The organism is Streptomyces africanus (assembly GCF_030816955.1).
GTDB lineage: Bacteria > Actinomycetota > Actinomycetes > Streptomycetales > Streptomycetaceae > Streptomyces > Streptomyces africanus.
The window spans coordinates 5,789,661-5,902,544 of the sequence record NZ_JAUSYP010000001.1 but is presented as its reverse complement, the minus strand read 5'-3'; the positions used below and the strand labels follow the sequence as shown (position 1 = coordinate 5,902,544).

At 71.0% G+C, this 112,884-nt stretch carries 103 protein-coding genes, 2 tRNA genes, 4 pseudogenes and 1 riboswitch (2 of these 110 running past the window's edge); of the genes and pseudogenes, 40 read left to right on the top strand and 69 right to left on the bottom strand.

The window, feature by feature from the left end; genetic code table 11:
• Positions 1–542, bottom strand: the 5' end (the start) of a protein-coding gene (locus QF034_RS27550; protein WP_086563686.1) for an NAD(P)-dependent malic enzyme. The gene continues 691 nt to the left of window position 1, outside the view; 542 of the gene's 1,233 nt are visible here — the first part of the coding sequence; it begins with the start codon at positions 540–542; the stop codon falls past the left edge of the window.
• A gap of 679 nt (positions 543–1,221) precedes the next feature.
• Between QF034_RS27550 and QF034_RS27545 the strand changes: the two genes are divergently transcribed.
• Genes QF034_RS27545 through QF034_RS27535 form a run of 3 tightly spaced genes read left to right on the top strand, consistent with a single transcriptional unit; the run spans position 1,222 to position 3,909 of the window.
• Entirely contained in the window at positions 1,222–2,172 is a 951-nt protein-coding gene (locus tag QF034_RS27545; protein ID WP_307177452.1) for an ABC transporter substrate-binding protein, read from the top strand.
• 31 nt (positions 2,173–2,203) lie between these two features.
• Positions 2,204–3,151, top strand: coding sequence for an amino acid ABC transporter permease (locus QF034_RS27540; RefSeq protein WP_307177451.1), 948 nt, complete (start codon positions 2,204–2,206; stop codon positions 3,149–3,151).
• Complete coding sequence (locus QF034_RS27535) at positions 3,148–3,909, top strand: amino acid ABC transporter ATP-binding protein (protein WP_307177449.1); 762 nt, start codon at positions 3,148–3,150, stop codon at positions 3,907–3,909. Before QF034_RS27540 ends, QF034_RS27535 begins: the two co-directional genes overlap by 4 nt.
• Before the next feature lie 61 nt (positions 3,910–3,970).
• On the opposite strand, the pseudogene QF034_RS27530 reads toward QF034_RS27535, so the two are convergent.
• Positions 3,971–4,381: pseudogene (locus tag QF034_RS27530) on the bottom strand (class I SAM-dependent methyltransferase); the annotation flags it as partial.
• A gap of 110 nt (positions 4,382–4,491) precedes the next feature.
• On the opposite strand from QF034_RS27530, the gene QF034_RS27525 reads away from it, so the two are divergent.
• On the top strand, positions 4,492–5,151 hold the full coding sequence (locus tag QF034_RS27525) for a CGNR zinc finger domain-containing protein (protein WP_244204456.1): 660 nt from the start codon (positions 4,492–4,494) through the stop codon (positions 5,149–5,151).
• Between the two features lie 65 nt (positions 5,152–5,216).
• Here QF034_RS27525 and sodX read toward each other — a convergent pair.
• Positions 5,217–5,390 (bottom strand): annotated as a pseudogene (gene sodX / locus QF034_RS27520) (nickel-type superoxide dismutase maturation protease); the annotation flags it as partial.
• Between the two features lie 222 nt (positions 5,391–5,612).
• Between sodX and sodN the strand changes: the two are divergent.
• Complete coding sequence (gene sodN, locus QF034_RS27515) at positions 5,613–6,008, top strand: superoxide dismutase, Ni (protein WP_010040396.1); 396 nt, start codon at positions 5,613–5,615, stop codon at positions 6,006–6,008.
• Between the two features lie 86 nt (positions 6,009–6,094).
• Here sodN and QF034_RS27510 read toward each other — a convergent pair whose 3' ends face one another.
• A complete protein-coding gene (locus tag QF034_RS27510; RefSeq protein WP_307177448.1) occupies positions 6,095–6,328 on the bottom strand; it encodes a hypothetical protein in 234 nt (77 codons plus the stop codon).
• Positions 6,329–6,344: 16 nt separating this feature from the next.
• Positions 6,345–7,499 (bottom strand): inorganic phosphate transporter, encoded by a 1,155-nt coding sequence (locus tag QF034_RS27505; protein ID WP_307177447.1) that lies wholly within the window; start codon positions 7,497–7,499, stop codon positions 6,345–6,347.
• A 105-nt stretch (positions 7,500–7,604) separates the two neighbouring features.
• Between QF034_RS27505 and QF034_RS27500 the strand changes: the two genes are divergently transcribed.
• Entirely contained in the window at positions 7,605–8,339 is a 735-nt protein-coding gene (locus tag QF034_RS27500; protein ID WP_307177446.1) for a VOC family protein, read from the top strand.
• On the opposite strand, the gene QF034_RS27495 is transcribed toward QF034_RS27500, so the two are convergent.
• The 5 genes from QF034_RS27495 to QF034_RS27475 form a co-directional block, all read right to left on the bottom strand.
• Positions 8,336–8,569 carry a hypothetical protein gene (locus QF034_RS27495; RefSeq protein WP_307177444.1) on the bottom strand — a complete coding sequence of 78 codons (234 nt, stop codon included), beginning with the start codon at positions 8,567–8,569 and terminating at the stop codon, positions 8,336–8,338. The genes QF034_RS27500 and QF034_RS27495 overlap by 4 nt on opposite strands.
• A gap of 9 nt (positions 8,570–8,578) precedes the next feature.
• A complete protein-coding gene (locus QF034_RS27490) occupies positions 8,579–9,799 on the bottom strand; it encodes an RNA polymerase sigma factor (RefSeq protein ID WP_307177443.1) in 1,221 nt (406 codons plus the stop codon).
• Between the two features lie 28 nt (positions 9,800–9,827).
• Positions 9,828–10,241, bottom strand: a complete 414-nt coding sequence (locus QF034_RS27485) for a YciI family protein (protein ID WP_307177442.1) — start codon at positions 10,239–10,241, stop codon at positions 9,828–9,830.
• A gap of 83 nt (positions 10,242–10,324) precedes the next feature.
• Positions 10,325–10,600, bottom strand: coding sequence for a hypothetical protein (locus tag QF034_RS27480; RefSeq protein WP_307177441.1), 276 nt, complete (start codon positions 10,598–10,600; stop codon positions 10,325–10,327).
• A 26-nt stretch (positions 10,601–10,626) separates the two neighbouring features.
• Positions 10,627–11,211 carry a dihydrofolate reductase family protein gene (locus QF034_RS27475; protein WP_307177440.1) on the bottom strand — a complete coding sequence of 195 codons (585 nt, stop codon included), beginning with the start codon at positions 11,209–11,211 and terminating at the stop codon, positions 10,627–10,629.
• 112 nt (positions 11,212–11,323) lie between these two features.
• On the opposite strand from QF034_RS27475, the gene QF034_RS27470 reads away from it, so the two are divergent.
• The gene (locus QF034_RS27470; protein ID WP_307179987.1) at positions 11,324–11,914 is read left to right on the top strand and encodes a TetR/AcrR family transcriptional regulator; all 591 of its coding nucleotides are present in this window, start codon (positions 11,324–11,326) and stop codon (positions 11,912–11,914) included.
• A gap of 149 nt (positions 11,915–12,063) precedes the next feature.
• On the opposite strand, the gene QF034_RS27465 is transcribed toward QF034_RS27470, so the two are convergent.
• The 3 genes from QF034_RS27465 to QF034_RS27455 all read right to left on the bottom strand — a co-directional run bounded on the left by QF034_RS27465 (position 12,064) and on the right by QF034_RS27455 (position 15,728).
• Positions 12,064–12,681, bottom strand: a complete 618-nt coding sequence (locus tag QF034_RS27465; RefSeq protein ID WP_307177439.1) for a GNAT family N-acetyltransferase — start codon at positions 12,679–12,681, stop codon at positions 12,064–12,066.
• Between the two features lie 359 nt (positions 12,682–13,040).
• A complete protein-coding gene (locus QF034_RS27460) occupies positions 13,041–14,210 on the bottom strand; it encodes a family 2 encapsulin nanocompartment cargo protein polyprenyl transferase (RefSeq protein WP_370880857.1) in 1,170 nt (389 codons plus the stop codon).
• A gap of 111 nt (positions 14,211–14,321) precedes the next feature.
• Positions 14,322–15,728 (bottom strand): family 2B encapsulin nanocompartment shell protein, encoded by a 1,407-nt coding sequence (locus QF034_RS27455; RefSeq protein WP_307177438.1) that lies wholly within the window; start codon positions 15,726–15,728, stop codon positions 14,322–14,324.
• A 292-nt stretch (positions 15,729–16,020) separates the two neighbouring features.
• On the opposite strand from QF034_RS27455, the gene QF034_RS27450 reads away from it, so the two are divergent.
• Together QF034_RS27450 and QF034_RS27445 are read left to right on the top strand one after the other, a co-directional pair.
• Positions 16,021–16,485 carry a DUF6010 family protein gene (locus QF034_RS27450; RefSeq protein WP_307177437.1) on the top strand — a complete coding sequence of 155 codons (465 nt, stop codon included), beginning with the start codon at positions 16,021–16,023 and terminating at the stop codon, positions 16,483–16,485.
• Between the two features lie 10 nt (positions 16,486–16,495).
• Complete coding sequence (locus QF034_RS27445; RefSeq protein WP_307177436.1) at positions 16,496–17,404, top strand: 1-aminocyclopropane-1-carboxylate deaminase/D-cysteine desulfhydrase; 909 nt, start codon at positions 16,496–16,498, stop codon at positions 17,402–17,404.
• Positions 17,405–17,420: 16 nt separating this feature from the next.
• Here QF034_RS27445 and QF034_RS27440 read toward each other — a convergent pair whose 3' ends face one another.
• Positions 17,421–19,019 carry a Na+/H+ antiporter gene (locus tag QF034_RS27440; RefSeq protein WP_307177435.1) on the bottom strand — a complete coding sequence of 533 codons (1,599 nt, stop codon included), beginning with the start codon at positions 19,017–19,019 and terminating at the stop codon, positions 17,421–17,423.
• 62 nt (positions 19,020–19,081) lie between these two features.
• Here QF034_RS27440 and QF034_RS27435 point away from each other — a divergent pair, with 62 nt between their 5' ends.
• The 3 genes from QF034_RS27435 (at position 19,082) to QF034_RS27425 (ending at position 21,197) form a co-directional block, all read left to right on the top strand.
• Positions 19,082–19,342, top strand: a complete 261-nt coding sequence (locus tag QF034_RS27435; protein ID WP_020274258.1) for a UBP-type zinc finger domain-containing protein — start codon at positions 19,082–19,084, stop codon at positions 19,340–19,342.
• 260 nt (positions 19,343–19,602) lie between these two features.
• Entirely contained in the window at positions 19,603–20,016 is a 414-nt protein-coding gene (locus QF034_RS27430; protein ID WP_003992877.1) for an ATP-binding protein, read from the top strand.
• A gap of 17 nt (positions 20,017–20,033) precedes the next feature.
• Positions 20,034–21,197, top strand: coding sequence for an RNA polymerase sigma factor SigF (locus tag QF034_RS27425; protein ID WP_307179985.1), 1,164 nt, complete (start codon positions 20,034–20,036; stop codon positions 21,195–21,197).
• Between the two features lie 3 nt (positions 21,198–21,200).
• On the opposite strand, the gene QF034_RS27420 is transcribed toward QF034_RS27425, so the two are convergent.
• Positions 21,201–21,650: a hypothetical protein gene (locus tag QF034_RS27420; RefSeq protein WP_307177434.1), complete on the bottom strand. Its 450-nt coding sequence runs from the start codon at positions 21,648–21,650 to the stop codon at positions 21,201–21,203.
• 116 nt (positions 21,651–21,766) lie between these two features.
• Between QF034_RS27420 and QF034_RS27415 the strand changes: the two genes are divergently transcribed.
• Both QF034_RS27415 and QF034_RS27410 read left to right on the top strand, forming a co-directional pair.
• The gene (locus QF034_RS27415) at positions 21,767–22,735 is read left to right on the top strand and encodes a diacylglycerol/lipid kinase family protein (protein WP_307177433.1); all 969 of its coding nucleotides are present in this window, start codon (positions 21,767–21,769) and stop codon (positions 22,733–22,735) included.
• A 322-nt stretch (positions 22,736–23,057) separates the two neighbouring features.
• Entirely contained in the window at positions 23,058–23,315 is a 258-nt protein-coding gene (locus QF034_RS27410; protein ID WP_003992873.1) for a WhiB family transcriptional regulator, read from the top strand.
• A gap of 205 nt (positions 23,316–23,520) precedes the next feature.
• Here QF034_RS27410 and QF034_RS27405 read toward each other — a convergent pair whose 3' ends face one another.
• Positions 23,521–24,987, bottom strand: coding sequence for a sensor histidine kinase (locus QF034_RS27405; RefSeq protein ID WP_307179984.1), 1,467 nt, complete (start codon positions 24,985–24,987; stop codon positions 23,521–23,523).
• Positions 24,988–25,371: 384 nt separating this feature from the next.
• Positions 25,372–26,064 (bottom strand): TetR/AcrR family transcriptional regulator, encoded by a 693-nt coding sequence (locus tag QF034_RS27400; protein ID WP_307177432.1) that lies wholly within the window; start codon positions 26,062–26,064, stop codon positions 25,372–25,374.
• A gap of 97 nt (positions 26,065–26,161) precedes the next feature.
• Here QF034_RS27400 and QF034_RS27395 point away from each other — a divergent pair, with 97 nt between their 5' ends.
• A complete protein-coding gene (locus QF034_RS27395; RefSeq protein WP_307177431.1) occupies positions 26,162–26,914 on the top strand; it encodes an SDR family oxidoreductase in 753 nt (250 codons plus the stop codon).
• A gap of 20 nt (positions 26,915–26,934) precedes the next feature.
• On the opposite strand, the gene QF034_RS27390 is transcribed toward QF034_RS27395, so the two are convergent.
• A complete protein-coding gene (locus QF034_RS27390) occupies positions 26,935–28,008 on the bottom strand; it encodes an SIS domain-containing protein (RefSeq protein WP_307177430.1) in 1,074 nt (357 codons plus the stop codon).
• Positions 28,009–28,257: 249 nt separating this feature from the next.
• On the opposite strand from QF034_RS27390, the gene nagB reads away from it, so the two are divergent.
• Positions 28,258–29,043, top strand: a complete 786-nt coding sequence (nagB, locus tag QF034_RS27385) for a glucosamine-6-phosphate deaminase (protein ID WP_307177429.1) — start codon at positions 28,258–28,260, stop codon at positions 29,041–29,043.
• Positions 29,044–29,052: 9 nt separating this feature from the next.
• On the opposite strand, the gene QF034_RS27380 is transcribed toward nagB, so the two are convergent.
• From QF034_RS27380 to QF034_RS27355, 6 genes are all read right to left on the bottom strand, one after another.
• Positions 29,053–29,577, bottom strand: coding sequence for a hypothetical protein (locus QF034_RS27380; protein WP_307177427.1), 525 nt, complete (start codon positions 29,575–29,577; stop codon positions 29,053–29,055).
• Positions 29,574–29,822: a helix-turn-helix transcriptional regulator gene (locus tag QF034_RS27375; protein WP_306963747.1), complete on the bottom strand. Its 249-nt coding sequence runs from the start codon at positions 29,820–29,822 to the stop codon at positions 29,574–29,576. Before QF034_RS27375 ends, QF034_RS27380 begins: the two co-directional genes overlap by 4 nt.
• Before the next feature lie 62 nt (positions 29,823–29,884).
• Positions 29,885–31,438: a glycoside hydrolase family 3 protein gene (locus QF034_RS27370; RefSeq protein ID WP_307177426.1), complete on the bottom strand. Its 1,554-nt coding sequence runs from the start codon at positions 31,436–31,438 to the stop codon at positions 29,885–29,887.
• A gap of 9 nt (positions 31,439–31,447) precedes the next feature.
• Positions 31,448–32,287 carry a carbohydrate ABC transporter permease gene (locus QF034_RS27365; protein WP_307177425.1) on the bottom strand — a complete coding sequence of 280 codons (840 nt, stop codon included), beginning with the start codon at positions 32,285–32,287 and terminating at the stop codon, positions 31,448–31,450.
• Entirely contained in the window at positions 32,284–33,270 is a 987-nt protein-coding gene (locus QF034_RS27360; RefSeq protein WP_307177424.1) for a carbohydrate ABC transporter permease, read from the bottom strand. The genes QF034_RS27365 and QF034_RS27360 overlap by 4 nt, the downstream gene beginning before the upstream one ends.
• A 71-nt stretch (positions 33,271–33,341) precedes the next feature.
• A complete protein-coding gene (locus QF034_RS27355; RefSeq protein ID WP_307177423.1) occupies positions 33,342–34,625 on the bottom strand; it encodes an extracellular solute-binding protein in 1,284 nt (427 codons plus the stop codon).
• Positions 34,626–34,936: 311 nt separating this feature from the next.
• On the opposite strand from QF034_RS27355, the gene QF034_RS27350 reads away from it, so the two are divergent.
• From QF034_RS27350 to QF034_RS27320, 7 genes are all read left to right on the top strand, one after another.
• Positions 34,937–35,701: a GntR family transcriptional regulator gene (locus QF034_RS27350; RefSeq protein WP_086563481.1), complete on the top strand. Its 765-nt coding sequence runs from the start codon at positions 34,937–34,939 to the stop codon at positions 35,699–35,701.
• A gap of 144 nt (positions 35,702–35,845) precedes the next feature.
• On the top strand, positions 35,846–36,112 hold the full coding sequence (locus QF034_RS27345; RefSeq protein WP_307177421.1) for a DUF3311 domain-containing protein: 267 nt from the start codon (positions 35,846–35,848) through the stop codon (positions 36,110–36,112).
• Positions 36,109–37,737: a monocarboxylate uptake permease MctP gene (gene mctP, locus QF034_RS27340; RefSeq protein ID WP_086563484.1), complete on the top strand. Its 1,629-nt coding sequence runs from the start codon at positions 36,109–36,111 to the stop codon at positions 37,735–37,737. The genes QF034_RS27345 and mctP overlap by 4 nt, the downstream gene beginning before the upstream one ends.
• Positions 37,738–37,809: 72 nt before the next feature.
• On the top strand, positions 37,810–38,316 hold the full coding sequence (locus QF034_RS27335) for a GNAT family N-acetyltransferase (protein WP_307177420.1): 507 nt from the start codon (positions 37,810–37,812) through the stop codon (positions 38,314–38,316).
• Between the two features lie 52 nt (positions 38,317–38,368).
• Positions 38,369–38,493, top strand: a riboswitch (cobalamin riboswitch).
• Positions 38,494–38,617: 124 nt separating this feature from the next.
• Positions 38,618–40,975, top strand: a complete 2,358-nt coding sequence (locus tag QF034_RS27330) for a ribonucleoside-diphosphate reductase subunit alpha (protein WP_307177419.1) — start codon at positions 38,618–38,620, stop codon at positions 40,973–40,975.
• A 56-nt stretch (positions 40,976–41,031) separates the two neighbouring features.
• Positions 41,032–42,036, top strand: a complete 1,005-nt coding sequence (locus tag QF034_RS27325) for a ribonucleotide-diphosphate reductase subunit beta (protein WP_307177418.1) — start codon at positions 41,032–41,034, stop codon at positions 42,034–42,036.
• Positions 42,037–42,284: 248 nt separating this feature from the next.
• Positions 42,285–43,247, top strand: a complete 963-nt coding sequence (locus QF034_RS27320; protein ID WP_307177417.1) for a GlxA family transcriptional regulator — start codon at positions 42,285–42,287, stop codon at positions 43,245–43,247.
• A 13-nt stretch (positions 43,248–43,260) separates the two neighbouring features.
• On the opposite strand, the gene QF034_RS27315 is transcribed toward QF034_RS27320, so the two are convergent.
• The 10 genes from QF034_RS27315 to QF034_RS27270 form a co-directional block, all read right to left on the bottom strand.
• Positions 43,261–44,631, bottom strand: coding sequence for a bifunctional albaflavenone monooxygenase/terpene synthase (locus QF034_RS27315; RefSeq protein ID WP_307177416.1), 1,371 nt, complete (start codon positions 44,629–44,631; stop codon positions 43,261–43,263).
• Complete coding sequence (cyc1, locus tag QF034_RS27310; RefSeq protein WP_307177415.1) at positions 44,628–45,713, bottom strand: epi-isozizaene synthase; 1,086 nt, start codon at positions 45,711–45,713, stop codon at positions 44,628–44,630. Before cyc1 ends, QF034_RS27315 begins: the two co-directional genes overlap by 4 nt.
• Positions 45,714–46,008: 295 nt before the next feature.
• Entirely contained in the window at positions 46,009–46,659 is a 651-nt protein-coding gene (def, locus tag QF034_RS27305; protein WP_307177414.1) for a peptide deformylase, read from the bottom strand.
• Positions 46,660–46,728: 69 nt separating this feature from the next.
• A complete protein-coding gene (locus tag QF034_RS27300) occupies positions 46,729–47,709 on the bottom strand; it encodes a tetratricopeptide repeat protein (protein WP_307179983.1) in 981 nt (326 codons plus the stop codon).
• 117 nt (positions 47,710–47,826) lie between these two features.
• Complete coding sequence (locus tag QF034_RS27295) at positions 47,827–49,074, bottom strand: HD-GYP domain-containing protein (RefSeq protein WP_307177413.1); 1,248 nt, start codon at positions 49,072–49,074, stop codon at positions 47,827–47,829.
• Positions 49,071–50,402 carry an HD-GYP domain-containing protein gene (locus QF034_RS27290; RefSeq protein WP_307177412.1) on the bottom strand — a complete coding sequence of 444 codons (1,332 nt, stop codon included), beginning with the start codon at positions 50,400–50,402 and terminating at the stop codon, positions 49,071–49,073. The genes QF034_RS27295 and QF034_RS27290 overlap by 4 nt, the downstream gene beginning before the upstream one ends.
• A gap of 152 nt (positions 50,403–50,554) precedes the next feature.
• Positions 50,555–50,866 (bottom strand): mycothiol system anti-sigma-R factor, encoded by a 312-nt coding sequence (gene rsrA, locus QF034_RS27285; protein ID WP_033314427.1) that lies wholly within the window; start codon positions 50,864–50,866, stop codon positions 50,555–50,557.
• A complete protein-coding gene (gene sigR / locus QF034_RS27280) occupies positions 50,863–51,549 on the bottom strand; it encodes an RNA polymerase sigma factor SigR (protein ID WP_086846661.1) in 687 nt (228 codons plus the stop codon). The genes rsrA and sigR overlap by 4 nt, the downstream gene beginning before the upstream one ends.
• A gap of 256 nt (positions 51,550–51,805) precedes the next feature.
• The gene (locus QF034_RS27275; protein WP_370880966.1) at positions 51,806–52,462 is read right to left on the bottom strand and encodes an alpha/beta hydrolase family protein; all 657 of its coding nucleotides are present in this window, start codon (positions 52,460–52,462) and stop codon (positions 51,806–51,808) included.
• Between the two features lie 10 nt (positions 52,463–52,472).
• A complete protein-coding gene (locus QF034_RS27270) occupies positions 52,473–53,288 on the bottom strand; it encodes an SOS response-associated peptidase (RefSeq protein ID WP_307177410.1) in 816 nt (271 codons plus the stop codon).
• A 50-nt stretch (positions 53,289–53,338) separates the two neighbouring features.
• Between QF034_RS27270 and QF034_RS27265 the strand changes: the two genes are divergently transcribed.
• The 4 genes from QF034_RS27265 to QF034_RS27250 all read left to right on the top strand — a co-directional run bounded on the left by QF034_RS27265 (position 53,339) and on the right by QF034_RS27250 (position 57,015).
• Positions 53,339–54,061: a M50 family metallopeptidase gene (locus QF034_RS27265; protein WP_307177409.1), complete on the top strand. Its 723-nt coding sequence runs from the start codon at positions 53,339–53,341 to the stop codon at positions 54,059–54,061.
• A 110-nt stretch (positions 54,062–54,171) separates the two neighbouring features.
• Positions 54,172–55,512, top strand: coding sequence for a 3-phosphoshikimate 1-carboxyvinyltransferase (gene aroA, locus QF034_RS27260; protein ID WP_307177408.1), 1,341 nt, complete (start codon positions 54,172–54,174; stop codon positions 55,510–55,512).
• A gap of 17 nt (positions 55,513–55,529) precedes the next feature.
• On the top strand, positions 55,530–56,540 hold the full coding sequence (gene rsgA, locus QF034_RS27255; RefSeq protein WP_307177407.1) for a ribosome small subunit-dependent GTPase A: 1,011 nt from the start codon (positions 55,530–55,532) through the stop codon (positions 56,538–56,540).
• A gap of 151 nt (positions 56,541–56,691) precedes the next feature.
• Positions 56,692–57,015, top strand: coding sequence for a DMT family transporter (locus tag QF034_RS27250; RefSeq protein ID WP_010047612.1), 324 nt, complete (start codon positions 56,692–56,694; stop codon positions 57,013–57,015).
• A gap of 7 nt (positions 57,016–57,022) precedes the next feature.
• Here QF034_RS27250 and QF034_RS27245 read toward each other — a convergent pair whose 3' ends face one another.
• On the bottom strand, positions 57,023–57,631 hold the full coding sequence (locus QF034_RS27245) for a TetR/AcrR family transcriptional regulator (RefSeq protein ID WP_307177406.1): 609 nt from the start codon (positions 57,629–57,631) through the stop codon (positions 57,023–57,025).
• A 671-nt stretch (positions 57,632–58,302) separates the two neighbouring features.
• On the opposite strand from QF034_RS27245, the gene hisN reads away from it, so the two are divergent.
• The 4 genes and pseudogenes from hisN to QF034_RS27225 all read left to right on the top strand — a co-directional run.
• Positions 58,303–59,103, top strand: a complete 801-nt coding sequence (gene hisN, locus QF034_RS27240; protein WP_086565609.1) for a histidinol-phosphatase — start codon at positions 58,303–58,305, stop codon at positions 59,101–59,103.
• A gap of 145 nt (positions 59,104–59,248) precedes the next feature.
• Entirely contained in the window at positions 59,249–59,641 is a 393-nt protein-coding gene (locus QF034_RS27235; RefSeq protein ID WP_306963819.1) for a CBS domain-containing protein, read from the top strand.
• Between the two features lie 146 nt (positions 59,642–59,787).
• On the top strand, positions 59,788–60,204 hold the full coding sequence (locus QF034_RS27230) for a Fur family transcriptional regulator (protein WP_307177405.1): 417 nt from the start codon (positions 59,788–59,790) through the stop codon (positions 60,202–60,204).
• A 26-nt stretch (positions 60,205–60,230) separates the two neighbouring features.
• Positions 60,231–60,729, top strand: a pseudogene (locus QF034_RS27225) (substrate-binding domain-containing protein); the annotation flags it as partial.
• A 48-nt stretch (positions 60,730–60,777) separates the two neighbouring features.
• On the opposite strand, the gene QF034_RS27220 reads toward QF034_RS27225, so the two are convergent.
• From QF034_RS27220 to QF034_RS27205, 4 genes are all read right to left on the bottom strand, one after another.
• A tRNA-Met gene (locus QF034_RS27220) sits at positions 60,778–60,851 on the bottom strand.
• Between the two features lie 208 nt (positions 60,852–61,059).
• A complete protein-coding gene (locus tag QF034_RS27215) occupies positions 61,060–62,883 on the bottom strand; it encodes a tetratricopeptide repeat protein (RefSeq protein ID WP_307177404.1) in 1,824 nt (607 codons plus the stop codon).
• A gap of 234 nt (positions 62,884–63,117) precedes the next feature.
• Positions 63,118–63,191 (bottom strand) — tRNA-Met (locus QF034_RS27210).
• Positions 63,192–63,247: 56 nt separating this feature from the next.
• Complete coding sequence (locus tag QF034_RS27205) at positions 63,248–66,208, bottom strand: UPF0182 family membrane protein (RefSeq protein WP_307179982.1); 2,961 nt, start codon at positions 66,206–66,208, stop codon at positions 63,248–63,250.
• Positions 66,209–66,371: 163 nt separating this feature from the next.
• On the opposite strand from QF034_RS27205, the gene QF034_RS27200 reads away from it, so the two are divergent.
• Positions 66,372–66,914 (top strand): PPA1309 family protein, encoded by a 543-nt coding sequence (locus QF034_RS27200; protein ID WP_307177403.1) that lies wholly within the window; start codon positions 66,372–66,374, stop codon positions 66,912–66,914.
• A gap of 42 nt (positions 66,915–66,956) precedes the next feature.
• Here QF034_RS27200 and QF034_RS27195 read toward each other — a convergent pair whose 3' ends face one another.
• From QF034_RS27195 to QF034_RS27180, 4 genes are all read right to left on the bottom strand, one after another.
• Positions 66,957–68,048 carry a YlbL family protein gene (locus QF034_RS27195; protein WP_307177402.1) on the bottom strand — a complete coding sequence of 364 codons (1,092 nt, stop codon included), beginning with the start codon at positions 68,046–68,048 and terminating at the stop codon, positions 66,957–66,959.
• Between the two features lie 69 nt (positions 68,049–68,117).
• Positions 68,118–68,315, bottom strand: coding sequence for a hypothetical protein (locus QF034_RS27190; protein WP_307179981.1), 198 nt, complete (start codon positions 68,313–68,315; stop codon positions 68,118–68,120).
• 115 nt (positions 68,316–68,430) lie between these two features.
• A complete protein-coding gene (locus QF034_RS27185; RefSeq protein ID WP_307177401.1) occupies positions 68,431–68,892 on the bottom strand; it encodes a molybdenum cofactor biosynthesis protein MoaE in 462 nt (153 codons plus the stop codon).
• Positions 68,893–69,046: 154 nt separating this feature from the next.
• Positions 69,047–70,168, bottom strand: a complete 1,122-nt coding sequence (locus QF034_RS27180; protein ID WP_307177400.1) for an SDR family oxidoreductase — start codon at positions 70,166–70,168, stop codon at positions 69,047–69,049.
• A 192-nt stretch (positions 70,169–70,360) separates the two neighbouring features.
• On the opposite strand from QF034_RS27180, the gene QF034_RS27175 reads away from it, so the two are divergent.
• The gene (locus QF034_RS27175) at positions 70,361–71,824 is read left to right on the top strand and encodes a zinc-dependent metalloprotease (RefSeq protein ID WP_307177399.1); all 1,464 of its coding nucleotides are present in this window, start codon (positions 70,361–70,363) and stop codon (positions 71,822–71,824) included.
• On the top strand, positions 71,821–72,348 hold the full coding sequence (locus QF034_RS27170; RefSeq protein WP_307177398.1) for an NUDIX hydrolase: 528 nt from the start codon (positions 71,821–71,823) through the stop codon (positions 72,346–72,348). Before QF034_RS27175 ends, QF034_RS27170 begins: the two co-directional genes overlap by 4 nt.
• A 63-nt stretch (positions 72,349–72,411) precedes the next feature.
• On the opposite strand, the gene QF034_RS27165 is transcribed toward QF034_RS27170, so the two are convergent.
• The 4 genes from QF034_RS27165 to QF034_RS27150 all read right to left on the bottom strand — a co-directional run bounded on the left by QF034_RS27165 (position 72,412) and on the right by QF034_RS27150 (position 76,461).
• Complete coding sequence (locus tag QF034_RS27165; RefSeq protein ID WP_306963840.1) at positions 72,412–73,167, bottom strand: AIM24 family protein; 756 nt, start codon at positions 73,165–73,167, stop codon at positions 72,412–72,414.
• Between the two features lie 16 nt (positions 73,168–73,183).
• Complete coding sequence (locus tag QF034_RS27160) at positions 73,184–73,864, bottom strand: AIM24 family protein (RefSeq protein ID WP_086564579.1); 681 nt, start codon at positions 73,862–73,864, stop codon at positions 73,184–73,186.
• Between the two features lie 11 nt (positions 73,865–73,875).
• Positions 73,876–75,612, bottom strand: a complete 1,737-nt coding sequence (locus QF034_RS27155; RefSeq protein ID WP_307177397.1) for a TerD family protein — start codon at positions 75,610–75,612, stop codon at positions 73,876–73,878.
• 240 nt (positions 75,613–75,852) lie between these two features.
• Positions 75,853–76,461: a M48 metallopeptidase family protein gene (locus QF034_RS27150; RefSeq protein ID WP_307177396.1), complete on the bottom strand. Its 609-nt coding sequence runs from the start codon at positions 76,459–76,461 to the stop codon at positions 75,853–75,855.
• Between the two features lie 253 nt (positions 76,462–76,714).
• Here QF034_RS27150 and QF034_RS27145 point away from each other — a divergent pair, with 253 nt between their 5' ends.
• Both QF034_RS27145 and QF034_RS27140 read left to right on the top strand, forming a co-directional pair.
• The gene (locus QF034_RS27145; protein ID WP_307177395.1) at positions 76,715–77,929 is read left to right on the top strand and encodes a TOMM precursor leader peptide-binding protein; all 1,215 of its coding nucleotides are present in this window, start codon (positions 76,715–76,717) and stop codon (positions 77,927–77,929) included.
• Positions 77,922–79,292, top strand: a complete 1,371-nt coding sequence (locus tag QF034_RS27140) for an ABC1 kinase family protein (RefSeq protein WP_307177394.1) — start codon at positions 77,922–77,924, stop codon at positions 79,290–79,292. Before QF034_RS27145 ends, QF034_RS27140 begins: the two co-directional genes overlap by 8 nt.
• 37 nt (positions 79,293–79,329) lie before the next feature.
• Here the strand turns inward: QF034_RS27140 and QF034_RS27135 are convergent, their stop codons facing one another.
• From QF034_RS27135 to QF034_RS27115, 5 genes are all read right to left on the bottom strand, one after another.
• Complete coding sequence (locus tag QF034_RS27135) at positions 79,330–79,548, bottom strand: hypothetical protein (RefSeq protein WP_307177393.1); 219 nt, start codon at positions 79,546–79,548, stop codon at positions 79,330–79,332.
• A gap of 138 nt (positions 79,549–79,686) precedes the next feature.
• On the bottom strand, positions 79,687–80,010 hold the full coding sequence (locus QF034_RS27130; protein ID WP_307177392.1) for a putative WhiB-interacting protein: 324 nt from the start codon (positions 80,008–80,010) through the stop codon (positions 79,687–79,689).
• Positions 80,007–80,375, bottom strand: a complete 369-nt coding sequence (locus QF034_RS27125) for a WhiB family transcriptional regulator (protein ID WP_010047663.1) — start codon at positions 80,373–80,375, stop codon at positions 80,007–80,009. The genes QF034_RS27130 and QF034_RS27125 overlap by 4 nt, the downstream gene beginning before the upstream one ends.
• Positions 80,376–80,549: 174 nt before the next feature.
• The gene (locus tag QF034_RS27120) at positions 80,550–80,876 is read right to left on the bottom strand and encodes a hypothetical protein (protein ID WP_307177391.1); all 327 of its coding nucleotides are present in this window, start codon (positions 80,874–80,876) and stop codon (positions 80,550–80,552) included.
• Between the two features lie 164 nt (positions 80,877–81,040).
• Positions 81,041–83,236 (bottom strand): ATP-dependent DNA helicase UvrD2, encoded by a 2,196-nt coding sequence (locus tag QF034_RS27115; RefSeq protein WP_370880856.1) that lies wholly within the window; start codon positions 83,234–83,236, stop codon positions 81,041–81,043.
• A gap of 185 nt (positions 83,237–83,421) precedes the next feature.
• On the opposite strand from QF034_RS27115, the gene QF034_RS27110 reads away from it, so the two are divergent.
• Positions 83,422–83,664 (top strand): mycoredoxin, encoded by a 243-nt coding sequence (locus QF034_RS27110; RefSeq protein WP_004983675.1) that lies wholly within the window; start codon positions 83,422–83,424, stop codon positions 83,662–83,664.
• Between the two features lie 41 nt (positions 83,665–83,705).
• On the opposite strand, the gene QF034_RS27105 is transcribed toward QF034_RS27110, so the two are convergent.
• From QF034_RS27105 to QF034_RS27080, 6 genes are all read right to left on the bottom strand, one after another.
• Positions 83,706–83,858, bottom strand: coding sequence for a hypothetical protein (locus QF034_RS27105; protein WP_307177389.1), 153 nt, complete (start codon positions 83,856–83,858; stop codon positions 83,706–83,708).
• 154 nt (positions 83,859–84,012) lie between these two features.
• Complete coding sequence (gene nudC, locus QF034_RS27100; RefSeq protein WP_307177388.1) at positions 84,013–84,957, bottom strand: NAD(+) diphosphatase; 945 nt, start codon at positions 84,955–84,957, stop codon at positions 84,013–84,015.
• 155 nt (positions 84,958–85,112) lie between these two features.
• The gene (locus QF034_RS27095; protein WP_307177387.1) at positions 85,113–86,516 is read right to left on the bottom strand and encodes a dipeptidase; all 1,404 of its coding nucleotides are present in this window, start codon (positions 86,514–86,516) and stop codon (positions 85,113–85,115) included.
• A 10-nt stretch (positions 86,517–86,526) separates the two neighbouring features.
• A complete protein-coding gene (locus tag QF034_RS27090; protein ID WP_307177386.1) occupies positions 86,527–90,045 on the bottom strand; it encodes a UvrD-helicase domain-containing protein in 3,519 nt (1,172 codons plus the stop codon).
• Positions 90,046–90,136: 91 nt separating this feature from the next.
• Positions 90,137–93,523: an ATP-dependent helicase gene (locus tag QF034_RS27085; protein ID WP_307177385.1), complete on the bottom strand. Its 3,387-nt coding sequence runs from the start codon at positions 93,521–93,523 to the stop codon at positions 90,137–90,139.
• A gap of 283 nt (positions 93,524–93,806) precedes the next feature.
• Complete coding sequence (locus QF034_RS27080) at positions 93,807–94,229, bottom strand: MGMT family protein (protein WP_307177384.1); 423 nt, start codon at positions 94,227–94,229, stop codon at positions 93,807–93,809.
• Positions 94,230–94,415: 186 nt separating this feature from the next.
• On the opposite strand from QF034_RS27080, the gene QF034_RS27075 reads away from it, so the two are divergent.
• From QF034_RS27075 to QF034_RS27065, 3 genes are all read left to right on the top strand, one after another.
• On the top strand, positions 94,416–97,211 hold the full coding sequence (locus tag QF034_RS27075; RefSeq protein ID WP_307177383.1) for a lysylphosphatidylglycerol synthase domain-containing protein: 2,796 nt from the start codon (positions 94,416–94,418) through the stop codon (positions 97,209–97,211).
• 107 nt (positions 97,212–97,318) lie between these two features.
• Complete coding sequence (locus QF034_RS27070) at positions 97,319–98,866, top strand: alpha/beta hydrolase (RefSeq protein ID WP_307177382.1); 1,548 nt, start codon at positions 97,319–97,321, stop codon at positions 98,864–98,866.
• Between the two features lie 136 nt (positions 98,867–99,002).
• On the top strand, positions 99,003–100,472 hold the full coding sequence (locus QF034_RS27065) for an alpha/beta hydrolase (RefSeq protein WP_307177381.1): 1,470 nt from the start codon (positions 99,003–99,005) through the stop codon (positions 100,470–100,472).
• Between the two features lie 92 nt (positions 100,473–100,564).
• On the opposite strand, the gene moeZ is transcribed toward QF034_RS27065, so the two are convergent.
• The 11 genes and pseudogenes from moeZ to QF034_RS27015 form a co-directional block, all read right to left on the bottom strand.
• Complete coding sequence (gene moeZ, locus QF034_RS27060) at positions 100,565–101,743, bottom strand: adenylyltransferase/sulfurtransferase MoeZ (RefSeq protein WP_020269791.1); 1,179 nt, start codon at positions 101,741–101,743, stop codon at positions 100,565–100,567.
• 63 nt (positions 101,744–101,806) lie between these two features.
• Positions 101,807–102,565 carry a spherulation-specific family 4 protein gene (locus QF034_RS27055; protein WP_307177380.1) on the bottom strand — a complete coding sequence of 253 codons (759 nt, stop codon included), beginning with the start codon at positions 102,563–102,565 and terminating at the stop codon, positions 101,807–101,809.
• Positions 102,553–103,512 carry an NAD-dependent epimerase/dehydratase family protein gene (locus QF034_RS27050; protein WP_307177379.1) on the bottom strand — a complete coding sequence of 320 codons (960 nt, stop codon included), beginning with the start codon at positions 103,510–103,512 and terminating at the stop codon, positions 102,553–102,555. Before QF034_RS27050 ends, QF034_RS27055 begins: the two co-directional genes overlap by 13 nt.
• 130 nt (positions 103,513–103,642) lie before the next feature.
• On the bottom strand, positions 103,643–104,884 hold the full coding sequence (locus QF034_RS27045; RefSeq protein WP_307177378.1) for a hypothetical protein: 1,242 nt from the start codon (positions 104,882–104,884) through the stop codon (positions 103,643–103,645).
• Positions 104,881–106,641: a DUF3492 domain-containing protein gene (locus QF034_RS27040; protein WP_307177377.1), complete on the bottom strand. Its 1,761-nt coding sequence runs from the start codon at positions 106,639–106,641 to the stop codon at positions 104,881–104,883. Before QF034_RS27040 ends, QF034_RS27045 begins: the two co-directional genes overlap by 4 nt.
• Before the next feature lie 189 nt (positions 106,642–106,830).
• Positions 106,831–108,438 carry a dipeptide ABC transporter ATP-binding protein gene (locus QF034_RS27035; RefSeq protein ID WP_307177376.1) on the bottom strand — a complete coding sequence of 536 codons (1,608 nt, stop codon included), beginning with the start codon at positions 108,436–108,438 and terminating at the stop codon, positions 106,831–106,833.
• The gene (locus QF034_RS27030) at positions 108,435–109,433 is read right to left on the bottom strand and encodes an ABC transporter permease (RefSeq protein WP_307177375.1); all 999 of its coding nucleotides are present in this window, start codon (positions 109,431–109,433) and stop codon (positions 108,435–108,437) included. The genes QF034_RS27035 and QF034_RS27030 overlap by 4 nt, the downstream gene beginning before the upstream one ends.
• Positions 109,430–110,440, bottom strand: coding sequence for an ABC transporter permease (locus QF034_RS27025; RefSeq protein WP_307177374.1), 1,011 nt, complete (start codon positions 110,438–110,440; stop codon positions 109,430–109,432). Before QF034_RS27025 ends, QF034_RS27030 begins: the two co-directional genes overlap by 4 nt.
• A 4-nt stretch (positions 110,441–110,444) precedes the next feature.
• Positions 110,445–112,164, bottom strand: a pseudogene (locus tag QF034_RS27020) (ABC transporter substrate-binding protein).
• 179 nt (positions 112,165–112,343) lie between these two features.
• Complete coding sequence (locus QF034_RS41575; protein ID WP_370880854.1) at positions 112,344–112,436, bottom strand: Ms4533A family Cys-rich leader peptide; 93 nt, start codon at positions 112,434–112,436, stop codon at positions 112,344–112,346.
• Positions 112,437–112,504: 68 nt separating this feature from the next.
• A protein-coding gene (locus tag QF034_RS27015; RefSeq protein WP_307177373.1) for a DUF3152 domain-containing protein crosses the window boundary here: on the bottom strand, positions 112,505–112,884 show its end. It continues 1,261 nt past the right edge of the window; only the last 380 of its 1,641 coding nucleotides appear in the window; its start codon lies off the right edge, out of view — the gene reads right to left on this strand; the stop codon is at positions 112,505–112,507.

The following is a 112,884-nucleotide window of genomic DNA, read 5'->3' as shown; positions in this document are numbered from 1 at the left end:
TCGTGGAAGACGGGAATGTCCAGCGCGTCCTGGAGCTTCCGCTCGATCTCGAAGCACCGCGGCGCCGAGATGTCCTCCAGATTGACCCCGCCGAACGAGGGCGCGAGCCGCACCACCGTCTCGACGATCTCGTCGACGTCCGTGCAGTTCAGCGCGATCGGAACCGCGTCCACGCCGCCGAACTGCTTGAACAGAATCGCCTTGCCCTCCATCACCGGGAGGGAGGCCTCGGGCCCGATGTCACCGAGCCCCAGCACGGCCGTACCGTCCGTCACGACGGCCACGACCGACGACTTCCACGTGTAGTCGTGCACGAGCTCCGGCTGCTCCGCGATCGCGCTGCACACCTTCGCGACGCCGGGCGTGTACGCCAGGGACAGGTCGTCCTTGTCACGGACCGGCACCGTGGCCTGCACGGCCATCTTGCCGCCGCGGTGGAGCGCGAACGCCGGATCGAAGGAGTCGAGGGGCTCCGCACCGCCCTCGGGATCCGTATCGCCGGTCTTGCTCTCGCTGCGAGGATTGACGATCTCCGCTGCCACTTCGTTTTACCCCTTAAATCTTCATTGTCTTGAGGGTGGCCACTCCTGGTGAGGCGTGGGCGGGACCGCGTACGGCCGTGGTCGTGCTGTGTACGTGATACGTACGGGCGCATACGCGATGGGCGCGCCGCACACGCGCCCTGAGCCCCGGATGAGGGGTGTAAAGAACCTTCATACCGGACGGACGACGCCGACGACGAGTCCATAACGCGAAGGTCACACACAGGCGCCCTGACTCTTCGTCCAATATCGGGACAAGGCCTGGACAAACCCTCGACAACCGCTCACGTGTCGGCGAATCCTTCTGGCCCCGTATCGGATTCCCGGGACATACCGAAGATCTTCCTGCCGGAAGGAATGATTCCCGCAGAAGGTCCGGCCGTGATGTACCGGAGTGGTGCGGTTCGGGGGTCGCCCGTTATCCGATTTTGACATGGCTGGCCCCCAGAATGGCGCAGTCCGAATGGCAAGATGCCGTAATCACACGAGGTCGCGACACTCGAAGACGTGTGTTCCCGTCGACCCACGGCACTGCCGGCACCGTCGGCAGTCCAGGCACTGCCGGCACCGTCGGCAGTCCAGGCACTGCCGGCACCGTCGGCAGGCCACGGCGCTGCCGGCACCGTCGACAGCGCTCAGCCCCATCGGCAACTCCACCCATCCGCCGGAGGAACCCACCATGACCGCAAGCTCCACCCGTCGTACGACCGCCGCGCACTCCCGGCTAGCAGCGGTCGGTGCGATCGCGGTCGCAGGCGCGCTGATGCTCACCGGATGCGGTGACCAGACCAAGGACACCGGGTCGGGCAACGAGACGAGCGCGGCCCCGCTCGCCGACAAGCTGCCGCAGTCGATCCGTGACAAGGGTGTCATCAAGGTCGGCTCGGACATCGCGTACGCCCCGGTCGAGTTCAAGGACAGCTCCGGCAAGGTCGTGGGCATCGACCCGGACCTCGCCGCCGCCATGGGCAAGCAGCTCGGGGTCGACTTCCAGTTCGAGAACGGCACCTTCGACACGCTGATCACGGGTCTGCGCTCCAAGCGGTACGACATCGCCATGTCCGCGATGACCGACACCAAGGACCGCCAGGAGGGCATCGACTCCGACACCGGCAAGAAGGTCGGTGAGGGCGTCGACTTCGTCGACTACTTCACCGCCGGCGTCTCGATCTACACCAAGAAGGGCGACGACCAGGGCATCAAGACCTGGTCCGACCTGTGCGGCAAGAAGATCGTGGTGCAGCGCGGCACGGTCTCCGAGGACCTCGCCAAGGCGGAGTCGAAGAAGTGCCCGGCCGGCAAGAAGATCGCCATCGAGCCCTTCGACAACGACCAGCAGGCCCAGACCCGTCTGCGCGCGGGCGGCGCGGCCGCCGGCTCGTCCGACTTCCCGGTCGCCGCGTACGCCGTGAAGACCTCCGGTGGCGGCAAGGACTTCCAGCTGGTCGGCGAGCAGGTCGAGGCCGCTCCGTACGGCATCGCGGTCGCCAAGAACCAGACGCAGCTGCGGGACGCCCTCAAGGCCGCGCTGGACGCGCTCATCAAGAACGGTGACTACGAGAAGATCATGAAGAAGTGGGGCGTCACGGACGGCGCCATCAAGGAAGCCACCATCAACGGCGGCAAGTGACGCGACGCAGCGGCACTGAAAGGCAACACCCGTGACTGTTGACATCGACAAGACGTCGGGGCCGTCCGACACGCCCCCGGCCGGACCGGAGGCCATCAAGGCCATCCCGGTCCGGCACTACGGGCGGTACGTTTCCGCCGTCATCGCCATCGCCCTGCTGGTCGGGGTCGTCTACGCGTTCTCCCAGGGCAAGATCAACTGGGGTGCGATCCCGGACTACTTCTTCGACGACCGGATCCTGGACGGCGTGGGCAAAACGCTCCTGCTGACCGTGCTGTCCATGGTGATCGGCATCGTCGGCGGCATCGTGCTCGCCGTGATGCGCCTGTCGAAGAACCCGGTGACCTCGTCGATCGCGTGGTTCTACATCTGGTTCTTCCGCGGCACCCCGGTCCTGGTGCAGCTGATCGTCTGGTTCAACCTGGGCCTGGTCTTCGAGTACATCAACCTCGGGCCGTTCTACAAGGACGAGTGGTCGGACTTCATGACCCCGTTCCTGACGGCGCTGCTGGGCCTCGGCCTGAACGAAGCCGCGTACATGGCGGAGATCTGCCGTGCCGGTCTGCTCTCGGTCGACGAGGGCCAGACGGAGGCGTCGCACGCGCTGGGGATGAGCCACTCCAGGACCCTGCGCCGGATCGTCATCCCCCAGGCGATGCGCGTGATCGTGCCGCCGACGGGCAACGAGGTCATCAACATGCTGAAGACGACCTCGCTGGTCTCGGTCGTCCAGTATCCGGAGCTGCTCCGCGCCGCTCAGGACATCGGCCAGACCTCCGGCGCCCCCGCCGAGATGCTGTTCCTGGCGGCGGCCTGGTATCTGCTGATGACCTCGGTCTTCAGCATCGGCCAGTACTACCTGGAGCGGTACTACGCGCGTGGTTCGAGCCGGTCGCTCCCGGCCACCCCGTTCCAGAAGGTCAAGGCCAACCTCCTGTCCCTGTCCAACCGCTCGAAGCCGACGGGAGGCACCGCATGAACGCCATGGTCAAGGCCGAAGGCGTCCACAAGAATTTCGGCCCTCTCGAGGTCCTCAAGGGCATCGACCTGGAGGTGAAGTCCGGCGAGGTGTTCTGCCTCATCGGCCCCTCCGGCTCCGGCAAGTCGACGTTCCTCAGGTGCATCAACCACCTGGAGAAGATCAACGCCGGCCGCCTGTACGTGGACGGGGAGCTGGTGGGCTACCGCCAGAAGGGCGACAAGCTCTACGAGCTGAAGGACAGCGAGGTCGCCCGCAAGCGCCGGGACATCGGCATGGTCTTCCAGCGCTTCAACCTGTTCCCGCACATGACGGCCGTGGAGAACGTCATGGAGGCACCGGTCCAGGTCAAGGGCGTGAGCAGGAGCCAGGCCCGGCAGCGTGCCCTGGAGCTGCTGGACCGGGTGGGCCTGGCCGACAAGGCGGGCAGCTACCCCTCGCAGCTCTCCGGCGGGCAGCAGCAGCGCGTCGCCATCGCCCGGGCCCTCGCCATGGACCCGAAGCTGATGCTGTTCGACGAGCCGACCTCGGCGCTCGACCCGGAGCTGGTCGGTGACGTCCTGGACGTCATGCGCGACCTCGCCGAGTCGGGCATGACGATGATCGTCGTCACCCACGAGATGGGCTTCGCCCGTGAGGTGGGCGACAGCCTGGTCTTCATGGACGGCGGTGTGGTGGTCGAGTCCGGCCACCCGCGCGAGGTGCTGACGAACCCGCAGCACGAGCGGACGCAGTCGTTCCTGTCCAAGGTGCTCTGACGCCACCCACACCGAGGGGGGCGGTACGGGAACTCCGTACCGCCCCCTTCGGCGTACTACTTCAGCAACCCTTCTCGCGCAGCACGCGCGCGTGCCACGCCACCGGCGGCATGTCGCCGTACCCGTGGTCGCCGTAGATCTCGTAGCGCCGGGCCGTGGGCGCCGCGAGGACCGGGTCCTCGCGGAGAGCTGCCACCACTGCGACCGGTCGAGAACGCCGTCCCGCTCGGCCTGATCCATGCGGGTGTGCCGCTGCGCCTGCTCGGCGGCGTTGATCCGGGGCGTCGTCTCGTCGATCATGTGGTCCGCGTTCATGAAGACACCGCCGGCGTGGACCACTCCCGCGACCTGGCCGTAGAGGTCCGCGAGGGGTTCCCGGTGCAGCCAGTGCAGGGCCGTCGCGGTCAGGACGGCGTCGTACGAGTCGCACGGCAGCTTGGCGGGCCAGTCCGGGGTCCTTGAGGTCGGCGGTGCCGGGCGGTGCGTCCGTCATCGAACCCCTCCCTCGTAATACCCTGGAAGCGCCATCAGCTGTTACAAGTGCGCGCTCACGACACTGAAGCCCCTCCGTAAGGACTACAAGTGGAACTGGCCTATTACTCGGACTACGCCGTGCGCCTCGTCAACACGGAGGAACCGGCCCGGGGGAAGGACACCCTGACGTCGGTCGAGGCGGTCCGCGAGCTGTTCGTCGACAACCAGTCGGCGGCCCGCCGCACCACTGACGCGGACGTCACCCGCTTCCGCTCGGTCCGGGCCCGGCTGCGCGCGGTCTTCGAGGCGGCCGACACGGGCGACGAGACGCTCGCCGTGGACCTGCTGAACTCACTGCTGCTGGAGTTCCCGGTGAGCCCGCAGATCTCCGGGCACGACGTCCGCGACGACGACGGCCGTCCCCTGTGGCACATGCACCTGGCGGACCACCCGTCCAACGCGACCGCGGGGTACGCGGCGATCGCGGCGATGGGCCTGGCGTTCCATCTGACCGAGTACGGCGTGGACCGGCTCGGCCTGTGCGAGGCCGCGCCCTGCCGCAACGCCTACCTGGACACCTCCACCAACCGCTCCCGGCGCTACTGCTCCGACCGCTGCGCCACCCGCGCCAACGTCGCGGCCTACCGCGCCCGCAAACGCCTGGAGGCGGCCCGGCCGGACCTGCCCGAGAGCACGGGCCTGGCGGCCGACAGCGCCCAGCCCAGCAGCGCCCAGGGCGAGCGCAGCCCGGGCCTGCGCGGCCGGTAGCGGAACCGGACCCGCCCCAGCACCAGGTCGTCGGGCACGACGCCGTAGTCGGTGCTGTCGCCGCCGGCGTACGTGTTGTCCCCGAGCACCCACCAGCCGTTCTCGCGCCGCTGGGCGATCCGCTTGACGACCAGCAGGTCCTGCTGGAAGGGATGCCGCAGCACGACGACGTCACCGGGCTTGATCCGGGCTCCGTAGTGCACCAGGAGCCGGTCCCCGTGGTACAGCGTGGGCACCATGGACGGACCGGTCACCTCGGCCATCCCGAAGGGCGCGGCCGACCTCCCCCGCTCGGACTCCTGCGACAGCTCCGGCATCACCCGGCACCTCCCCGGTTCTTCGTCCACAGTCTCAGTCTCACCCTGGACTTTTGTCCTAAGCCCAAGGGGGCACTCGCGAAAACCGCTCCCCCACGGAGTAATGTCCCCTGTGAGAAGACGATCACGAGGAAGGAATGCTCCATGCTTTCCCGCCTGTTTGCCCCCAAGGTCAAGGTCAGCGCACACTGCGACCTTCCCTGCGGTGTGTACGACCCTGCCCAGGCCCGCATCGAGGCGGAGTCGGTGAAGGCCATCCAGGAGAAGATGGCCGGCAACGACGACCCGCACTTCCAGGCGCGTGCCACCACCATCAAGGAGCAGCGCGCGGAGCTCGCGAAGCACCACGTGTCCGTGCTGTGGAGCGACTACTTCAAGCCGCCGCACTTCGAGAAGTACCCCGAGCTGCACCAGCTGGTCAACGACACCCTCAAGGCCCTCTCCGCCGCCAAGGGTTCGACCGACCCGGCGACCGGCCAGAAGGCGCTGGACTACATCGCCCAGATCGACAAGATCTTCTGGGAGACCAAGAAGGCCTGAAGTCCACGGGCAGCCGAAGGGGCCCGGCCGGGAGAACCGGCCGGGCCCCTTCGTCGTGGGCCGTCGTGGGCGGCGGTCGGTGCCGGTCAGTGGAACTGCGGGACGAGCAGCACGATCCCGTACGCCACCACGGCCGCGCAGGCGAGGAAGCACAGCGCCGCCTGGGTGAGGCCGGGGGCCGGGGTGCGGCCGGGCTGTTCGCGGGCGCCCTCCAGTCGGGCGAGGCCGAGGACGCCGAGGGCGAAGACGACGACCACGGCGACGGGGACGCCGATGCTCACCGCGGTGACCTGGCCGCGTGCGGTCCAGTCCGGATGCATGCCGACTCCCCTTCGTTCAGGCGGCCGTGCCGACCTTGGCGGGCGGCTCGGTGCGCAGGATGACCTCGTGTGCGTCGTTGACGTTGTGCGCGTGCACCGGGTTGCGGCGCGAGACGGCCACGATGCCCGCGGCGAGGGCCGCGCCGACCAGGGCGACGACCGCCGTACCGAGGTCGCCGCCGCTCTGCACCACGCTCGCGGCCAGGCCGCCGACCAGGGCGGCCGCGGGCAGCGTGATCAGCCAGGCGACCGCCATGCGGCCCGCGACGCCCCAGCGGACCTCCGCGAGCCTGCGGCCGAGTCCCGCGCCGAGGATGCTGCCGGAGGCGACCTGGGTGGTGGACAGGGCGAAACCGAGGTGCGCGGACGTCAGGATGACGGTGGTGGAGGCGGTCTCGGCGGCGAAGCCCTGGGGCGACTGGATCTCGGCGAGGCCCTTGCCCATGGTGCGGATGATGCGCCAGCCGCCGAGATACGTGCCGAGGCCGATGGCGAGGCCCGCGGACGCGATCACCCACAGGGGCGGTCCGGCGTGGTGGCCGAGCGCGCCGGCCGAGATCAGGGTGAGGGTGATGACGCCCATGGTCTTCTGCGCGTCGTTCGTGCCGTGGGCGAGGGAGACCAGCGAGGCCGAGGCGATCTGACCGATGCGGAAACCCTTGGTCACGGAGTCCTTGCGGGCGCGGTCGGTGAGCCGGTAGGCGAGATAGGTGGCCAGCAGCGCGGCGACACCGGCCACGACCGGCGAGGCCACCGCCGGCACCAGCACCTTCTCGACGACCTTGTCGAAGTTGACGCCGTGGCTGCCCGCCCCGACCCACACGGCCCCGATCAGCCCGCCGAACAGGGCGTGCGAGGAACTCGACGGCAGTCCGACCAGCCAGGTCAGCAGGTTCCACAGGATCGCCCCGACCAGTCCCGCGAAGATCATCCCCGGGGTGACGAGGGTGTCGTCCACGATGCCGCCGGAGATGGTCTTGGCGACCTCGGTGGACAGAAAGGCACCGATCACGTTGAGGACACCGCTGATCAGGACCGCCGTACGGGGAGCGAGTGCGCCGGTGGCGATGGACGTGGCCATCGCGTTCGCCGTGTCGTGGAATCCGTTGGTGAAGTCGAAGGCCAGCGCCGTCACGATGACGACCGCCACGAGGAACGTGATGTGGTCCATTCCTGAATGCAAACAAGTACAGGCCAATAGGCGGGGAACGGCGAGGCGAGGGCTGGTCGAGGTTCACGCGGGTGGCGGTGGCGCACGCCCTCTACGATCGCGCCCATGAGGATCGGCTGGACGTACGCCTTCATCGACCGCCCGCGGGAGACCTTCGGCGCCGCCTGCGACTTCTGGACGGCGGTCACGGACACCCGGCTGTCCGAACTGCACGGAGAACACGACGAGTTCGTCACCCTGCTTCCCGACGGCGCCGACGCGTGCGTGAAGGTACAGGCGGTCGGGCCGCCTTCCGGCGGCGCGCACATCGACTTCTGTGTGGACGACGTACCGGAGTTCGCCGCCGCGGCGGTGCGGCTCGGCGCGAGCGTTGTGACCGACCTCGGTTCACTCGTCGTGCTGCGTTCGCCCGGTGGGCAGTTGTTCTGCGCGGATCCCTGGCGCGGGCAGTCGTCACGCCCGGACGTGGTGCGGGGCAGCCGGCTCGACCAGGTGTGCGTGGACGTCGCACCCTCGGCCTTCGACACCGAAGTCGCCTTCTGGAGCGCGCTGCTGGCCGACTGGGAGTCGCTGCCGGGCGCCCTCCCCGAGTTCCACGTGGTCGAGCCGCCGCCCGGTCTGCCGGTCCGTCTGCTCCTGCAACGCCTCGACGAGGAACGCCCGGCCTCCGCCCACCTCGACCTCGCCTGCGCGGACGTCGCGGCGACCCGGGCGCGGCACGAGGAACTCGGAGCCGCCTTCGTGGCCGGCTTCTCCGGCTGGACCGTGATGCGCGACCCGGCGGGCGGCACGTACTGCCTGACGACCCGGGATCCGGTGTCGGGCGCGGCGCGCGTCTAGTGCGCTTCGACGTAGGCGCACGCGACGGGCAGTCCGGCCCTGTCCGGCGTCGGACAGGGCGGCAGGTCCGGCGTCTCGTCGGGTTTCGTGTTCTCCCAGACGTAGGGGCCCTGGGGCTCCGTCGAGTCCCGCAGCCACAGCGTCAGTCCACCGGCGACGGCCACGGCGAGCACCCACACGATCACAACCCAGCGCCATACCCGGCGGCGGCGCTCCCCCGTCATGCCCATGCCTTCACGTTAGTCCCTCAGCCGCGCGGCCCGCGCCATGAGGTAACGCTGCTCGGGCAGGCTGAGGGTCTGCGCGGCCGCCGACTCGTAGGCGGCCCGGGCGGCTTGGGGATCGCCCGCGCGTTCCAGGAGGTGACCCCGTACGGCGTCCACGCGGTGCCCCTTCAACTCGCCTGCCGAAGCCTCCAGTTCGGTCAGACCGGCGTGCGGGCCGTGGACCATGGCGACGGCGACCGCGCGGTTGAGGCGTTCGACGGGGCCGGGGACCAGGCGTACGAGGACGTCGTACAGGCCCAGGATCTCGGCCCAGTCCGTCGCCTCGGGCGAGGGCGCCTCGTCGTGGACGGCGGCGATCGCGGCACGCAGCTGGTACGGCCCCGGCCGCCCCCGGGACAGCGCCCCGGTGACCAGCGCGACGCCCTCCTCGATCGCGGCCTTGTCCCAGCGGCCCCGGTCCTGCTCGTCGAGGGGGATCAACTCGCCGTGCGGTCCGCTGCGCGCGTCACGGCGGGCGTCGGTGAGGAGCATCAACGCGAGCAGGCCGGCCACCTCGCAGTCGTCGGGGAGCAGCCGGTGGACCGTACGGGTCAGGCGTACGGCCTCGCCCGCGAGGTCACGGCGCTGGAGAGCGGCTCCGGAAGTGGCCGTGTACCCCTCGTTGAAGATCAGGTAGAGGGTCTGGAGGACGGACGGCAGCCGCTCTTCCCAGCGCTCCGGGCGACCGAACCGCACGCCCCGCACCTTCTGCTTGGCCCGGCTGATCCGCTGCGCCATCGTCGCCTCCGGCACCAGATACGCGCGGGCGATCTCCGCCGTGGTCAGCCCGCCGACGGCGCGCAGCGTGAGCGCGATCTGGGCGGGTGGCGTCAGGTCCGGATGGCAGCACAGGAAGAGCAGCGAGAGCGTGTCGTCCTCGCGGGGAGCCCGCTCCCCGGGCGGCGAGGCGGTGAAGGCGTCGCGGGGCGTGAGCGCCGCCGCCCGCTCCTCGCGCTGCCGCCGGGCCTCCTCACCGCGCAGGGCGTCGGTCAGCCGCCGGGAGGCGACTCTGATGAGCCAGCCGCGCGGATTGCCGGGCACGCCCGCCGAGGGCCACTGCCCGGCTGCGGCGAGCAGCGCCTCCTGTACGGCGTCCTCGGCGGCGTCGAAGTGCCCGTACCGCCTGACCAGCGCGCCGAGGACCTGCGGCGCGTCACGGCGCAGCAGGTCCTCGATCTCGGGTGTGCTCCTCACCGGCTCGCCCGTCGGCGTGTCCAGGCCCTCAGATGTCGCCGGAGCCGTCCATGATCGGACGGATCACGACCGGGTGGTCGGGGGCACCGGCCGGCTGGGGGCACCGGGCGACGCGCTCGGCGATCTCGGTGACCCGCTCCAGGCTCTCGCACTCCAGGACCCAGTAGCCGGCCAGCAGCTCCTTGGTCTCGCTGTACGGGCCGTCGGTGATCACCGCCTTGCCGTCGTCACCGAGCGTGACGTGCCGGGTCTGGGCCGGCTCGGCCAGGCCCTGCCCGTCGACGAATTCGCCCGTCTCGGAGAGGTCGTCGTTGATGGCTCCCATGTAGGCGAACATGGCCTGGAGCTCCTCCTCGCTCCACGCGGGGGAGTGCGCCGACGCCCTGCCGCGCATGGCGTCGTAGTCCGCCTGCGTGCCCTGCACCATGACCAGGTACTTCATCAGTCCGCTCCTTCGGCTCTCACCGCCCCGGTGGCGGCTCTCACAGGGGACGTCGGAGCCGGACCGGGATTCTCGACACGGACTCAGGAACTTTCCGGGACGGATTCTCCGGGGGCGTCGTCGCGCGGGGTCGTCGCAGGCGGGGCGGTGTCCTCGGCGGACCGGGACGGGTCGGCGGGCCGGGTCTCCTCGCCGGTCCGGCCGCCCTCGGCGTCTTCCGCTTCATAGGCCCCGCACTCGGGGTTGCGGCAGGGGCCCGCCACCCACACGGGGACCCACGCGCCCAGCGTCTTGTGGCGCCGGACGACCGTTTCCACCGGCTGTCCGCAGGTCGGACAGGTGTGTCCTTCGCTGCCCATGTCCTCAGGGTAGGCCGGTCGGGGGTTCAGCGCTTCCTGCTGTACGTGCGCACCAGCAGCCCGTTGCCGAACGTGCGCACCGACTCGAGCGTGAAGTCCGAGATCGCGATTCCCGAGCCGAACATCGGCATGCCCGTGCCGTACACGAGCGGGTAGGTCTTGATGACGAGCTCGTCGATCTCGTCGAGCAGTTCGCCCGCGAGCTTGGAGCCGCCGCACAGGTAGATGCCGGACTCGCCGTCCTCGGCCTTCAGTTCGCGGACCTTTCCGACCAGGTCGTCCGCGATGATCTCGACGTTCGGGTCGGGCGACTCCTTCAGCGTGCGGGAGGCGACGTATTCGCGCAGGTGGGCATACGGGCTGGTGATGCCCTCCTTCAGGGCGAGGTCGTAGCTGCCGCGCCCCTGGATGACGGTGTCGAACCGCTTGTTCGGCAGGTCGTCGAAGCCGAGGGCCCGGCGGCCCTGGGTGGCCGCGGTCTCCGGATACTCCGTCTTCAGGAAGGCGAGGAACTCCTCGTCGAGGAAGCGGAGCATCGACGTCGCGTCGCCGTCCGGGTCTCCGATGAAGCCGTCGATCGAACAGGCGATGAAGTACGTGAGCTTTCGCAAGCCGGTCTCTTTTCGTAGGCTGCCACTGCAACGACTTCAGTTGTAGTACTCATGATGTAGTAGTTGCAAGGGATTATCCGTGAACCGCGAGAAGTGGGAGAAGGGACTCCGCATGGTCAGCAATCCGGGGCGCCGGGCCGCGCTCGTCGACGCCGGTGTCGAGGTGCTCGCGCGCGAGGGAGCGCGCGGGCTGACGTTCCGCGCGGTGGACGCTGAGGCCGGCGTGCCCGTGGGCACGGCCTCCAACTACTTCACGGACCGCGGCGACCTGCTGCGCCAGATCGACACCCGGCTGCACGTACGGCTCGCGCCCGACCCCGACGTGGTCGCCGGGCTGATGACCCGTCCCAAGGACCGCTCACTGGTCAGGGCCTTCATGGACGACCTGATGGCCCGCGCGACCCGCGACCGTACGGGCTATCTGGCCCTCATGGAACTGCGCCTGGAGGCCACCCGCCGTCCCGAACTGCTCGCCTCCTACACCAAGTCGGTCCGTGGTGACCTGGAGGAGGCCATGGAGTTCCACCGGGCGGCCGGCCTCCCCGGCGGCGACGAGTCCGTCGCCGTGCTGTACCTGGCCATGCTCGGCCTGCTCCTGGAGCACCTGACCCTGCCGGGCGTCCTGGAGGGCGTACTGCCCGGGGTGAGCGTGCCGGAGGGGCTGGTGGAGAAGATCGTGGCGACGGTGCTGCCGGAGGGGTAGGAGGGGCGGCCGGCTGAGGGCGGGGCAGCTGGGGTTCGGGCCGGCCGGAGAGGCAGACGCACCAAGGGGCCGGCCAGCCGGCCAGGGGTCGGCCGGACCACGGGACCGGCCGGGCGGGCGTCAGCCAGGCCGGGAGTCGGCGGAGTGGGTCAGGACGCGGTCCCGGCGGCGCGCGGCTCGCGCCACATCGGCCACATGGCCGGGCCGCCCTCCGGGAGGCCGAGCACCGGGCCGGCGAGCTCGAAGCCGAGACGCTCGTACAGCTTGCGACTGCGGGCGCTGCTCGCCTCCAGGTAGGCGGGCAGTCCCTCACGGTCGCAACGGTCGAGGACCGACTCGATCAGCGCCGTGCCGAGCCCCTCGCCCTGGCGGCCGGGGGCCACCCCGATCATCCACAGGTACTCGTGGGCCCGCCCGGAGGGATGGATGGCGGCGGTCAGCCGGGCGATCGCCTCGACGCGTTCGTTGTCCGGGTCGACGGCCTGACGTATCTGGGCAGGACTGTCGTCCTCGGCGTCGCCGTCATGGTCGTCGGCCGGCATGGACAGCCACAGCGCGCAGGCCGAACCGTCCTCGGTGAGGTCGATGCGCCCGGCCTCGAGCACGATGTCGGTGAAGGCGGCCATGAGCCCGGGATGGTGGGCACGACGGTCCTCCGCCCCGGGGAAGACCCAGCCGCTCACGGGATCGTCCTGGAACGCCTCGTCCAGCAGCCGGACAACCAGCTCCCGGTCCTCCACGCCCGCCGTCCGGATCGCCACACCCATGTCCCGCCCCTTCACTCGTCCCGACGGGCGTTGATCGTAGGGCGGTTGGGAGCCGTCCCGGCCCATGGGGCGGGAGCTTGGCGGGATTTCATCGGACAGTCGCCCAAAGCTCCTGTCGCCACCGGCCTATGGGGCGGGCCCCGCACACCGTGGGGAAGTGCGGGACCCGCCCGGCCGGAGGCCCGGGGCCGTACGGGGTGGAGCCGCACGGCCCCGGCGCTCCGGAGTCCTGCCCTTCGGTCACCCGAAGGTCGACTCAGGTGCCGCCGACGGCCGGTTGCCACATCGCCTGCCGGTGCGGACGGCCGATGTTCGCACCGCCGGCCGGTGCGGACGGCCGATGTCCACACCCTTGGCCGTCAACTGCTGCGCCGTGTCACGAACTCGGCGAGGGCCAGCAGACCGCCCGCCGCCTCCGGGTCCGGCACCGCGCGGGCCAGTTGCTGCATCGCCAGGGCCATCCGGTCGGCCGCCTGGTTCTGTGCCCAGTCACGGCCGCCCGCCCGCTCCACGGTCAGGGCGATGTGGTCGAGGTCCTCCTTCTCACTGGGCCGGGCGTACAGTTCGGCCAGTTCCGCGGCCGCCGGCGTGCCGGAGGCGAAGGCCGCCACGACCGGCAGGGACTTCTTGCGGGCGGCCAGGTCCGCGCCGACGGGCTTGCCGGTGCGGCGCGGGTCGCCCCATATGCCGATGACGTCGTCGATGAGCTGGAAGGCGAGCCCGGCCTCCCGGCCGAACGCGTCCAGCGCCGCCACGTCCGCGTCCCCGGCACCCGCGTACAGCCCGCCGAGCGCACAGGCGCTCCCCAGCAGTGCGCCCGTCTTGGCCTCCGCCATGGCGAGCACCTCGTCGAGCGTGACCTCGTCCGGAGCACGCTGCTCCATGGCCGTGTCCGCATGCTGTCCCGCGCACAGTTCGACCACGCAGTCCGCGAGCCGGGCGATGGCGGCCTTCGCCGCCGGATGCGGGTCCTCGGCGAGCAGTCGCACGGCCAGCGCCTGGAGGGCGTCCCCGGCGAGGATCGCATCGGCGTCACCGAACACGGCCCACGCGGTGGGCCGGTGGCGCCGGGTGGTGTCCCGGTCCATCACGTCGTCGTGCAGCAACGTGAAGTTGTGGACCAGTTCCACCGCCGCGGCCGCCCGGACCGCCGCCGCCCGTGCCTCGGGGCCGCCGAGGGCGGCCGCAGCGGCGAGGACGAGCGCGGGCCGGATCGCCTTGCCGGAGCCGCCCTCGGCCGGCGTACCGTCCGCCCGCTCCCAGCCGAAGTGGTAGCGCGCGATCCGGCGCATCGGCCCGGGCAGCGAGCCGAGAGCGTCCCGCAGTACCGGGTCGACCTCCGCCCGGGCCCGCTCCAGGAGCATGACCGCCTCGTGGCCCTCGTCCGGTCCCGGCCGGCCGCCCCGCTGCGTCCCGATGAGCCCCCGCCTTTCCGGCGCCCCGGCCGCACGCCCGGGCTCGGTACCGCGCTGCCCACCGGGGGCGGGCAGCGCCGTCTGCGTCCTGAACTCCGTAAGGAACTCACCCATGGGACCGCCTCGGAGACTGAGCGGACGCCGACGCTTCCGCTGCCGCTGGGCGCGTACCCCGAGGGTGTACCCGCGCCGCCGAGCGCGGACACCGCCGGCGTACCGGAAGCGTCACCGCCAGCGGCCGATCTCGACGTTCTCCAGCACACCGAGCGCGTCCGGTACCAGGACCGCGGCCGAGTAGTAGGCCGTGACCAGGTACTTGATGATGGCCTGTTCGTTGATGCCCATGAAGCGCACCGACAGGCTCGGCTCGATCTCGTCCGGGATGCCGGAGGCCCGCAGGCCGATGACGCCCTGGTCGCTCTCGCCGGTACGCATGGCGATGATCGACGTCGTCCGCTCCGGGGTCACCGGAATCTTGTTGCACGGGAAGATCGGCACCCCGCGCCAGGTGGGGATGCGGTTGCCGGCCATGTCGATGGTCTCGGGGACGAGACCTCGCTTGTTGAGCTCACGGCCGAACGCGGCGATCGCGCGCGGGTGGGCGAGGAGCAGCTTGGTGCCGCGGCGCCTGCTGAGCAGTTCGTCCAGGTCGTCCGGGCTGGGCACGCCGTCGTGCGGCTGGATCCGCTGGTCGTACTCACAGTTGTGCAGGAGTCCGAAGTCGCGGTTGTTGATGAGCTCGTGCTCCTGGCGCTCCTTGAGCGCCTCGACCGTCAGCCGGATCTGCTGCTCGGTCTGGTTCATGGGCTGGTTGTAGAGGTCGGCCACGCGCGTGTGGATGCGCAGCACGGTCTGCGCGACGCTCAGCTCGTACTCACGGGGCCTGGCCTCGTAGTCGACGAAGGTGTGCGGGATGTCCGGCTCACCGGAGTGGCCGGCGGCGAGGTCGATCTCCTTCTCGCCGTACTTGTTGGAGCGCTGCGAGGGGATCGAGCGGAGCTGCTGGAGGTGTTCGCGCAGCGTGTCCGAGCGCTCGGCGATCTGCGCGAACTCCGCGCGGGGCAGGACGAGGACGGTGCACGGGGTGAGCGCGCGGGCCGTGTACTCCCAGATCGCGTCCTCGTTCAGCAGCGCGTCGTCGCCGAAGTAGGCGCCGTCGGCGAGGACGCCGAGGGACTCGTCGTCCCCGTACGGGCCCGTGCCGACCTTCTCCACCCGGCCGTGCGCCAGCAGGTACACCTCGTCGGACGGGCTGCCGAACGAGGCGATCACTTCGCCCGCGGCGATCTCCCGCTGCTCGCAGCGCCGGGCGATCTCGAAGAGCACCTCCTCGTCCTCGTACGACCGCAGCGCCGGCAGTTCGCCGAGTTCCGCGGGGATGATCTCGACGCGGTCGCCGGTCTTCACGAACGTCAGCCGGCCGTCGCCCACGGCGAACGTCAGCCGCCGGTTCACCCGGTAGGTACCGCCCTGGATGTCGACCCAGGGCAGCATCCTCAGCAGCCAGCGGGAGCTGATCTCCTGCATCTGCGGCACGGACTTGGTCGTGGTGGCCAGGTTCCGCGCGGCCGCCGTGCCGAGACTCTGCTGCGGCTTGGTCTGCTCCGTGCGGACCTCTTCGCCTACCGACATAGAGAACTGCCCTCCCGGTTGTGACCGACGCCCATATGCCTCGGGCATCGATGTGCACGCTCAAGCCTTCCTCACACGGCGTCGTGGTGCTATTACACGAAAGAGCGGGAATGGATCTTCGTACTGCTGGGCAGGGGCCCGCTTTCCCGTCCGGTCGCGGGCGGCACGAACCGGCCCCGGGCGGCTGGCGAATACCCGTGGGAACCTGTCGGTAATGCCGCTGGGGAGCGCGCGGAACCGGGCCTAGCGTGGTGATCCGTTCCTGCCACCGACTCCAGAGAACGGCTCCTTCATGCAGTACATCGCGCCGATCGGCATCGGCATCCTCTACGCCCTGTTGATGTCCCTCGTGCGCGAACCGCACCGGCGGCGCCTGAACGCGGTCATGGTCGGCGGCGCCGGCGCGGCGTACCTCAGCGGCGGCGGCATGGGCGGCTGGGAGTTCCCCTTCACCGTGCTGCTCACCTACGTCGCCTTCCGCGGCCTGGAATCGTGGACGTGGATCGGCATCGGCTGGCTGCTGCACACGGCGTGGGACATCGTCCACCACGTCAAGGGCAACCCGATCATCCCCTTCGCGCACACCTCCTCCCTGGGCTGCGCGATCTGCGATCCGGTGATCGCCCTGTGGTGCCTGCGGGGCGGCCCGTCACTCATCGACCTCGTACGCGGCCGCCGCCGGTCCGGGCAGCCGCAGCCCGGACCGGGCTCGCGGGACGGCGTCAGCCCCGAGTCCCCCTCCCCCACCCTCGGGTGACAATGGCCCGGTGACCAGCCCCGACACCCCCGGATCCACCGCGCTGCGTCCCCGGCTGCCCTCGCCGGTGCAGGAGGTCGTGGACAGCCGGTTCGAGCGCCACGGCGTGCGGCTGGTGCTGAAGCGGGACGACCTGATCCACCCGGAGCTGATCGGCAACAAGTGGCGCAAGCTGGCGCCGAATCTCGCGGCTGCGGCCGGCCGTGCCCTCGTCACCTTCGGGGGCGCCTACTCCAACCACCTGCGTGCCGCGGCGGCGGCCGGCCGGCTGCTCGGCGTCCGCACGGTCGGTGTCGTACGCGGCGACGAGCTGGCCGGCCGGCCCCTCAACCCCTCGCTGACCCGCTGTACGGCCGACGGCATGCGGCTGCACTTCGTCGACAGGGCGACGTACCGCCGCAAGTCCGAGCCGCCGACCCTGGCCGCGATCCTGCGCGCGGCGGACGCGGAGGAGGCGTACGTCGTCCCCGAGGGCGGCAGCAACGCGCAGGCCGTACGCGGCTGCCGAGCGCTCGGCGCCGAACTGCACGGCCGGGCCGATGTCGTCGCCGTGGCCTGCGGCACCGGAGGCACGCTGGCGGGACTGGCGGCCGGACTCACACCTGGGCAGCGCGCCCTCGGTGTCCCGGTCCTCAAGGGCGGTTTCCTGACCGCCGAGGTCAGGTCCCTGCAGCAACAGGCCTTCGGAGGCCCGCACGGCACCTGGAGCCTCGACGACCGCTTCCACTTCGGCGGCTACGCGCGCGTGCCCGACGAGCTCGACACCTTCGCCGCGGACTTCGAGCAACGCCATGGACTGCCCGTCGAACGCCTCTACGTCGCCAAGCTGCTGTACGGACTCGTCGCCCTGGCCGGCGAAGGCGCCTTCCCGCGCGGGACGACGGTGGCGGCTGTGATCACCGGCCGCCCTTTCCCATGACGCCCGCTACGCCGTCCTACGCCGTCTCCCGGAAGGCCGCCGCCTCCTCCAGGTCCAGCCTGCGCAGCAGCGTCCGCAGCATCTCGTCGTCGATGTACCGGGCGTCCCGGAGCTTGACGAACACCTCGCGCTCGGCGCTGATCATCTCCCGCGACAGCCGCCGGTAGGTGTCGTCGACGGACTCCCCGGTGACCGGGTTGGCCTGCCCGAGGCGTTCCCAGACGGCGTTGCGGCGGCGCTCCAGGACGATGCGGAGCCGGTCGGCGAGCGGGGCGGGCAGGGCGTTGCGTTCGTCGGTGAGGAGCTCGTCCAGAAGCCGCTCGGCGGCCCGTGAGGCCTGCGCCTGGGCGTTGGCCTCGGCCAGTGTCTCGGCCTGTGTGTCCCGCCCGGGGAACTTCAGCAGACGGATGAGCGGGGGCAGGGTGAGGCCCTGCACGACCAGCGTTCCGATGACCGTGGTGAAGGTCAGGAAGAGGATGAGGTTGCGGTGCGGGAAGGGCTCCTCCCCGTCGTGCAGGGTGAGCGGGATCGAGAAGGCGATGGCCAGCGAGACCACGCCCCGCATACCGGCCCACGCGATCACGAACGGCCCCCTCCAGGTCGGACTCGCCTCCCGCTCCCGGATCCGGGCCGACAGCAGCCGCGGCAGGAAGGTCGCCGGGTACACCCACACGAACCGGGTCGCGACGACCACCAGGAAGACGGCGACCGCGTACCAGGCGGCCAGGGCCCCCTCGTACTCCCCGAGCCCCCTCAGCACCACCGGCAGCTGGAGTCCGATCAGCGCGAACACCGCCGACTCCAGGACGAAGGCGACCATCTTCCACACCGCCTCCTCCTGGAGCCGCGTGGCGAAGTCGACCTCCCACGCGCGGTGTCCCAGGTAGAGCGCCACGACGACGACCGCGAGGACGCCGGAGGCGTGCACCTGCTCGGCGACGGCGTACGCGACGAACGGGGTCAGCAGGGAGAGCGTGTTCTGGAACAGCGCCTCCTTCACGTGCGTGCGAATCCAGTGGATCGGCGCCATCAGCACGAGCCCGGCCACGACTCCGCCGACCGCCGCGAGCAGGAACTCACCGATGCCGCCGGCCCAGGTCGCGCCCTCGCCGACGGCGGCGGCCAGGGCCACCCGGTAGGCGGTGATCGCGGTGGCGTCGTTGAGCAGGGACTCGCCCTGGAGGATCGTGGTGATCCGCGACGGGAGCCCGACCCGGCGTGCCACGGCCGTCGCCGCGACCGCGTCCGGCGGCGCCACCACCGCGCCGAAGACCAGGGCCGCGGTCAGCGGCAGCTCCGGCACGAGCAGGTACAGGGCCCAGCCGACGGCGAAGGTCGCGAACAGCACGTACCCGACGGACAGCAGCGCGACCGGCCGCAACTGCGCCCTCAGGTCGAGGTACGAGCTGTCAGTGGCGGCCGTGTGCAGCAGCGGGGGCAGGAGGAGCGGCAGGACGACATGCGGGTCGAGGGTGTAGTCCGGCACGCCCGGGACGGAACTGACCGCGAGCCCGACCGCCACCAGCAGCAGCGGCGCGGGAACCGGTGTGCGCCTGGCCACCGCGGCGATCCCGGCGCTGCCCGCCACCAGCAACAGCAGTGGCATCACGTCCATCGTTCTCGCCCGCCCTCGTTTTTCCACGCGGTCTTCCGCCCGACCGTCGTAACCTGGCAATCATGAAACAGTGCACGCATGCCGACGCGCTGCCGCACCCCGAACCCGTCCCGCTCAGCGAGACGTGTCCGGTGTGCCTGGCGGAGGGCATGGATCCGGTGCAACTGCGGCTGTGCCTGAGCTGCGGTCACGTCGGCTGCTGCGACTCCTCGCCGGGGCGGCACGCGGCGGAGCACCACAAGGAGTCCGGGCATCCCGTGATGCGGACCCATGAGCCCGGAGAGACCTGGCGCTGGTGTTTCGTCGATCATGTCCTGGTGTGACTCGACAGGACCCCGGCGCCGGACGGTTCGACCGTCTGACGTCTGGGTACGTCAATCCGGCGCGCGCTCTTCCCATTTGGGCCCGCCAACCCCCTAGACACGGAGCGTATCCACAGGTTTACTGTGAGTGACGGCAAGGGGTTGGGGTCCCAGGGACAGGATCGTAGAGAGCGCGGTAGCGTCACCGCTGAACCACGTATCGCGTTACCCCGGGGGGCGACCCTCGGCCCTGAAACGCTTGTACCACCATGGAGGTGAGGGTGTCCCAGATCGCAGGCGAGCCCGCGACTCAGGACTTCGTGGAAGTCCGGCTGCCGGCCGCGGGTGCCTACCTGTCGGTGCTGCGTACGGCCACGGCCGGTCTCGCGGCCCGTTTGGACTTCACCCTCGACGAGATCGAGGACCTGCGCATCGCGGTGGACGAGGCCTGCGCGATCCTGCTTCAGCAGGCCGTGCCCGGCTCGGTGCTCAGCTGTGTCTTCCGCCTCGTCGACGACTCGCTCGAGGTCACCGTCTCGGCGCCGACCACGGATGGTCATGCCCCCTCGCGGGACACCTTCGCCTGGACGGTCCTGTCCGCTCTGGCGGGCAAGGTCTCCTCCGCCGTGGACAAGGACAAAACCGTTTCGATCAGCCTCTACAAACAGCGCGGCGCGGGACCCGGGCCGGCGTGAGGAACGAGGACGGGCCGGTGCGGGACGAAGAGCGCGGCACACGAGAGCTGCCGGCCGAGGGCACGGCCCCGGGTGCGGGCACGGCCCCGGGTGCGGGCACGGCGCCCAGCGGCACCCGGCGCATGGCGGACGGCATCGACGGCATCCCCGAGCAGGCCCGACCGCATCCCGAGGACGACTCCGCGGGGGCCGTCCTCCCGGGAGGCGAGCGGCGGGACCGGGACGGTGCCGTGCGGAGCGCGCCTCCGGGCGGCGGGATCGCGGCATCTCCCGCCCAAGGGGGTCCCCCCACTCGCGCGAAGCCGGGAGTGGAGGAGGAGGCGAGGGCTCGGGGAAGGGCGACGGGCGGGACGATGAGCGAGCACGAGCGACACTCCGAGGACGCAGCGCCGCGCGCGCACCACACACAGGGTGCGCAGCACGGCTCCCCGGACCGCAGCGGGGCGCGCGACATGTTCCTCAAACTGCGCACCCTCAGCCCCGGCAGCCCCGAGTACGCGGAGCTGCGCAACCAGCTGGTCCGCATGCACCTGCCGCTCGTCGAGCACCTCGCGCGGCGCTTCCGCAACCGCGGCGAGCCGCTGGACGACCTCACCCAGGTCGCCACGATCGGGCTGATCAAGTCGGTCGACCGCTTCGACCCGGACCGCGGCGTGGAATTCTCCACGTACGCGACCCCGACGGTCGTCGGCGAGATCAAGCGGCACTTCCGCGACAAGGGCTGGGCGGTGCGCGTCCCGCGCCGCCTCCAGGAGCTGCGCCTGTCGCTGACCACGGCCACGGCCGAGCTCTCGCAACTGCACGGCCGCTCCCCCACGGTCCACGAACTCGCCGAGAAGCTCGCGATCTCGGAGGAGGAGGTCCTGGAGGGCCTGGAGTCCGCCAACGCGTACTCCACACTGTCCCTGGACGTCCCCGACACCGACGACGAGTCGCCGGCGGTCGCGGACACCCTCGGCGCGGAGGACGAGGCGCTGGAGGGCGTGGAGTACCGGGAGTCCCTCAAGCCGCTGCTGGAGGACCTCCCGCCGCGCGAGAAGCGGATCCTGCTGCTGCGGTTCTTCGGCAACATGACCCAGTCGCAGATCGCGCAGGAGGTCGGCATCTCGCAGATGCACGTCTCGCGGCTGCTGGCGCGCACACTGGCGCAGCTCCGGGAGAAGCTCCTCGTCGAGGAGTGACGGCTACTTCTCCACGTTGCCGGGGTTGCCGGGCCCGCGGATCCCGAGGGCCCGGGTCGTCTCCGGGTTCACCAGCAGTACGAGCGAGGCGACGGCCACGACCGCGAGGGCGATCCCGGCCGGAATGGCCATGCTGTCGGCCTGCAGCAGGTTGTAGGCCACCGGCAGCGCCATGAGCTGGGTGATGACGGCCGGGCCGCGGCTCCAGCTGCGGCGGCCGAGCAGCCCGCGCGCGGCGAGCAGCGGAAGCAGTGCGAGCACGACCAGCGTGATGCCTCCGGTGACGGCTTGCTGCCGGTCGTCCGGATGCCCCGTGAGGCCGAGGACGAGGATCCAGACGCCGCCGACGACCAGCGCGAGCCCTTCCAGTGCGGCCAGCAGCGCGGCGTACGTCAGCCGCCGCGGGCGGGGGCCGGTGATGTCCGGGGTGGTGGGGGTCTGCTCACTGCTCACCCCTGAAGGGTAGCCCTGGTCGTACGCGCCCCTCGTGGTGAGGTTCACCCCCGCTCTCTTACCTGATCCCTACCTCGGTCTGGGCCCGGTACCACCCAGTAGGTACGCTGCCAGTCATGCGTGCACTTCTCGTGGTCAATCCGGCGGCAACCACCACAAGTGCGCGCACACGCGACGTACTGATCCACGCGCTCGCCAGCGAGATGAAGCTGGAAGCGGTCACCACCGAGTACCGCGGCCACGCGCGCGACCTGGGCCGGCATGCGGCGGAGAGCGACGACATAGACCTGGTGGTGGCCCTCGGCGGCGACGGCACGGTCAACGAGGTGGTCAACGGCCTCCTGCACGCCGGTCCCGATCCGAGGCGTCTCCCCGGCCTCGCGGTGGTCCCGGGCGGCTCCACCAACGTCTTCGCCCGCGCCCTGGGCCTGCCCAACGACGCAGTGGAGGCCACCGGGGCTCTGCTGGACGCCCTGCGCGACGGCAGCGAACGCACCGTCGGGCTGGGCCTGACCTCCGGCACTCCGGGCACGGAGGACGAGGCAGTGCCCTCCCGCTGGTTCACCTTCAACGCGGGGCTCGGCTTCGACGCCGGCGTGGTCGGCCGGGTGGAGCAGCACCGCGAGCGCGGCCGGAAATCCACACACGCTCTTTACGTCCGCCAGGTCGTGCGCCAGCTCCTCGGCGAGCCGAACCGCCGGCACGGGACGATCACGCTGGAGCGGGCCGGCGAGGATCAGGTCACCGATCTGGTGCTGTCCATAGTCTCGAACACTTCCCCATGGACGTTTCTGGGGAATCGCCCGATCTACGCGGCACCTAAGGCCTCGTTCGATACCGGACTGGATCTCTTCGGTCTCAGCCGGCTCTCCACGGCGGCGGTTGCCCGGTATGGCACCCAGTTGCTCACTTCGTCCCCTGAGCGCGGACCCCGTGGCAAGCACGCCACCTCTCTGCACGATTTGACCGAGTTCACCTTGCATTCGAAGGTGCCACTCCCCCTCCAGATGGACGGTGACCACCTGGGGCTGCGCACAAGCGTGACGTTCACAGGCGTTCGTCGTGCACTGCGTGTGATTGTGTGAGCAGAACTGGCTAAAGTCCTTTCACTCGAACGTTTAGGCCAGGATCCACCCCATGGAAGTACGGCTGTGACCTAGTCGACACCGAAGAATCAAAAAAAACTTTCCAGAAGGGGTTGTATCCGCCGCTGAGGTTTGCGAGTCTCTACGTGGCGATCGAGACGGCCCGCAACACCGGCCTCCACTGATCACCAGAACCCCTCTTCAACTCACAGGACCTTCGCCGGGGAACCTGGCAGTCGGCCCTTCACTTGTTGAGGGATTCGTGAAAGCGTTCACATTCACAAGCAAGCCCTGCACGTAATACCAAGGAGAGGTAGCAGCCATGGACTGGCGTCACAACGCCGTTTGCCGCGAGGAAGACCCCGAGCTCTTCTTCCCCATCGGCAACACCGGTCCTGCGCTGCTGCAGATCGAGGAAGCCAAGGCCGTCTGCCGTCGCTGCCCGGTGATCGAGCAGTGTCTGCAGTGGGCGCTCGAGTCCGGCCAGGACTCCGGCGTCTGGGGTGGTCTCAGCGAGGACGAGCGCCGCGCCATGAAGCGCCGCGCCGCCCGCAACCGGGCCCGTCAGGCCTCCGCCTGACAACCCACCCCTGCTGACAGCCTGAGCTTGGCGGCGCGTACAGCGAGTACGCATCTCCCGCCCCCGAGCCGCAGCGCGCAGTTCCCCCGATGCGCTTAGTTAAGCAGCAACGAGCTTTAGCCCCGGGCCATTTGATGGCCCGGGGCTCAATGCTGTTGTGGGCCCCTTCCGAGGGACGCGCACCGGCCTCGGGATGCTGCCGCTTCTACTTCCGCGTCGGCACCGGGATGTCCAGGATCACCCGGGTGCCGCGCTCCGGGGCCGGGACCATGTCGAAGGTTCCCCCCAACTCGCCCTCCACCAGGGTGCGTACGATCTGGAGACCGAGATTGCCCGCGGTCTGCGGATCGAAGCCTTCCGGAAGGCCGACGCCGTCGTCCTGGACGGTGACCAGCAGGCGGGCCTCCTTGGACGTACCGCCGCGAACCGCCGACACCTCGACCGTGCCGGTGTCGCCCTCGCGGAAGCCGTGCTCCAGCGCGTTCTGCAGAACCTCGGTCAGCACCATCGACAGCGGCGTGGCGACCTCGGCGTCGAGGATGCCGAAGCGGCCGGTGCGCCGGCCGGCGACCTTGCCCGGGGAGATCTCCGCGACCATGGCCAGGACGCGGTCGGCGATCTCGTCGAACTCCACGCGCTCGTCCAGGTTCTGGGAGAGCGTCTCGTGCACGATCGCAATCGATCCGACGCGTCGCACCGCCTCCTCCAGGGCCTCGCGGCCACGGTCGGACTCGATGCGCCGGGCCTGAAGGCGGAGCAGGGCCGCCACCGTCTGGAGGTTGTTCTTGACGCGGTGGTGGATCTCCCGGATCGTCGCGTCCTTGGTGATCAACTCGCGTTCGCGGCGGCGCAGTTCGGTGACGTCGCGGAGCAGGACGAGGGAACCGATGCGGGTGCCCTTGGGTTTGAGGGGGATCGCGCGGAACTGGATGACCCCCTCAGTGGCCTCGATCTCGAACTCCCGCGGCGCCCAGCCGCTGGCGACCTTGGCGAGCGCCTCGTCCACCGGGCCCCTGGTCGGGGCGAGTTCGGCGGTGGTCCTGCCCAGGTGCTGGCCGACGAGGTCGGAGGCGAGGCCGAGACGGTGGTAGGCGGACAGCGCGTTCGGGGAGGCGTACTGGACGAGGCCCTCGGCGTCGAGCCGGATCAGGCCGTCGCCCACCCGGGGCGAGGCATCCATGTCGAGCTGCTGGTTCGCGAACGGGAAGGAGCCGGCCGCGATCATCTGTGCGAGGTCGGAGGCGCTCTGGAGATAGGTGAGCTCCAGGCGGCTCGGGGTGCGCACGGTGAGGAGGTTGGTGTTGCGCGCGATGACACCGAGGACGCGGCCCTCGCGCCGTACGGGGATCGACTCGACCCGGACGGGCACCTCCTCGCGCCACTCGGGGTCCCCCTCGCGCACGATGCGGCCCTCGTCGAGGGCGGCGTCCAGCATCGGGCGGCGGCCACGCGGGACGAGGTGGCCCACCATGTCGTCCTGGTAGGACGTCGGACCGGTGTTGGGCCGCATCTGCGCGACGGACACGTACCGCGTGCCGTCGCTGGTGGGGACCCACAGCACCAGGTCGGCGAAGGAGAGGTCGGAGAGCAGTTGCCACTCCGAGACCAGCAGGTGGAGCCACTCGAGATCGGTGTCGTCGAGGGCGGTGTGCTGGCGTACGAGTTCGTTCATGGAGGGCACGTGAGCGAGCGTACCCGGGGGTTTGTACGGCTCTGAAATGTACGGGCCCGGACAGGTACGGGCTCCTGGAACACCCGCGGGCCGCGGCGCCTGAGAGGGACCCTCAACCCTCTCGGCACCGCAGCCCGGAGCAGTATCGGCCGTGGGGTGTGCGGTCCCGGTCGGCCGAAGGGCGAGGAGCCGGGGCAGTCAGGGCAGAGAGCCTCGGTTCCTCGGTCCGCCTTCCTGTGCGGGGAAGGCGGAGGCTGGTGCGCGCTGCACACGCGCTCTCATCACGCATTGTGGACTAGACCACTCATGGGTGTCCATGCGTTGGAGGCTGTTCGTTGTTGTTAATTTTCCGACGGCTCGGACGCGCCGGCGTCCTCCCGCAGCCTAACCCGTGTGGGTTCCTGTGCGGGGCCAGATGGACATGGCAATTTCCGCGACCCTCTCCAGTTCCTCCCGGCTCACCCCGTCCCGCGCCTGTTGCGACATGCCCTGGATCATCGCTCCGGTGTGCCGGGCCAGGGCGGCGGCGTCGGTGCCCGGGGGCAGCACGCCGACGGCGACATCGGCCCGGATACGGCTTTCGAACGCGGCGATGTTGGCGTTGCGGCGGTCCCGCAGCGACTGTTCGACCTCGGGGGTCGAGCAGTTCACGGCGGCGTGGACGACGAGGCAGCCGTGCGGGTGGCCGGGTTCGGTGTACGCGGTGGCGGCCTCGCGCAGCGTGCGCTCGACGGCGTCCCGGGCGGTGGGTTCCTCGGCGAGGGCCCGGTCCGAGAACGAGCCGTACCTCGTGCCGTAGACCTGCACGACCTCCTCGAAGAGGGACTGCTTGTCGCCGAAGGCCGCGTAAAGGCTCGGGGCGCCTATGTCCATGACGCGGGTGAGGTCGGAGACGGACGTGGCCTCGTAGCCGTGCTCCCAGAAGGCCAGGAGCGCCTTCTCCAGGGCGGTCTCCCGGTCGAAGGAGCGGGGGCGCCCGCGCGGCCTTCCCTTGACCTTGCCCGCCGGGGTTCCGTTGCTCTTGGCCGCCGCGGTTCCGTGTCGCTCGGCCCTCGCGGTCCCGTCGTCGTTCGCCATGGAGTGCATTTTATAGCGGCCACTAGAAAATTGTCGGCGGGCTGCTGTACGGTCATTTCTGTAGCGACCGCTAGGAAAATGAGAAGGGGGCGCCGGCATGGGCGTGCTCACGGGCAGGACGGCACTCGTCACGGGGGCGAGCAGGGGCATCGGGCGAGGGATCGCCGAGCGGCTGGGACGCGACGGCGCGCGGGTCGGGGTGCACTACGGCAGGAACGAGGCGGCGGCGAAGGAGACGGTCGCGGCGATCGAGGCGGCGGGCGGCTCGGCGTTCACGGTGGGTGTGGAGCTGGGCCTGCCGGGGGACGCCGAGGCACTGTGGGCGGAGTTCGACCGGCACGCGGACGGCCTGGACATCCTGGTGAACAACGCGGGGATCGGTAACACGCGCCCGATCCAGGAGCTGGACGAGTCGGAGTACGACAAGGTCTTCGCGGTGAACGTGAAGGCGCCGTTCTTCATACTCAAGCAGGGCATGAGCCGGCTGCGGGACGGCGGCCGGGTCGTCAACATCTCCTCGGGGCTGGCCCGGACGGCGGCGATGCCGGACAACATGGCGTACGCCATGACGAAGGGCGCGCTGGACGTCTTCTCGCGGGACCTGTCCAAGGTGCTGGGCCCTCGGGGCATCACGGTGAACTCGGTGGCGCCGGGAATCATCGACACGGACAACACGGCCCCGCTGCTGCACGGCAGTGCCGACGGCTGGGCGAAGGCCGCGGCGTATTCGGCGCTGGGCGGAGTGGGAGAGCCGGCCGAAGTCGCCGACGTGGTGGCGTTCCTGGTCTCGGACGGGGGGCGGTGGGTGACGGGGAGCTGGGTGGATGTGACGGGGGGTTCGCTCACCTAGTCAACGAGTCGCTCACGGGGTCAACGGGTCTCCGTCACCTTCGCCAGCGCCCTGGGCGCGTCCGGGTCCTGGCCACGGGCGATGGTGACCTCGTAGGCCAGGAGCTGGAGGGGAATGATCTCCAGGACGGGCTGAACTTCCTCGGCGACGTCCTCCGTCGGCAGGACGAAGCCGGCCGACGCCTGCTCGACCTGGTGCCTGGGGCCGATGACGACCAGGTCGGCACCGCGTCCGCGCAGCCGGTCGAGGACCGGCTGGAGCGCTTCGCCGCCCTTGCCGTCGGTGACCACGGCGATGACCGGGGAGACGTTGTCGACCATGGCGAGCGGCCCGTGCAGCAGGTCGGCGCCGGAGTAGGAGAGGGCGGGGATGTAGCTGGTCTCCATCAGCTTCAGGGCGGCCTCCTTGGCCGTGGGATAGCCGTAGCCGCGCGAGGTGATCACCATGCGCTCGGCGAAACGGTAGCGGGCGGCGAGAGCGCGCACCTCGTCCTGCCGGGCGAGCAGGTGCCCGGCGAGATCCGGCAGCACGTGCGCGGGTGCGCCGTCGCCGCCGCGCAGGCCCTCGACGAACAGGTAGAGCGCGAGAAGGGAGGCGGTGTACGTCTTGGTCGCGGGGAGTGCCTGCTCCGGTCCGGCCATGATGTCGATGTGGTACTCGGAGACGCCGGCGAGCGGTGAGTCCGGGTTGTTGGTGACGGCGAGTGTGATCGCACCGGCTTCGCGGGCGGCCCGTGTCGAGGCGACCAGGTCCGGAGAGCCGCCGGACTGGCTGACGGTGACGACGAGGACGTCCGTGAGGTCGGGCCGGGCGCCGTAGGCCGTGGTGGTGGACATCGAGGTGAGTCCGCAGGGCAGGCCGAGCCGGATCTCCAGGAGGTACTTGGCGTAAAGGGCGGCGTTGTCGGAGGTGCCGCGGGCGGTCAGCAGGACGAAGCGGGGAGCGCGGCCGGCGATCCGCCGTGCCACGTCCCGGATGGCGGAGGCGCCGTCGGCCAGGATCCGGCGCAGGACGGCGGGTTGCTCCGCCATCTCCCGGGCCATGATCCGGCCCGGGCGCGCGCTGAGGGTGTCCAGTGTGGCGGCGGCGTTCATGGCGCGGTTCCTTCCGGGGCGCGGGCAGATGCAGCTCCCATTCCACTCCCCCACACCGCGGAACGGCCACGCGGGACCGGTGCTGTTCACCTGCCGGAGATCTGCCCGGCACCGGGTGGCTGCCCCCTGTGGGACCGGCGGCCTTGACCCTGGGAGCGGCGCCCCCGCTCTGTTAGATTGGTCTAAACCACCCGACCCCTACCGGGTCCAGTCCCAGTTGAGCATCCCTCTCAGATCGGCAGGCCCAGCGTGGAAGTTGTCATCGTTCCGGACGCCGAAGCGGGCGGCGAGCTCATCGCCGAGGCCATGGCCCAGCTGCTCCGGCGCAAGCCCGGCGCCCTGCTCGGCGTGGCGACCGGCTCGACGCCGCTGCCCGTGTACGAGGCGCTGGCGGCCAAGGTGCGCTCCGGTGCCGTGGACGTCACGCGGGCGCGGATAGCCCAGCTCGACGAGTACGTGGGGCTGCCCGCCGACCATCCGGAGTCGTACCGCTCGGTGCTGCGGCGTGAGGTGCTGGAGCCGCTCGGCATCGGGATGGACCAGTTCACGGGACCGGACGGCACGGCCGAGGACGTGCAGGGCGCGTGCGAGGCCTACGACAAGGCGCTCGTGGACGCCGGGGGCGTGGATCTCCAGCTGCTCGGGATCGGTACCGACGGGCACATAGGGTTCAACGAGCCGTGTTCGTCGCTGGCGTCACGGACGCGGATCAAGACGCTGACCGAGCAGACCCGGATCGACAACGCGCGCTTCTTCGACGGCGACGTCGACCAGGTACCGCACCACGTGATCACACAGGGCATCGGCACCATCCTGGAGGCCCGGCACCTGGTGCTGCTCGCCACGGGCGAGGGCAAGGCGGACGCGGTCGCGGCGACGGTGGAAGGACCGGTCGCCGCGGTGTGCCCCGCGTCCGCGCTCCAGCTCCACCCGCATGCGACCGTCGTGGTCGACGAGGCCGCCGCGTCGAAGCTGAAGCTGGCGGACTACTTCCGGTACACGTACGCCAACAAGCCGGAGTGGCAGGGGATCTAGCGCTTCTGCTTACAAGGTCTCGTCGTCGGCCGGCTCGTCCTGGGCCCGCAGGCCGGCCACCCACAGCGGCATGACCCAGTGGACGACCAGGACGGCGATGAGGAGGGGTGCGGCGTAGGCCTTCGGCGCGTCGCCGTCGGCGCCGCCCGTGATCAGCAGGGCGATCGCCGCCGCGGCCAGGAGCAGGGTCGTCATGCGGTGGGCCCGGGCCAGGACGCGGCTGCGTTCCGCCGACTGCCGCTCGTCCAGTACGTGTTCGCGCAGCTCCAGCAGGCCCCGGGTGGCGCCGTTGATGACGCCGGTCGCGACCATCCAGGGAAGCAGCAGCACCGCCATCACGGCGACGGGCCACAGCGGCTCGCCCTTGGCGAGGAAGAAGTGGGTCATCAGTGCGCCGATGGCCACGGTGAGGGTGATGTGCGCGGCGACGGCCAGGCGTCGGCGTGCCGCCGTGGCGTACCAGGCCTGGCCGCGGCGGTCGTTCATGAGCCGCAGCATGCTCCGGTCGTAGCGGGTCAGGCGTGTCGTCGTCATGGCTGGTTCCTCCCGTAGACCTCGTCCGTGAGCGGCCGGAACGGTTCGAGGGAGAACAGGGCCTCGACCGGCAGATCGAAGAACTTCGAGATCCTCAATGCCAGGTCGAGGCTCGGGTTGTACTGCCCTCGCTCGATGTAACCGATGGTCTGGTAGTGGGCTCCCACTGCCTCGGCCAGGCTCTGCCGCGACACCTTCCGTTCGGCGCGCACCATGGCCAGCCTGTTGTGCACCTGCTCGCTCATGTATAAGAAGTACTACACTCGGAAGTAGCTTTACAACCCAGCAGCCTTACGACCCCGCAGGCTTACAACCCGGCGATCACCTCGGCCGCCGCCCGGCCGCAGACGCGGGCCGCGCCGTGGGTGGCGATGTGGAGGGCGCCGCGGGGTGCGGCCTGGGGGACGCCCATCTCGACCACGATGGTGTCGGGGCGGGTGGCCAGCAGGATGTCGAGGGCCGAGGCCATCCAGGGGTGGCGGTGTTCGTCGCGGACGACGGCGACGATGCGGCGCGGACCGGCGGCCTCGAGTGCCGCCCGTCCGGCGCTCTCACCGGCTGCGGCCTCGGTCTGGTTGCCGTCCCCCGCAGAGGAGCCGTCCCCCGCAGAGAAGCTGCCCGTCACCGTGCCCGGCAGGAGGTGGACGAGTTCGGCGGCGATGCCCCAGGGGGTCTCGTCGCCCACCGCGATGTTGGCGACGGGGGTCAGGGCGGCGACGTAGGGGGGTTCGGTGAGGGGCTTGAAGGTCTCCGGGCTGCCCAGGCCCGGGGCGACGGTGACCGTGAGGGCGCGGCGGGCGGCGTGCAGGCCGATCTCGCTGCCGGGGATCTCCTCGGGCGCGTGGCGGGCTGTGTTCGTCCAGCGGGCCAGCGTCCGGACCCGGTCCGCGGCCTCGGCCAGGCGATCCTCGGGCAGTTCGCCCGCGCGTACCGCCGCGACCAGGGCGTCGCGCAGGCGCCGTACGGTCGCGTCGTCGGCCAGGCCGCCGCCCACGCAGATCGCGTCGGCGCCGGCGGCGACGGCGAGGACGCTGCCGCGTTCGATGCCGTAGGTGCCCGCGATGGCCTGCATCTCCATGCCGTCGGTGACGATGAGGCCGTCGTAGCCGAGTTCGCCGCGCAGCAGCCCGGTCAGGATGCGGCGGGAGAGGGTGGCCGGGCGGTCGGGGTCCAGGGCCGGGACCAGGATGTGGGCGCTCATCACGGCCCGGCTGCCGGCGGCGATGGCCGCGCGGAACGGGGTGAGTTCGCGGTCGGTCAGCACGTCCGCGGGGACGTCGATGCGCGGGAGGGCGTGATGGGAGTCGACGGCCGTGTCGCCGTGGCCCGGGAAGTGCTTGGTGCAGGCGGCGACTCCGGCCGACTGCAGGCCCGTCACGTACGCGGCGGTGTGCCGGGCGGCCAGGTCGGTGTCGGCGCCGAAGGAGCGGACGCCGATCACCGGGTTGCGCGGGTCGGAGTTCACGTCGGCGGACGGGGCCCAGTTGAGGTTCACGCCGCAGGACGCGAGACGGCGGCCCAGTTCACGGGCGACCTCTCGGGTCAGCTCCACGTCGTCCACCGCGCCGAGGGCGTGGTTGCCCGGGAAGGAGGAGCCGGTCCGCACCTCCAGGCGCGTGACGTCACCGCCTTCCTCGTCGATCGCGACCAGGACGTCGTCGCGCTCGGCCCGCAGTTGGGCGGTCAGTTCGGCCAGTTGGCCGGGCGAGGCGATGTTGCGGCCGAACAGGCCGACGGAGGCGAGGCCCTCGCCGAGCCGGCGCAGCAGCCAGTCGGGGGCGGTGGTTCCGGTGAAGCCGGGCTGGAGGACCGTCAGGGCGTCACGCGTGAGCGTGTCGGTACCGCCGGCGAGTGTCGTCATCGGGTGGGGTCATCCCTTCACGGCGCCCGCGGTCAGGCCCGCGGCCATCTTGCGCTGGACGAGGAGGAAGAGGGCGACGATGGGCACGGCCATCATCGTGGCGCCGGCCATCATCGGGGCGTATTCGGTGCCGTGTTTGGTGGTGAAGTTGCCGAGCCAGACGGTCGCCGTCTGGTTCTTCTGGCTGAGCAGCATCAGGGCGTACAGGTACTCGTTCCAGGCCTGGATGAAGCCGTAGACCGAGGTGGCGACCATGCCGGGGGCCAGCAGCGGGAAGACGACCCGGAGGAAGGCGCCCGTGCGGGAGCAGCCGTCGACCATGGCCGCCTCCTCCAGTTCCTTCGGGATGTTGACGATGAAGCCCCGCAGCGTCCACACCGTGAACGGGAGGATGAAGGTCAGGTAGGTGATGATGAGGCCGGTCAGCCGGTCGTACTGGCCCAGGTCGTTGAGCAGCAGGAAGACCGGGATGATCATGGCGACCAGCGGGACCATCTGGACGGCGAGGATGCCCACGATCACGATCTTGCGGCCCCGGAAGGCGAAGCGCGAGATGGCGAGCGCGGCCAGCAGCCCCACGACCATGCCGATGACGACCACCGCCAGCGACACCACCATGCTGCGGCCCACCGGGCCCCAGAAGTCGGCGATGTCCAGCGCCCGGCCGAAGTTGGCGAAGGTGATGCCGGTCGGCAGCAGGCTGGGGTCCGGGTCGATGGCGTCCTTGGCGGGCTTGAACGCCGTGTTGAGCATCCAGTAGAGCGGGAAGCCCGCGGTGACGAAGACCAGGAGGCCGAGGACGTTCCACCAGAGCCTCGGCGCCCGGCGGCCGGTCAGCGTGCTGCTCATTCGACCTCTCCGATCTTCAGCATCTGCCGCATGTAGACGGCGACCACGCCGAGCAGCAGCAGGACGGTGACCAGCGCGATGGCCGAGCCCTGGGCATAGTCGTTGACCACGAAGGCCCGGTCGTAGGAGTAGGTGTTGAGCACCTGGAACTCCGGCTCGGGGTGGCCGCCCCGCATGACGAACACCTGGGGGAAGACGCCCATGTCCCAGATGACCGACAGGGTCGTGAGCATCACGATGATCGGCTTGAGGACGGGCAGGGTGACATAGCGGAAGACGCCCCAGGCGCCGGCGCCGTCCAGGCGGGCCGCCTCCTCCAGTTCCTTCGGGACCTGGGTGAGACCCGCGCTGAGCGTGATGACGACGAACGGCACGGCTCCCCACACCACCAGCAGCATGATCACGGCCAGGCCCTCGGGACCGCTCGCGAACCAGTTGTGGCCGATCATCTCGACGCCGGGCAGCTTGCTCAGCAGCGCGTTGAACACGCCGTAGTCGGAGTCGAAGAGCCACTTGAAGACCGTCGTCGCCACGATCACGGGCATGCCCCAGCTGGCCACCAGCACGATGTTGATGAGCACCTTCAGCCAGCCGGAGACCCGCTGGAGCAGCAGGGCGATCGCCATGCCGATGACCATCGTGAAGACGACGGCCCCGGCGGCGAAGACGATCGTGCGGACCACGACGGTCCAGAACTCGCCGTCGCCCAGCACCTTGGCGAAGTTGTCGAACCCGACCGACTCGGCCGGCTGGAAGCCCCACAGCTGGGACTGCCCGAACTTCTGGAAGGACAGGGTGACCAGGCGGGCCAGCGGATAGCCCATGACCAGGGCGAGGATCAGCAGGCAGGGCGCGAGCAGCAGCCAGGGGACCGCGGTCCCGCCCGACGGCCGGTTCGCCCGTGGCCGCTCAGCGGCGGGAGGTGGCGGTGCCTGCCGCGGTGGCGGCACCTTGGCAGGGGTGGTGGTGTCTGCGGCACTCATCGCGCGCTCCTCGGCGGTCCCTCAGGTCTTGACGACGGCGGGGCTCCCCGACCAGGAGCCCCGCCCGTAGGTCACTTCGTGTTGATGACCTTGTCGATCGCGGCGTCCGCATCCTTGGCGGCGGCCTCGACCGACTTCTTGCCGGTGCCGATGCTCTGGAGCATGGTCTGGAGGATCTGCGCCTTCTCGACCTGGCCCCAGCCGGGGGCCATCGGGACGAACCAGTTGGACTCGGCCGCGGTCGCCGGGACCGCCGTCTTCGGGTCGTTCTTCAGCGTCGCGAGGTCGGTCTTGTTGTTGGGCAGATTGCCCTTGGCCATCAGGCCCTTCTGGCCGGAGGAACCGGTGAACGCGTTGATCCACTCGGCGGCCAGGGCCTGCGCGTCGGACTTCACCGGCACGGCGAGGTCGGAGCCGCCCAGGAAGACGGGCATGTTCTTGCCGGACGGGCCGGGCATCACGAAGTTCTCGAGGTTGCCCTTGAGCTTGCCGGTCTTGTCGTTCTTCGGATCCTCGGCGGTCGCGCCCTCCCAGGCGGCGGCGAAGATCATGGCGGACTTGCCCTGGCCGTAGACGATGTAGCGGTCCGACTCGTCCTTGGTCTTGTCGCCGTGCATGTAGGAGTCGACGACGTTCTTGAACTCCTTGAGGCCCTTGAGGGACTCGGGCGAGGAGAGGGAGGCCCGCCACTGGCCGCCGGACTCGGTGGCGATGGCGCCGCCGGCGTCGTAGACGAAGGACATGGCCGCGTACCAGTCGCGGGTCGGCTGGTACCAGGCGCTGAACTTGCCACCCTGCTTCTTCTGGATCTTGTCCAGGGCGGCGGTCAACTCCTTGTACGTCTTCGGGGGCGTCTTCACGCCGACCGAGGCCGCCACGTCCTTACGCCAGTTGGCGACGCGGCCGCCGGCGTAGTACGGCACGCCGTAGGTCTTGCCCTCGTAGGTCACCGAGGCCTTCAGGCCGTCCAGCCAGGCGTCCGAGCTGTCGAACTCGCCCGCGTCGAGGGGAGCGAAGGCGCCCTTGACCATGTAGCCGAGCATCTCGGTGTTGCCCATCTCGACCACGTCGGGGGCCTTGTCGGTGGCGAGGACGGCGTCGAGCTTGGCGTTCTTGTCGGGCCAGCCGTAGTACTCGTGGTTGATCTTCAGGCCGGGGTGCTTCTTCTGTACCGCGGCGTCGGCGGCCTTCACCAGCTGCGGCCAGTTGTTCTGCGCGTCGACGGTGAGCCAGACGGTCAGCTCCTTGGCGTCCGCGCCCTTGTCCGAGCCCCCGCTGCCGCCCTCGCCCCCGCACGCCGCGATGGAGACCACCATGCCCGCGATACCGATCGCGGATATCAGCTTGCGCTTCACGCCACCCTCCTCAGGGATGCCACCGACCCCCCTGCTCCCCGCGTTCGTGGGGCCAGGACCCTGGACCAATGGTGTAGACCAGTACGGGGAGCTTGGACCAGACCAGGAGGCCTGTCAAGGGTCCGGAATAAGCTCTGACCAGCCGTTATGCGACCTACATATGCAGGAACCTTTAAGTAAGAACCCGGCGAAAACACCGGCCAGGCGCGGCATACTCCAGGTAGACCACTTGGAGTCGTGGACTAGACCAAAAGCGGCGCCGACGGTATACAAGTGAGATCGTGTCGGCCCAGGAGCCGGGAAGGCGGAGCATGAGCACCGACATCAGCAGTGCGGAGAACGACAGCGGGGCGCCCGTCCGCACCGCACGCGTGCCCAAGTACTACCGCCTGAAGAAGCACCTGCTCGACATGACCGAGACCCAGGCGCCCGGCACGCCGGTCCCGCCCGAACGCACCCTGGCGGCCGAGTTCGACACCTCGCGCACGACCGTGCGCCAGGCGCTCCAGGAGCTGGTCGTCGAGGGCCGGCTGGAGCGCATCCAGGGCAAGGGCACGTTCGTCGCCAAGCCGAAGGTCTCGCAGGCGCTGCAACTGACCTCGTACACCGAGGACATGCGCGCCCAGGGCCTCGAACCCACCTCGCAGCTCCTGGACATCGGCTACATCACCGCCGACGACCGCCTCGCCGGGCTGCTCGACATCACGACCGGCGGACGGGTGCTGCGCATCGAGCGGCTGCGCATGGCCAACGGCGAGCCCATGGCCATCGAGACGACCCACCTGAGCGCGAAGCGCTTCCCGGCCCTGCGCCGGTCCCTGGTGAAGTACACCTCGCTCTACACCGCGCTCGCCGAGGTCTACGACGTCCATCTCGCCGAGGCCGAGGAGACCATCGAGACCTCACTGGCCACCCCGCGCGAGGCCGGCCTGCTCGGCACGGACGTCGGCCTGCCGATGCTGATGCTCTCCCGTCACTCGCTGGACCGCGACGGACAGCCGGTGGAGTGGGTGCGGTCGGTGTACCGGGGGGACCGGTACAAGTTCGTGGCGCGTCTGAAGCGGCCCCAGGAGTAGTTCCCGCGCGGGACGGTGCGACGGCTGCTGAGCTCGGTTTCTTTTGGGTACCGCATTGCGGACGAGGGGTTCCGTTCCCGCCGCACCCTGACCTAGATTGCCTGCGCATTACACAGGTGATCACTGAGGGGACGGAGCCGCCTGATGTCGCAAGCACCGGAAGCCGGCAGAGGGGCGATGGTGACGCCGATGCGCGTCGTCATCGGCCTCTGCCTCATAGCGCCCTTCGTGGCCATGCTGTGGGTCGGCTCGTACGCCAAGACCGACCCGGCCTTCATCGGCATCCCGTTCTTCTACTGGTACCAGATGGCGTGGGTACTGATCTCCACCGCGCTGACGATGATCGCCTACAAGCTGTGGCAGCGTGACCAGCGCGCCCGCTCTGCCGCGAAGGGCGGTGCGTCGGAGTGAACGACGGCGTGAACGGCGTCGCACTCGCCGTCTTCATCTTCTTCTTCCTGGCCGTCACGGTCATGGGCTTCCTGGCCGCGCGCTGGCGCAAGGCCGAGAACGAGCACAGCCTGGACGAATGGGGCCTGGGCGGCCGCTCGTTCGGCACCTGGATCACCTGGTTCCTGCTCGGCGGCGACCTGTACACGGCGTACACCTTCGTCGCCGTGCCGGCGGCGATCTACGCGGCGGGCGCGGCCGGCTTCTTCGCGGTGCCCTACACGATCCTCGTCTACCCGCTCATCTTCACGTTCCTCCCCCGCCTGTGGTCGGTCTCGCACAAGCACGGGTACGTGACGACGTCCGACTTCGTGCGCGGCCGGTTCGGCTCCAAGGGCCTGTCGCTGGCGGTGGCCGTGACCGGCATCCTGGCCACGATGCCGTACATCGCGCTCCAACTGGTCGGCATCCAGGCCGTGCTGGACGTCATGGGCATCGGCGGCGGCGAGAACACCAACTGGTTCATCAAGGACCTGCCCCTGCTGATCGCCTTCGGCGTGCTGGCGGCGTACACGTACTCGTCGGGTCTGCGGGCGCCCGCGCTGATCGCCTTCGTGAAGGACACCCTGATCTACATCGTCATCGCGGTGGCGATCATCTACATCCCGATCAAGCTGGGCGGCTTCGACGACATCTTCGCCAAGGCGGGCGACGCGTTCAGCCAGACCAACCCGGCGACGGGCGCGCCGCGCGGTGCGCTCGCGCCGCCGGAGGCGGGGCAGTGGACGTACGCCACGCTGGCGCTGGGCTCCGCGCTGGCACTCTTCATGTACCCGCACTCGATCACGGCGACGCTGTCCTCGAAGAGCCGTGACGTGATCCGCCGCAACACCACGATCCTGCCGCTGTACTCGCTGATGCTGGGCCTGCTCGCGCTGCTCGGTTTCATGGCGATCGCGGCCGGGATCAAGGTGCAGAACGGGCAGCTGGCGATCCCGCAGCTGTTCGAGACCATGTTCCCGGACTGGTTCGCGGGCGTGGCCTTCGCGGCGATCGGCATCGGCGCCCTGGTCCCGGCGGCCATCATGTCCATCGCGGCCGCGAACCTCTTCACCCGCAACATCTACAAGGACTTCATCAAGCCCGACGCGACGCCCGCGCAGGAGACCAAGGTCTCCAAGCTGGTCTCGCTGCTGGTGAAGGTGGGCGCGCTGGCCTTCGTCCTCACCATGGACAAGACGGTCGCCATCAACTTCCAGCTCCTGGGCGGCATCTGGATCCTCCAGACCTTCCCGGCCCTGGTCGGCGGCCTGTTCACCCGCTGGTTCCACCGCTGGGCGCTGCTCGCGGGCTGGGCGGTCGGCATGGTCTACGGCACGGTCGCCGCGTACGGCGTCGCCTCGCCGACCCAGAAGCACTTCGGCGGCTCCTCCAAGGAGATCCCGGGCATCGGCGAGATCGGCTACATCGGCCTCACGGCGTTCGTCCTGAACGTCGTCGTCACCGTCGTCCTGACCTTCGTCCTGAAGGCCCTGAAGGCCCCCGACGGCATCGACGAGACCAAGCCGGAGGACTACACGGCGGACGCGGGCGACCCCGGCGTCCAGGTGGAGCTTCCGCCGGCGACGGCGGGCACCTCGCACTGAGTCGCAGGTGACAACGGGCCGTCGGTGAGAAACCGGCGGCCCGTTGTCATACCCGTCCCGCACACTCGGACCATGGACATCCTCATCCGGCGGTTGAAGCCCGCCGAATACGACGCCCTCGGCGAGATCACCGCCCAGGCCTACCTGACGGACGGCCTCCTCGACTTCGGGGAGAGCGACTGGTACCTCGGCGAACTCAGGGACGTGGCCAGGCGGGCCGCCGCCGCGGACGTCCTGGTGGCCACCCAAGGCGAACACCTCCTCGGTGGTGTCACCTTGGTGCCCTCCGGCGGCCCCATGGCCGACATCGCCCGCCCTGGGGAGGCCGAGATACGGATGCTCGCCGTCGCCCACGAGGCCCGCGGCCGCGGCGCCGGGGAGGCCCTGGTCCGCGCCTGCGTCGACCGCGCCCGTGCGACGGACGGCTGTGTCCGCGTCGTCCTGTCGACGCAGCGCACCATGCACTCCGCCCACCGCATCTACGAACGTCTCGGCTTCGTCCGTGTCCCGGAGCGCGACTGGAACCCGATTCCGGAGCTTCCCGACATCACTCTCCTCACCTACGAGTTGACGCTGTGAAACCGTCGCGACACTACATCTAGGGGTGCTTTCGCCGCCCGGCACAAGATGTATGCTCATGCTCGCTGTCGCCGCAGGGGAATCCGGTGCGAATCCGGAACTGTCCCGCAACGGTGTACTTGTGCGTGTTCGCGCACAGGATTCAGTCCGAGGACCTGCCGACAGCGCGCCCGGCCGCCCGGCCGGTGCGCCCTGACGTCCGGGCCTCGCGGAGTGGGCCGGTGGACGCGACGCCGCGTGCGCTCGCGTGCTGCCCCCTGCCCTGTGTGAGGCCCCCGTGCCGAGCGAGGGAGAGCCCCACGTGACCATCGCGCCAGCCGATCCGGTCTCAGCCGCCGAAAAAGAGCACGACGGTCCCGGTGCCGCGCTGCTGCGGACCCTGACCGAGCTGACCGCCGACCTGCCCGACGCCGACCCCGGCCGGGTCGCCGCCGCCGCGCTGCGCGGCCGGTCCGCGCGGGCCGACGAGTCGGAGTTGCGCGAGCTGGCGACGGAGGCGGCCGCCGGCCTCATCTCCGAGGATCCCGCCTACTCCCGGCTGGCCGCGCGCCTGCTGACGATCGGGATCCGCGCCGAGGCCGCCTCGCAGGGCGTCACCTGCTTCACCGAGTCCGTGGCGGTCGGGCACCGGGAGGGCCTCATCGCCGACCGGACCGCCGAGTTCGTACGCCTCCACGCCGCCCGTCTCGACGCCCTGATCGACACGGCCGCCGACGACCGCTTCGGCTACTTCGGCCTGCGCACGCTGCACAGCCGCTACCTGCTCCGGCACCCGATCACCCGCAAGGTGATCGAGACGCCCCAGCACTTCATGCTGCGCGTCGCCGCCGGTCTCGCCGAGGACGACACCCGCCGCTCCGTCGACGAAGTCGCCGCGCTCTACGGGCTGATGAGCCGTCTCGACTACCTCCCCTCCTCCCCCACCCTGTTCAACTCCGGCACGCGCCACCCCCAGATGTCGTCCTGCTACCTCCTCGACTCCCCCAAGGACGAGCTGGACTCCATCTACGACCGCTACCACCAGGTGGCGCGGCTGTCGAAGCACGCCGGCGGCATCGGCATCGCGTACTCCCGCATCCGTGCGCGCGGTTCGCTGATCCGCGGCACCAACGGCCACTCCAACGGCATCGTCCCGTTCCTGAAGACCCTCGACGCCTCGGTCGCCGCCGTGAACCAGGGCGGCCGCCGCAAGGGCGCCGCCGCGGTCTACCTGGAGACCTGGCACTCCGACATCGAGGAGTTCCTGGAGCTGCGCGACAACACCGGCGAGGACGCCCGCCGTACGCACAACCTGAACCTCGCGCACTGGGTGCCCGACGAGTTCATGCGGCGCGTGAACGCCGACGCGCCGTGGTCGCTGTTCTCCCCGTCGGACGTGCCCGAGCTGGTCGACCTGTGGGGCGAGGAGTTCGACGCCGCGTACCGGGCGGCCGAGGCGAAGGGCCTGGCGAAGAAGACTCTGCCCGCCCGCGAGCTGTACGGCCGCATGATGCGCACCCTCGCGCAGACCGGCAACGGCTGGATGACCTTCAAGGACGCCGCCAACCGCACCGCCAACCAGACGGCCGAGCCGGGCCACGTCGTCCACTCCTCCAACCTCTGCACGGAGATCCTGGAGGTCACCAGCGACGGCGAGACGGCGGTCTGCAACCTGGGGTCGGTCAACCTCGGCGCCCTCGTCGACCAGACCAGCGGGGACATCGACTGGGGGCGGCTGGACGAGACCGTCCGTACGGCCGTCACGTTCCTCGACCGGGTCGTGGACATCAACTTCTACCCGACCGAGCAGGCGGGCCGTTCCAACGCCAGGTGGCGTCCGGTCGGCCTCGGGGTCATGGGCCTGCAGGACGTCTTCTTCAAGCTGCGCCTGCCCTTCGACTCGCCGGAGGCCAAGCGGCTCTCCACCCGCATCGCCGAGCGGATCATGCTCGCCGCCTACGAGGCCTCGGCCGGTCTCGCCGAGCGCAACGGCCCGTTGCCGGCCTGGGAGAAGACCCGCACGGCGAAGGGCGTGCTCCACCCCGACCACTACGACGTGGAGCTGACCTGGCCGGAGCGCTGGGCGGCCCTGCGCGAGCGCGTCGCCGCGACCGGCATGCGCAACTCGCTGCTCCTGGCCATCGCGCCGACGGCCACGATCGCCTCCATCGCGGGCGTGTACGAGTGCGTCGAGCCGCAGGTGTCCAACCTGTTCAAGCGCGAGACGCTGTCCGGTGAGTTCCTCCAGGTCAACTCCTACCTGGTTCAGGAGCTGAAGCGGCTCGGCGTGTGGGACGCCCGTAGCCGGGAGGCCCTGCGCGAGGCGAACGGCTCGGTGCAGGACTTCGCCTGGATCCCCGAGGACGTACGCGCCCTCTACCGCACGGCGTGGGAGATCCCGCAGCGCGGCCTGATCGACATGGCGGCGGCCAGGACCCCGTTCCTGGACCAGTCCCAGTCCCTGAACCTCTTCATGGAGACGCCGACCATCGGCAAGCTCTCCTCGATGTACGCCTACGCCTGGAAGTCCGGGCTGAAGACCACGTACTACCTGCGTTCGCGCCCGGCGACCCGCATCGCCCGCGCGGCCCAGGCCACTGTCCCCGTGCAGACCACCCCGGACCCCGAAGCGGTCGCCTGCTCCCTGGAAAACCCCGAGTCCTGCGAGGCCTGCCAGTAATTCCCACCCGCCACCCGACCGCCACCCCTGGAGGACGGCGCTTCGCGCCGACTGTTATGACTCAGAACCTGCTCGACCCCGGCTTCGAGCTCACTCTGCGCCCCATGCGCTACCCGGACTTCTACGAGCGCTACCGGGACGCCATCAAGAACACCTGGACCGTGGAGGAGGTCGACCTCCACTCGGACGTCACCGACCTCGCCAAGCTCTCCCCCGCCGAGCAGCACCTGATCGGCCGGCTGGTCGCCTTCTTCGCCACGGGCGACTCGATCGTCGCGAACAACCTGGTGCTGACGCTGTACAAGCACATCAACTCCCCCGAGGCGCGGCTGTACCTGAGCCGGCAGCTCTTCGAGGAGGCCGTGCACGTCCAGTTCTATCTGACGCTGCTGGACACCTACCTCCCCGACCACGACGACCGGGCGGCGGCCTTCGCGGCCGTCGAGAACATCCCCTCCATCCGCGAGAAGGCCGGGTTCTGCTTCAAGTGGATGGACTCGGTCGACCAGCTCGACCGGCTTCAGACGCAGGCCGACCGCCGCCGCTTCCTGCTGAACCTGATCTGCTTCGCCGCGTGCATCGAAGGCCTGTTCTTCTACGGTGCCTTCGCCTACGTCTACTGGTTCCGCAGCCGTGGCCTGCTGCACGGCCTGGCCACCGGCACCAACTGGGTGTTCCGCGACGAGACGATGCACATGTCGTTCGCCTTCGACGTGGTCGACACCGTCCGCAAGGAGGAGCCGGAGCTGTTCGACGACCGGCTCCAGCAGGAGGTGACGGACATGCTCCGCGAGGCCGTCGAGGCCGAGCTGCAGTTCGCGCGCGACCTGTGCGGTGACGGCCTCCCGGGCATGAACACCGAGTCGATGCGGCAGTACCTGGAGTGCGTCGCCGACCAGCGGCTCACCCGCCTGGGCTTCGCTCCGGTGTACGGCTCCGAGAACCCCTTCTCCTTCATGGAGCTCCAGGGGGTTCAGGAGCTGACCAACTTCTTCGAGCGGCGGCCCTCCGCGTACCAGGTGGCGGTGGAGGGCACCGTCGACCTGGACGAGGACTTCTGAGCCCGCTCGTCCTCGCGGGCCTCCTGGGCCTCCCTGATCTGACGGTCGACGCGCCGGTCGCGGACGATACCGATCACTGACGGGAGGACCAGGAGGACCAGCATCCCGAGTACGAAGATCATTGCGATGAGTGTCTGTACCTGGTTCGTGTCCATGGACACCACTGTCGCGCCTAAGACTCCTTACCGTCAGTGGCAGTACTGCCGGAGACCCTCGAATTACTGCCACTGACGAGGCACACTGGAGGCATGCTCCAGAACGTGGCGGTCGTCCTCCTCGACGGCGTGAACCCCTTCGAACTCGGTGTGGTGTGCGAGGTCTTCGGCACCGACCGCAGCGACGACGGCCTGCCGGTCTACGACTTCGCGGTGGCCTCGGCCGAGGGCCCGGCCCTGCGCATGAACTCGGGCGTCTCACTACAGGTGGAGCACGGCCTGGAGCGGCTGGAGACGGCCGATCTGATCGCGGTGCCGGCCGGGCACAGCTACGCGTCCCGTGAGTTCCCGCCGGAGCTCCTGGACGCCCTGCGGCATGGGGTCGCCCGCGGCGCCCGGGTGCTCAGCGTCTGCTCCGGCGCCTTCGTGCTGGCCGCTGCCGGGCTGCTGGACGACCGCCGCTGCGCCGTGCACTGGAAGCATGCGGACGCCCTGGCCCGGCAGTACCCGCGGGCGGTCGTGGAGCCGGACGTGCTCTACGTCGACGAGGACCCGGTGATCACCTCCGCCGGCACGGCCGCCGGGATCGACGCCTGTCTCCACCTGGTGCGCAAGGAGCAGGGCTCCGAGGTCGCCAACAAGATCGCCCGGCGGATGGTGGTGCCGCCGCACCGCGACGGCGGCCAGGCTCAGTACATCGAGCGCCCGCTGCCGCACTCCGAGGCCGACACGATCGGCGAGCTGCTGACGTGGATGGAGCGGCACCTCGACGAGGAGGTCACCGTCGAGCAGCTGGCCGCCCGCGCCCACATGTCCCCGCGCACCTTCGCCCGTCGCTTCCAGCAGGAGACGGGGACGACTCCCTACCGCTGGATCCTGCGCCAGCGCGTCCTGCTGGCCCAGCGGCTGCTGGAGGCGACGGACGAGACCATGGACGCGATCGCCGGTCGAACGGGGTTCGGCAACGCGGCCACGCTGCGCCACCACTTCGTCCGGGCCGTGGGCACGACGCCGAACGCCTACCGGCGGACCTTCCGGGGCCCCGAGGCGGCCTGATCCTCCCCCACGCTCACCTCGGCACCGGCCGCAGCAGCAGCTCGTGCGGCCGCAGCGTGATGCCGACGCGCGTGCCGTCGTTCGAGCCGGCCACCTGCTCGAAGCGGTACGTGCCGGCCAGCGCCGCCGTGATCAGTGTCAGCTGGGCCATCGAGAAGTGGTCGCTCGGGCACTTGCGGTTGCCCACGCTGAACGGGCTCATGGCGTGCTTCGGGATGTCCTTGACCCGGTCCGGCAGCCAGCGGTCGGGGTCGAACTCCAGGTGCCGCGCGTACGACTTCGCGTCGCGCTGGATCGCGTACGGGCTGTAGACGATGTCCGCCCCGGCCGGAATCCGGTATCCGCCGAGTTCCGTGTCCCGCACCGCCCGGCGCGTCAGAATCCACACCGCGGGGCGCAAACGCATGGACTCGACCACGACATTGTTGGTGTGCCTGAGCTCTCGGACGTCCTCGAATGCCACCGGCCTCCCACCGGTGACGGCTTCTACTTCGTCGCGCACCCGGTCCGCGTGTTCAGGGTGTTCCGCGAGCATATGCAACAGCCACATGATCGTGGAGGCGACGGTTTCGCTGCCGGGGGTGAGGATCGCGACGACCTGGTCGTGGATCTCCTGTTCCCCGATGGGATCGCCATTCTCGTCCGTCGCCTCCAGCAATGCCGTCAGCAAATCGTCCGGCTTTTGACCGGATGCGCGGCGCTCGGCGACGATCTCGTCCACCAGGAGATGCAAATCGGCCAATGCCCGGTTGAATTCACGGTTGGCCGGGAGCGGCAGCTTGTAGAGCGGTCCGAGCGGCACCACCATCCGCCGGTACATCCCGCGGAAGACGGTGGCGAGCGCGACGCACAGCCGCTCCGCCCGCTCGTCCATGTAGTCGCCGCGCAGCAGGCAGCGGGCCGCGATGCGCACGGCCACCCGGAAGGACTCGGAGGTGCAGTCGATGGTCTCGCCGGGCTTCCAGCGCTCGGTGAGCGCGTGTGCCTCCTCCTCCATGATCGGCCCGTAGGCGGGGATGGCGTCGAGCCGGAAGGCGGGCTGGATGGTGCGCCGCTGGCGGCGGTGGCGGGGGCCGTTCGCCGTGGCCACGCCCTCCTTGCCGAGCAGTCCCTCCAGGGACTCCCACAGCGGCCCGGCGATGATGAAGTCGTTGCTCAGCGCCAGCGCGCCGGTGAGCTCCGGGGTGGTGACGGCGTACACCGTCTTCGGCCCGAGCTTCAGCCGGACCACGTCGCCGTGGTCGCGCAGCCGGGACATGAACGCCAGCGGGTCGCGCACCAGCTTCCAGCCGTGCCCCAGGACGGGGACACCGCCGCCCGCCCGGGGCGGTTCCCGCAGCTCCGCAGCCAGGGGGGCTTCAGGCTTCACAGACTCGACGGTCATTTCTCACCTGCCGCTTCGTTGTCGACGTACGGGGGCGTGGACCGGTCGTCCCAGCTGTCGACCCTGTACCGGCCGGACTCGTGATGGAACCAGTAGACGGAGCTGAACCAGTTCCGCATATTTCCCAGACAGGCCCGCACGGCGGCGCTGAGCTCCTTTCCCCGCACAGTGCCGTCGGCGAGGGAGTCGGCGAACCGTAATGCTTCCTGTTCGACGTCGATGAATTCAGTGATGCATTTATCGACGCGGCGCCTGACTTCCACGACCGCCTGTTCCAGGGTCAGCCCCTCATGGGTGATGAGACTGATTCCGAGATTGTGCACCTCGTCGCCCGCTATTTCCTTCGGAAGCGAGCAGAGGTCGTTGTACCAGGCGGCGAACTCCTGACTCAGCAACGCGGCCCGCCGATAGGCCGGGTGTTTCCGTACGGCGTCGGGGAGTTCGTATCCCGCGGTCGGCTCCAGCAGGTCCGTCCATATCCAGTGGGCGAAAGTGAGCCGGCGCAGCCGGAGATACTCCTCGACCGTGGGCACGATGCCGTGCGTGCGATTGTGGAACTCCCGGTCGTACGCGTCGATCACCGCGTGGAAGTGCCGGGCGAACCGGAGGTTCCAGGTCGCCGGCAGGAAGGCGTACAGCCGCAGCACACTGTCCGCGAACCCGGCGACCAGTGGGTCCTCGTGGTGCAGGTGTTCCCCGGGGGAGTCGAGGGCCGCGTGCAGCCGGCCCCGCAGCCGCCGCCAGGCGACCGGGCGGCCGTGCACGATGTCGCGGTCATGGCGGTCGTCCCAGACGAAGAACCAGGCGCTGTAGTCCGCGATCGCCTGCATCACCTCGTCCGAGGCGCCGATGTAGTACCCGGCCATGAGGTCCGTGTAGCACAGGCCGTCGGCATATTCCTCCACCTTGTCCGCAGGCATGAGCCGCTTTTCGAGCAGCCAGGCCCGGGTCTTCTCCTGGCACTTCGGCCAATACGGGTGGAGTTGCCGGGGAAACGCCGCCTCGATCACCGGAAGGGAGAGCGACGGTGGTACTGCGATGGTGGTCGGTGTCGATGTGGTGCCGTGTGACAAAGCATGCACGAACTAACCCCTCTCAGCCGCCAGTTGGCGCGGGCGCCCCTCCTTCCGTGCCGGGCGTGCGCCGTTGCATACCCCGCTCCCTCCATTCAGCACTACAACTGACCCTTCTGGGAACGTATTTGCTTCATTCACTACCCCACAGTGCCGGGAACCTCCCGTTGTGTGACTGGTGCCGGATCACCAGGAGAGCAGAAGCGATCGAACGTGCGACGGACAAGCGAACGGCACAGACGAACGGCGCCTGTTCAGGGCGGGAATCCCGAACAGACGCCGTGCGCCTGGTGATCGTGAGGTCTCAGTCGTTCGCGACGACCGGGTAGCGGGGCTCGTTCTCGGCCATCTGCCGCAGCGCGTCCTTGCGTTCGCGCTTCGAGAGGCGGTCGATGTACAGGTACCCGTACAGGTGGTCGGTCTCGTGCTGCAAACACCGAGCGAAGTATCCGGTGCCGCGCACCCGGATCGGATTGCCCTTCTCGTCCTGCCCGGTCACCTCGGCGTAGTCGGGCCGGGCGAGCGGCGCGTACGCGGTCGGCACCGACAGGCAGCCCTCGTTGCTGTCGTCCAGCCGGCGCTTCTCGGCAGGCAGTTCGAGGAGCTTGGGGTTGCAGACGACGCCGGTGTGCCGGACTCCCTCGTCGTCCGGGCAGTCGTAGACGAAGACCTTCAGGTCGACGCCGATCTGGTTGGCGGCCAGGCCCACACCCTCGGCGGTGCGCTGCGAGGCGAACATGTCCGCCACCAGCTGCTGGAGCTCGTCGCCGAAGTCGGTGACGTCCTTGCACTCCTTGTGCAGCACCGGGTTCCCGACCACCGTGATCGGCCGTGAGGTCCCCCGCTCCCGCCAGGCCGCCTCGCGCTCCTCGCAGTCCTCCGTGTCGATCACGTACCCCTCGTCATCGACGGGGAGCACGCCCGCGCGCTGCTGATCGGTGTCCTGCTGAGCCATGACGTTACGTACGCCTTCCTGAACAAATCCAAGCTGGGATGCTGATACAGGGTACGGGGGACGCAGGACCTAGCAGACCTCTTCGAGATCCCGCCAGTCCCGGGAGTCCGGACTGTCGGCCACCCACCCGTCCAGCAACCCCCGGACCAGCGAAGCCGGAGCAGCCAACCCGCACTCCCGCTCGGGAACCCACAGCTGCCCGTCCGTCCGATGCCCCAGCGGCCCGGGATGCCCCGGCTCACTGTGATCATGCGGATCGAGATGCTCCCCGTCGCCCTCGTCGGACGGCATTCGTGACTCGGAACACATCCGGCACAGCAACCGCACCGAAGAGGACCAGTCCTCCGCGGCGAACCCGGCATCCGCCGCAAGCTGCTCCAGCGCGTCCCGGTCCGCCTCGGTCGCCGCCTCCAGCAGCACGACCCAGGTCGGCACCGGCGACGGCGCCCACAGCTCGATCTCGTCGAACACCGGGTACGTGTGCCCCACGGCCGTGGTCCGCTCCCCGTGCGGCACACCGTCGTGCAGGACGACCTCACCCCAGCGCCGCCCCGACGACGGCAGCGGAATGGACAGCACCTCGATCCGCGCGGGATCCAGCCGCCGCCCCCACACGACCTCGGCCTCCCCCTCCGGGGACAGCCGTACGGCCGCGCTGCCGAGGTCCATGCCGACGGGCTCACCGGGGTCGTTGGCCGCTCCCGGCACCCGCAGCCCGTAGGCCTGCCAGGCGCGCCGGGCCAGCGGCCAGTCCTGCAGGGCGGTCGCGGCGATGCCCACGTTCCACCAGTCGGGCGCGCCGGTGTCCCGGTCGAGCAGCGCCACGGCCCTGAGGCCCGCCGCCCGCGCCTGCTCCCAGTCGTGCCGGAACTTGTGCAGCAGGGCGAGGTTGAACCACGACTCGGACAGCCAGGGCTCCAGATCGGCGGCACGTGTCAACAGTGCGCCTGCGTCCTCGTACCGGCCATCGCCGATGAGAGTGAACGCCCGGTCTGTGGCCTGCCGCCAGGAGGCGGAGGGCCGGTGCCGTCCCTTGCCGAAGATCCTCACGATTCCCGCCTGCCAGTTCCGTGCGGTGGGCTGGCCGTAGCTGTGTTTCGAGCCCCCGGACACCTTCTTCTTCGCATCCAACCACGTACGGCCTCCGGGGCGCTCATTACCCATGGGTTACCCCGTCACGGGCAAGGTCAGACTGCTCCTTGCCAGTACCCGGGCCAGCGATTCCACCACCTCCGGGGCGTACTCCCCGGCGGTGGCGAGCCGGAGTTCCTCCAGCGCCGTCAGCGGTCCGCCCAGGCCACCTTCCCGGGACTTCTCCTCGTACGCGTTCACGGCCCGGACGATCCGCGCGGCGAGCGGCTGCTCCGCAGCGGGGTCGGCCTGCCGCTCCACGACCACGGCGACCGCCTCGTCGACACCCGTCTGCCGTACGACGGCCCCGCCGAGCAGCGCGATCCGCCGCTGTTCCGCGGCGGGCAGGCCGGCGGTGGCGCCCGCCGGCACCGGGTCGACGAGGCTCAGCTGGCCGATGTCGTGCATGAGCGCGGCGTACTCCAGCACGGCCAGCTCGGGCTCGGTGAGACCCAGGTCACGTCCCACCGCCTGACTGAGCGCGGCGACGCGGCGGGCGTGCCCGGCCGGGGTGTACCCGGCGACCTCCGTGGCCCGGGCGAGGGAGGCGATGGTCTGCCGGTAGGTCGCCCGGACGGCGGCGTACCGGCGGAACGACATCTGGGCGAGCAGCAGCGGCACGGAGAAGACGGGCAGTGCCCACAGCCCCACGACGGCGACCGCCAGGGCCATCACCGCCCCGGTCGCGATGACGGCGGAGCCGATGCCGCACACGGCCCGCAGCTCGTCCCGCAGCACCGGCCCGAAGGGCCAGCCGGTGCGGGAGTGCGCCAGCGCGGCGGCGAGCACCGCGTCGCACAGCGCGGTCAGGGACAGCAGCGCGAGCAGCAGCAGCGCGTAGGCGGGACCGCCCCAGTCGTCGAACATGCCCCGGTTGTACGGGGGCTGGAAGCAGACGGCGACGAACCCGACGGTGAGCACCCGGCGCGCCAGATGGTCGAGCGTGGGCCCCTGTCCGCGCGCCACGTGCGGCACGCTGCCGAGCAGCGAGCCGGCCAGCACGACGGCGACGACCTGGGCGAGGCCGTGGTGCGTGGCCCGCCCGCCGGCCTCGCCGAGCAGCGCGTACGACAGGGCCGCGGCGGCCCCGAGCGGCGCCGGCTCCCTGACCTGCGCCCCGTTGCGCCGGGCGAGCTCCCCGACGGTGACGAGGACGCCGAAGGCGAGGGCGACCCGGCGTTCCTCCAGCCCGTCGTAGAGGGTGACGGCGAGGGAGCCGGTGGCGAGGAGGGCGGCACAGGCGTGGACGAGGGTGAAGAGCGGCGGCGGGCGGTACGCGCTCACCGGTGTGCCCCCGGCGGGCTGGAGACGGGTGCGCCGGGCGGCGGAATCCGGGGCGGGCGGACGTCGTCGGCGGTCACGGCGGGACGCCATCCGGCCCGGCCGACGGCCTCCACGAGGGCCGCGACCATCACCGGGTCGAACTGGCTGCCGGAGCACCGCTTCAGCTCCGCCAGGGCGACCGCCACGGGCCGGGCCCTGCTGTAGCTCCGGGTGGAGGTCATGGCGTCGAAGGCGTCCGCGACGGCCACGACGCGTGCGGATTCCGGGATCTGACTGCCCACCAGGCCGTAGGGGTACCCGGTGCCGTCCAGCCGTTCGTGGTGGTGCAGTACGGCGGCGCGGGCCTCCCCGAGGAAGCCGATGCCGCGCACCATCTCGTGCCCGTACTCGGGGTGCAGCTCGATCACCCGCCGCTCCTCGGGCGTCAGCGGCCCGTCCTTCCTGAGCAGCCTGGTGGGGACGCCGAGCTTGCCGACGTCGTGCAGGATCCCGGCGAACCGGAGCACCTCGACGCGCTCGTCGCCCATGCCCAGCTCGCGCGCGATCATCATGGAGGCCTGTCCGACGCGCTCACTGTGCCCGCGCGTGTACCCGTCCTTGATGTCGACGGCCTGGACCAGCGCCCGGATGGTCGCCTGGTGGGCGGCCCGTTCCCGGTGGTACTGCGCGAAGGCCCACCAGGAGACGCACATCGGCAGCAGCACGAGCAGCGCGGCCACGGGACCGTACGGACTGCGCCACAGCACGGCCATCATCAGCCCGGCCAGCCCGTGCACGGCGATGGGCGCGAGGGAGCGCGCCACCAGTCCCCGCCAGGCCCGCCGCACCGGCACCCGCTCGGCCACGGCCAGGATCCCGCCGTCCAGCAGCGCGAGCACCAGGCAGAACGCCAGCACGGCCGCCCCGGCCGGCCCGAGCGCGTAGGGCATGTCGCCCGCGACGACCGCGTCCCGCCCGCCGAGCGCCCAGTGCACCCGGGCCGCGGCCCACACGCCGAGGACGTGCTGGGCGGCCCGCCACACCCGCCGCAGCGCCACGGGCCGCTGTTCCACGTGCGAGAGCAGAGCACCGGGCACGGCCACCAGGGCGGCGGCGGGCGCGGGCAGCAGGAAGGCACCGGCGAGCAGCACGGGATAGAAGGTCCCGGCCGGATGGGAGATCCCGACGAACCGGGACCGGGCGACGCGCTCGCAGCCCGCGTACAACGCGGCGAGCAGCAGCACGGCCCACCAGGGCGTACGGACGCCCGGCAGCGGCAGCAGACAGAGAAGGGCGGCGAGGACGACACAGGCGACATACGCACGTGCCCGCACCGGTACCGCTTCCATGAGCCCTCCCCCGGCCATGTCCGTCAGGCCCGGAGCCTAGGACGGCGGTGGGGGGCTCCGCGGGCCGATAACCCGCGGATTCGCACGTTCGAGTGATGCGTTCGAGGATGACTACCCCCTCGAAGGCGGGGTAGTTGAAAAGCGCGGAAGTGTCAGGACTCCTGCGGCGTGGCCGGCGAGGCCGTGACGTCCTGCTCCGGGACGGCCTGGCCGGAGCGGATCAGCTCGATCCGCCCCATGACCTTGTCGCGGAGATCGCCCGGCACGTCGTCATGCCCGCAGCAGCGCTTGACCAGCTTCTTCACGGCCTGCTCGAGCCCGTACTTCTCGAGGCAGGGCGAGCACTCCTCGAAGTGGTGCTCGAACTTCACGCAGTCCGAGTCCGGCATCTCACGGTCGAGGAACTCGTAGAGATGATCGAGGATTTCGCTGCAATCCGTCTCGTGCGGCTCTCCGCAGCTCATGACCCCGAGCCTTTCGCTTCGTTCGACTCTCCGGCGCCGGCCGGGACCATCCCGCGGTCACGGGCGTAGTCCTCCAGCATGCCGCGCAGCTGACGGCGGCCCCGGTGCAGCCGGGACATCACCGTACCGATGGGTGTCCCCATGATGTCGGCGATCTCCTTGTAGGCAAAGCCCTCGACGTCCGCCAGATAGACGGCGATACGGAACTCCTCGGGGATCGCCTGGAGCGCTTGCTTCACGTCCGAGTCGGGCAGGTGGTCGAGCGCCTGCGACTCCGCGGAGCGCAGACCCGTCGACATGTGCGACTCGGCGCGGGCGAGCTGCCAGTCCTCGATCTCCTCGGCCGCCGAGCGCTGCGGTTCCCGCTGCTTCTTGCGGTACGAGTTGATGAAGGTGTTCGTGAGGATCCGGTACAGCCACGCCTTGAGATTGGTGCCCTCGCGGAACTGGTGGAAGGACGCGTACGCCTTCGCGTACGTCTCCTGCACCAGGTCCTCGGCGTCGGCCGGGTTGCGCGTCATACGCAGCGCGGCCGAGTACATCTGGTCGAGGAACTCGAGCGCGTCCCGCTCGAAGCGCGCGTTGCGCTCCGCGGCCGTCTCCGCGCCCGTGCCGCCCTGGCCCTCGGGCTGCTCCGCCTGGCCGTGTTCGGTCCCTGCGTCGGTCCCTGTGACCGGACCCACCTCCTCCAGTGTTCTCGTGAGACCGAGACCGGTCTCACCCGAATCGGAGGATAGACGACGATCCGGTCCGCCCGCCGCCCGAATAGGCGCGGTCTTGGCCGCGTGCAGCACCGTCCAGTCCAGGTCGGCGCGGCTGCTGCGGCTCGGGCAGTAGATCGAACCCATGCGGCGGACTTCCTCTCCTACGGCGTCGGTGCTGGTCTCCAGCACGTACGTCCCGCACAACAGTGCTCGCCGCCCCGGCATTCCCGGAGCTTCACCCGAGTGACCCGGTCCACTCCACGACCGCGTCCGTGATGACCGCCACTGCCTCCTCCTGCGTGATCTCCGCGCGCTTGGGGACGGCGAAGCCGTGATCGCCGTACGGCACCTCGACGAGTTCGTACGGCCCCTCGGGGAACTCCCCGGGCTTCCCGAAGGGGTCGTTCCCGCCCTGGACGACCAGGGTGGGCACCCCGGAGCCCAGCAGCTCGGCGGCGCGGGACTTCTCGGGCTTGCCGGGTGGGTGGAGGGGGAAGCTGAGGGCGAGGACCGCGTGGGCGCCGAGTTCCGTGGCGGTACGGCAGGCGACCCGGGCTCCGGCGCTGCGGCCGCCGGACACCACCGGCAGTCCGGGCCCGGCCAGTGCGGGCCAGATGCCCCGCCACCCGGTGTCCAGCGTCCTGGGCGCGGGCGCCAGCTTCTTCCCGGCCACCCGCCAGGGCTGCTCCACCCGGGCCACGGTGACGCCGTGGGCGGGCAGGACGGCGGCCAGGGCCTTCAGGTCGCGGGCCTCGATGCCGCCGCCGGCGCCGTGGCTGACGGCGAGCACGAGCCGGGCCTTCTTCGCCTTGTGCCAGGTGATACGGGCGGGGCCGGCTTCGGTCTCGACGGTCTCGACTGTCTCTGTGGTCGCGTCGGACCCTTTCGTCACGTTGGTCACGTCAGAAGAGTGTGCCCTCTTCGGACCCTTCCAGCTCCTTCAGCAGCTCCGGGCCGTTGTTGCGGACGTTGCTGACGGCGGTGGTGACGGGGTAGGCGCGCATCAGCCCGGCGGGCGGCGGGGCGAGCAGCTCGCGCAGCTCGTCGGCGTCCGTGCGGGACGGGTCCAGCCAGGCGTCCCAGCGGTCGGGCGTCAGCATCAGCGGCATCCGGGGGTGAATCTCGGCCAGGGCGCGCGGCCCGTCCGCCGGGGACACCGCCAGCGGGCTCGTCTCGGCCTCGGTGGTGATGACGGAGCACGTCACCCACCAGGCCTGCGGGTGGTCGTCCGGCAGCGTCTTGTCCCGCCAGAACTCGTACAGGCCGGCCATCGCGAAGACCGACCCGTCCGCCGGGGTGACGAAGTAGGGCTGCTTGCGGGGCCGCTTCTTCTTGCCCCCGACCTCCAGCTCGCGCTCCTGCGTGCCGGTGACCCACTCGTAGTAGCCGTCGGCGGGCAGGATGCAGCGCCGGGAGGTGAAGGCGCGGCGGTAGGACGGCTTCTCGTGGACGGTCTCCGCCCGGGCGTTGATCATCCGGGCGCCGCCCTCGGGAGTCTTCGACCAGGAGGGGACGAGCCCCCACTTCAGCGTGCGCAGCTGCCGAACCGGGCGCGGGTCGTCGGCGTCTTTCAGAGGGCGGTCGAGGACGGCGTAGACCTCTTTGGTGGGCGCCACGTTGTAGTCGGGCTCCAGAGTCTCCTCGGGCTCCCACTTCTCGATCTCGAAGACTCCTGCGAGATCCTCTGGCCTACGACTGGCTGCATACCGTCCGCACATACGTGCCACACTGCCAGATTCCATCCGCCCACAGGGAGCCAACGCCGCACATGGACAGCACCGCAACCGCCTCGCTCGCCTCCCTCTGGGACGAGGTCTCCGGCACCCAGCCCGACCCCGACCTGTGGGTCGTGATCGCTGCCCTGGTGGCCGCGCTCGCCGTGGTGGTCCCGCACGGCCTGTGGCGCATCTCCCGCAACGCCATCACCATCGCCCACGAGGGCGGCCACGGGCTCGTGGCGCTGCTCAGCGGCCGCACCCTCACCGGCATACGGCTGCACTCGGACACCAGCGGCCTGACCGTCAGCCGCGGCAAGCCGTACGGCATCGGCATGATCCTCACCGCGGCCTCCGGCTACACCGCCCCGCCCCTGCTGGGCCTCGGCGGCGCGGCCCTGCTGGGCTCCGGCCGCATCACGCTGCTGCTGTGGCTGGCCACGGCCCTGCTGCTGGCCATGCTCGTGATGATCCGCAACGCGTACGGCGCCCTCACCATGATCGTCACCGGCGGCCTGTTCGTCCTGGTGTCCTGGCTGGCCGGCCCTCAGGTCCAGGCGGCGTTCGCGTACGTGGTGGTGTGGTTCCTGCTGGTCGGCGGGGTGCGTCCGGCGTTCGAGCTCCAGGCCAAGCGGTCGCGGGGCGGGGCGGGGGACTCGGACGCGGACCAGCTGTCGCGGCTGACGCATGTGCCGGCGGGGTTGTGGCTGTTTCTGTTCCACGCGGTGTCGCTGTGCTCGCTGATCGGCGGGGGGCGCTGGCTGCTGGAGCTGTGACCGGCCGACCTGAGGGACGCGGGGTTGTGCCGATGTGCGGCTGAGCCGCGTGGGCCCGACCGGCCCCCGCGGCGCCGCACCCGGACCACTGCTCCTTATAAAGTGAAGCCATGGCCCCGAACACCGCAGACACCGCCCTTTGGCCCGCCCCGCACGCGAGCGGAGCCGTCGACGCGACGGTCCACGTGCCCGGGTCCAAGTCGGTCACCAACCGCGCCCTGGTTCTCGCCTCCCTCGCGTCCGAACCGGGCTGGCTGCGCCGCCCCCTGCGCTCCCGCGACACCCTGCTGATGGCCGGCGCGCTGCGCGCCATGGGCATCGAGATCGAGGAAACGGTGTCGTCCAGCTCCTCCGTCGCGGGCGGCCCCGACGGCACGGGCGAGGCCTGGCGCGTGCTCCCCACGAGCCTGCGCGGCCCGGCCACCGTCGACGTCGGCAACGCCGGCACGGTGATGCGGTTCCTGCCTCCGGTCGCCGCGCTCGCCGACGGCCCCGTCCGCTTCAACGGCGATCCCCGCTCGTACGAGCGTCCCCTGAACGGCGTCATCGACGCGCTGCGGCTGCTCGGTGCCCGGATCGACGACGACGGCCGTGGCGCGCTGCCGTTGACCGTGCACGGCAGCGGCGCCCTGGACGGCGGCCCGGTGGAGATCGACGCGTCCTCCTCGTCGCAGTTCGTGAGCGCCCTGCTGCTGTCCGGCCCGCGCTTCAACCAGGGCGTCGAGGTCCGCCACACCGGCGCCACGCTGCCCTCCATGCCGCACATCCGCATGACCGTCGACATGCTGCGCGCGGTCGGCGCCCAGGTGGACACGCCCGAGTCGGGCGGCGAGCCGAACGTCTGGCGGGTCACGCCGGGTGCCCTGCTCGGCCGGGACCTGATCATCGAGCCGGACCTGTCCAACGCCCAGCCGTTCCTGGCGGCGGCGCTGGTGACCGGCGGCAAGGTCGTCATCCCGGACTGGCCGGCCCGCACCACCCAGCCCGGTGACCGGCTGCGCGAGATCTTCACCGAGATGGGCGGCTCCTGCGAACTGACCGAGTTCGGGCTCGTGTTCACCGGCTCCGGCTCGGTCCACGGCATCGACGTCGACCTGAGCGAGGTCGGCGAGCTGACGCCGGGCGTCGCGGCGGTCGCGGCCCTCGCGGACTCCCCGTCGACCCTGCGTGGCGTGGCGCACCTGCGGCTGCACGAGACGGACCGCCTGGCCGCGCTGACCAAGGAGATCAACGAACTCGGCGGTGACGTCACGGAGACCGCCGACGGCCTGCACATCCGCCCGCGCCGGCTGCACGGCGGGATCTTCCACACCTACGACGACCACCGCATGGCCACGGCCGGCGCGATCATCGGTCTCGCCGTGGAGGGCGTGCAGATCGAGAACGTGGCGACGACGGCCAAGACCCTGCCCGACTTCCCCGACCTGTGGACCGGGATGCTCGGGGCGTAGGACGCGGGGATCAGGTCATGCGCCGCTACGGCAAGCACACCGACGAGGACGACATCCGCACCCGTCCCGGCCGCCGGAACACCCGGCCCCGGACGAACATCCGGCCCAAGCACGAGGACGCCGCCGAGGGCCTCGTCCTCACCGTCGACCGAGGCCGCCTGACCTGCCTCGTCGAGGACCGTGTGGTCATGGCGATGAAGGCCCGGGAGCTGGGCCGCAAAGCGGCGGTGGTCGGCGACCGCGTGGCGCTCGTCGGCGACATGTCCGGCAAGAAGGACACGCTCGCGAGGATCGTCCGCATCGAGGAGCGCACGTCCGTGCTGCGCCGCACGGCGGACGACGACGACCCGTACGAGCGCGTGGTCGTCGCCAACGCCGACCAGCTGGCCGTCGTCACCGCCCTGGCCGACCCGGAGCCCCGCCCGCGGCTGATCGACCGCTGCCTGGTCGCGGCCTACGCCGGCGGCCTGGACCCGCTGCTGGTCCTGACCAAGTCGGACCTCGCCCCGCCCGACAAGCTGCTGGAGCTGTACGGCCACCTCGACATCCCCTACGTCGTCACCAGCCGTGAGGAACTCCAGAACGGCTCCGCCGTCGCCCGCGTACGGGAGCAGCTCGACGGCAAGATCACCGCGTTCGTCGGCCACTCCGGTGTCGGCAAGACGACGCTGGTCAATTCGCTGGTGCCTCAGGAGCAGCGCCGTACGACCGGGCATGTGAACGCGGTGACGGGCCGTGGCCGGCACACCACCACCTCGGCACTGGCGCTGCCCCTGTCGGGCAGCGACGGCTGGGTGATCGACACGCCGGGCCTGCGGTCCTTCGGCCTGCACCACGTCGACCCGTCCCAGGTCATCCATGCCTTCCCCGACCTGGAGCCGGGCACCGAGGGGTGCCCGCGCGCGTGCAGCCACGACGAGCCCGACTGCGCGCTGGACGCGTGGGTGGCCGAGGGGCACGCGGATCCGGCGCGGCTGTACTCGCTGCGGCGAATGCTGGCCACGCGGGAGCGCAAGGAAGGCGACTGACCTCCGCGTTGTTTGTCATGGCGTGCGGACGGTAAGTGCATAATCGCACCAAGCCGGATGCAGGCAAGACCGACCAGAATCTGAAGAATCTGGCGAACATGCCCAAACTGACTGAGCGGTCGCTGAACGTGGGATACGGGAGGAACGACTCATGGCGTGGCTGCTGGTCATAGTGGCGGGGTTGCTGGAGACCGGCTTCGCCGTGTGCCTGAAGCTGTCGCACGGTTTCACCCGGCTCTGGCCGACGGTCGCGTTCTGCATCTTCGCCCTCGGCAGCTTCGGTCTGCTGACCCTGTCGCTGAAGAAACTCGACGTGGGTCCCGCCTACGCCGTGTGGACCGGCATCGGCGCGGCGGGCACGGCGATCTACGGCATGGTGTTCCTGGGCGACCTGGTGTCGACGCTGAAGATCGTGTCGATCAGCCTCGTCATCATCGGTGTGATCGGGCTTCAGTTGTCGGGTTCGTCGCACTGACGTCCCGTCAGCCCGTCTGCCGCTGAAGGGCGCTGCGGACCAGTCCGGCGACGCCGCCCTCGCCGGGAGGCGCGGCCACGCAGGACAGGGCGAGCCGGACGGCGAGTTCGCAGGAGCGGGCCAGGTCGGCGGTGTCGGACTTGGGGGTGCCAGGTCCTGCCAGGGCGATGACGGCACGGTCGCGGACGAGGGTGACGAACTCGCCGGGCGAGGGCAGCGGGCCGTCGGCGCGGCGCTGGGCCGGTACGGCGGAGGTGGAGCGCACGGCCGACAGGGCCGGGGACGGCAGCCGTTCGCCCCAGCAGCCGGTGAGCATGGCACGGACGAGGGCGTTCTCCCGGGCCGCCGAGGTGGTCCACTCTGCGGTGGCGGTGAGCCGCTCGCGCGGGTCGCTGTGCCCGGTGAGCGCACGGTCGACCCCGGCGAGATACCCGTCGGCCTCTCGCCTCACGAGCGCCCGGGCGAGCCCGTCCTTGCTGCCGAATTCGTTGTACAGCGTCTGCCGGGACACCCCTGCCGCCGCGGCCACGTCCACCATCCGCACGGCGGACCACGGCCGGCGCGCCAGCGCCGTGTAAGCGGCGTCCAGTAGAGATTCCCGCGCTGCAGGCATCATCGCCTCCCCTTGGGGCGAGCGGCTCTGCGCCCAGATTTGACGCGCACCACACCCCTGTCAAGGGTTCACGAGAGCACGCGGGGTCGCCTTTGAGCCGACCTGCGCGGGTGCGATCGGCCTGGCTGCGGGCGGCTGTGCGGCCGGGGCCACCGGGGCGCCGTTGCGGGCAACCTGCCGCCGGGGCCACCGGCCGCCACTGCGGGCAGCCGTGCCGCTCGGGCCGGCCCTGCCGGGCGCAGCGGCGCCCTTCGCGCCGGGGCAACCTGCCGCCACTGCGGGCAACCTGCCGCCGCTGCGGGCAGTCGTGCCGCTTGGGGCGGCACCCGTCCCACCGAAGCGGCACCCCGTCGCGCCGGGCTGCGCAACGCCCCGCCCACAGCACCGACGCCACAGACAGTCACTGCGAGCGGCGGTCGCACGCCGACCCTTCGGCGACCACCGGCCGCCACTGCGGGCAGCCGCGCCACTCGGGCGGCACCCGTCCCACCGAAGCGGCACCCCGTCACGCCCGGCCGCGCAGCACCCCGATCCAGCAGATGCCGGCGGCACTCCGCAACGCCGGCTGCGAACCCACCCCGCCTCAGCAGGGACGCCGAGCCCCCACAACACCCCCACCCCCACCCACAAACCCCCTGTAGCCCCACCCCCACCTCGGCAGATAGGTTCGTTACATGCCCGACTACCTCGACGACCTGCGTCTCGCCCACGTCCTCGCCGACGCCGCCGACGCCGCGACGACGGACCGGTTCAAGGCCCTCGACCTCAAGGTCGAGACCAAACCGGACATGACCCCGGTGAGCGAAGCGGACAAGGCCGCCGAAGAACTCATCCGCGGCCAACTCGCCCGCGCCCGCCCCCGGGACGCGATCCTCGGCGAGGAGTACGGCGTCGAGGGCACCGGCCCCCGCCGCTGGGTGATCGACCCCATCGACGGCACCAAGAACTACGTACGCGGCGTCCCGGTCTGGGCCACCCTCATCTCCCTGATGGAAGCCGGCGAGGGCGGCTTCCAGCCCGTCGTCGGCGTCGTATCCGCCCCCGCCCTCGGCCGCCGCTGGTGGGCCGCGAAGGGCTACGGCGCGTTCACCGGCCGCAGCCTCACGAAGGCGACCCGCCTCCAGGTCTCCCGCGTCGGAAAGCTCGCCGACGCCTCCTTCGCGTACTCCTCGCTCAGCGGCTGGGAGGAACAGGGCCGCCTGGACGGCTTCCTGGACCTCACCCGCGAGGTGTGGCGCACCCGCGCGTACGGCGACTTCTGGCCGTACATGCTGGTCGCCGAGGGCGCCGTCGACATGTGCGCCGAGCCGGAGCTGTCGCTCTGGGACATGGCCGCCAACGCGATCATCGTCACCGAGGCCGGCGGCACCTTCACCGGACTCGACTCCCGCCCGGGCCCGCACAGCGGCAACGCGGCCGCGTCGAACGGCCTGCTGCACGACGAGCTGCTGGGGTACCTCAACCAGCGGTACTGAGCGCGCTCCCTGTTACCGAGCGCTCCCCCTGTTACCGAGCGCCCCCTTGTTGACCCTCCCTTTGCCTGCCACCCTGAGAGTCCGCCCGCTTGTGAACTTGTGAAAACATGAACAAACGGCGGGGACACCCCCAGGAGGCCTATCCATGCTCGTCCGTGACGCCATGAGCACCGTCGTCCTGACCATCGGCCCGACCCACACACTCCGCCAGGCCGCCGCGCTGATGGCCGCCCGCAAGGTCGGCGCGGCCATCGTCCACGACCCCGACGCCGGCGGCATCGGCATCCTCACCGAACGCGACATCCTCATCTCTGTAGGCCGGGGCCAGGACCCGGACACGGAACTCGTCCACGCCCACACCACCACCGACGTCGTGTTCGCCACTCCGGCCTGGACCCTGGAGGAGGCGGCCGGCGCCATGGCGCACGGCGGTTTCCGTCATCTCATCGTGCTGGACCGCGACGAGCCCGCCGGTGTCGTCTCGGTCCGCGACATCATCCGCTGCTGGGCGCCGGCCCGTCAGCAGGTACCCGCCTGACAGCACGACCGGCCCGGGCCCCTCGAAGAAGCCCGGGCCGCCTCTGCCGCAAGCGAGCCCCCGAATTAGATATCGTCTAAAGCCAGCACAGCTCTAACTCCACACCTGTTCGCGACCTGGTCCCCTTTGCTGTTAGGCTGGTAGCCATGAGTGACCTTCTGGAACGGCTGCGCGGACGCGGATGGCGGATGACCGCGCAGCGGCGCGTCGTGGCCGAGGTCCTCGACGGCGAACACGTCCATCTGACGGCCGACGAGGTCCACGCCCGGGCCGTCGCCAAGCTGCCCGAGATCTCCCGGGCGACCGTCTACAACACGCTCGGCGAGCTCGTCTCCCTCGGCGAGGTGCTCGAGGTCTCCACGGACCAGCGCGCCAAGCGGTACGACCCGAACGCCCACCAGCCGCACCACCACCTGGTCTGCGCCCAGTGCGGCGCGATCCGCGACGTCCACCCGGTCGGCAACCCCCTGGCGGACCTCCCCGCCTCGGAGCGCTTCGGCTTCACGGTCTCGGACGTCGAGGTGACGTACCGCGGCGTCTGCCCGAACTGCGCGGCCGCCTAGCCTCCCCCGCCTTCTCACGCGAAGCCCCGGCCCTGGAGCAGCACGGCGGCGGCCTCGACCGGATCCGCTACCAGCAACTGGGCTCGGCCGACGTCCTCACGGCCCTGGAGAACGGCGGCGTCGACTCCGCGTGGATGCTCGACCCGCTATGGCGCCGGGTCGACGGCGAACCCCGCTACGCCTTCCTGGGCGGCATGCTCTACGGCCCGAGCCTGCTGAACGACGACGTGGACGCGGGGGCGGCACTGCTTCGGGCGTAGATCCGCACGGTGAACACGTACGTCGCGGCCGACTACAAGAAGAACGAGACCTTCGTCACCTACCTGGCGAAGCTCCTGAAGACGGACGAGACGATCCTGCGCTCCACACCGTCGCTCCGCATGGACTGGGAAATCCGCACCGGCACGACCGACCGCTTCCAGTCCGCCTACCGTACCCAGGGCGTCGCGGAAGGCGACCCGCTCCCCCGAGTCGCGGACGGTGACCCGCTCCTTCCACGAGGAGGCGGTGGGCCACCGCCGGTAAACACACCGAGGGCCGGAACCCTTTCGGATTCCGGCCCTCGGCCTTCAGTAGCGGGGACAGGATTTGAACCTGCGACCTCTGGGTTATGAGCCCAGCGAGCTACCGAGCTGCTCCACCCCGCGTCGTTGAATGCAACGTTACGTCACCGCGGAGGACGGATGCAAATCGCTTAGCTGAAGCTGCGGGCAGTCGTGCCTCCCCCAGTGCCTCAAGGGCCTGGGAGGTACCCCCAGGGCGGCACGGGTGGGCGCAGCGGCACCCCGAAGCGCCGGGCTGCGCACCCACCCGACTCCAGCCACAACGCCGAGCACCATGCAGCACACGGCAGTCTCACGCCGACAGCTCCTGCCTGAGCGCATCCCGCAACCGAGCCGCCCGCTCCGCCACAGACTCCGGCCCCAAGGACACCGCCCGATCAGCCCACCGCTGCCCTTCCGCCAGCTCCCCCCGACGCGCGTAGACCAGGGCCAGCCGCAACGCCGCCCGACCGTGCCCGGCGTCGGCCGCCCGGGTCCACCACACCGCCGCCTCGGGCTCGCTCCCCTCCCGGGCCAGCAGCAGCCCGAGATTGAACGCCCCGTTGCGGGACCCGGCCTCGGCCGCCTCCCGGTACCACCGAGCCGCCTCGACGACGTCCCCCCGGGCGGCGGCGAGCATGCCCACCCGCACCTGCGCCCGCCGGTGCCCCTGCGAGGCCGCTCTCTCGTACCACTCCTCGCACTCGCTCCGCCGGTGCACCGGCTCCCCGAGCTCGTGCGCGGGCTCCGGCGGCCGGCGCGCGTCGAGCACCGTCGCCAGCCGGTACGCGGCCTCGGCGCTCCCGCCCCCGGCCGCACACCGCAGATGCCGCTCGGCCTCCTGCTCGTCGCCGGCGCGCAGCCGGGCCATGCCGACCTGGAGCGCCGCCTCGGTGTGCCCGGCGGCCGCGGCACGCTCGTACCAGCGCAGCGCGGCCTGCTCCTCGCCCCGGCCGGCGTGCAGGATGCCCAGGTTGAAGGCGGCGTCCACGCTCCCGGCCTCCGCGGCCTTGGAGAACCACGGCTCGGCGCCGGTCTCGTCCCCGGCCCGCAGCAGCAGGATGGCCAGCGCGTTCGCGGCTTCCCGGTGCCCGGCATAGGCCGCGCGCCGGTACCACTGCTCGGCCTGCGCGGTGCGCCCCTGCTCCGCGCAGAGCAGCCCCAGGTTGTAGGCGCCGTTCACATCGCCCGCGTCCATCGCGGCCCGGTACCAGCGCTCGGCGGTCTGGGTCTCGCCCCGCTCGGCGTGCAGCGCGCCCAGCGCGTTGGCCGCGTTGCCGTCGCCGTCCTGGGCGGCCCGCAGCCACCACACGGCGGCGTTCTCGGTGTCGCCCGCGTCGCGCAGCAGGAACCCGAGCGCGCAGGCGGCCCGCGCCTCGCCGTCCTTGGCGGACGTCAGGTACCAGCGTCCGGCCTCCTTGAGCTCGCCGCGCTTCTCCAGGATGGTCCCGAGGTGGAGGGCGGCCCGCCGGTGGCCGCGCGCGGCGGCCTGCCGGTACCACTGCTCGACCTCGTCCGGCACCTGGACACCGTTGTCGCCGTCGGTGTCCTGCGCCGCCTTCCGGTCCAGTGTTCGGGCCAGACGGTACGCCGCCTCACGGTGCCCGCGCTCGGCGGCGACCCGCAGCCACTTCTCGGCTCCGGCGTCACCGCGGTGCTCCAGCAGGTCGGCGAGGGCGTAGGCGCCCAGGGTGTGCCCCTGTTCCGCGGACTGGCGCAGCCAGTACTCGGCGGCGGGTTCGTCGCCGCGCTCGCGGTGGTGCCGTCCGAGGGCGTGCGCGGCCGCGGCGGATCCGGCGACGGCGGCGATCCGCCACCAGCCGGCGGCCTCGTCGGCGTATCCGCGCTGGTGGAGAAGGACTCCGAGGTTGTTGGCGGCGGCCCGGTCGCCCGCGGCGGTGGCGGCACGCAGATGGGGTTCGGCACCGTCGAGATCACCACGGCGCAGCAGCATGGCCCCGAGAACACTCATCGCCTCGACGTCGCCGGCCTCGGCAGCGAGCCGCTGACGCAGCTCCTCGGCCGCCTCGTCGGCGATTTCCCCGGTCTCGTCCGGGGTGTCGGTGTCCTCCCGGCTGGAAGGCTGCACAAAACGCCCTGTCTCGAACAGAGTTGCCTTGTCCCCCATAACGTCCATCGTCGCACCACCTGCAACCTGGGTACACCTGGTATACCGCAGCCAGTGAGGTCACTACAGCGTTTTGTCGACTTGCCCACAGAGAGACAAGTCAAACACAGATCCCCCAACTTCCCCCGGTGGCACGGCCGCAGCCTGCACCAGCACATGCGTTCACACATCACGAAGGCCCGGATTCCGTTGTGGAATCCGGGCCTTCGTGGTCGCTCCGTCACTCGGACTTCGCGATTTCAGTAGCGGGGACAGGATTTGAACCTGCGACCTCTGGGTTATGAGCCCAGCGAGCTACCGAGCTGCTCCACCCCGCGCCGTTGTGTTCACAACCGTATCACGGCGCGGGGCGGGCATTTGACCAGGCCAGGCCCTAACTGCTCGGCTTCGGGCTCGGGCTGCCGCTCGGCTTGGCACTCGGCTTGGCACTCGGACTGGCGCTGGGCTTGCTCTCGCCGCCCCCGGCGCCTCCGCGGCCGGCTTCGGACTGCGCGTCCTCGGCCCGCTTCAGAGCGCCCTCCAGGTCCTTCTGCGCCCGGCCGTACGCCTCCCAGTCGTTGTCCTTCAGTGCCTCCTGGCCCGCGTCGAACGCCTTCTGGGCGTCCTCCAGGGCCTGTTGGACCGTCGGGTTGTCGGACGTCGGCGGTGGCGTCGTGGTGTCGCCCTCGTCCGGTGGCTCGGGGGCCTGCCCCTCCGTTCCGAAGATCTTGTTGAGGGCATCGTCGAGCGTGTTCTCGAAGGCGGTCTGGCCTCCGTAGGTGACCAACACCTTGCGCAGCAGCGGGTACTTCAGTCCACCACCGCGTACGTAGACCGGCTCCACGTAGAGCAGTCCGCCGTCGAGCGGCACCGTCAGCAGGTTGCCGTACTCGACTTCGGAGTCGCCGCCTCTCAGGAGCCGGATGGACTCGGCGATGTCCTCTTGGGAGTTGAACTGGCTCTGGACCTGTTTGGGCCCGTTGACCGTGGTGTTCGTCGGCAGTTTCAGGATTCTGATCTTGCCGTAGTCACTGGCGCCCGCCTCGGCGTCGACCGCCATGAACGCGCTGAGGTTGTCCCGGCCGTTGGGCGTGAAGGTCGTCGTCAGCGAGAACGCCTGTGCCTTCTGGTCGGGCATCTTCATGCTCAGGTAGTACGGCGGTACCGCGTTACCCGACCGGTTCGTCGGGTCGTCCGGCACCTGCCACACCTCGCTGCCGCTGAGGAACGTCGTGGCGTCCTTCACGTGGTAGCGCGTGAGCAGCTCCCGCTGGACCTTGAACAGGTCCTGCGGGTAGCGCAGGTGGTCCATCAGATCCTTGGAGATCTCGCCCTTGGGCTTCACCGTGTCAGGGAAGGCCTTCATCCAGGTCTTCAGGACCGGGTCCTTGGTGTCCCACTGGTAGAGCTTGACCTCGCCGGTGTACGCGTCGACGGTCGCCTTCACCGAGTTGCGGATGTAGTTGACCTGGTTCTGCTGGGCCACCACCGCGCGGTTGTCGTTGGCCGCGGTCAGCGAGTCGGCCGTGGTGTCACCGAGGGTCGTACGCGAGGAGTAGGGGTATCCGTTCGTCGTCGTGTACGCGTCGACGATCCACTCGATACGGCCGTTCACCACCGCCGGGTAGGCGTCGCCGTCGATGGTCAGCCAGGGGGCGACCGCCTCGACGCGCTCCTTGGGCGTGCGGTTGTACAGGATCCGCGAACCGTCGCCGATGGCGCCGGAGTACAGGATCTGCGGCTCGCCGAACGCCACCGCGTACGCGGCCCGGTTGACCGGGTTGGAGAGGTTGACCCCGCTGTCGCCCTTGTAGCTGGTGGTCTTCTCGCCGTTGTCGTCGGAGTAGTCGATCTCCTTCTGGGGACCGCCGACGATCGAGTACGTGGTGGTCTTCTCGCCGTAGTAGACCCGCTGCTCGTACGTGCCGAGGTCGCCCTCGGAGGGCAGGTCGGACTCCGTGAAGTTCGGACGGCCCTGGGCGTCGGCGCTGGTGCCCTCGGCGGCGACCACTCCGTAGCCGTGCGTGTAACGGAAGTGGTTGTTGATCCAGTTCTTCTTCGGGATGCCCGCCAGGTTCAACTCACGCAGGCCGATGACCGTGTCCTGGTCCTTGCCGTCCTTGGCGTAGCGGTCGACATCCAGATTGTTCGGGAACGCGTAGTAGTTCCTGATCTGCTGGAGCTGCTGGAACGTCGGCGAGACGATGTTCGGGTCCATGATCCGGATGCTCGCCGTGGAGCCGACGTCGTCGCGGAGCGTGGTCTTGTCCTCGGTCTTGCTGGTGCCCGAGTAGTCGGTGACCTTCGTGCCGTCGATGCCGTAGGCCTTGCGCGTCGCCTCGAGGTTCTTCTCGACGTACGGCGCTTCCTTGGCCTGCTCGTTCGGCTGGACCTGGAACTTCTGCACGATCGCCGGGTAGAGGCCGCCGATGAGGATCGCGGAGAGCACCATCAGGCCGAAGCCGATCACCGGCAGCTGCCAGGTGCGCCGCCACAGGGTGGCGAAGAACAGCAGCGCGCAGATGACGGCGATGCAGAAAAGGATCGTCTTGGCCGGCAGGTAGGCGTTGGCGTCGACGTACCTCAGGCCCGTCCAGTTGTCGGTCGCCCTGAAGTCGCTGGACTTCACGGCGAGTCCGTACCGGTCGAGCCAGTAGGCGACCGCCTTCAGCGCCACGAAGACGCCGATGAGCACCGACAGGTGCCCGGTGGCCGCCGCCGTGGCGCGGGCGCCGGGGCTGGTGACGCGCAGGCCGCCGTACAGGTAGTGCGTCAGCGCGGCGGCGATCACGGACAGGATCGCGGCGGCGAAGCCGAAGCCGAGCAGGAAGCGGTACCAGGGCAGGTCGAAGGCGTAGAAGGAGACGTCCAGCTTGAACTGGGGGTCCTTCTGGCCGAAGGGCACGCCGTTGACCCACATCAGCCACGTGCGCCACTGGCCGGACGCGGAGGCTCCGGCGATCAGGCCCACCAGGGCCGTGATCCCGATCAGCAGCCACTTCTTGTAGGGCGCGATGCCCATCCGGTAGCGGTCGAGGTTCTGCTGCTCCATGGACATGGCGCTCAGCGGCGGCCGCAGCCGGTGCGCCAGCCAGATGTTGACCCCGACCGCGAGTGCCATGAGCAGGCCGAAGACGAAGAAGAGCCCGATCTTGGTCCACAGCGTGGTGGTGAAGACCGACGAGTAGTTCACCGACCGGTACCAGAGCCAGTCCGTCCAAAAGCCCGCGAACATGGTGAACACCATGCCGAGGACGGCCAGGACGCCCAGTGTCATGAGCAGGGTCCGGACACGCCGGGACGGGCGGCCCACTCTGATCCGCGGCCCTGTCGGGCCTCCGCCGCGGTCCGGCATCTGGAAAGCCAAGGTGCGCACCTCGAAGTTCGCTGTTGATTCGTAAGGCCCGCGTCTTCACGGACCGTCCGTGGCCCCCGTGATCGCGGGCCCCCACCTATGCAACTTACTCACCGTTTACTCGGTTCCCGATTCCGGCCGGGAACGAGGCAGGATTGTGACCATGTCCAACACTCCCATGGCGGCGAGCCCGCTCACCCGGGCCGTACTCGAGATCGACGAGTACGTCTCCGGCCTCGGCTGGGACCAGTCCGCCCGCCTCTTCGCACTCGTCGACACCGCCCGGCTCCGGGCCGAACAGCCCACGCTCGCGGACCGGCTCGGTCTGGACGACGCGTCGGAGAACCCCGGCCTCACCCCGATCGAGCAGGACGAAGTTCCAACGGGCAAGCCGCTCGACGAGTTCCTGGCCACCATCGCCTGGCCCGACGCGGTGGCCGGCTGCGCCCTCGCCGTGGAGCGCCTGATGCTGCCGCCGTCCGCGGAGGCCCAGGTTCCGAAGGGCCTGGACGAGGCCGCGCTGACGAAGTGGGTGGCGGAACACCCGGACCGCCAGGAGGTCCGTATGACGGTCGGGGTCCTGCGCGACGGCACGCGCGAGTCGGCCCTGCGCCTGCGCGAGAAGGACTCCCCGACGGAGGTCCTCACCGGGTCCGATCTCGTGCCGGGTCTGGCGGAGGCACTGGCGGCGACGTTCGAGGAGTAGCCGGCGGCTGCGCGGCCCGGGCCGGTCCTCCGGCCCGGCGGGCTACTTACCGCACTTCGGCAGATCGGCGGTGTCGCCGCTGCGGACGTCCTTGAGGGCGCCGAGGGCGTCCTCGATGGTCTTCACCTTGATGAGGGTGAGGCCCTCGGGGGTGTCCTTGGCGGCGGCCGCGCAGTTGTCCGCGGGCGTCAGGAAGTACTGCGCGCCCTTGGCCCGCGCACCCACGGTCTTCATCTCGATGCCGCCGATCGGACCGACCTTGCCCTCGTCGTCGATCGTCCCCGTACCGGCCACGAACCTGCCCCCGGTCAGGCTGCCCGGCGTGAGCTTGTCGTAGATGCCGAGCGCGAACATCAGACCGGCGCTCGGCCCGCCGACGTCGGCCAGCTTGATGTCGATGGTGAACGGGAAGGTGTGGTCGGTCCCCGCGGAGATCCCCACGATGGCCCGCTTCTCGCCGGCGTCGTCCGACGTCGTGGTGGTGATGGTGATGTCCTGCGTCTTCGTCGGCGTCCGCTTCTCCTTCTCCGCGGCGGCCTGCTCCTTGGCGGGCACGATCGTGAAGCGGACGTCCTGGCCCGGCTTGTGCTTCGTGACGAGCTTCGCGACGTCGGCCGGCTCCTTCACCGCCGTACCGTCGACGGCCTTGATCACGTCCCCGGCGTGCAGCTTGCCCTCGGCCGGGGATCCCTTGACGACCGTCGAGACGATGACCCACGACTTCACCGGAACGTCGAGTTCCTTCAGCGCGGCGACCTTGGCGCTCTCCTGGGACTGGCTGAACTCCTCGGCGTTCTCCTGCGTGGACTGCTCCTCGGTCTTGCCGTCCGGGTAGAGCGTCTCGTGCTGCACCACCTTGTTGTCGTGCGCGAGCCAGCCGTAGACGGCCTCGACCAGGTTCATCCGGTAGTCGGCGCTGGTGACCCGGACCGTCGTCATGTTCAGATGGCCACTGGTCGCATACGTCTTCCGCCCGGAAATCTGGAGCACCGGCTCGCCGCCGTGATCGCCCAGCGTGTTCACCGTCGGCCCCGGGGACATCTCCGAATACGGCACGGGGATGAACACTCCCGCGCACAGGAGCGCGATCAGCATCAAGGTGGAGGCGAGCATCGTCGCAGTGCGGCGTGGCATGACTCGACAGTACGGGACGGTTCTGTCAGCGCACCGTCAGGGCCGCCCGTCCGGGGCGGCCCTGTGGGCTCACACGCTTGTGACCTGCTCTTTTCCCTGGCCTTCAGTACCCGGCCGGGGCTTCTCCATGGCCTCGCGGAAGCGGGCGTAACCGATGAGTTCCGGGCCGTCCCCACGGACCTTGCGGGTCCGGTTGGCCCAACTGCCCCAGAGGCCCGCGCCGATCGCAGCCACAAGCGGAATCAGCAACCAGGCGAGCGCCGCCATGCCGACCTCCAACCCCTTGAGCGTCCGCAACTGACTGATCAGCAGATTAACCATCCGCAGTGACAACGCTCACGCCAGGGGTCCGGTTACGCAACCGGAAGGCTGCCTCCCGGATTCAGCAGGCCCCCACCCACTCTTCGGTGCCGTCGGAGAACTTCTGGTGCTTCCAGATGGGCACTTCGTGCTTGAGGTCGTCGATCAGCTTCCGGCAGGCCTCGAAGGCCTCTCCTCTGTGCGGGCACGAGACGGCGACGACCACGGCGAGGTCACCGACCCGGAGATCCCCCACCCGGTGCACGGCCGCCAGCGCCCGCACCGGGAACTCCGCGACGACCTTCTCGGCGACCCGCCTCATCTCGGCCTCCGCACTGGGGTGGCAGGAATACCCCAGCTCCGCCACGTCGGCACCCCCGTCGTGGTTTCGCACGGTGCCCACGAAGAGCGCGGTGCCGCCGGCCGCGTCGTCCCCGACGGCCCGGAACACCTCGTCCACGGAAAGGGCCGTGTCCCGGATCCCGATCAGCCTGATCGGATCCTGCGCGGCCTGCTCACCCGGGTGATCACTCGTGGATGCCATGCCTCCATCGTGCCGTACGCGACCGACAGCGCGGAACAGAGCTATCGACCGGCACGCGCGCGTGGGCGTTGGACTCTCCTACGACTCTCGTACGGCGGGACCGGAGAGGCGGCTCTCCCACGGCGGGACCGGGGAGACGGCGCCGGCGGGCGGGTCAGATACGCCGTCGGGCCTTGCGCGCCCGCCGCACCACCGCGGCCGCGCCCAGCAGCGCCACCGTCGCTCCCGCGGCACCCGCGGCCGTCGCGTCCTTGCGGCCCAGTCGCCGCCCGGCCACCGTGTGCCGGCCGGAGACCTCCTCCAGGAGCTCCGCCAGCACCTCCTCGTTGGTGTACCGCGGCCGCCACCCGGCGTCGTGCAGCCGGCTACCGCTGACCACCCAGGGGTACATCGTGTACGCCAGGTCCCCGGCCGGAGACGGCGTGAGCCCGATGCGGTGCAGGCGCGCGGCCGCACCGAGCGCGACCGCCGACGGCAGCTCCATACGCCGGATGCCGCTGAGCTCCTCGACCTCCTCCTGTTCCAGCCACCCGTCGCACCCGACGGTCAGTTCCCCGTCGACCTTCTCCAGGACGGCGTACTCCAGCGCTCTGCACAGGTCCTCGACGTGGCAGAACTGCCACGCGGGCCGCGACCCGGCGACCACGAGCAGCCGGGGAGACTCGAAGTACCTGGTCAGCGCGGTGTCCGTGCCTCCCACCAGGATCGCAGGCCGCACCACGGTGACGTTCAGCCCCGGGTGTGCCCGTGGTGCCCGCCGCGCCAGCCGCTCGATCTCCAGCAGGTCGCCGACGCCCGTCGCCTCGGCCGTGGCCCGCAGCTCCGCGTCCTCGGAGAGCGGCAGCTCGTTGTCCGGCAGCGCCCCGTAGACCATCGCCGAGGTGCACAGCACGACCCGGTGCACTCCGGCCGCCGCGGCCGCCGTCAGGACGGTCTGCGTCCCCCGTACGTTGTAGGCCGTTCGGGCGGCGGCGTCGGTCTCCAGGTCGAGGTCCAGCGCCAGGTGCACCACCACGTCGGCGCCCCGCAGCTTCTCCGCGATGGCCGGATCCCGTACGTCCAGGATGTGCCACTGCGCCGCGGCGCACTCGCCGCGCCGTTCGTCGATGGCGACGACCTGCTTGACCTCGTCGGACGCGGCGAGCTGCTCGGTGAGCAGGGCGCCGACGCCGTACGCGGCACCGGTGACCGCGACGACGGGTCCGCGCGCCGCGGGGCTCGCGGAACTGGTTGACTGGTTTCGCGCTGCGCGAACCTGCGGATCTGGGGAACTCACCGGGCGTCTCCAGCGGTTGTCTTCAGTACGAGCGCGAGCGACGCGTGCGTACCAGGTGGCATCCATCCTGCCGCAGGCTGTCAGTCGGCGAAGCACCGAGGCCCGATCCGTCCCGGGTGTCTACGCTGGGTGGTGTTGTCGGGCAGCCGTGCCGCCGGAAAGAACCGGCGGCCCTACCAGCCGAGGAATCCCGTGAGTGACACCCCATTCGGATTCGGCCTTCCGCCGGAGGAGCCGGACGACGGCGACGAGGGCAAGAAGAAGGACCAGGAGAGCGGTGGTGGTCAGGGACCGGCCAATCCGTTCGGTTTCGGCGGCCTGCCCGGAGCCGGAGGATTTGGCGGCCCCGGCGGCCCCGGTGCGGACAATCCGTTCGCAGCCATGTTCGGCTCCCTGAACCCCAACGACCTGGGCGCCGCGTTCCAGCAGCTGGGCCAGATGCTCTCCTACGAGGGCGGCCCGGTGAACTGGGACATGGCCAAGCAGATCGCCCGCCAGACGGTCTCCCAGGGCAGTCCCGACGGCACCAAGGACACCAGCGTCGGCCCCGCCGAGCGCAGGGCCGTCGAGGAGGCCGTCCGCCTCGCCGACCTGTGGCTCGACGACGCAACGTCGCTGCCGTCCGGTGCCGGCTCGGCCGTGGCCTGGAGCCGCGCCGAGTGGGTCGAGGCGACCCTGCCCGCCTGGAAGGAGCTCGTCGACCCGGTCGCCGAGCGCGTCGGCACCGCCATGGGCGACGTCCTGCCGGAGGAGATGCAGGCCATGGCCGGCCCGCTGATCGGCATGATGCGCTCGATGGGCGGCGCCATGTTCGGTACGCAGATCGGGCAGGCCGTCGGCGTGCTCGCCGGCGAGGTCGTCGGTTCGTCCGACATCGGCCTGCCGCTGGGCCCGGCCGGCAAGGCCGCGCTGCTGCCGGTGAACATCGAGACGTTCGGCAAGGACCTGAGCGTCCCGCAGGAGGAGGTGCGGCTGTATCTCGCCCTGCGCGAGGCCGCCCACCAGCGGCTCTTCGCGCACGTGCCGTGGCTGCGCTCGCATCTGTTCGGAGCGGTCGACGGCTACGCCCGCGGGATCAAGGTCGACACGGCCAAGCTGGAGGACGTCGTCGGCCAGTTCGACCCGCAGAACCCCGAGCAGCTCCAGGAGGCTCTCCAGCAGGGCATGTTCCAGCCCGAGGACACGCCCGAGCAGAAGGCCGCCCTGGCCCGTCTCGAGACGGCTCTGGCGCTCGTGGAGGGCTGGGTCGACGCGGTGGTCCACGCCGCCGCGAAGCCCCGTCTGTCGTCCGCCGACGCCCTGCGCGAGACACTGCGCCGCCGCCGCGCCTCGGGCGGCCCGGCCGAGCAGACGTTCGCCACGCTGATCGGCCTGGAGCTGCGCCCGCGCCGCCTGCGTGACGCCTCCCGGCTGTGGGCCTCGCTCACGGACGCGCGCGGTGTCGACGGCCGGGACGCCCTGTGGCACCACCCGGACATGCTGCCGACGGCCACCGACCTGGACGACCCGGACGGCTTCGTGCACCGCGAGCAGATCGACTTCTCCGAGCTGGACAAGATGCTCGGCGAGGCGGCGGACAAGCCCGACCTGAAGAAGCCCGACGTGGAGAAGAAGGACGAGGGCGAGGGCGAGAACAAGGGCGACGACGCCGAGTGAGCCTGTACGACGACGCGGTCCTCGTGCTCAAGGAGTACGAGGACCAGACGGACCTGCGCCAGGCCTACCTCGACCATCTGGCGCAGCACCCGGACGGCCTCTGGAAGGCCTGCCATGCGGGCCACATCACGGCGAGCGCCCTGGTGATCGACGCCGAGGCCGGGCGGGTCCTGCTGACCCTGCACAGAAAGCTGCGGATGTGGCTCCAGATGGGCGGCCACTGCGAGCCGGGCGACAGCTCCCTGGCGGGCGCGGCCCTGCGTGAGGCGACGGAGGAGTCCGGCGTCTCGGGGCTCTCGCTGCTGCCGGGCGGCCCGGTGCGCCTGGACCGGCACCCGATCCCGCCGCCGTGCCACTGCCACTTCGACGTCCAGTACGCGGTCCTGGCGCCCCCGGACGCCGCGCACGTGATCAGCGACGAGTCGCTCGACGTGCGCTGGTTCGGGTACGACGAGGTGGCGGAGGTGGCCGACGAGTCGGTCGTCCGCCTGCTGGAGGCGACCCGCGCGAGGCTCGCGGCCTGAGACACGCGTAAGGGGCGACCGCCTGGACGGTCGCCCCTTACGCCTTGCCTGGTCCGAGGCTGCTCAGTTCCAGACGTTGCCCTGGTTCTGGCCGCGCGCTCCCTGCTGGCCCATGCCGTACTGGGCGGCGAGGCCCGAGCCGATCTGGGCGTTCTGCGGCGGCAGCAGCTCGCTGGGCTGGACGAGCGCGAAGCCGGTGCCCATGAAGCTCAGCTCCCAGCCCTCGCCGGTGCTGCCGCGGCGCCGCCACACCCCGGAGGAGTGCGTCTGGGCCTGCATCTGCACCCGCAGGCTCGTCGACCAGGCGACGATCGCGTCGGCGTCGCAGTTGACGTACTTGTCGGGCGTCACCTGCATCAGCAGCGGCATGCCCGAGGTCATCAGGGCGATCTTGCCCCGGCCGGTGATGTTGAGCTGGTACTTCCCGGAGCCGGAGATGCCGTAGAGGCTGTCGACGGCGATGACCTCGTGGTGCAGGGAGGAGTCCATCGCCAGCACATAGCTGCTGTCGACGGTGAGGCCGTCCTGCTCCACCTCCATGACGTGGACGTGCTGCTTGAGGTTGGCGAGGTAGACCGTGCCCTGCCCGTGGCAGCGCATCAGGTCGAGTCCCTCACCGGTCTGCGCACGCGCGCGTGACTGCTGGTTGCTCTGGTACTCGGCGTCGAACTCGACGAGGCCCTGGTAGGCGACCATGGTGCCCTTGCGGGCCAGGATGTCGTCGTGGCCCTCCAGGGCGACGCGCAGCATCTGCTTGTTCTGCAGACTCCAGCGGTCCTGGGTCTGCTGCTCGTTGTAGGCGAAAATCGGGCTCTGCATGGTGTGTTGCTCCCCCTCAGCCCCGGACCCGGATGCGGTCGGTGCTGTCCTCGCTGGGCTGGACGACGACGATGCCCTGTCCGGAGAAGGCCATCTGGTAGGCCTCGCCGCTGCCGCGGCCGATCAGCGACTGTGCCCGGAAGCTGCGCTTGCCCTTCACCTTGAGGTTCGGGGACCAGGCGACCAGGGCGTCGGGGTCGACGTACGTCTCGTCCTCGCCGCCCCCGCAGTCGACGACGATGGGCTTGCCCCGGGAGGTCAGCGCGACCCAGCCCTGCCCGGAGATCCTGGTGTTCCACAGGCCCTGTCCGGCGAACTTCGCCAGGCCCTTGACCCGCTCGACGCCCCACGTGAGGTGGGCGTCGAAGGCGAGCAGGTTGGTGGCGTTGACGGAGATGCCGTCGCCGTTGAGGTTGATCACGACGACGTTCGCCCCGTAGTCGGCGAGGTAGAGCAGGCCGTCACCGGAGCACTTCATCAGGGGCGCGCCCTCGCCGGTCATCCAGTCCTTGGCGATCTGGCGCACGGCCGGCGGGTTGGGCTCGTACTGCACGAAGCCCTCGTAGGCGACCATCGACCCCACGCGCGCGAGGAGGTCGTTTCCGGTCTGCATGGCGACCTTCAGCATGTGATTGCCGTGGTTCTCCATGCGGGCGGTGACGGGTGCGGGGGCGTGGCCCGCGAGTTGCTGTGTCATGACGGGCTCCCTCAGACCTCGTACGGCTGGACGACGATGAAGTTCCCGGGCGCTCCCCGGAACTGGAGGTTGACGCTCTCCCCGCTGTCCCCCGGGTAGGCGTTGCGGCGCATCCGCACCTGGCTGGAGACGACGACCTGGGCGGCGGCCGACCAGGCGACCACGGCGTTGCAGTCGGCGAACGTGGTGGGCGTGACCGGCAGGACCACGGGCGTGCCGTGGGTCTTCACGACGATCGTGCCGGTGCCCGTGAACTGCATCGTGAACAGCGCGCCGCCGGGGATGCCGTGCCCCTCGATGCGGCGCACCTCGTACTGGAGGCCCTCGTCGAAGGCGAGGACGTTCTCGGCGGAGACGCAGATGCCGTCGCCCTGGAGCTCGATGGGGTGCAGCATCGTGGAGTCCTCGGCGAGGAACACCTGTCCCTGGCCGGTGCAGCGCATCAGCTGCATCTCCTGGCCGGTCGCGTTGCCCACGATCCGGCCGGCGAAGCCGGCGCCCTTGTAGCTGAAGTCGACCTTGCCCTGGTAGAGCACCATGCTGCCCTGGCGGGCCAGCACGGGCTGCCCGCCGATGCCGAGGTCGACGCGGACGAGCTTCTTGTTCTGCTGCGTCCAGCGCTGCCCGGTGGGGGTCTCCTTGAACTTCTGGAGCGCGGCGGCGACACCGGGGCCCTGCGGTGCTCCCTGGGGAGATCCCTGAGGCGCTCCTTGCGGCCCTCCGTAGGGGGCTTGCCCGGGCGGCTGCTGTCCGTAGCCCGGGGGCGGTGTGGGCTGGCCGTATCCCGGGGGCGGGGCCGGGGCATGAGGTGCCTGGGGTGCTGCCTGAGGCTGGCCGTAGCCGGGGGGCGGCGGGGCCGTCTGGCCGGGGACCTGGCCGTACGGCGGCTGCTGCTGGCCCGGCTGGCCGTAGGGCGCGGGCGCCGGGGCCGGGGGCGGAACCGGGGAGCCGCCGGGCGGGGTGTTCATGGGCGCGACGATGGTCGGGGCGGCGTGCACCTGGGGTGCGGGCGCCGGGGGCGGAGGCGGAGTGGCGCCGGGCGGGGGCGCGAAGCCCTGCGCGGCGGGCTGGGGAGCGGGCGCCGGGGCGGGAGCCGGGGGCGCTGCCGGTGCGGGTGCCGGAGCCGGTTCCGGAGTGCCCGGGACGCCGAACGCGGGCGGTGCGAAGCCCGGGGCGGCGCCGGCCTGCGGCTGCTGCGCGGAGGGCGCGGGCGTCTCCTCCTCGGCCACCTCGCCGCCGAAGTTCTTCAGCAGCGCGTCGAGACCACCGTCGAAGCCCTGCCCGACGGCGGCGAACCGCCAGACGTCCTTCAGGTAGAAGTCGCCGAGCATCACGGCCCGTTCGGTGGAGAACTCCGAGCCGTTGAAGGAGTAGCGCGCCACCTCCTCGCCGCCCGCGACGATGCGGATGTAGCCGGGGGCGATCTGCGACATCTGGCCGGCACCGTCGATCGTCGCCGTGAAGGACAGCTTCTGGATCTGCGGCGGGATCCGGTCGAGCGTCACCCGGAAGGACTCCGTGTCGCCCGCCTGGGCGCCCAGGAGCTGAATGGACTCCTCGGGGGACTTCGGCTGGTTGAAGAAGACGAAGTACCGGTCGTCCGAGAGCCGTTCGTCGGCGTCGAGGCCGAAGCAGCTGATGTCGAAGGTCAGCCCGGGGCCGGCGATCTGTACACCTACGTACAGATCCGTGCCCGCGGTGAGGTCACTGATCCTGGCCTTGTGGCCGCGTTGGAATTCCCTGGCCATGCGTAACGACCGTCCCCCATCCAGAACGTGATTGCGTCGCGCCAGGCTAACGGCAAACTCGGACACCGGACGCAGTCGGTACAGAGCCGGTACAGAACCCGTGCCCGGCCGTATGGGCTGCTCTCTCGCGGAAAGCGGTCACTTACCCCGGGGTTCGCCGTGGGTGCTCATCGCAGGTGCACAGCCGGGCGCTCGGCCCACGGGACACTCAGCCCGCGGGATGATCAGCGCACGGGACGCTCAGTCCGCAGGGCGCTCGCCCCGCGCACCGGGCACATGGGGCAACCGCTCGGCCGCGACCACGCCTTCGAGGTAGCCCCGGGCCCGCTCCGTGCGCGGATAGGCCTCCAGCAACTCCCAGAAGCGGGGGCCGTGTCCGGGGACGAGCAGATGGGCGAGTTCGTGGACGAGGACGTAGTCGACGACGTACTCGGGCATGCCCTGGAGACGGTGGGACAGGCGGATGCTGCCCTCGGACGGGGTGCAGGATCCCCAGCGCGTGTTCTGGTTGGTCACCCAGCGCACCGAAGCGGGCCGGGCCCGGCCGTCGAAGTACTGGTCCGAAAGGCGCCGGGCCCGCTCGGCCAGCTCGGCGTCGCCGAGGGCCCGCTTGCTCTCCTGGGCGGCCAGCTTGTCGAGCATGACGTTCACCCAGCGCTGCTCCTCCGCCTCGGACATCCGGGCGGGGATGAGCACCACGGTGCGATCGCCCTCGCGGTACGCGGAGACCGTTCTGCGTCGGCGGGCGCTCCTGCGGACCTCGATCGCGCTCGCCCCCGAGCCGCTCGGCGGCTGGCTCGTCGTGCTGCGCTGTGGCTTTCCGGCGCGGTGCAGTGGGTCGGCGGGCACGCCCCGACGTTACCCGCTGTACCCGGGGAAGTCCCGGCCCTGAGAGGGTTCGATGCCGATGCCCCCCGCCGACCGCCGGATTTGTACGACGAATCCCCGCGCCTGTGGACAACTTTCTGCGGCCGGCGACCGGTTTGGGCATGCTGGCTGTTGTCGGCGAAGCGACGGACAGGCCCGGCTGGGGACCAGGCCGGCCTGTATCCGGGTTGGCGCGCGGCATACGGGGACGATCTATGGCACACGGGGGCCTGTCATGCATCCGATGGTGAAACCCGCGCTCAGGCGCGGCTGGCGCGACCTCAACACCGTGCAGTTCGGGATGACACCGGCGCATGCGATGACACTCGGCCCGATGGACCTGGCGACGGGCAGCTTCCTGGACCTGCTGAACGGCACACGGGGGCTGGAGCTGCTGCGCCAGGAGGGGCGCCGGATGGACCTGCCCGAGGGCCATGTCGACGGGCTGGTGCGGCGGCTCGCCGGGGCCGGTCTCCTCGACGACGCGCGGGGCGGCGGGCCGGCCGCCGACGCCCTGCGGCAGAAGAAGGAGGTCCTCGACCGGCTGCGCCCCGACCTGGCTTCCCTGTCTCTGACCACCTCGGCACCGGGTGACGCGATGCGGCAGCTGGCCGCCCGGCGCTCGCAGCGCGTGCAGGTGCGGGGCGCGGGCCGGGTGGGTGCCGTGCTGGCGTCGCTGCTGTCGGGGGCCGGTGTGGGCGAGGTCGACGTGCGCGACGGCGGCCGTGTGGAACCGTGGGATGTCGCGCCGGGCGGGCTGCCCGCGGAGGCCGTCGGCGACCGCAGGGACGAGTCGGCCCGCCGGGCCGTGCGCCGGGCGGCCCCGGACCGGCCGCCGCGCCGCGCGACGCCCCGGACCTCCCGGGAGGAAGGCGACCCGGGCTTCTCGCTGGTGATCGTCGCCCCGCGTGACGATGTCGCCGTGCACGCGCCGGACCCGTCGGCCGCCGAACCCCTGATGTCCGCCGGGACACCCCATCTGTACGCCGGGGTCGTGGAGGGGACGGGGATGATCGGCCCGCTCGTCCTGCCCGGGGAGACAGGCTGCGCGCGGTGCCTGCACGAGAACCGCACGGACCGCGATCCGACCTGGCCCCGTCTGGTCGCCCAGTGGCGCTCCGGCAGGCAGCGACAGGTGCGGCCCTGCGACCTGACGCTGGCCACTACGGTGGCCGGACTGGCCGCCGCCCATGCGCTCGCCTTCCTGGACGGCCGGGTTCCGTCGAGCGCCGGGGCGCGCTGGGAGGTCTCCGTGCCCGGTCTGCACTGGCATGCGCGGCCGGTCTGGGCACATCCGGCATGCCCGTGCGGGGCGGCGGAGAGAGGAAAGGGGGAGCACCCCTCGGAGGATGGGGAGTCACACGAGACAATGGCGGTGCAACGGCCGTCGGCGCAGTGCCGTAAGGCAGCGGCGAAGCGGCCGGCTGGGACTTGGAGGGCGCATGTCTGATCTTCCCCGGAAGGCGGTCACCCGGACCGCCAAGCTCGCCGCGCTCCCGCTCGGCATCGCCGGGCGGGCGACCTGGGGATTCGGCAAGCGAATCGTCGGCGAGTCCGCGGAGCTCGTCGGCCGCGAACTCCAACAGCGCACGGCTGACCAGCTGTTCAAGGTGCTCGGTGAGCTCAAGGGCGGCGCGATGAAGTTCGGCCAGGCCCTGTCCGTCTTCGAGTCCGCGCTGCCCGAGGAGGTGGCCGGCCCCTACCGGGCCGCGCTGACCAAACTCCAGGAGGCGGCGCCGCCGATGCCGACGCGCACCGTGCACGCGGTGCTCGAGGAGCGGCTGGGCGAGGGCTGGCACGAGCTGTTCCTGGAGTTCGAGGACAAGCCCGCCGCGGCGGCCTCGATCGGCCAGGTGCACCGCGGGGTGTGGCATGACGGCCGCGAGGTGGCGGTCAAGGTGCAGTACCCCGGCGCCGGCGAGGCCCTGCTGTCCGATCTGAACCAGCTGAGCCGCTTCTCCCGCCTGCTCGGCCCGCTGATCCCCGGCATGGACATCAAGCCGCTGATCACGGAGCTGAAGGACCGCGTCTCGGAGGAGCTGGACTACGGCCTGGAGGCCCAGGCCCAGCAGACGCACGCCGAGGAGTTCACGGACGACCCGGACGTGATCGTGCCGCACGTGGTGCATCAGTCCGACCAGGTCCTGATCACGGAGTGGATCGACGGCATTCCCCTGTCGGAGATCATCTCGGACGGTACCCAGGAGCAGCGCGACCGGGCCGGACAGCTCCTGGCCCGGTTCCTGTTCTCCGGCCCCGCCCGCACCGGCCTGCTGCACGCCGATCCGCACCCGGGCAACTTCCGGCTGCTGCCCGGCGGCCCGGACGGTGAGGACGACTGGCGCCTGGGCGTCCTGGACTTCGGCACGGTCGACCGTCTCCCCGGCGGTCTGCCGGGCACCATCGGCGAGTCCCTGCGGATGACCCTCGACGGGGAGGCCGAGGCGGTCTACGAGCTCCTGTGCGCGGAGGGGTTCGTGAAGGAGACCATAGAGCTGGATCCCGACGCGGTCCTGGACTACCTGCTGCCGATCATCGAACCGGCCGAGGTCGAGGAGTTCACGTTCACGCGCGGCTGGATGCGCAGCCAGGCGGCCCGCATCGCGGACCCGCGCTCCCCCGCCTACCAGCTGGGCAAGCAGCTCAACCTGCCGCCGTCGTATCTGCTGATCCACCGGGTGACGCTGAGCACGATCGGCGTCCTGTGCCAGCTGGGGGCGACGGTGCGGCTGCGCGAGGAGTTGGAGGAGTGGCTGCCGGGGTTCCTCCCGGAGGACCCGGCGGACGGCGAAGCCTCGGTGGCGGAGGCATGAGCATCATCGGGCACCAAGGCCGACCGGTGCCCGCGCCTCACCACCAGTCCGAGTCCAGGCGTCCCTCGATCGACCTGAGGTTGTCCCGCGAGCAGGTCTCACAGAAGTATCGGCGGACGCCGTTCTCGACGGAGTGGGTCCAGGTGAGTGGTGGGCCGTCGGCCAGGATGCCGGCCGACGTGCCGCAGCGGTCGCACACGAGCGGCTGAGGCTCCGCTGCGGAGCTGTCGTCACCGCCTGAGGGAGGACTCGTCACCCGGCGACGATATCGCCGTGCCCGACGGCCCGGGGCGCACAACGCACCGCGGGGACCGGTCCGTTCGGCACGGACCGGCCCCCGCGGGGAGAGCTCGGCCTCCCGGGCTCGGGAGGCCACCGCTTCAGGTGAGGTCGGTTACTGCATGACCGCCATGGCGAGCGCCCGGCGGGCACGCCGTGAGGCGCGCTCCGCCCTGCGCTGCATCCGGCGGGCGGTCGCCAGGCGCACGGCCGGGCGTTCCCGCTCCGCCTCTTGCAGTCGGTCGTGCATATGCGCACGAGCCATGGCTTCTGGGATGAGTTGCATCTCTCGGGTCCTGTTCTGACGCGAGTCCTTCGCGCCGGTGGTGGTGAAGTCTTGGGTCGCGGAGCCTGCGGGCTCATCAATGGACGGCTTCATCGGGGCCTGCTTCTGGGGGTCGTGCGTGAGGGGGCGGTCGATCGTTCCTGCGGTGTTCATGCTGTGACCGGGTTCTTGCGCGGGCGGCCACGCGGCCGCTTCCGGGCGACGACGACACCCTGCACGAACAGCTCGCCACCCCAGACGCCCCAGGGCTCACGCCGCTCCTTTGCGCCGGCGAGGCAGGCCTCGACCAACGGGCAGGTGCGGCACAGGGACTTGGCGTACTCGACGTCCGCGGGCGACTCGGCGAAGAAGACCTCCGGGTCGTAGGAACGGCACGGGACGGGCACGCCGAGGTTCTCGATGGCGTCGTCGAGCGCGGTGAGCGCGGTGAGCGGGGTCAAGGCGGAGTCCTCCGTGGAGCCGGGCTTGGGGATCGTTTCGGAAGGCGGTACGGACGGGGCGTGCGCTTCGAGTTGCACGGTTCGTCTTCCTCGTCTGGTCGTTCCGGCCTGTTGGCCGAGGGGCGGCTGGTACCGGGTTCTTTTGTTGTCCCGAGGCTCCTTCGGTCCGTCGTCCCTGTTCAGGGACAAACAGAAGGGCCGCGGATCCCGGATGGGGTTCCGCGGCCCTGAAGGCGCCGGCCTGATCTGCGATCAGGCTGGATCACTCCAGGGTTCTGGCCCACGGAAGGCCCACATCTGGTGGTGCTGCGTCGTCTGCTTCCGGAATCCGGCACCGGTCGCCGTAAAGGCATAGGCCTGCGCCTGTGCCACTACTGCCGCTTCCAGTGCCTTGGTCGGTCGCTCATTGCGCTCACGGACGGGAAGGCCCGCGGGAGCAACGGAGGAGGACGCCGGACGCGCGGCACGAATGCCGGACAGACCGGTGCCCAGGTTCGAAACGGCGAGCATGCACGCGGAGACGGCCGAGCGATCGGTCATTTTCACGATGCTGACGGAGCTGGTGTTGATGCTGATCACTGGACTCGCCTCCTCTCGGCGTCTCGGGGGACTGGTTGAACCAGTCCTGCGGATATGCAAGTACAACACGGAATCAGGGCCTCCGAGAAGGCCGCTGCTCTCGTGCCTAAGAACCTATGGGGATTGCTGGGGCATGCGCAAACTATTTTTTCGACGAGTTCGTGTCAGTCCTGATCTGTGTCTCCTCCGGCGTACTGGCCTGCGCAGATGGCCAGTACGTCGGTTCCGTAGCGATTGAGCTTGCGCATCCCCACACCCGGGATGCGCGCCAGCTCGTGCTCGTCGTCGGGCGCGGTCTCGGCGATGGCCATCAGCGTCCTGTCGGTGAAGACGCAGAAGGCGGGCTGGCCACTGCGCCGCGCCTGGTCGGCGCGCCACTCGCGCAACTGCTCGTAGAGACCCTCGTTCATGTCGGAGGGGCAGTCGTCGCAGCGCATCAGTTTCATCTCGCCCGCGTCGGTCAGCGTGCGGCCGCAGACTCGGCAGCGGGCGGGCGTTCGCTGCACTCGTCTCGGGGCGGAACCCCTGGTTCCGGGGATGCCGCGCTCGATGCCGCCCGTGCCGCCGGCGGCGGTACGGGCCGTGGTGGCCGCCGAACCAGGGCGCAGCCCGTCGAGGAAGCGGCTGGGGCGGCGGTTGGGGCGGCCTCCGGGGGAACGGGAGAGGGCCCAGGAGACGTGGAGGCGTTCCCGCGCACGGGTGACGCCGACGTACAGGAGGCGGCGCTCTTCCTCGATCTGTTCGTCGGTCTTGGCGTAGGTGATCGGCATCATGCCCTCGGCGACGCCGACCAGGAAGACGACGTCCCACTCCAGGCCCTTGGCCGAGTGCAGGGAGGCGAGGGTGACGCCCTGCACGGTGGGGGCGTGCTGGGCGTTCGCCCGTTCGTCGAGTTCGGCGACGAGGTCCGCCAGGCTGGCGCCGGGTTTGGCGGCGGCGAAGTCGTGGGCGAGGTTCACCAGGGCGGCCAGGGACTCCCAGCGTTCTCTCACGGCGCCGGATCCGGCCGGTGGCTGCGGTGTCCAGCCCTCGCCCGAGAGCACGGCGCGGACCTGGGAGGGCAGGTCGACGGCGTCGTCCAGCAGGGAGTCGTTGCCGCCGAAGCGGGCCGCGCCGCGCAGGGCGACGCTCGCCTTGCGCACCTCCGGACGGTCGAAGAACCGCTCGGCGCCGCGCAGCTGGTAGGGCACTCCGGCGTCGGCGAGGGCCTGCTCGTAGGTCTCGGACTGCGCGTTCGTCCGGAAGAGGATGGCGATCTCGGCGGCCGGGACCCCCGCGTCGACGAGCTCGCGGATGCGCCGGGCCGCGCCCTCCGCCTCGGCGGGCTCGTCCGTGTACTCGGCGTAGACCGGCTCGGGCCCCGGGGCGCGCTGGGAGACGAGCTCCAGGCGGTGGTCGGCGGCGCGGCCCTTCGCCTGGGCGAGCAGGCCGTTGGCGAGGTGGACGACCTGCGGGGTGGAGCGGTAGTCGCGGACCAGCTTGACGACCGTGGCGCCGGGGTGGCGGGTGCGGAAGTCGAGCAGATGGTCCGGGGTCGCTCCCGTGAAGGAGTAGATCGTCTGGCTGGCGTCGCCGACGACGCACAGGCTGTCCCGGTCGCCCAGCCACAGTTCCAGCAGGCGTTGCTGGAGGGGGCTGACGTCCTGGTACTCGTCGACCACGAAGTGCTGGTACTGGGCGCGGACCTGCTCGGCGATGTCGTGCCGGTCCTGGAGGACGGCCACGGTCAGCAGCAGCACGTCCTCGAAGTCGATGACGGAGCGCTCGCGCTTGACGTCCTCGTAGGCGGCGTAGAGCTGGGCGATCTCGGCGGGGTCGCGGGGGGTCTCGCGGCCGGCCTTGGCGGCGGCGGGCGCGTAGTCGGCGGGGACGGTCTGGGTGACCTTGGACCACTCGATCTCGGCGGTGACGTCCCGCAGCTCGCCCCGGTCGAGGCGGATGCGGCAGGCGGCGGCCGCGTCGGCGACGAGCTGGATCTTGCGGTCGACGAGCCGGGGCATGGAGCCGCCGATCGCTTTCGGCCAGAAGTACTGGAGCTGACGCAGTGCCGCCGAGTGGAACGTGCGTGCCTGGACGCCGGCGGCGCCGAGCTGGCGCAACCGGCCCCGCATCTCCCCGGCGGCGCGATTGGTGAAGGTGACGGCGAGCACGCTGGAGGGGTGCAGGATGCCGGCGCGCACTCCGTAGGCGATGCGGTGAGTGATCGCCCGGGTCTTGCCCGTGCCGGCGCCCGCCAGGACGCACACCGGGCCCTGCAGGGCCGTAGCCACCTCGCGCTGCTCGGGGTCGAGCCCTTCGAGGACCGCGTCGGGGGTGTTCGGTACCTGCGGGAACAGGGTGGAGTGCGTTGCTGCTGTCACACAGCCATGCTGCCAGGTCGCGCGAAACGGCTGTGCCGGTTGTCCACAGGCAGGCACTGATAGTCGTACGAATGCGGCAGGCGTCACGTCCGGCCGGGCGCGGGCCGCGGGAATGGTGGCCCTGTCATGGACGTTCCACCACTGCGAACCACCTGTCCCCGAGCCACCGAAGGAGCACGAGAGACATGCCGGGCACTGTGACGATGTACAGCACCACCTGGTGCGGCTACTGCCGTCGGCTGAAGAGCCAGATGGACCGCGAGGGCATCGCGTACACCGAGATCAACATCGAGCAGGACCCGGAGTCCGCCGCGTTCGTGGAGAAGGCGAATGGCGGAAACCAGACGGTGCCCACCGTTCTGTTCCCGGACGGCTCCACCCTCACCAACCCGTCCCTGGCTCAGGTGAAGCAGAAGATCGGCGCGTAGTCGCCGCGCGGTTGTGCCGGGAAGGCGGTTCCTGAGGCGTCTCAGGGGCCGCCTTCTCGTGGTATGCCCCCTGTTTTGTCCCACACCACGACGTAACGCCACAGCAGCGTGCGGCGGAAGGCGCAGCCGGGCAGCAACCGGTGGGCCGCCTGCCGGATCTCTTCCCAGGACATGTGCACGTCTTCCATGGGCATCCCGGCCGTGTGGCGTTCCACGCTGTGGTGCCGGACGACACCCGGACCTGCGTGGCGGTGGGGTGCCGCCGTGACGTTGCCGGGCACGTGCGCGTGCGCGCGGGCGGATGGACGTTGTGGTTCCAGTACGGGTCGGGCACGCGGGCGGCCCCCGTCAGGCGACGCTTCGCGTCGGCAGCGGCTTGCCGTACCAGAGCTCGATCAGCCGGGCCGCGATCGAGATGCCGTACGGCGGGAGCACCTCGCCGGAGTCGAAGGCGGCGCGCAGTTCGTCGCGGGAGAACCAGCGGGCCTCGTGGATCTCGTCCCCGTCGACGTCGATCTCGGTCGAGGTGGCGCGGGCCAGGAAGCCCAGCATGAGGCTGGACGGGAAGGGCCAGGGCTGGCTGGCGACGTACTCGACCTGGCCGACGGTGATGCCGACCTCCTCGTGGACCTCGCGGCGCACCGACTGCTCGATGGCCTCGCCGGGCTCGACGAAACCGGCGAGCGTCGAGAAGCGGCCTTCGGGCCAGTGCACCTGGCGGCCGAGCAGGATGCGGTCCTCCTCGTCGGTCACGGCCATGATCACGGCCGGGTCCGTTCGCGGGTAGTGCTCCGCGCCGCAGGCCTGGCAGCGGCGGATATGACCGGCCGCGGCTATGACGGTGCGCTCGCCGCAGCGGGAGCAGAAACGGTGTGTGCGCTGCCAGTTCTCCAGGCCGACCGCGTGCACCATCAGGCCCACGTCCCGGGCCGACAGGAGCAGGCCCGCCTCGCGCAGCCCCGCAGGCCGCGCGGACTGGTCCATGCGCCCGGGCAGGGAGTCCTTCTGGAGGGCGAAGTAGCTGACGCCGTCCTCGTCGATGCCGAGGAAGTAGCGGTGGGCCTCGGTGAGGGGGGCCTCGAAGGAGGGCGTCATGACGAGTTCGGTGCGCCCGTCCGCCGTCTCGTCGATGAGGACCTGGCCGCCGGAGACCACGAAACAGCGCGTGGAGGGGTGGCTCCACGCCGCCGCGAGCCAGGCCTCGTCGAGCCGGTGGTGCGCGGCCCGGTCGATGCCGCTCGGTGCGGTGAGCGAGATGGGTCGGTCGGCGTTCTGGTCGGTCCAGGTGGTCACGGGTGCTTCCAACTCCCCGGTGGGACTGTCGGGTTCGGCGGGCTGATCAGCGGGACGTACGGCGGGAGGCGACCGGGTCCGGCGGGGTGGGGCGGGACGGGGCAGCCCTTCCAGTGTGCCCCGCGCGCGCTGCCGGTCCGGACGGCGCGGGACGCTCAGGGCGCATGGCGCCAGTGCTCGGCGAGATCGCCCCACAGGTATGCGGTGGTCTCGACGCCCTTGAGGAGCAGGTCGAGTTCCACTTTCTCGTTCGGGGCGTGCCAGCCGTCGGACGGGACGGAGATGCCGAGGAAGAGCACCGGAGCGCCGAGCACGTCCTGGAGGTCCGCCGCCGGTCCGGAGCCGCCCTCGCGCGTGAAGCGGACCGGCTTCTCGAAGGCCCGGCCCATGGCGCGGGCGACCGACTTCAGGGCCGGGTGGTCCAGCGGCGTCAGGCACGGGCGCGTGGCCCCGCTGAACGTGATCTCGCAGCGGATCCCGGCGGGCACCTGCTGCTCGGCCCAGGCGCGGACGGCCTTCTCCACCTGGCCGGGGTCCTGGCCCGCCACCAGCCGGAAGGACAGCTTCACCATGGCGGAGGACGGCACGACGGTCTTGCTGCCGGGGCCCTGGTAGCCGCCGCCGATGCCGTTGACCTCCGCGGTCGGGCGGGCCCAGACGCGCTCCAGGGTGGTGTACCCGGCCTCGCCCTGGGTGGCGTACGACTTGGCCGCGCGCAGCCACTGACGCTCGTCGAAGGGCAGTTCGGCGAAGAGTTCCCGCTCGCGGTCGGTGAGTTCGATCACGCCGTCGTAGAAGCCGGGAATCGCCACGCGCGCGTGCTCGTCGTGCAGGGCGGCGACGAGGCGGGCGGCGGCGGTCGCCGGGTTGGGCACCGCGCCGCCGAAGGAGCCGGAGTGGATGTCCTGGTCGGGGCCGTGCAGCCGTATCTCGCACTCGGCGAGGCCGCGCATCCCGGTGCACACCGTGGGGGTGTCCTCGGACCACATGCCGGTGTCGGAGACGATCACCGCGTCGGCGGCGAGCCGCTCGGCGTGCTGCTCGACGAGGGCCCGGAAGTGCGGCGAGCCGGACTCCTCCTCGCCCTCGATCAGCAGCTTCAGGTGCACCGCCGGGGTGGTGCGGCCGGTGGCGGCGAGGTGGGCGCGGACACCGAGGGTGTGGAAGAACACCTGGCCCTTGTCGTCGGCCGCCCCGCGCCCGTAGAGGCGGTTGTCGCGGACGACCGGCTCGAAGGGCTCGCTGTCCCAGCCGTCTTCCCGGGCGGCGGGCTGCACGTCGTGGTGGCCGTAGACCAGCACCGTGGGCGCCTGCGGGTCGTCACAGGGCCACTCGGCGAAGACGGCGGGCGCGCCCGGGGTCTGCCAGACCTCGGCCGTCGGGAAGCCGGCCTCCTTCAGCTTGGCGGCGAGCCAGTCGGCGCTGCGTCGTACGTCGGGCGCGTGGTCCGGCTGCGCCGACACCGACGGGATGCGCAGCCACTCGGCGAGGTCGTCGAGGAAGGCCGCGCGGTGCTGCGCGATGTACGTACGGACGACACTGTCCGGGGTCTGGCTCATGGTCACGAGCCTATCGGCCCGCACTGACGTCCTCGGAGTGCGGTTCCTCACCGGACGGCTCCCCGAGCAGCAGCCGCTCCAGCGCGGCCCGGTCCGGCAGGTCGTCCGGCCGTACGACCTCGCCGCTGCGCACGTACAGGAACGCGGCTGTGACCGACTCCAGCGGCACGCCCTGCTGCTCTGCCCAGGCGAGGCGGTAGACGGCCAGCTGCAGCGGGTCGGCGGTGCGGGTGCGGTTCGTCTTCCAGTCGATGATCTCGTACGTCGTCTCCTGACCGTCGCCCTCCTTGTAGACGGCGTCGATGCGGCCCCGTACGACGCGGCCGGCGATCTCGAGCTGGAAGGGGGCTTCCACGCGGTAGGGCGTGCGGTGGGCGTACTCGGTGCGTTCGAAGGCGTCCTTGAGGGCTTCCAGGTCCTGTTCGTCGGCGATCTCGGCGTCGCTGCCGGGCAGTTCCCCGGGCTCCAGGAACGGCAGCGTCAGCGCTTCGAAGCGGGCCTCGACCCAGGCGTGGAAGCGGGTGCCGCGGCGTGCGGCGGGCTGCGGCGGGCGGGGCATGGGGCGAGCCAGTTCCTGTGCGAAGCCGTCCGGATCGGCGGCCAGGCGCAGCACCTGGGACGCGGTGAGCGATGCGGGCAGGGGGACCTCGGTGACGCTGTCGCGGGCGCGCAGGAGCTCTCCGGTGAGGGCGTCGAGGTCGCGGTCCCAGGAGGCGACGGTGCGGGCTTCCTCGGGGGTGAGGCGGGGGTGTCCGGGGGCCCTGGGGTGGGGACGCGCAGCGGGGAGTTCCGGTGGGGCCGCCTGGTGCGGGACGGTGGGGCGCTCCGCCGGCCACTCGTCCTGGCCGGCCTGCCGCTCGCCCCGGTCCGCCGGGTCTTCCGCGACGGCGTCGCCCTCGAAGGGATCGTCGTCGAACGGGTCCGGTTCGTCGTACGGAGGCTCGTCGTCCTCGGGGGGAGGCGGCCACTCCGGGTCGTCGGCCCTGTCCGGGTCGTGCACGGCCGCGGGGTGCCCGTCCTCGTGGGCCGCCAGGTCCTCCAGGTGCGCCAGGACGGTCGCGGCGGCGGCGCGGCGGCGGGCCAGGGCCGTCTCGTCCAGGGGCAGGGGCCACACCTGGTCGGCGGTGGCCTGGTGCAGGGCCGGGTTCTCCTCGTCCTCGGCGGGTTCGTCCGCCCAGGCCTCGATCTCGCCGTAACCGGCCGCGCAGTGCTCGTACAGGGCCTGGAGGAACGCGGACGGTCCGCGGCGTTTCTTCTGGGTCGGTCCCCACCAGTGGCCCGAGCCCAGGAGCAGGGAGCGGGGGCGGGTGAAGGTGACGTAGCCGAGGCGGAGTTCCTCGGTGTGCTGGTGGTCCTTCATGGCCTCGTGGAAGGACCTCAGGCCCCTGGCGTCCCAGGACTCCACGTCGGGCAGGGTGTCGGCGTCGCCGCGCAGCCGGTGCGGCAGGACCTTGCCCTGGGAGGTCCACTTCTCGCGGCCCTGACTGCTGGGGAAGGTGCCGGTGACCAGCCCGGGGACGACCACGACGTCCCACTCCAGGCCCTTGGACTTGTGGGCGGTGAGCACCTTGACGGTGTTCTCGCCGCCGGGGAGGGCGTTGTCGAGGCCCTTCTCGTACTGGGCGGCGGTGCGCAGGAAGCCGAGGAAGGCGAGGAGGGTGGCCTCGTTGTCGCCGGCGGCGAAGGAGGCGGCGACATCGAGGAAGTTGGAGAGGGTCTCACGGCGGCGCGCGGCCAGGGCGTGCGGGGACGCCGACAGCTCGACCTCCAGGCCGGTGACGGCGAGGACCCGGTGCAGGACGTCCATCAGGGGGTCGGCCAGGGAGCGGCGCAGCTCGCGCAGTTCGGTGGCCAGGCGGGCGAAGCGCACGCGCGCGTCGGGCGAGAAGGGCAGCCCGTCGTCGTCCCCGTGGCCGTCCAGCGGCGTCTCCAGGAACGTGTCGAGGGCGTCCGCGAGCGAGATCACCTCGGCCGGGTCGACTCCCTCGACGGCCTCGGCGAGCCGGCGGTCCGGGTCGTCGTCGCCCTCCACGCGCGCGTGGGACACGAGGAGCCGGGCCCGCCGCCCCAGCAGGGCGAGATCCCGCGGGCCGATGCGCCAGCGCGGGCCGGTCAGCAGGCGCACCAGCGAGGCGTTGGCGCCGGGGTCCTGGAGGACCTCGCAGACGGCGACGAGGTCGGCGATCTCGGGCAGGTGCAGCAGCCCGGACAGGCCGACGACCTCGACCGGGATGTCCCGGGCGACCAGGGCACCCTGGATCTCGGCGAAGTCGGTCGCCGTACGGCACAGCACGGCGATCTCGCCGGGTGCCGTCCCGGTCCGTACGAGGTGGGCGACGGAGTCGGCGGCCCAGTCGATCTCCTCGGCGTGAGTGCGCAACAGGGCGCAGCGGACCATGCCGTCGCGTTCGGCGCCGGGGGCCGGGCGGAGGGCCTCCACGCCCGCGTGCAGGGCGCGCAGGGGCTCCGCGAGGCCGTTCGCGAGGTCGAGGAGACGGCCGCCGCTGCGGCGGTTCTCGCTGAGGGCCTGCCGGGTCGCGGGGCGGCCGTCGGCGTGGGCGAAGTGCTCGGGGAAGTCGTCGAGGTTGGCGACGGAGGCGCCGCGCCAGCCGTAGATGGCCTGGCAGGGGTCGCCGACGGCGGTGACGGGGTGGCCGGTGCCCTCGCCGAACAGGCCTGCCAGGAGGACGCGTTGGGCGACCGACGTGTCCTGGTACTCGTCGAGCAGGACCACCCGGAACTCGTCGCGCAGGGCGTGGCCCACTTCGGGGATCTTCGCGAGCCGGGCCGAAAGGGCGATCTGGTCGCCGAAGTCGAGCAGGTCCCGCTCGCGCTTGGCGGCCCGGTAGCGGGTGACCAGTTCGGCCAGTTCGCGGCGGGCGGCGGCCGCTTCGGGCACCTTGCGCAGGTCGCCGTTGCTGAGCTTGGCGCCGCGCAGGGTCAGCAGCAGCTCGGCGTCGTACGCGCGCAGCGCCTCCGGGCGGACGAGGTGCTCGGCGAGCTCGGCGTCGAGGGCGAGGAGGTCGCCGACCAGATCCGGGAAGGAACGGGTCAGGGCCGGGTAGGCCCCCGGGGCCTCGCGCAGTACGCGCGCGGCGAGCTGGAAGCGGGTGGCGTCGGCGAGCAGCCGGGACGTGGGCTCCAGACCGATGCGCAGGCCGTGATCGGTGAGCAGGCGGCCGGCGAACGCGTGGTACGTGGAGATCACCGGCTCGCCCGGCGGGTTGTCGGGGTCGATGGCGTCCGGGTCGGTGACACCGGCCTTGACGAGCGCCTTGCGGACGCGCTCGGCGAGTTCGGCGGCGGCCTTGTTGGTGAAGGTGAGGCCGAGTACCTGCTCGGGGGCGACCTGGCCGGTGCCGACCAGCCACACCACGCGTGCCGCCATCACCGTCGTCTTGCCCGAGCCGGCTCCGGCCACGATCACCTGCGGGGCGGGCGGCGCGGTGATGCAGGCCATCTGCTCGGGGGTGAACGGGATGCCGAGGAGCTCCTTGAGCTGCTCGGGGTCAGTGATACGGGCGGGCACGTCAGAGAGGCTAGCGGCGGCCACTGACAGTGGCGGCCGGTTCCGCTCCCGGGACGGGAGACGCGCAGGTCAGCTCAGGTGGTGCGATAGATCACTCCACGATATGGCGGCCCTCTTGCCGCGCGCTGCACGAGGCCCGGAAGGCGCAGTGCGTGCAGTGCTGGCCGGCGGTCGGCGTGAAGCGTTCGTCGAGGACCTTGCCGGCCGCGGTGGCCAGCAGATCGCCGACCCACTCCCCCTCCAGCGGCTCCTGGGCCTGCACCTTGGGCAGGGTCTCGCCGCCGTCGCGCTGGGCGGCGCCCTGGCGCAGATGGACGAGTTCCGCGCCGCCCGGCTCGGGGCGCACCCCGTCGAAGACGTCGTCGACGGCGCCCTCGCGGACGGCCAGCTGGTAGACGGCGAGCTGCGGGTGGCGCTCCACCTCCTTGCCGGTGGGCGCCTGTTTGCCGGTCTTGAAGTCGACCACGTAGGCACGGCCCTCGCCGTCCGCCTCCACGCGGTCCATCTGGCCGCGGATGCGCACCTGGTAGTCGCCGGCTTGGAGGGTGACGTCGAAGTCGTGCTCGCTGGCCACCGGGGTACGGCCGGTGCGGTCCATGACGTGCCACTTCAGGAACCGTTCGAGCGCCACGCGCGCGTTGTCCTTCTCCTGGTCCGACTTCCACGGCGCGTCGAAGGCCAGGGCGTTCCACACGGAGTCGAGCCGTTCCATGAGGACGGAGAGGTCGGCCGGGGTGTGCCCGGAGGCGACCTCGTCGGCGAGGACGTGCACGACGTTGCCGAAGCCCTGGGCGGCGGTCGCGGGCGCGTCGGCCTTCACCTCGCGGCCCAGGAACCATTGCAGGGCGCAGGTGTTGGCGAGCTGGTCGAGGGCGCTGCCGGAGAGCACGACGGGCTGGTCGCGGTCGCGCAGCGGCACCTTGGACTCGGTCGGCTCGAACATGCCCCACCAGCGGTAGGGGTGCGCGGACGGCACCAAGGGGCGGCCGTCCTCGTCGGCGAGGGCGGCGAGCCGGGCGAGGCGTCGGGCGGCGGCTTCCCGGAGGGCGTCGGAGACACGCGGGTCGACCGTGGTGGCGCGCAGTTCGGCGACGAGTGCCGCGACGGACAGCGGGCGGCGCGGGCGTCCCGTGACGTCCTTGGGTTCGACGCCGAGTTCGGTCAGGAAGCGGGAGGGCTGGTCGCCGTCGTCCGCCGGGGCCTTGACCGCGGTCACGACGAGGCGTTCACGCGCGCGTGTGGCGGCCACGTAGAACAGGCGGCGCTCCTCGGCGAGCAGCGCGCCGGGGGTGAGGGGTTCGGCGAGTCCGTCTCGGCCGATGCGGTCGGCCTCCAGCAGGGAGCCGCGGCGGCGCAGATCCGGCCACAGGCCCTCCTGGACGCCCGCGACGACCACGAGGCGCCATTCCAGGCCCTTGGCGCGGTGCGCGGTCATCAGGCGGACCGCGTCGGGGCGTACGGCGCGGCGCGTGAGGGTGTCGGCGGCGATGTCCTCGGCCTCGATCTCCTCCAGGAAGTTGAGGGCGCCCCGCCCGCCGGTGCGTTCCTCGGCACGGGCCGCGGTCGCGAACAGGGCGCAGACGGCGTCCAGATCCCGGTCCGCGTTGCGCCCGGCCGCGCCGCCCCGGCGGGCGGCCCGCTCCAGCCGCGCGGGCCACGGCGTGCCCTCCCACAGGTCCCACAGCGCCTCCTCGGCCGTACCGCCGCCCGCCAGCCGCTCACGGGCCTTGCGCAGCAGCGCGCCGAGGCGCTGGGCACCACGCGCGTACGTGGGGTCGTGCACGGCGAGGCGCTCCGGCTCGGCGAGTGCCTGCGCGAGCAGCACGTCGGAGGGCGGCGGCAGCGGGTTGCCCGCGGCCCGCTCCTCGTCGCGCAGGGCACGGCCGAGGCGGCGCAGGTCGGCGGCGTCCATGCTCGCCAGCGGGGACGTGAGGAGGGTGAGGGCGGTCTCGGTGTCGAGCCAGGAGCTCACCTCGGCTTCCCCGGAAGCCGCCCCTGCGTCGGCCGCCTCGGATGCCCCCGAAGCCGCCTCCCCATCGGTCCCCGGCGCCTGCGTCGAAGCCGTCTCCCCCTCGGTCCCCGAGACCTCCGCCGTGGCCACCGCCCGCAGCGCCGTCAGCAGCGGCGCCACCGCCGGTTCGTGACGCAGGGGCACGTCGTCACCGTCGACGTCCACGGGCACGCCGGCCGCCGTGAGGGCCCGGCGGACCGTCGGGATGATGCGGGAGCCGGCGCGCACCAGGACGGCCATGTCGCTCCAGGGGACGCCGTCCTCCAGGTGCGCCCGGCGGAGGATGTCGGCGATGTTGTCCAGCTCCGTCCCGGGCGTCGGGTACGTGTACGCCTCGACGCGGCCGCCGTCCCGTACGGGGGCGAGTTCGCGGTGGGCGCGCACCTTCTCGGCGGGCAGGCGGGTCAGCGGCATGCGCTGGGTCAGCAGCCGGGTGGCTGCCAGCAGGGCGGCGCCGGAGCGGCGGGACGTGCGCAGCACGGCGACGGGGGCCGGGCGGCCGTCCGCGCGCGGGAAGGCGTGCGGGAAGTCGAGGATTCCGTTCACGTCCGCGCCGCGGAACGCGTAGATCGACTGGTCCGGGTCACCGAACGCGACGAGCGTGCGGCCGCCGCCGGCCAGCGCGTGCAGCAGTCGTACCTGAGCGGGATCCGTGTCCTGGTACTCGTCGACGTAGACGGCGTCGTACCGGGCGGCGAGGCGCGCGGCGACCTCGGGCCGGTGGGCCAGGAGCACCGCGCGGTGGACGAGTTCCGCGTAGTCGATCACGCCCTGGAGGTCGAGCACGTCGAGGTACTCGGCGAGGAAGGCGGCGGCGGCGCGCCAGTCGGGGCGTCCCGTGCGGCGGGCGAAGGCGTCCAGGGTGTCCGGGCCGAGACCCAGTTCACGGGTGCGGGCGAGGACCGCGCGGACCTCGTCGGCGAAACCACGGGTGGTCAGGCAGGCGCGCAGTTCGTCCGGCCAGCGCACGTGCGCGAGCCCGAGCCGCTCCAGGTCCACCTGGCCGGCGAGCAGTTCCCGGACCGAGACGTCCTGCTCGGGGCCGGACAGCAGCCGCAGCGGCTCGACGAACAGGTCGCTGTCCTGGTGGGCGCGGACCAGGGCGTAGCAGAACGAGTGGAAGGTGGTCGCCTGCGGTGCGTGGGCCGCGCCGCTGCGCAGGGCCATGCGGTCGCGCAGTTCGACGGCCGCCCTGCGGCTGAAGGTGAGCACCAGGACGCGCTCGGGGTCTCCTCCCCGGGCGATGCGCTCGGCCACGGACTCGACGAGCGTGGTGGTCTTGCCGGTGCCCGGACCTGCCAGAACGAGCAGCGGGCCGGTGGTGTGGTCAACCACGGAACGCTGCGCGGCGTCCAAAAGAGGGGGGTCCAGCCGGTCAGGAGGGGTACGTACCAGTCGGTAAGCGCCACGGTTCCCCCGCTGCACCCGGGGGTGCGACAGGCCGCTGGTGGAGAAAGAGGAGCTCACGTGGTTCGCCGGTTCTGGTGGAAGTGCTGGTTGGGGGCCACCGCGCGTGGCGGGCGGTGACCGCGGGGTGACGGGGACGCGTGCCGCCGACGCTACGCCGACGGGGGAGGCGGAAGCAGGGCTTCCCCTTCTTCCCGCCAGTCACCCGAGGCCCTTGTGGCACTCAAGGCGCATGCGGCACTCATGTCCCTCATCTCACGAACGTACGTCATCGCGGCGGCGTGCCCCGATTCCCCCGTCAGGATCACGGGTCACACGGGAGGGGGTCCGATGCCGGAAGCTGTCAGGTGTGAGCCTTCGCGCGTTCGCCGCCGTCCCAGCGCGCCCGTCTCATGTCGAGGCGCGGCAGGTGGCCCTCGGCGGCCCGGCTCGCCTGCTTCAGGGGCGTGCCCTCCACGCGGTAGTGGCCGAGCGCCCGCTGCTCGTGGCCCGGCAGCAGGACGCCGTCCGCGCGGACGACGCGCCACCACGGAACGGCTCCGCCGTAGAGCGCCATGACGCGGCCGACCTGCCGCGGACCGCCCTCCTCCAGCCACTCGGCGACGTCTCCGTATGTCATGACACGGCCCGGCGGGATCAGTTCGGCGACGTCCAGGACCCGCTCGGCGTACGCGGGCAGCGCTTCCCCGGGCGCCTCACGGGTGTCGTCGTACCCCGTGTGGGCGTCCTGCGCGCCGGCGTCCTGCGGAAGGCTCTCCTCGCTCATCCGCCCCATCCTGCCCCACCCCACCGACAACGGGACGGGCGTGCTCCGGAGCGTTTGCCTCCCCCGGCGGGGGTGCGTCGGGCAGACTGTCCGCCCCCGCATGTGCACCCTGATGCCCCCGTGTGTCGGTGCGGCATGCCACCATCGTGCGGGCGGTGACCGGTGATACGAGACCAAGAAGAGACGATGAAGCAGCAGGGTGCGCACCCCGAGGACCCGGAGGGCCCCTCTGACGCTTCGTCGCGCCCTGGTACTCCGGCCGACGGCCCGGAACCGGCCGGTGAGCAGGCCGGGACGGCCGCGGAGGAGTCCGGCGAGAAGGCGCCGACGGCCGCGGCGAGGTTCCGCAAGAAGGCCCCGGCGTCCGCCGACGACGAGGGGACCGTGCACATCGACGAGGTGGAGGGCGACGAACCGCTGCTCCCCGCGCGCGTGCACCGCCCGTCCGACCTGATGCGGCTCCTGGTGGGCGTGCTCGCCGTAGCCCTGCTGATCGGGATCGCCGCGTTCGCGCACGGCACCACCTCGGGCCTCGAACAGGACATCAACAAGGGCACGGGCCAGGCCCCCGACCTGCTCATCAAGATCGCCGGACTGGCCTCCAGCATCGCGATCCTGCTGGTGCCGGTCGCCTTCGCCATCGAGCGGCTGATCAAGCGGGACGGGCTCAGAATCGCCGACGGCGTGCTCGCGGCCGTCCTCGCCCACGGTGTGACCCTCGCCACCGACCTGTGGGTCGCCCGCGCCGCCCCCGACTCGATCCAGGAGGCGCTCACCCAGCCCTCCCCCGGTGACATCCACGCGCTGACCGACCCTGTGCACGGCTATCTGGCGCCGGTCATCGCGTACATGACGGCCGTCGGCATGTCCCGCCGGCCCAGATGGCGCACGGTGCTGTGGGTCGTACTGCTCCTCGACGCCTTCTCGATGCTCGTCACCGGGTACACGACACCGTTCTCGATCATCCTGACGGTGCTGATCGGCTGGACCGTGGCCTACGGCACGCTCTACGCGGTCGGCTCGCCCAACGTCCGGCCCACCGGGCAGACCCTGATGGCGGGCCTGCGGACGGTCGGCTTCCGCCCGGTCAGCGCGTCCCGCGAGGACATCTCGGACAACCCGGATGCCGGCGACCGGGGCCGCCGCTACTTCGTCACGCTCGAGGACGGCCCGCCGCTGGACGTGACGGTGGTCGACCGGGAGCAGCAGGCCCAGGGCTTCTTCTACCGCGCGTGGCGCAACCTGGCCCTGCGCGGCTTCGCCACCCGCAGCAGCCTCCAGTCGCTGCGCCAGGCCCTGGAGCAAGAGGCGCTGCTGGCGTACGCGGCGATCGCGGCCGGTGCCAACGCGCCCAAGCTGATCGCCACGTCCGAGCTGGGTCCCGACGCGGTGATGCTCGTCTACGAGCACAGCGGCGGCCGCACCCTGGACTCGCTGCCGGACGAGGAGATCACCGACGCCCTGCTGAGCGATACCTGGCACCAGGTGAAGGCTCTCCAGTCCCGGCGCATCGCTCACCGCAGGCTGGTCGGCGACGCGATTCTGGTGGATCGTTCCGGCACGGTGATCCTCACCGACCTGCGCGTCGGCGAGATCGCGGCCGGTGACCTGCTGCTGCGCATGGACACGTCCCAGCTGCTGGTGACCCTCGGCCTCCGGGTGGGCGCCGAGCGGGCGGTGGCCTCGGCGGTGGAGGTGCTCGGCCCCGACGCGGTGGCGGACTGTCTGCCGATGCTCCAGCCCATCGCGCTCAGCCGCTCCACGCGCGCGACGCTGCGCAGGCTGGCCCGGGAGCGGGCCCAGCGCGAGCGCGAGGCGGTCCTGGAGGCGTCCCGGCAGGCCAAGCAGGCGCGCCTGGAGGACGCCTCGGACGAGGCCGCACCGGTCCTGGAGAAACCCGACAAGAAGGCCGTACGGGCGGAGCAGCGGGCCGAGAAGCGGGCCATCGACGAGGCCCTGGAGGAGGCGCGCGAGGAGGACCTGCTCACGCAGATCCGGTACGAGGTGCTGCGGATCAGGCCGCAGGCACCCGTCGAGCCGGCCCGGCTGGAGCGGGTGCGGCCGCGCACGCTGATCAGTTTCATGGCCGGCGCGATCGGCGCGTACTTCCTGCTGACGCAGCTCACGCACATCGAGTTCGGACCGCTCATCGCGAACGCCGAGTGGGGCTGGGTCGCCGCGGCCGTGCTGTTCTCGATGGTCAGCTACATCGCGGCGGCGATGGCCCTGCTGGGGTTCGTGCCCGAGCGGGTGCCGTTCGTGCGGACCGTGGCGGCGCAGGTCGCCGGGTCGTTCGTGAAGATCGTCGCCCCGGCGGCGGTGGGCGGTGTCGCCCTCAACACGCGCTTCCTCCAGCGCGCGGGAGTGCGCCCGGGGCTCGCGGTGGCGAGCGTGGGAGCGTCCCAGCTGTTCGGGCTCGGCTGCCACATCCTGATGCTGCTGTCCTTCGGCTATCTGACCGGCACCGAGAAGACACCGTCCCTGTCGCCGTCCCGGACGGTCATCGCCGGTCTGCTGACGGTGGCGGTGCTCGTGCTCGTGGTGACCTCGGTGCCGTTCCTGCGGAAGTTCGTCGTCACGCGCGTGAGGTCGCTGTTCGCGGGGGTCGTGCCGCGCATGCTGGACGTGCTCCAGCGGCCGCAGAAGCTGGTCACCGGCATCGGCGGCATGCTGCTGCTGACCGCCTGCTTCGTGATGTGCCTGGACGCGTCGATCCGCGCGTTCGGCGACGAGTCCACGTCGATCAGCCTCGCCAGCGTCGCCGTCGTGTTCCTCGCGGGCAACGCCCTGGGGTCCGCGGCGCCGACCCCGGGCGGCGTGGGCGCGGTCGAGGCCACCCTGACCGTCGGCCTCATCGCCGTCGGGCTGCCGAAGGAGGTCGCGGCACCGGCGGTCCTGCTGTTCCGACTGCTGACGCTGTGGCTGCCCGTGCTGCCGGGCTGGCTGGCCTTCAACCACCTCACGCGCAAGCAGGCCCTCTGACCCGGCCGGCCCAGGCCTTTCAGCACCACCGAAGCACCACCCGCCCCTCTTACCTCGTACGGCACGCGTCCCGCGCGGGCGGCCCCCCGCCGCCGCAGGATGGAACCATGCCAACCCTCCTCCGGCTGCGCGCCGCCGCACTGACCGCCACCGCCGTGCTGCTGTCCGCCGGGCTGGCGGGCTGCGGTGACGACGGTGCCAAGGACGAGGACCTGACGCAGCAGGAGCTGAGCTGGAAGGACTGCCCGGCCCCGTCCGATGCCCAGGGAGGAGGCGCCGTGCCCTCGCCGCTGCCGGGCGGCGACGAGTGGCAGTGCGCCACCATGAAGGCCCCGCTGGACTGGGACGACCCCAAGGGCGACACGATCGGCCTGGAACTCATCCGGGCCAGGAGCAGCGGCGACAAGAGCGCCCGCATCGGCTCGCTCATCTTCAACTTCGGCGGCCCCGGCGGCTCGGGCGTCACCTCTCTGCCGTCCTTCGCGGAGGACTACGGCACCCTGCGCACCCGCTACGACCTGGTCAGCTTCGACCCCCGCGGAGTCGGCCGCAGCGCCCCCGTGATCTGTGAGAACGACCAGCAGCTCGACGCGTACTTCCAGCAGGACGCCACGCCCGACGACCCCGCCGAACGCACCGAACTCCTCGACAGCACCAAGGAGTTCAACGACGCCTGCGAGCAGAACTCCGAGAAGATCCTGCCGCACGTGGGCACCACCGACGCGGCCCGCGACCTGGACCTGATGCGCCAGGTCCTGGGCGACGGGAAACTGCACTACTTCGGCATCTCCTACGGCACCGAACTCGGCGGCGTCTACGCCCACCTGTTCCCCGAGCGGGTCGGCCGCGCCGTGTTCGACGCCGTCGTCGATCCCACGCAGAACGCCGAACAGGGCTCGCTCGGGCAGACCAAGGGCTTCCAGCTCGCGCTGGGCAACTTCGCCGAGGACTGCGTGTCGAAGGCGGAGGAGTGCCCTCTCGGCGACAGCGCGCAGGACGTGAAGGACCGTATCGCCGGACTGCTGAAGGACCTCGACCGCGCACCGATCCCGGGTGTCTTCCCGCGCCAGCTGACCCAGACCGCGGCGACCAGCGGCATCCTCCAGGCGCTGTACTCGAAGGACTTCTGGGAGTACCTCACCGAGGGCCTGCAACAGGCGTACGACGGCGACGGCAGCATCCTGATGCTGCTGTCCGACACGATGAACGGGCGCGAGGAGAACGGTGAGTACAGCAACTTCTCCGCCGCCAACATCGCCATCAACTGCGCGGACGACAAAGCTCGCTACGACACCGCCTTCGTGGAGCGGAAACGGCCCGAGTTCCGGGCGGCCTCCGACCTGTTCGGCGACTTCCTGGCCTGGGGCATGATCAGTTGCACCGACTGGGCCGTGCCGGGCGCCGCCGACCATCCGGACGTGAGCGCGCCGGGTTCGGCGCCGATCCTGGTCGTCGGCAACACCGGCGACCCGGCCACCCCGTACGAGGGCGCACGGAAGATGGTGGAGGCGCTGGGCAAGGGCGTCGGGGTCGAGCTGACGTACCGGGGACAGGGGCACGGCGCCTATGACAGCAAGAACAAGTGCGTGCAGGGCGCGGTGAACGGCTATCTGCTGGACGGAAAGGTGCCGCGGGCGGGGACCGTCTGCACCTGAGATCAGGCCCCGGCTTGACGAACGTGCAGGTCAGAAGGTTATCCACAGGCTGTCACGGCCGGTGCGCGATCTGCCTACCATGGCCTGACCGCCATCCGCGGCACGGTGCGGACGGCCTGCGAGGGGGGATGTGTTCATGACGCGTTTCGTACGGTGGACCGCTCTGGCGGTCGCCTCGGCACTGCTCGCCGCGGGATGCAGCGGCGGCTCGTCGGACGACGACAAGCGCGGGCTCTCGTGGGGACGCTGCAAGGCCACCGGCGAGGCTCCCGCGCCGAGCAGCGACTGGCAGTGCGCGACGCTGAAGGTGCCGCTGGACTGGTCGAAGCCGGACGGCGAGACGATCGGGCTGGCGCTGATCCGCGCCAAGGCCCGCGGCGACGACCGCGTGGGCTCGCTCCTGTTCAACTTCGGCGGTCCCGGTGCCTCGGGCGTGTCCATGATGCCCTCGTACGCCCCGACCGTCTCCTCGCTGGGCGAGCGGTACGACCTGGTGAGCTGGGACCCGCGCGGGGTCGGCGCCAGCGAGGGCGTGCGCTGCCGCGGCGACAAGGAGATCCAGGCGGCCGAGTCCGTGGACGTCACCCCGGACACACCCGCCGAGGAGAAGGCGTTCTTCCAGGACGCCGCCGACTTCGGCAAGGGCTGCCAGAAAGACGCCGGGAAGCTGATGGCGCACGTGTCGACCGCCGACTCGGCCCGCGACATGGACCGCATCCGGGAGGTCCTCGGCGACGAGAAGATGCACTACTTCGGCATCTCCTACGGCACCGAACTGGGCGGCACCTATGCGCATCTGTTCCCGAAGAACGTGGGGCGGATGACCCTGGACGCGGTCGTGGACCCCGGCGCCGACGCGGTGGGGCACGCCCGGAACCAGGCCAGGGGCTTCCAGCGCGCGCTGAACGGCTACCTGAAGTCCACGGGCCAGGACCCGGCGGAGGGCTCGCGGAAGATCGCGGACCTGCTGCGGCGGATCGACGCCCGGCCCCTGCCGGCGGGCACGCCCGGGCGGAAGCTGACGCAGACGCTCGCGGTCACCGGCATCATCCTGCCGCTGTACAGCAGGGACAGCTGGCCCACGCTGACCAGCGCCCTCGACGCGGCCGAACGGGGAGACGGCTCGGAGCTGCTGACCCTCGCCGACCGCTACAACGAACGGGACCCGTCGGGACGCTACGGCACGACGACCCACGCCCAACGAGTCATATCGTGCCTGGACGACAGGCAGCGGCCGACCGCGGCGACCACCAGGAAGCTGCTGCCTCAGTTCGAGAAGATCTCGCCGGTCTTCGGGACGTTCCTCGGCTGGGACACGGCCGGCTGGTGCCACGACTGGCCGGTGCCCGGACAGCACGACACCCCGGAGGTGAGCGCCCCCGGCGCGGCACCGGTCCTGGTGGTGGGCAACACCGGCGACCCGGCCACCCCGTACGAGGGCGCCCGGAGGATGGCCGACGAGCTGGGCAAGGGCGTCGGAGTGATGCTCACCTGGCGGGGCGAGGGACATGGCGCGTACGGCAGTGGCAGCGACTGTGTCGACTCCACGGTGGACGCGTATCTGCTGGACGGTTCGGTGCCGAAGGACGGCAAGGTCTGCTCATGACGACGGCGGGGGCTCCGGGCACCCGTGGTGCGCGAAGCCCCCGCCGTTCGCGAAGGGAGGCCGGATACGGCTCGGTATGCCGGCGCGTCCGGTCAGTACACCGGCTTGTCCGGCTCGATCTGGTTGACCCAGCCGATCACGCCGCCGCCGACGTGGACCGCGTCCGAGAAGCCCGCGGACTTCAGGACCGCGAGGACTTCCGCACTGCGGACACCCGTCTTGCAGTGCAGGACGATCTTCTTGTCCTGCGGGAGGCTCTCCAGGGCGGTGCCCATGAGGAACTCGTTCTTCGGGATCAGCCGGGCGCCCGGGATGGAGACGATCTCGTACTCGTTCGGCTCGCGGACGTCGATGATGTCGATGCTCTCGCCGTCGTCGATCCACTCCTTGAGCTGCTTGGGAGTGATCGTGGAGTCGGCGGCCGCCGCCTGGGCCTCCTCGGACACGACGCCGCAGAAGGCCTCGTAGTCGATGAGCTCGGTGACGGTCGGGTTCTCGCCGCAGACCGCGCAGTCCGGGTCCTTGCGGACCTTGACCTGGCGGTACTGCATCTCCAGGGCGTCGTAGATCATCAGCCGGCCGACCAGCGGCTCACCGATGCCGGCGAGCAGCTTGATGGCCTCGTTGACCTGGATGGAGCCGATGGACGCGCACAGCACGCCCAGGACGCCGCCCTCGGCGCAGGAGGGGACCATGCCGGGGGGCGGGGGCTCCGGGTACAGGCAGCGGTAGCAGGGGCCGTGCTCGGACCAGAAGACGGAGGCCTGGCCGTCGAAGCGGTAGATCGACCCCCACACGTACGGCTTGTTGAGCAGCACGCAGGCGTCGTTGACCAGGTAGCGGGTCGCGAAGTTGTCCGTGCCGTCGACGATCAGGTCGTACTGGCTGAAGATCTCCATCACGTTGTCGGCCTCGAGCCGCTCCTCGTGAAGGATCACGTTCACGTACGGGTTGATGCCCTTGACGCTGTCACGGGCGGACTCCGCCTTGGGGCGGCCGATGTCGGCCTGGCTGTGGATGATCTGGCGCTGCAGGTTCGACTCGTCGACCTCGTCGAACTCCACGATGCCGAGGGTCCCGACGCCCGCGGCGGCCAGGTACATCAGCGCCGGCGAGCCCAGGCCGCCGGCGCCCACACACAGCACCTTGGCGTTCTTCAGCCGCTTCTGCCCGTCCATCCCGACGTCGGGGATGATCAGGTGGCGGGAGTACCTGCGGACCTCGTCTACGGTGAGCTCGGAAGCCGGCTCGACCAGGGGTGGCAGCGACACGGGGACTCCGTTGGTCGGTCAATCACTACGGTTGTTCTCCCCGTAACAGTGCCATGCGCTTTTTCATTCCGAGACACCTGTTCCGACCAGCGAGACGATGTCGTCCCAGTAGCCGGGCATGGTCTCCCAGGGATCGGTGCGGCCGCCGTGATCGGTGTGGTCGGTGTGGTCGGTGAACCAGATCGTCGAGGCGCCCTGTCGGCGGGCGATGCGCAGCGCCTCCTCCAGGTGCGGGCGGGGCACTCCGTGGACAAAGTGGCAGAAGCGCTCGGGCGGATGGTCGGTGGTCCACTCGGCCACCTGGGACCAGCGGTAGTCGCTCCACGGGCCGGAGAAGGTGACCAGCTGGTCGGCGAGCTGGGCGTAGGCCGGGTGCGGGTGGATGCCGTGGTCGAGGACGATGTGGGCCTCGTCACGGATCACGCGGAGCGTGGCGACCGTGCGGCGCACCTCGGGCAGCCCGGCGTGGTCCGCCGGGCAGCGGTCCAGGAGGAAGCCGTCGACCTGGTACCAGTCGACGAACCGGTGGGCGTCGGAGATCAGCTCCCCGAAGTTCCGGGTGCCGTACCGGGTGTCGAGACGGCCGAGGACGCGGATGCCCGCGTTGCGCAGGCGGCCGGCGGCCTCCAGGCAGTGCGGGTCGGGGCGGGTGCCGGGACCGTCGGCCACGTTGAGCACCACCCAGTGCAGCGGGGTGCCGGGGCGGGTGAGTTCGCCCCACTCGGTGGGGGCGAGGAGGGGGTGCGCGTAGCCGGGGACGCCGACGCCGGAGCGGAGTTCCGTGCCGGAGGTGCGTGGCCGGGTGCTGGTCAGATGCGGCATGCCGCCTCCATCCAGATGTCGGCGAGGGACTCCTCGAGTCCGATCCGGGGGCGCCAGCCGAGCCGGTCGCGGGCGGTGCGCACATCGGCCTGCTGCCAGCTGCCGCAGCCGTCCGGGTACGGGTACGCGACCGGAGGGGCGTGGTCCGGGTCGGGGCGGGGGTGGCCGATGGCCGAGCGCAGGGCACCGGGAGGGCCGTCGAGTTCGTGGAGGGCGCCGCCGTATCCGGCCACGCGGGCGAGGACCGCGGCGGCGTCGCGCAGGCGGACGGCGCGTCCCGAGCCGATGTTGATGACACCCTGCGCGGCGGAGAGCGAGGCGGCGTGCACGGCCCGGGCCACGTCCCGGACGTCGACGAAGTCGCGCTGCGCGCCGAGGCCGCCGAGTTTCAGCTCGCCGTCGCCGGACTGCATGGCGCGGCGCATGGCCTCGGCGAGCCGGCCCAGCGGGGAGCCGGCCGGGGTGCCGGGCCCGGCCGGTGAGAAGACGCGCAGGACGACGGCGTCCAGGCCGGAGCCGAGGACGAGTTCGGTGGCGGCGAGTTTGCTGACGCCGTACGGGCCGCCGGGCCGGGGGACGGCGTCCTCCGCCGTGGAGGAGCCGGGCTGGCTGGGTCCGTATTCGGCGCTGCACCCGATCTGCACCAGACGGGCACCGCAACCGCTGCGGCGCAAGGCCTCGCAGACGGTGGCCACGGCGACGGTGTTGTGGCGGGTGAGCTCGCGGGCACCGCCCCGGGTGGCGCCTGCGCAGTTGACGACGACGCCCGGGTGGACCGCGTCGAGGAAGCGGGTGAGGGCGCCGGGGCTGCCGGACGCGAGGTCGAAGCGGACGTCGGCGTCGTCGCCCCGGCCGAGGGCGGTGAGCTGCACGGCCGGGTCGGCGAGCAGGCGGTCGGCGACGAAGCGGCCGATGTAGCCGTTGGCTCCGATCAGCAGGACTCTCATCGCGCGGCTCCCGGGACGGTCGGGGCTGCTGGGCGGGTGGTCATGCGGGTTCTCCTTGAGACGGGGAGGGAGTCGGAAGGGAGGGATCTGCGGGTGCTGCCGGCGCCGGCGGGGCCCGTGGCAGCGGCGGTCACCGGGAGGGTTCCGGCGGTGCGTGGGCCGAAGCCCTGGTCAGCTTGCGGGTCGCGTGGACCAGGAGGGCCAGGGCCGCCACGCCGCAGGCCAGCGCGGGGACGGTGCCGGCGCCCCAGGTGGTGACGAGGGTTTCGACGGGGGCGGCCACGAAGCCGCAACCGGGAAGACGGGAGGTGAAGACCGCGGCGAGGGCGGCCGCTTGGAGCGTGGCCGTGGCGGTGAGGACCACGGCCGGGGCGTAGGCGAAACCGTGGGCGGTGAGGAGACGGGCCAGGAAGAGGAGGGCGCCCAGGGTGAGGGTCTCGGCGTAAGGAGCGGGCTCGTCGAGGACTGCGGCGCAGACGGTGAGCAGGACCGCCAGGGCGCCCAGGAAGAGGGCGAAGATGCCGAGCAGGAGCGGTCGTACCGCGGCGGCGAAGTCCTCCAGGCCGCGGCTGGCCGCGAGCTTGCGGCGTGCACGCGCGGTGAAGAGGTGGGCGGTCCAGGCGGCGGGCGCGCAGGCCAGGGCGAGGGCCAGGACGGGGGCGGCGGTGAGGGGCCAGGGGCCGTCGGCCGCGCCGGTGGGCAGGCTGTCGGGGCCTCCGGCGACGGCGCCGTCGAGCAGCCCGTTGCCCAGGAGGGCGTAGGCGACGAGCCAGGTGGTCCAGGTCGTGGCTCTGCCGGGGGCTGTGCGGTCGGGTCTGCTCAGCGGGCCTCGGCGCAGGGCCGCGCGGAGGGCCAGGGCCACGGCGAGGGTGCCTGCTGCCGCGGCGAACAGGCGCGACTGGCCGTGGGTGAGGTGCACGGCGGCCACGGCGGCGGCGCACAGCGTGCCCGGCAGGAGCGTCAGCAGGGCCCAGTCGGCGCGGGCCCGTGGAGCGGCGGGTGCGGCGGACGGGGGTGCGTCCCCGCCCCGGGAGGCCCGCGCGTACATCTCCTCCGCGAGGGAGAAGACGTCCCGGTGGCGGAAGCGGGTGGCGGTCCGGTCGGTGATGCCGTGCGCCTCCAGGCCTGCCGCGATCTCCAGGGGGTCCACCGCTCGTTCGCACAGCTCCCGGTGACGGTGCATCAGCGCCTTCACGGGGTCGGCGGCACCGCGGCGCGGGGCGGCGGGCTCGCGGTCGGCGGCCGTCTCCGGGGCGGGTGGGGACGTGGTCGCGGGGCTCGGCGCCTGCTCCGGGCGGGCGGCCCCCCGCGCCCCGGGTGCTCCCGGGCCGGCCGGGGTCTCCGGGCGGCCCAGTTCGCCCAAGCCGCTCATCGTGCTCCCTCCGGGGCGGTGGCGGGGACGGGAGTGGTGGCGCGTACGGGTCTGGCCGTCGCCCAGCCGGGTCCGCCGCGGACGACGAGGCTGGGTGACGGGGCGGCCCAGCGGATCGGGACGTGGTCCTCGGCGGGTACCGCGAAGGGCAGCGGCGCTCCCGCTTCGTCGAGGACCACACGGCGGATCGGGGCGCGCGAGACGATCTCCAGGTAAATGCCGTGAAATGCCTCGATGTTCTGCTCGACCGTGAACAGTTCGAGGGCACGGGCGCGGGCGGCGGCACCCAGGCGCGCACGGCGTGCGGGGTCGCGCAGCAGCGCCACGCACGCCTCGGCGAGCGCCCGCGGGTTGCGCGGCGGTACGACGAGCCCGGTGCCGCCGATGACCTCCACGACCGCGCCGACGTCGGTCGACACGGTCACGCGTCCGCAGAGCATGGCCTCGACGAGGCTGATCGGGAAGCCCTCGACGACGCTGGAGAGGACGGTCACGGCGCCCGAGGCGTAGGCATCGGCGACGGCCGGGAGTTCGGGCCCGCCGATCTCCTCGAAGGAGACCGGGTTGTCGCCGGTGGCGTGCGGGCCGTCGGCTTCGTCGGGGAAGAGCTGGGCGGCCAGGGTCCGGCAGTGGCCGAGGTAGGCCGTGCCCTCGGCACCGGCGGGCGCTCCGACGATGCGCAGGCGGGTCTTCGGCTGCCGCTTGCGGATCTCCGCGAAGGCGTGCAGCAGCGAGACCAGGTCCTTGGCGGGCTCGACGCGTCCGACCCAGACGAGGGTGTCCGGGTCGGCGCACTCGGGGGATTCGCCGACCTCGGCGAAGGGCCGGGCGTCCATGCCGGGGTAGACCGTGCGGAGCTTCTCGCGGTCGGCGCCGCAGCGCTCCTGCCAGCGGCGGGCGTGCGTGTTGCCGGCCGTGACGATCTCGGCCCGGCCGTAGGCCTCGGCCGCGAGCCGGCCGTGGAAGGCCGCCAGCAGGGACCGTACGGCGGGTGCGGCGTCCGGGGCGGTGAGGTAGTGGCTGCGCAGACGCACGCCGTACTCGGTGACCAGCAGGGGGACGCCGGTGAAGTGGCGGGCGAGCAGGCCCGGCAGGGCGGCCGGGCCGCCGGACGCGGCGTGGCAGAGGTCGACCGCGCCGAGTCCGTCGTCCTCGTACCAGTCGAGGGAAAGGGGGCGCAGGGCGCGTTCCAGGTGTGCGGCCACGGCGAGCAGATCCGGTACGCGGGCCTCGCGCGCCGTGCGGTGGGCGCCGGGCGCACGACAGGCGCGTTCCAGTGTGCGCACGGCGGTCTCGGAGCGGAGGGCTCCCACCAGGCCGCCGGTCTCGCGGGCGAGTTCGGCGAGCCCGTACAGAGCGTTGGCGAAACGGTCCGCCTCTGGACTCGACACACCCTCGGAAGGCCCGTTGGCGGCGCCCGACGTTCCCGCGGAAGACCCCTTGGAGATGGCCGGCGCACCCCCGGACGCCCCGCTCAGCACGGCCGCCAGTTCGCCGAAGCACTCGGTGAACCGCCGGCGCGCGCGGCGGCCCAGGACCACCTCGTCGTCCTCGGCCGTCCACATCGGTGCGGTGCGCACCCTGCGGACGTTGGGCGGCAGCGGGCTCCAGCCCTCGTCCTCCTGGTGCCGGCTGCGGCTGAGCGCGTAGACGTCGAACTCGTGCTGTCCGAGCCCGCGCACCAGCCGGTCGCACCAGAGCCTGGCGTCACCGCTCACGTACGGATAGCCACCCTCCGTAAGCAGTCCGATGCGCACGAGTGCACCCCCGATCTCCCGTATCAGGAGCCGCCGTTGTCCGGCGGCTCGCAGCGGGACGAACGTATGCGGACAAGGCGGTGGCGCGACGGACGGTTGTCCGTCGCGCCACCAAAAGGGGTGAACGGTCGTAACTTTCCCGTGCGGATCGCGTTCCGTCGCGCTAGGAGATCAACCGGACACGGATCGTCATGCTGCGGCCAACTCCCGCCGCTCGGCCCGGCGTAGCGCGGCGGCCTCCGGGTCGAGCGCCGGTACGGCGGCCAGCAGCTGCCTGGTGTACGGGTCCTGCGGCGCCCCGTACACCTCGTCGACGGGCCCTTCCTCGACGATCCTGCCCTGCCGCATCACCGCGACCCGGTCGCTGACCTGCCGTACGACGGCCAGGTCGTGCGCGACGAAGACCAGTGCGAGGCCGAGTTCGCGTTGCAGCTCGCCCAGCAGGGCGACCACGTGCGCCTGGGTGGTGACGTCGAGGGCCGACACCGGCTCGTCGCAGACGATGACGCGTGGGTCGGCCGCGAGCGCCCGGGCGATCCCGACGCGTTGGCGCTGCCCGCCGCTGAACTCGTGCGGGTAGCGATCGTAGTGGGCACCTTCGAGCCCCACGCGCTCCAGCAGTTCCGCCACGCGCGCCTGGATGCGCCCCTCGTCCCGCTCACCCCGCGCGCGCAGCGGGTCGGCAATGGACTCGCCCACGCTGCGGCGGGGGTTGAGGGAGGAGACGGGGTCCTGGAAGACCATCTGCACGGCCGGGTTCACGCCGGTGTGCGGGCGGCCTTCGTACCGGACCTCCCCCGCCGTCGGTTCCAGCAGCCCGACGAGCATCCGCCCCAGGGTGGTCTTGCCGCTGCCGCTCTCGCCGACGATGCCGAGGGTCTCGCCGCGGTGCAGGGTCAGCGACACGTCCCGCACGGCCGTGAACGCCCGCTTCCCCCGCCCGAACTCGCGCCGAAGGCCGGTGGCCTCCAGGACGGCCTCCTCCAGGACGGCCTCCTGTGGGGCCGTCGAGCCGGCCGTCGGCGCGTCCAGCCGCGGGACCGCGGCCAGCAGCTCCCGGGTGTACGGCTGGGCCGGTGCGCCCAGCACGCGGGACACCGGGCCGCGCTCGACCGCCCGCCCGTGCCGCATCACCAGCACCTCGTCGACGCTCTCGGCGGCGACCCCCACGTCGTGCGTGACGAGCAGCAGGCCCATGCCCGTCTCCTCGCGCAGCGTGTGCAGCAGGTCGAGGACCTGGGCCTGGACGGTGACGTCGAGGGCGGTCGTCGGCTCGTCGGCGATCAGCAGACGGGGTTCGCAGGCCAGTGCCATGGCGATCAGGGCGCGCTGGCGCATGCCGCCGCTGAACTCGTGCGGCCGGGAACGCGACCGCCGGGCCGCGTCCGCGATGCCCACCCGGTCGAGGACCTCCACCGCACGCGCGCGTGCCGCCCGCCGGGACACACGCGCGTGGACGCGGTACACCTCGGCGATCTGGTCCCCGATCGCGTAGTACGGATCGAGGGAGGACAGCGGATCCTGGAACACCATCGCGGCCTGCCCGCCGCGCAGCCGCCGCAGTTCCTCGTCGGAGGCCCGCTGTACGTCGGTGCCGGCCACCCGGACCGAGCCCCCGACCCGCGCTCCCGTGCCGTGGTGCAGGCCGAGCAATGCGGACGCCACGGTCGACTTGCCGGAGCCGGACTCGCCGACGAGGGCCAGGGCGGCGCCCTGTTCCAGCCGGAAGGAGAGGCCGTCGACGGCCCGCAGCTCGCCGAAGTCCACGGAGAGGCCGGTCACTTCGACCAGGCTCATGTCAGCACCACCCGTCGGTCGGCCACCGCGTACAGCACGTCCGCGACGGCGTTGGCGAGGACCACGAAGAACCCGATGACCAGGACCATGCCGACCACGACCGGCAGGTCGACCACATTGACGGCATGGACGAGTTCCTGTCCGATGCCGGGCAGGCCGAACAGCGTCTCGGTGAGCACCGCGCCGCCGATCGCGGAGCCGACGTTGTTGGCGTTGAGCGCGATGACCGGCGCGAACGCCCCGCGCAGCGCGTGCCGCCCGACGATCGACCGTTCGCCGACGCCGTACGCGCGGAAGGTGCGGATGTGGTCCTCGGCCAGGGTCTCCAGCATCGAGGCCCGGGTCAGCCGGGCGAACGCGGCGGCCTCGATGAGGGCCAGCGACAGCCAGGGAAGCAGCAGGTTCCACGCCCACTGCTCGGGGTCGTCGGTGAGCGCGACGTACTGCGGGAAGGGCAGCAGCCGCAGTTCCCCGCAGACGACGATCACCAGCACCAGCCCGATCACGAAGACCGGGGTGGCCGTGCCGGCGAGGGTGACGCCGGTCAGCACCCGCTCGGAGAACCGGCCGCGCCGCCAGGCGGAGAGCACACCGGTCCCGACGCCGAGGAGCAGCCAGAGCACCATCGCGCCCGACACCAGGGACAGACTGACCGGCAGCTTCGTCCAGATCAGCTGCGTGACCTGCTGGTCGCTCTGGTACGACAGGCCGAAGCAGGGCGCGGAGCAGTGCTGCACGGACGTACCCGTCGAGTAGTCCTGGCCGGCGACGAGGCCCTGGAGGAAGTGCCAGTACCGCAGGAACAGCGGGTCGTCCAGGTTCAGTTGCCGGGCGACCTGGTGCACCTGTTCCGGTGAGCAGCGCGGGCCGCAGGTGATCTGGGCGACGTTGCCGGGGGTCACGTAGAAGACGACGTAGACGATCACCGAGATGGCGAGCAGCGTGACCACGGCGCCGACGGCCCGGCGCAGCACGAACCCGGGGAATCCGCTCATGCCGCGCCTCCTTCGGTGGTCTTCGACTCCCTCTTCCGCCCCGTCCCGATCCGCAGCCGTGAGGCCGCGCGCGGGTCGAGCGCGGTGCGGACACCGTCACCGAGGACGGTGAGCGCCAGCACGGTGACGAACAGCGCGCCCGCGGGCAGCAGCAGATACTGCGGGGCGGCCTGGTACCAGACGTCGGCGGCGGTGAGCATCTGCCCCCAGGAGGGCGTCGGCGGCTTCACCCCGACACCGAGGAAGGACAGCGCGGCCTCGACGGTGATGTTCGTCGGTACGAGCAGCGCGGCGTACGTGATGACGGGCGCGGCGATACCGGGCAGGAGTTCGCGGCGGGCGATGCTCCAGGTGCCCCAGCCGCTGAGCCGGGCGGCGGAGACGTGATCGAGTTCCTTGAGGGTGAGCGTCTGCGCGCGCACGATCCGGGCGATGTTGCCCCAGCCGATCAGGCCGACGACGAGCGCGACGAGCACGGGCCGCGGAAAGCTCGACGGCACGATCGCGAGCAGCGCCAACGACATGATCATGAGCGGCATGGCAACGATGATGTCCGTGAACCGGCTCAACAGTTGATCAACCCAGCGCTTCCCGAGCGCGGCGGCGACGCCCAGGGTGACCCCGATGGTGACCTGCACGACGGTCGCGGCCAGGGCGACGCCCAGGGACACGCGTGCGCCGTACACGAGCCGCGCGAACAGGTCCCGGCCGGTCTGCGGTTCGACGCCGAACCAATGGTCGGCGCTCGCTCCCCCGAGGGACCCGATGGGCACGCCTCCGCGCGCGGAGTCCACCAGGGAGGGGTGGTAGGTGGTCGGGTCCTGGCCCTCGACGGCGGTGAGCAGCGGCGCGGCGAGCGCGACCAGGACGAGCAGCGCGACGACTGAGGCCGCGACGAGGGCGGCTCGCTGCGTGCGCAGCCGCCGCCAGAACTGACGGGCCCCCGAGGCGGCCGGGACGGAGGTGTCCGTCACGGCCGCCTCGGCGGCGAGAAGTGCCTCGCTCACGACGTCACTTCACCGCGACCTGCGAGATGTCCAGCACCCCGGTCCAGTCGCTGATCACGATGTTCTTCACGTCCTCGCCGTACAGGCGCTTGTAGACGGGGTGGAACAGCGGGACGGTCAGGGCCTTCTCGCCGATCTTCTTGTCCAGTGCACCCCACCTCTTGGCGGCCTGGTCAAGATCCGTCAACTTGTTGATCGCGTCAATCTCGGCATTGACCGACTTGTCGTTCAGCAGGCCCGTGTTGAAGTTCGCACCGTCCTTGACGATCTGGCGGCCGTCGAAGATCGGGGCGAGGAACGGACCGCCGGAGGGCCAGTCGGCGCCCCAGTGGGCGAGGAAGAAGCCCGGCTCGGTCTTCACGTCGTGGATCTTGTCGGAGTAGTCGTTCTCCTCCAGACCCTGGAGCTTGACCGTGATGCCGGCCTTCTTCAGCGCGTCCTGGACGGCGGTCGCGATCTCCGGGCTGGTCTCGAAGTCCTTGGCGTTGGAGTGCGTCAGCGTGACGGTGAGCCCGTTCGGGTGGCCGGCCTCCTTCAGCAGCTGCCTGGCCTTGGCCGGGTCGCCGCTCTTGCTCGCCGGGAAGAAGGTCGTACGGCGTGTACCCGAAGGACTTCTGGTCCGGCAGGAACGTGGTGGCGGGCTCGGCCAGCGCGGACCCGCCCGCGGCGTTGACCACGGACGACCGGTCGATGGCGTACGAGATCGCCTGCCGCACCTTGACGTCGTTGAACGGCTTGACGGCCGGGTTGAACGCGAGGTAGTTGGTGTAGCCGAAGTGCCCGGTGCCGACGCGGGAGGCGAGGTCCTTGTCGCCGGTGACCTTGGCCAGCTCGGCAGGGCCCAGGTTGGTGTCCGTGGTGACGGCGGCGGCGTCCGCTCCCCGGGACGCGGACAGCCGCTGGTTGATCACGGACGAGTCGAGCCCGGACCGTACGTCGATCCTGTCCGGGTAGGCCTTGCGTTCGGCGTCGGTCGAGGCGGACCAGTGGGTGTTGCGCTCCAGGACCAGCCGCTCACCGTCGTTCTCGTTCCGCACCACCCGGTACGGCCCGGACGAGACCGGGTGCTCCTCGTACTTCGTGCCCGTGTCCTTGCTCTTCGGGACGGGCGTGAACTGCGTCTGTGTGGCGAGGTACGGGAACTCGCCCTCGGGCTTGTTCAGGTGGAAGACGATGGTCCGCTCGTCCGGCGTCTCGATCGCGTCGAGGCCCTTCTTGTCCTTGTACGGACCCTGGTAGCCGGCGGCCCCGACCAGCCAGTCCCGCAGGTAGGGGGCGCCGCCGGAGAGCTCGGGGGCGAAGGAGCGCTCGATGCCGTACTTGATGTCGGCCGAGGTGATCGGCGTGCCGTCCTCGTACGTGAGCCCCTTCTTCAGGGTGTACGTCCACACCGTCGCGCCCTTGCTGGGGCGCCCGGTGTCGGTGGCGAGGTCGGGGACGACCTCGGTGCCGGCGGCGCCGTTCTCGCGGTTGCGGGTGGTGAGCGTGCGGAAGACCAGGGACGGGACGTTGCCGCCGCCTGAGGTGTACAGACGCGCCGGGTCGAAGTCCTGCTGGGCGTCGGCGTTCAGGACGGTGAGGGTGCCGCCCTTGTGGGGCGTGGAGTCGCCGCCGGCGCCCTTGGCATCGTTGTCCTTCGGGCCGCAGGCGGCGGCACCCGCGGCCAGGACCAGGCTGACGGATGCCGCGGCCACGCGGCGCGCTGTGACGGACGGTTGGCGCATCGGAATGACGACCTCTCGGATGACGTCTCGGATCGCGAGACGAAGTGACGAAGGGTGAGACGAAGCTGAACACACGTCTGCCCGGCGCCGGGTCGTCGAAGAAACCGTGACAGGGTCACTGAGAACGTGACGGGCTCACGGAGAAGGGGAGAGTTCGCGACGCGCGCCTGGGGCGGGCGTCAGCAACAGTGGATGTCGGCCACGCAGAGCGAGGTCACACCGATGAGCGCCAGCTCGATGGCGGCGCGAACGGAGGCGTGACGGGACGACATGCCCAGAAATATGAACGAACTTTCCGAGCATGTCAACGCGAGCCGCGCCACATCGCCGGGGGCGCCTGTCAACTCCCGGGGTACGGCCAGGGGTTGGCGCGGCAGTGGATGCCGTCGTGGTCGAGGAACTTGGTCTGCTGCTGCATGACCGGGGCGAGACCGCCGTCCTTGTCGCAGGTGACGTGGCCGTAGCCGAGGCGGTGGCCGACCTCGTGGTTGATCAGCATCTGCCGGTAGGCGTGGATCTTGTCGCCGTACGTCTCCGAGCCCTGCGCCCATCGATAGGCGTTGATCATCACGCGCTCGGTGGCGGCCGAGTCGCAGGAGACGTTGTCCACGGTGGTGTCCAGACCGGACTTGGCGCACCAGTCGGCGGTCGTGCCGGGGCTGGCGAGCGTGATCACGAAGTCGGGCTTGCCGGAGTAGATCCGCTCGAAGGTACGCGCGC

Bases quoted from the DNA above. Each gene is read 5' to 3' on its own strand.
- QF034_RS27510 (WP_307177448.1), bottom strand. From the start codon at position 6,328: ATGCATCCGGACTGGACCGCACGCGGCCAGGTCACCGCGGTGAGCATC.
- QF034_RS27315 (WP_307177416.1), bottom strand. From the start codon at position 44,631: ATGACCGTCGAGTCTGTGAAGCCTGAAGCCCCCCTGGCTGCGGAGCTG.
- aroA (WP_307177408.1), top strand. From the start codon at position 54,172: ATGGCCCCGAACACCGCAGACACCGCCCTTTGGCCCGCCCCGCACGCG.
- QF034_RS27535 (WP_307177449.1), top strand. From the start codon at position 3,148: ATGAACGCCATGGTCAAGGCCGAAGGCGTCCACAAGAATTTCGGCCCT.
- QF034_RS27290 (WP_307177412.1), bottom strand. From the start codon at position 50,402: ATGGAAGCGGTACCGGTGCGGGCACGTGCGTATGTCGCCTGTGTCGTC.
- QF034_RS27400 (WP_307177432.1), bottom strand. From the start codon at position 26,064: ATGGCGAACGACGACGGGACCGCGAGGGCCGAGCGACACGGAACCGCG.
- QF034_RS27185 (WP_307177401.1), bottom strand. From the start codon at position 68,892: ATGGCATCCACGAGTGATCACCCGGGTGAGCAGGCCGCGCAGGATCCG.
- QF034_RS27450 (WP_307177437.1), top strand. From the start codon at position 16,021: ATGCAGTACATCGCGCCGATCGGCATCGGCATCCTCTACGCCCTGTTG.
- QF034_RS27365 (WP_307177425.1), bottom strand. From the start codon at position 32,287: ATGAGCAGCACGCTGACCGGCCGCCGGGCGCCGAGGCTCTGGTGGAAC.
- QF034_RS27350 (WP_086563481.1), top strand. From the start codon at position 34,937: ATGAGCACCGACATCAGCAGTGCGGAGAACGACAGCGGGGCGCCCGTC.
- QF034_RS27455 (WP_307177438.1), bottom strand. From the start codon at position 15,728: ATGTCGGTAGGCGAAGAGGTCCGCACGGAGCAGACCAAGCCGCAGCAG.
- QF034_RS27440 (WP_307177435.1), bottom strand. From the start codon at position 19,019: ATGGACGTGATGCCACTGCTGTTGCTGGTGGCGGGCAGCGCCGGGATC.
- QF034_RS27495 (WP_307177444.1), bottom strand. From the start codon at position 8,569: ATGGGCATGACGGGGGAGCGCCGCCGCCGGGTATGGCGCTGGGTTGTG.
- QF034_RS27215 (WP_307177404.1), bottom strand. From the start codon at position 62,883: ATGGACGTTATGGGGGACAAGGCAACTCTGTTCGAGACAGGGCGTTTT.
- QF034_RS27075 (WP_307177383.1), top strand. From the start codon at position 94,416: ATGAAGCAGCAGGGTGCGCACCCCGAGGACCCGGAGGGCCCCTCTGAC.
- QF034_RS27070 (WP_307177382.1), top strand. From the start codon at position 97,319: ATGCCAACCCTCCTCCGGCTGCGCGCCGCCGCACTGACCGCCACCGCC.
- QF034_RS27140 (WP_307177394.1), top strand. From the start codon at position 77,922: ATGTCTGATCTTCCCCGGAAGGCGGTCACCCGGACCGCCAAGCTCGCC.
- QF034_RS27545 (WP_307177452.1), top strand. From the start codon at position 1,222: ATGACCGCAAGCTCCACCCGTCGTACGACCGCCGCGCACTCCCGGCTA.
- QF034_RS27465 (WP_307177439.1), bottom strand. From the start codon at position 12,681: ATGGGTGTGGCGATCCGGACGGCGGGCGTGGAGGACCGGGAGCTGGTT.
- QF034_RS27245 (WP_307177406.1), bottom strand. From the start codon at position 57,631: ATGATGCCTGCAGCGCGGGAATCTCTACTGGACGCCGCTTACACGGCG.
- QF034_RS27335 (WP_307177420.1), top strand. From the start codon at position 37,810: ATGGACATCCTCATCCGGCGGTTGAAGCCCGCCGAATACGACGCCCTC.
- QF034_RS27235 (WP_306963819.1), top strand. From the start codon at position 59,249: ATGCTCGTCCGTGACGCCATGAGCACCGTCGTCCTGACCATCGGCCCG.
- QF034_RS27045 (WP_307177378.1), bottom strand. From the start codon at position 104,884: ATGAGCGGCTTGGGCGAACTGGGCCGCCCGGAGACCCCGGCCGGCCCG.
- QF034_RS27160 (WP_086564579.1), bottom strand. From the start codon at position 73,864: ATGACACAGCAACTCGCGGGCCACGCCCCCGCACCCGTCACCGCCCGC.
- QF034_RS27055 (WP_307177380.1), bottom strand. From the start codon at position 102,565: ATGCCGCATCTGACCAGCACCCGGCCACGCACCTCCGGCACGGAACTC.
- QF034_RS27205 (WP_307179982.1), bottom strand. From the start codon at position 66,208: ATGCCGGACCGCGGCGGAGGCCCGACAGGGCCGCGGATCAGAGTGGGC.
- QF034_RS27370 (WP_307177426.1), bottom strand. From the start codon at position 31,438: ATGACGACACTCGCCGGCGGTACCGACACGCTCACGCGTGACGCCCTG.
- QF034_RS27030 (WP_307177375.1), bottom strand. From the start codon at position 109,433: ATGAGCGGATTCCCCGGGTTCGTGCTGCGCCGGGCCGTCGGCGCCGTG.
- QF034_RS27405 (WP_307179984.1), bottom strand. From the start codon at position 24,987: ATGAACGAACTCGTACGCCAGCACACCGCCCTCGACGACACCGATCTC.
- QF034_RS27145 (WP_307177395.1), top strand. From the start codon at position 76,715: ATGCATCCGATGGTGAAACCCGCGCTCAGGCGCGGCTGGCGCGACCTC.
- QF034_RS27095 (WP_307177387.1), bottom strand. From the start codon at position 86,516: ATGAGCCAGACCCCGGACAGTGTCGTCCGTACGTACATCGCGCAGCAC.
- sodN (WP_010040396.1), top strand. From the start codon at position 5,613: ATGCTTTCCCGCCTGTTTGCCCCCAAGGTCAAGGTCAGCGCACACTGC.
- rsgA (WP_307177407.1), top strand. From the start codon at position 55,530: ATGCGCCGCTACGGCAAGCACACCGACGAGGACGACATCCGCACCCGT.
- QF034_RS27080 (WP_307177384.1), bottom strand. From the start codon at position 94,229: ATGAGCGAGGAGAGCCTTCCGCAGGACGCCGGCGCGCAGGACGCCCAC.
- QF034_RS27375 (WP_306963747.1), bottom strand. From the start codon at position 29,822: ATGAGCGAGCAGGTGCACAACAGGCTGGCCATGGTGCGCGCCGAACGG.
- QF034_RS27050 (WP_307177379.1), bottom strand. From the start codon at position 103,512: ATGAGAGTCCTGCTGATCGGAGCCAACGGCTACATCGGCCGCTTCGTC.
- QF034_RS27155 (WP_307177397.1), bottom strand. From the start codon at position 75,612: ATGGCCAGGGAATTCCAACGCGGCCACAAGGCCAGGATCAGTGACCTC.
- def (WP_307177414.1), bottom strand. From the start codon at position 46,659: ATGGCTCAGCAGGACACCGATCAGCAGCGCGCGGGCGTGCTCCCCGTC.
- QF034_RS27325 (WP_307177418.1), top strand. From the start codon at position 41,032: ATGACTCAGAACCTGCTCGACCCCGGCTTCGAGCTCACTCTGCGCCCC.
- QF034_RS27460 (WP_370880857.1), bottom strand. From the start codon at position 14,210: ATGGGTGAGTTCCTTACGGAGTTCAGGACGCAGACGGCGCTGCCCGCC.
- QF034_RS27345 (WP_307177421.1), top strand. From the start codon at position 35,846: ATGTCGCAAGCACCGGAAGCCGGCAGAGGGGCGATGGTGACGCCGATG.
- QF034_RS27165 (WP_306963840.1), bottom strand. From the start codon at position 73,167: ATGCAGAGCCCGATTTTCGCCTACAACGAGCAGCAGACCCAGGACCGC.
- QF034_RS27250 (WP_010047612.1), top strand. From the start codon at position 56,692: ATGGCGTGGCTGCTGGTCATAGTGGCGGGGTTGCTGGAGACCGGCTTC.
- QF034_RS27395 (WP_307177431.1), top strand. From the start codon at position 26,162: ATGGGCGTGCTCACGGGCAGGACGGCACTCGTCACGGGGGCGAGCAGG.
- hisN (WP_086565609.1), top strand. From the start codon at position 58,303: ATGCCCGACTACCTCGACGACCTGCGTCTCGCCCACGTCCTCGCCGAC.
- QF034_RS27435 (WP_020274258.1), top strand. From the start codon at position 19,082: ATGAAACAGTGCACGCATGCCGACGCGCTGCCGCACCCCGAACCCGTC.
- QF034_RS27470 (WP_307179987.1), top strand. From the start codon at position 11,324: ATGGTCAGCAATCCGGGGCGCCGGGCCGCGCTCGTCGACGCCGGTGTC.
- rsrA (WP_033314427.1), bottom strand. From the start codon at position 50,866: ATGAGCTGCGGAGAGCCGCACGAGACGGATTGCAGCGAAATCCTCGAT.
- QF034_RS27105 (WP_307177389.1), bottom strand. From the start codon at position 83,858: ATGCCCATGGAAGACGTGCACATGTCCTGGGAAGAGATCCGGCAGGCG.
- QF034_RS27230 (WP_307177405.1), top strand. From the start codon at position 59,788: ATGAGTGACCTTCTGGAACGGCTGCGCGGACGCGGATGGCGGATGACC.
- QF034_RS27065 (WP_307177381.1), top strand. From the start codon at position 99,003: ATGACGCGTTTCGTACGGTGGACCGCTCTGGCGGTCGCCTCGGCACTG.
- QF034_RS27480 (WP_307177441.1), bottom strand. From the start codon at position 10,600: ATGGGCAGCGAAGGACACACCTGTCCGACCTGCGGACAGCCGGTGGAA.
- QF034_RS27505 (WP_307177447.1), bottom strand. From the start codon at position 7,499: ATGGACCACATCACGTTCCTCGTGGCGGTCGTCATCGTGACGGCGCTG.
- QF034_RS27265 (WP_307177409.1), top strand. From the start codon at position 53,339: ATGGACAGCACCGCAACCGCCTCGCTCGCCTCCCTCTGGGACGAGGTC.
- QF034_RS41575 (WP_370880854.1), bottom strand. From the start codon at position 112,436: ATGTCGTCCCGTCACGCCTCCGTTCGCGCCGCCATCGAGCTGGCGCTC.
- QF034_RS27380 (WP_307177427.1), bottom strand. From the start codon at position 29,577: ATGACGACGACACGCCTGACCCGCTACGACCGGAGCATGCTGCGGCTC.
- QF034_RS27130 (WP_307177392.1), bottom strand. From the start codon at position 80,010: ATGAACACCGCAGGAACGATCGACCGCCCCCTCACGCACGACCCCCAG.
- QF034_RS27200 (WP_307177403.1), top strand. From the start codon at position 66,372: ATGTCCAACACTCCCATGGCGGCGAGCCCGCTCACCCGGGCCGTACTC.
- QF034_RS27190 (WP_307179981.1), bottom strand. From the start codon at position 68,315: ATGGCGGCGCTCGCCTGGTTGCTGATTCCGCTTGTGGCTGCGATCGGC.
- QF034_RS27410 (WP_003992873.1), top strand. From the start codon at position 23,058: ATGGACTGGCGTCACAACGCCGTTTGCCGCGAGGAAGACCCCGAGCTC.
- QF034_RS27500 (WP_307177446.1), top strand. From the start codon at position 7,605: ATGAGGATCGGCTGGACGTACGCCTTCATCGACCGCCCGCGGGAGACC.
- QF034_RS27270 (WP_307177410.1), bottom strand. From the start codon at position 53,288: ATGTGCGGACGGTATGCAGCCAGTCGTAGGCCAGAGGATCTCGCAGGA.
- QF034_RS27485 (WP_307177442.1), bottom strand. From the start codon at position 10,241: ATGAAGTACCTGGTCATGGTGCAGGGCACGCAGGCGGACTACGACGCC.
- QF034_RS27110 (WP_004983675.1), top strand. From the start codon at position 83,422: ATGCCGGGCACTGTGACGATGTACAGCACCACCTGGTGCGGCTACTGC.
- QF034_RS27360 (WP_307177424.1), bottom strand. From the start codon at position 33,270: ATGAGTGCCGCAGACACCACCACCCCTGCCAAGGTGCCGCCACCGCGG.
- QF034_RS27195 (WP_307177402.1), bottom strand. From the start codon at position 68,048: ATGCCACGCCGCACTGCGACGATGCTCGCCTCCACCTTGATGCTGATC.
- QF034_RS27390 (WP_307177430.1), bottom strand. From the start codon at position 28,008: ATGAACGCCGCCGCCACACTGGACACCCTCAGCGCGCGCCCGGGCCGG.
- QF034_RS27320 (WP_307177417.1), top strand. From the start codon at position 42,285: ATGCTCCAGAACGTGGCGGTCGTCCTCCTCGACGGCGTGAACCCCTTC.
- QF034_RS27035 (WP_307177376.1), bottom strand. From the start codon at position 108,438: ATGAGCCTGGTCGAAGTGACCGGCCTCTCCGTGGACTTCGGCGAGCTG.
- QF034_RS27415 (WP_307177433.1), top strand. From the start codon at position 21,767: ATGCGTGCACTTCTCGTGGTCAATCCGGCGGCAACCACCACAAGTGCG.